Consider the following 92,471-nt stretch of genomic DNA (forward strand, 5'->3'; position numbering starts at 1 on the left):
GAAAAATCCAGCTAACGAAAGAAATGCGGGGATATAATTGAGTCCTGAAATTTTTTTCCAAAACACCAAAATGAGGAAAGGGAAAGGTTCTCTGGCGGAATAAAAGCCTCCCTCTTCCGTTAGGGACCTTAGATTGGCCAAAAACTCCCATTCCGTTTCTTCCAGTGGAAACGGGCGGAAAAAAGAGAAAATCGTGAATCCAATGGTTAGGATCAAAATGCTGAAAAGGAAGGGAAGGAGCTGAAATGGTTTAGGATCTCGCATTTTGAAAAGACTGAAAATAGCCTTCTCCTTTGATAAATTTTAGGTGAAAATATTCCAGAATATTTTGAATTATACATAGAATTTCATAAAAAGAGGCGAATGATGTCCACGGAGAAAAAAGAATATCTCCTTCATGATGAGAAAGGTCAGGTTAATCCTGACAAACCATGGATCTTTAGGACCTATGCGGGGCACACCAACGCAAAAGCCTCCAACGAACTTTACAGAAAGAACCTTTCTAAAGGCCAAACTGGTCTTTCGATCGCTTTTGACTTACCCACTCAATGCGGGTACAGTTCTGACCACCCCGTATCCCGTCCGGAAATCGGAAAAGTGGGGGTTCCCATCAATTCACTGGAAGACTTCCGTATCCTTTTCGACCAAATCCCTATAGAGGAAATGAACACTTCGATGACCATCAACGGTACTTCGATGTGGCTTTTGTCTCTTTATGTAGCATTAGCGGAAGAAAGAGGGGTTCCCCTGGACAAATTGAACGGAACCACTCAAAACGATTTGATCAAAGAATACCTAGCGAGAGGAACCTACATCTATCCTCCGAATGATTCGATGAAAATCATCGTGGATATGTATGAATACTGTCTTCATAACATCCCTAAATGGAACCCTTCCAATATCTGCTCCTACCACTTACAAGAAGCGGGAGCTACTCCTGTGCAAGAACTCTCTTTCGCACTTGCGACTGCGATCGCAGTACTCGATTCGATCAAAGCTCGTAATTGTTTCACGGAAGAGGAATTCGAACAATGCGTGGGTCGTATTTCCTTCTTCGTAAACGCAGGGATTCGATTCGTAGAAGAGATGTGCAAGATGCGCGCCTTTTCCGAAATGTGGGAAGAAATCACTGTCGAACGTTATAACGTTAAAAACAAAAAGTACAGAGTGTTCCGTTACGGAGTGCAGGTAAACTCACTCGGTCTTACGGAAGAACAACCGGAAAACAATGCTTGGAGGATTTTGATCGAAGCGATCGGAGTCACCATCTCCAGAAAAGCAAGATGCCGTGCGCTCCAACTTCCCGCTTGGAACGAAGCTCTTTCCCTCCCCCGCCCTTGGGATCAACAATGGTCTCTCCGTTTGCAGCAAATTTTAGCCTATGAAACGGATCTTCTCGAATATCCGGACCTTTTCGACGGCTCCAAAGTTGTGGAAGGAAAGGTAAATGCTCTGAAAGAAGAAGCAAGACTCGAAATCCAAAAGATATTGGATATGGGAGGAGCTCTTGTAGCCATCGAAAACGGTTATATGAAGTCTCAGCTTGTGAAGTCTCAAACGGAAAGACTTTCCAAAATCAATTCCAACGAACTAGTCATTGTCGGAAAAAACAAATGGACCGACGGAATCAAATCACCTCTGATGACGGATGCGGACGGAGGGGTCTTTAAAGTAGATCCTAAATCCGCAGAACAAACACTAGGTGTTCTTTCCGAAGCAAAATCGAGAAGAGATCAAAAACTTGCCGAAAAAACTTTGGAAGAACTCAAACAAGCCGCTAAAGACGGCAAAAACTTAATGCCTTTTTCCGTTGCCTGTGCGAAAGCACTTGTCACTACGGGAGAATGGGCGGACGCTCTCAGAGAAGTGTATGGAGAATACAATCCTCCTACAGGTGTGGAAGGCCAAAAACTCTTCTTGTCCGACGATAAAGTTGTTACTGTAAGAGCTAAAATCGAAGCCTTTACCAAACTAAAAGGCCATAGACCTAAGATGGTTGTCGGTAAACCGGGATTAGACGGACACTCCAACGGAGCGGAAATGATCGCAGTTTCCGCAAAACACAGCGGATTCGACGTGATCTATTCAGGCATCAGACTTTCTCCCGAGGACATCGTTCAATCCGCAGTGGAAGAAAATGCGGATGTCATCGGACTTTCCATTCTTTCCGGCTCCCATAAGGAAATCGTAAAACAATTGTTTGATGAGCTTGACCATTACAAGGCGAAACATAAAATCCCTGTAGTGATCGGAGGAATCATCCCGGAGTCCGATTTCGATGAATTGAAAGCCATGGGAATTAAGGAAATCTTCACTCCTAAGGATTACGATTTGATGTCCATCATGAATAAAGTAGTGGATATCATCAGCGAAACTCAAGTTGTTCCTGCGTAAGTAGGTTTTTGTGAACCACAGCGAATCCAAAATACTTGTGGTTGAGGATAATGCCCTCAACCGCAGAATGATTGTGCATATCCTGCGCAAAAACGGATATACTGTGGAAGACTGTGAAGACGGGCGTTCCGCTCTCAAAAAGATTGAAGAGTGGAAACCCCATCTTGTGCTTCTGGACATTGTCATGCCTGAGATGGACGGGTTGGAAGTTCTTCAGAAGATCCGCACCCAACAAACGCAAGTTGAACTACCGATTATTTTGGTCACCGCGATGCAGGGATCGGAAGATGTAGTCAGAGGATTCAAATTGGGAGCAAACGACTACATTCCCAAGAACTTTAATGCGGAAGAACTCTTCGCCAGAGTCAATACGGCTCTCCAAATCAGAAGCTATCATAATTTACTGAAACAAAGAAACAATACGATAGAAAGAGAACTTGATACAGCAAGACTGATCCAGAAAAAACTTCTTCCGGGCAATTCTCCTATTATCGCAGGTTATTCGGTGTACAGTTTGTACGTTCCGATGGATAAAATAGGCGGAGACTACTACGACTATAACCACATGAAAGACTACTGCGATTTTTTCATGGCGGATGTCTCCGGTCACGGAGTTCCTGGAGCATTTTTAGCTTCCGTTCTCAAGATGGCGACTCAATACACTCATCAATTCAATTACAGCCCTCCCGAAATTCTAAGAGTGATGGACCAAGCAGTCGCAGAAAGAGGCGCCTTAGGAATGTTTGCTACTGCGGCGATACTTCGATTGTTTCCCGAAACAGGGACCATTCAATTTTCGAATGCAGGACACCCTCCGATCCTGGTTCATAGAAGACCGACAAACGAATTTATAGAACTTACGACTCCGGGAGTCCCTTTAGGAATTAACTACGATTTAAAAAAGGGAACATACGTACAAGGGGAATTTACTCTTCAAAAAGGAGACAGAATGGTTCTTTTTACGGACGGAATTCTGGAAACCTTCAACGGAAAGAATGAATCCTTCGAAGACGTAGGTTGGAAACAATTTTTAACTTATCATAAAGACAAACCCAATGTTTCTCTTTCCCTTCGACTCATCGAAGAACTGAAACAATTCTCCGGCAAAGAAATATTTGAAGACGATATCACTTGGGTGGTGATAGATTACGACGGCACCTAATCAATGACAGATGAATTAAACGAACTCATAGATTCCGCACTCAGCGGCGAAAAATATCCGATCGCTCAGATTATCTCCAAAATCGAAACACAAAATAACTTCCAATTCAGAACCGCTCTCTTCCAAGAATTGGAAAAAAGAAAAAAAGGAAATCGGGAAGCACTTACGATCGGAATCACTGGAACTCCCGGTGCGGGAAAATCATCTCTACTGGGAGAAATCTGTAAAGAATTCACCCAGATGGCCCCGGATAAAAAAATGGCGATCGTCGCCATCGACCCCTCCTCCAATGTGAGCGGAGGCTCCATACTGGGAGACAGAACCAGAGTCACTCTACCGAGAAGAGATAACCGTATTTATTTCCGCTCCCAGCCTTCACAACTAGAGTTAGGCGGACTAAACCCTTATACTTATCACGTAATCCGCTTTTTAAGATATGTATTCGATTATGTTTTCGTAGAAACGGTAGGAATCGGACAAAACGAAATTTCCGTTTCTTTGATTTCCGATTTATCTTTCTTGGTAATGCAGCCGTTAGGAGGAGATCAAGTCCAGTTCATGAAGAGCGGGATTATGGAAGTTCCGGATGCATTCATCATCAACAAATGCGACGAAGAAACTTTGGCAAATTCCAGTTATTATATGTTGGAAACGACTCTCGCTTTTATCAAAGATATACTCCCCGATCAAATTCTTCCCCCTATCTTTAAAACCTCAGTGGTAAAAAAAACGGGGATCAAAGAACTTCTAAGTTTCATATTGAATTACGATTCCAGAAAAAACAAACGGATCGAAACGGAAACCCAATTGAAAAAATGGATCAACAACGAATATGGGATCTGGGGTTTACGAATTTGGACAAACGCACTTGCAGAGGGCAAATCGAAGATTCGACTTGGAAATAAATTGGAAAAGATGCAGCCCTATTCCAGTTATGAAGAAGAAGAATCGCAAGCAATTCATTTGATTCAATCCTACTTTAAGTGAAATGTTTCAAAAAACTTTGCGGAATTTCGCAAGGTTTGCGTTCCGTATAATCGAAAAATACGATCCCTGTTTTGGCTCTAGCGATCTCTTTCCCCGTCTTTTCATTCGATAGACGATAGTAAAAATCACATCCTTTTTTGGTGAACTCCGAAGCGGCTATTTGAATCTGCAATGAATCTCTGAAGAATGCTTCGTTTGCATAAGTGATGACCACATCCGCAACTACAATCCCCTTCCCTTCCACATCCAATTCTCCGAATTCCATGTGATTGAAAAATTGAGCTCTGGCTTCGTGTATCAGACTCAAGATGGAATCATGAGCGAGATGGCCTGCAAAATTGATATCGCTGATCCTTACGGACAAACTTGTCGAATAATGCCAAACATCGGGAAGGGTTAATTTGATTCTAGCCACGGAAGATCTTGTAAAAAGAGCCTGTTAATCCTTAAACCAAAGATATCTTTTATCAACTAACTTTGATTCTTGGCTCGATCTCTTTGCATCCCAACCTAAAAGTTTGGCAAGTTTCGCATCCAACTTCTTTCTATCGTCCGGATTCATCTTACCCACCGTCCCTACACCGGAACGTCTGAAATAAAAATCGGTAGCATGGATGATATCTTCATTTTCGACCAAATAAGAAACTTCTTCCTCATAGAACCTTTCCCCATTGGCAAGTAGATAGGTTTCTCCAGATGGATAGGATAACACCTTCTCCGACAAAGATCCGTATCTGGAAACGATCTGTTCTATCTTTCGCCCAGAGGCTTTTGGGAACTTTCTTTCCAAAGATTGAGCCAGTGCCTTTTTAGATTTATAATGGCCGCCGAGCAACGGCTCCGTTCTGGAAACAGTTGTCACCACATGATTGGGAAGAACTTCGGAGATTTGATTTACTAAGTTCTCTGCAAGAGATCTACTCGTTGTGTATTTACCACCTAACGCAGAAAAGAAACCTAAATAACCTTCCTTTTCATAATGCATCACTTCCGCTTTGCGGGAAGCAGAGTAAGTTTCCGAATCGGAGTCTAAATCTTCCACCAAAGGACGAAGTCCTCCGTAGTAATAGTCAACATCCTCCAAAGTCAGTCGAGTATCTCCGAAGGTTCGATTGACTTCATCCAAAAGAGAGATGATTTCCGATTCCTTCACTAGAAAATTTTCAGGGTGATCATCGAAAACATGATCGGTAGTTCCAATGATGGTTTTATCTCTCCAAGGAATTACAAATAAATGAGAACCATCTCTTTTCTGAAGGATGATGCATTCTTTGCTACAGATGTTTCTTACTACAGCATGAATCCCTTTGGAACGAACCAGTTTTTTTTCAGGAGCCACTCCCGCTAAAGATTCTACAAAGTCGGCCCAAGGACCTGCGCTGTTCACCACCACTTTCGCAGACACTAATTTGAGTTTGTCGGATTCGCGATCCAGTAGTCCGACAGTATAACCACCACTATTCTGTTTGGTGATCGATTTTACTTCCATATAATTGAAGGCCTGCCCTCCTCTGTCTTTTGCAGAGAATATAAATTCGGATGTGTGACGCTCCGGATTGATATTGGCATAGTCGTAATATTGGAAGGAACCCATTAATTTCGTTCTATCCAAAGGGCTCGTTTTATAAATCGTTTCCGCTTTGGAATTCCATAAATAACGAGGAATAAGACAATCTTCAGAGATGTCTTGGTTGCGGTCATAGGACAATGCATTATAAAGTTCCATTCCCGCAAATAAAGTGAGTCTTTCCGGCCAGGAATGAATCGGTACGATAAAACCCAAAGGACGAACCGCATGAGGAGAAATTTTAGCGAGGATTCTTCTTTCTCTCAAAGATTCTCTCACAAGTCCGAACTCGAGGTTTTTAAGATACCTCAGACCGCCATGGATGAGTTTGGATGTTGCCTGGCTTGTTCCGGACGCATAGTCCGATTTTTCGACAAGCAGGCATTTATAGCCGCGTAAAGTTGCGTCCCAAAGAACGTTTGCTCCAGTGATCCCACCGCCGATGATAAGAATATCGTATTCTTGTTTTAAAGAATCTGTTCTGGATTTCCCATTTTTTTTCGGGTTTGCCATTGTTAACCTAACATTTGATTGATAGAGCTTGAGGTAAAACCTGGAAAGTGGCCGGCAATTGACCCATATTTTCGCCGTCAACGTCTATGAAAACATCTTCATCCGAATCGGCTTCTATATAGTTTGTCTGCCTTGAAGTGACTTGCTCGTCCTCACTTACTGTTCCCTGATAAAGTTTCAACGACTTCTGCATCGCTTTTAAAATGCCTACATCTTTGATCATCAGAAGGTCGAATAACCCATCGTCTAACTTTGCTTTGGGAGCGAACCACATCCCTCCCCCCGCATATTCTCCGTTGGCACACACAACGATTCTGCTCTTAGAGCTGAATACTTCCTTATTGCCCAATTTTAAAGTGATTACCTTGTTTTTATAAGTGAATAAACACAGGAAACTATAAAGAAGAAATACCGCCTTTCCTCCCAATATCTTTCCCAGATTGGATTTGTTCACTTTATAAACCACCTCGCCGCCCATTCCGAAATCGGCAAGATTCAGGCAATAGTATTGTCCTTTCGATTTATCGTTTTTAGTATACGTAACATCGATTAAATCGATTTTTCTTACGGCTCCGTTTAATACTTGTTTGATAGCAAGTTTAGGATTTTTATTCACCTTTACCGTTTTGACAAAATCGTTTCCTCTTCCGGCGGGGATAGGACTGAAAATTGCGTCTTTTGCGATAGGTTTTCCGTTTCTGAAAAAACCGTTTACGATATTGGAAAGGGTGCCGTCTCCTCCGATACCGATGATCCATTTGTATCCGTTTTCAAGGGCCTTACTTGCAATATCTCTGGCAGGAAGATCCGGAGTCGTTTCTTCAAAATCATAAGAAGTGTTAGATGCCTCCAGTTCCTTTTGCACAGTTTTCCAAACCTTCCCTGCGACTCCGCCGCCGGATACCGGATTCAGAATGATTTTTGCTTTCATATATCTTCCCCTTTAGAATTCCCCGAAAATAAACCAAAAAATAAGACATGTTCTATCGTTTCCAAATAAGATTTTTCACTCTTAATCTCTTTTTGGAAATGGCCGTCCAAAAGAACCTCAACCGCACCACGGATCATCCCCCAGGCAACGGCGACATTCGGATAAGCGCCTTTGTTGTTCATTAAGTTTTCAGATTTTGCCTGACGGTAAATCTTTTCCAAAACACTGAGTCTAGTCGCCCTTTCCTGCAACAATCTTTCTCTCATTTCCGTGGAAACGTTTTCGATATTTAAACTATCTCCGCATTGTTTGGCAACCAAATACATATGTTTGTCACCTAGACAATGTTCAATGTAAGCACGGAGCGCTTTTTTTGCCATATCAATACCTGAATTTTCGGATAAGGCGGTTTCCAATCTACCTCTCAATCGAACATAATCCTCGTATTGAATTCTTGCCATCAGATCGTCTTTGCTTTTGAAATGGAGATAGATGGTTCCTCTGCCTATCTCCAATTGTTTTGCAATATCATCCATCTTTACCAGAGAAGGATGTTTGATCTGAAATAATCCTATGGCGCAAGAGAGTATATTTTGCTCTCTGATCGCAAACTCCCTTTTTTTACGCTCCGATACTCCCATTATTTAAGTCCCAGCAGCCCGCCCGGATTCATAATTCCTTTCGGATCGAACGATTTTTTAATAGCGCTTAATAATTGAAGTCCGTTTTCACCTAATTCCGATTTCATCCAAGGAGACAAAAGTCTTCCGATTCCATGATGGTGAGACAAGGAACCTCCGTTCTGATGTATCGTATCGATAAGACCTTTATGAAATTTGGCAAAAGAATCTAATTCGTTTTTAGTATCCATCGGACTGATGAAGATGAAATATAAATTAGCTCCCGTTTCATAAGCATGGGAGATATGAACCATACAAGAAGTATTCGGAAAACTTTTCACATAACTTCTAGTATTCGACCATAAAGCGTACAGCTCGGACCAAGTAACTGCCGTTTCGATCGTATCGATACGAACCCCTTCGTCCATCAGATAATCCCTCAGGTAAGCACTGGAATATCTTTGGTGCAGCCATTTTTCTACGGGAGATTTTCCTGTGGAGAAAGCCCCTCTTCTTTTGGCGATTTTTTTGATCTTATTGAATACGAATTTACTGTAATCGGGATCTCCGTCTACGATGACGTGCATTAAAGATCTTTCATTCGCCTTGTAGCCGATAAAACTTAGGAATTTATCTTCCTTCCCGCCTTGTAAGCCGCTCATTTTGAAAGAGATATCCGTTTCTTCCGGATCTTGGATTCTGAAGAAATGAGGTTTACCGAAACCGCCTTGCATCACCTCTCTCATCGTTTCCACTGCCGATTCGAAGTTTTTGAATATAAAAGAACCTTTTGTGGAATTTTCAGGTTTAAACTTTCTAATCTTCAAAGTAGCGGAAGTAATCACTCCGAAACTTCCTTCACTGCCGAGAAACAAACGGAATAAATCGGGGCCGATCGCCGCTGCAGGATAAGGCTTACTTTCGATTTTCCCGTTCGGTGTGATCGCAGTTACGGCAAGAAGTATATCTTCCATTTTTCCGTAACCTGTAGAAGCTTGCCCCGCTCCTTTTGCGGCAATCCAACCGCCTACGGTAGAGAACTCAAAAGATTGAGGGAAATGTCCGCATGTATATCCCTTTTCGTTCAGGAAAGCTTCCAATGCAGGTCCATAAATCCCCGCTTGAGTCGTTACCGTTCCGTCAATCGCATTGAACTCGATGACTTTATCCATTAAGGAAAGGTCAATCGATATACCTCCATTAGGTGCTTGGAGTGCTTTGGTTACACTGGAACCTGCTCCGAAAGGAATGATCGGTATCTTTAACTGATTCGCCAATGTTACGATTTGTTCTACTTCCTTTTCCGTTTTCGGAGTAAGAACTACATCAACAGTATCATTGACTGTTCCAAACCGTGCATTGTATATTTCAGAATAAAACTTTCCGATCGAATGGCGAGCCCTTACAAAAGGATCCAGGTGAAATGAATTCACCCCTACTATCTTTTTGAATTTTGCCAAAGATTGAGGAGTGATTTTCGATTTTTTGAGAGGTTTAAGATCGATATGACCCTTAGGAAAGTTCGATTTAAAATCAGAATCTACGGGGAATTGAGTTTCTACGAAAGACAAAGTATGAGAAGGAAGTTTTTCCTCTACATCAGGAGAACCCCATTTATAAACATTTCTAGTTGATGACATAAAATAACTCTCTCGGGAATATGATGGCCAATTATTGAACCAAGTTCATTTTTTGACAAGCCCCTTTTTAAAAAACCGAAAATTTAAAGAAAAGAATCTAGAACTATTGTTTTACGATAGAATCGGGAAAAATGCCGATTCAGCTTCGACTATCCGCGCAATTCCTTCACATATTCTGCTCTGACTTTTTCGACAAAAGAAACGTCGAATTCTTTTCCGAAAACGGAAGAAAGCAGAACGGATAAAATTTGATCCTCTTCGAAGCCGGTCAGAAGCCATTCCAAAAGTTCCAAGGCAACATCTAATGCAGGTTTACCGAGTCCGGAAGCTTTTCCGGAAATAATATCCGAAAACAATCGATTCAATCCTACAGAGTCTTTGCTCCCGATCAAAATGCGGACTTGTTCCGGGAAACGAACCATTACGGTTTGTTTGACGGCATTAGGAGTGAAGTAAAATTCTTTGGAATTTAGATTCGATTCGAGGGATGTTTTAAGATCTGTTTCTGATTTTCCCAAAGAAAGCCAAGCGATTAAGACTTTTTCGCCTAAAAGGGAATCGGCAAAAGGATCAAAAGGAAAAGGTTTTTTTTCATCCATTTATATCGTTAAAAAGAGAACATAAAAACCCGGAAGAGGATAGGATCGCTTCCTCCGGGTAAGAAATTTATTTCTTAGGAGGAACTACCGCATCTTTGCAAGACTTGGAGAGAGTAAATTTAACAACTGTTTTAGCAGGGATTAAAATCGCTTCGCCTGTTGCAGGGTTTCTACCTTTTCTTTTCGGTCTGTTTCTCTTAACAAGCTTTCCCAATCCTGGGATTACGAACGCCCCATTTTTCTTTGTTTCCTTGTATGCGAGTTCAACGAACGCATCCAAAAATGCGGAAACATTTTTCTTAGTCATCCCTGTTGTTTCAGCGAGTTCGCTCAACATTTCGGATTTTTTCATGGGGGTTGGGGTTGCAGTTGCCATAGTTTGATTATCCTCTGAACCAATTAACGGTTACACACTATTTCAATGATTATTGGCTTTGGTACAAGCTTTAATTTTTTTTGGATACCATTTTTCGCTAAATTTCTTAGGAAATCGTAAGATTTATGAAAAAAACCTTTATTTTCCTAAGGAAAATGCCAGTTTTTCCTAAATCCATGCCTGCTACAGATTATAAAAAGGTTCTAGTTGTTCTAAAACGGACAAAGTATGAATTAGATTTAGAAACTTACGGGTCTTTAGCAGCCTATATGGAAGTGACTAAAGACAAACAAGATGTATTCCGAAGAACTTTGGAATCGCACGAAAGACAGCTCCAGTCCAGAAATTATTTGCAAACCAAAGTCTTTCCGAAAGCGGATTTCGTATTCAGAGAAAAGTTCGATGCTGAAGAAAACCTAAACGGATACGACCTAATCGTCTCTCATGGAGGCGATAACCACTTCACTTACGTCGCTCACCAAACAGGGAAAACGCATCTGATAGGATGCAATTCCGATCCGATCACTTCCGTAGGAGCACTCTTAGGTTTCAGTGCGGAAGAATTGGAAGAAGCGGTAAATACTGATTTTAAGAATACGAAGTTGGAAAAGTGGTCTCTCATCTCCACCCAGATCCGATATCCGAACGGACAAGTCATTCAAACTGTTCCCGCCATCTGTGAACTTTCCGTTCGGAACAACAGCCCTGATTTAACTTCCAGATATTGGATTTCCTACAAAGGCCAAAAAGAAGAACAAAAATGTTCTGGTCTCCTGATTTATACCGGGGCAGGATCTACAGGCTGGGTATCCTCCTGTTTTCCCAAAAAATTTCAGCCGTTTTCCAAACACGAATCCTATTTTCACGCATACGCCAGGGAGATTCGTGCAAAAAATTCTGACAAAGAGTTTTCCTTGGCAGATTTTCGGGCTTTGGATGAAGTGGAAGTTGTATCGGAAATGAACGGAGGAATTGCGGTCGATTCTCTTACAGAGAGACACTACCCTTTTCCCCCTTATGCTAAAGCGACTTTCCGTTTATCGGAAGAGACACTCTCCGTTGTGGTTCCGTGGAAAAGAGGATGACACATGCAAGAATTACCATACGAAATTGACCAACAGAAAATCAACCAAGCAGTCGTCGTACAAATCAAAGGGAGAATGGAATCCGGCCCTCTTGATAAAATCACACAAACGATTTTAGACGAGATGGTAGGTCCCGATAGAAATTATCTTATCTTGGATTTCTCAGAACTACGTTATATATCAAGTTTGGGAATCAGAATGATCCTGGATGTAAAAATGAGCCTGCAAAAAAAATCGAAAGATATGGCGTTAGTTGGAGTCACAAGCTCCATCCTACAGGTCTTCCATCTGCTCGGCCTCTCTACAGCTTTCCAATTCTTTAATGAAAAAGAGGAAGCATTGAAGCATTTCGAGGAAACTTCCAAATAACTAAGATGTCTCATCGCATTCCCATTTGGGTCGCGAATACGATTTTATTATCATTCCTCTTTGTCGGAGGAATGTACGTTCTCATTTACAGCGAAATCTCAAAACTTAGATCCGAATACAAACATCTTTCCGACCCCGGTTCGGCATCCAAGTATTCCAGCTTTGCCACGATTCAAGAAATCTCAAGAATCAAAAACAGCTTTCCTATCATATACCAATGTCATTATTCATTCGCTCTCGAAAACGGAGCTTTGATGGAATCTTCGGAAACAATTCCTTACGATATATATAAAAAGCTGAAGTTAGGTGATTCGATAGAGATATCTAGGAAGGAAACCAGTTTGTTCGGAAGAAAGATCGCTTTATCTAAAATCAAAGCGAATGAGGAAACGCCTCCTCTGATCGAAAACCTGGAACGTTTTTTTCGAGGGGCGCTTTCCGTATTTACAATATTAGCCGGACTATCTTTATTATTTAGGGCTTGGGGATTACAATCTCGAAGTTATCTTTCCCAACAAAAATAAGCTGCGATTGTTTTGCCGGCTGAAGATAAGACTCGGGATTCACATCGAAAGTAATAAAACACATATACTTATCGTATTTGATGATGTACATAAAATCTCCGGTGGATAGATGAGGCATCTGATTCATAAACCCGCGCACCCATTTACTTTCCCGATAAACTCTTTCGTATTTCACATTGCTGGCGTCGATTTTTTTGATGGCTTCGATCGTTTCTTTCGAATAGTCTCTGCTCAAAATTTCTTTTTTCAGAGTCTTAATTAAGTTATACTCTAATTTTGCCTTTTTGAGCGGTTGGTTCTCTGCTTGAGTTTTGTAGTAATATTCATAAAACTCTTTATCCTGACCTTCTTTTGCGTCATGATTTTCCTCTTCCGCACCGCCGGTTGGTTTAGCCGCTTCCTGCCCAAAAACAGAACCTGCAACCGGTCCCAAAGAAAGAGCTACTAAGAAAATGAGTGTAAATTTCAAACGTTCCATTACTTCCATTATCGGATTCCGACCGACCAGAATGGAAATAAAATTTTCTGTTTCCAAAAAGAGAAAGAAGCTTTATAACAGGTAAACATGCCTCTCCCCTCTCTCACCGCCTTCCAAGAGGAATTCCTCTCTGGTAAGCCCTTAAGAAAAGACTATGTCCACTTTTCTGAAGTCAACTGCCACGATTTGGATGTCTGGATTGGCCGCATTTCCAGGACGGTTTCCCTGGAATTTTTGCATGAGATTATCTTTACAATTCTGAACGAACTGCTCGTAAATGGGTGTAAGGCAAATGCGAAAAGGGTGTTTTTTCAGCAGAGAGGGTTCGACATCCGATCCGAGTCCGATTATTCCAAAGCAATCCCTCTTTTTAAACACGAATTCGGGCACAATCGAAGCGGAATTTTCGCTTCTTTGGAAAGCAGCCCGTTTACCATATCTTTGGAAACGCAAAACTATCCCAATTTCATCGAGTTCCGAGTCAAAAACAACGCATGTATCCTCCCGGAAGAAAAACAAAGGATCGAAATCAGAGTTAAGTCTTCTGAAAAATACAAAAACATCAATGATGCCTATAAAGAATCCGTAGACAACGAAGAAAGTTCCGGATTAGGAATCGTTTTGATCCACATCCTGCTTCGAAACTCAGGAATCAAAAATCAATTCTTCGAACTGATGACTACGGATGATTATACGGAAGTTACGATTCGTATTCCCAAACTACTGCTTCCTTTAGAAAGCCAAAATAGAATCCGTGCCCTTCTCATCAAAGAAGTAGAAGGTTTACCTCCTCTTTCTCCTCAAATACAAAAGCTCATTCAATTGTCAGAGGAAAAGGATATCGACTGGCCTAAATTGGCGAAAGAAATTCAGAAAGAACCTGCCATTACCGCAGAAATTCTAAAGGTAGCGAACTCTCCCATTTTCGGAGTGCATACAAAAGTAACTCTCGTTGTAGAAGCGTTAAAAAGAATCGGACTTCACAACATCGAGTCCATTTTTCTCGCATTAGGCGCTCGTAAAATTCTAAATTCGAAATATTCAAAACAAGTGGCAATATGGTCTCATTCACTCAAAACAAGCGTTTACTCCCGTTTTCTAAGCGAGGAAGGTAAAGAATACCTTAAATATGCGGATGTGGCCTCCATCTGCGGACTTCTGCACGACCTAGGCAGAATGATCCTCTTGAGTTTAGACCTGTCGTTGATTCAACAAATTCGCATTTTGCGAAGTGATGAATCCAATGAACTTTCGGAATGGGTGGAAGAATACACTCTAGGAATCACTCATTCCGAAATCGGAGCGATGATTGCCAAGAAATGGAACTTTCCGGAAGAGATTGTAGATGTAATTCTTTATCATCACAAACCTTGGCAATGCAAATCGAAAAATGCTCCTATTTGCAGGATGATCTATCTCAGTGACATCCTTGCAAATACCAATAAGGGAAAAGGAAATTATTATACGATTGAGCCGGAGATTCTAGCAAGCTTCGGTATTTACGAAGAAAAAAAATATAGAGAAATTCAAGAACGATTCAAAAATAGATTCGAAGAACACAAAGACGAGTTTGAGGAGTTGTTTCACTAAAATGAACTGGAAAGAACTTTTAAATCAACCTGATGAATTTTTGAACGATCCGAAGAATTCTGAACTTTTCAATTTGAAAGGTCATCCTGAATTTCCTTATATTTCCGATCTGGACGAAGCTGAAGTTCTAGCAATTCTTCAGGAATTTCTCATTGCGGAAAACCAACCTATCACTATCGCAAATCTACTGAACTATGCTCCGATTCTGGAGATGACTTTGATCAAAAAGAATCTGCCGTCTATCTACGGCTAATCGAAATCCTCTACGTCGCTTGCATCGCCCTTCCCTTCTTCTCCGGGAGGAGTGCTGAATTCGATCTTCTTGGCGACGGAATTTTCCATACTGGTAATCAAAAGTTCATTCGTTCTTGCAAGACGATCCGCCATAATAGAAACCATCTTCGCCGCAAATTTAGGATTTTTGACTAAAAAGTTTTCCAGCTGTTGTTTGCTTTCAATCACTGCAAGTTCTGCAGCTGTAATGGTTCTAGCAGTCGCACTTCGAGGATTCGCACTGAAAAGCGCCATTTCTCCGAAAAAGTCACCAGGCTTCATAATAGCTAATCTGGTTTGGCTATTATTTACCGTGAAAAAAATCTCAACATTCCCTTTAAGGATGATGTACATTGCATTGTTCATTTCTCCTTCTTTAAAGATTCTTTGTCCGGAAGGAACGCTGATTTTACTCATTCGATAGAAACTCCTATTACTATTTTTGGCATATTCCCCCCGATTCTGAATTCATTTTCGTTTCCAAACAGGGTTCAAATATGGAATAATGAAAAAAAATGGGGGTTTAGGGGATGGAATGGGAAATGTTAGGTGTAGTACTAGTAGGTTTTTTCTCTCTGCAAGCGATTTTATTCCGATTGCCCTTCCCTGTTCCCGGTATCAGTAAAGGAGAAATCAGAGATTCTCGATTGGATCAAATCCGAGGACTGGCGATGATCGGGATCGTTTTGATCCATATTCATTCTTATTTCGCATTTTTCCATCCGAATGAACCGAATATCACTCATTGGACCTTGTTCTTATCGAATCTCAGTCGATTCTCGGTTCCCGTTTTTATTTTCGGATCTTCTCTCTATTTGAAAAAAAAAGACGATTACTGGAAGTCGAAAGTTTTTTCCCTTTTTTTACCTTACCTAGCCGCTTCCATCGCAGGTTACTTCATTAAATACGATTCGAAAACTATCTTGGATTTTATCTTTAAACTCAGCGTAGGGCAAGTCTTTGCTCCTTATTATTTTGTTCCCCTACTCTTTCAATTTTATATCATCTTCTACTTGATTCCAGAACGTTTACTTAGTGGAATCAATCTCAGAATTTTAACAGTTGTTTGCGTAACATTGAATTTTTTATCCAATGTAAACCTTTTAAATCCATTTTTGCCGGATTGGTATCATTCCATTTCCGTCTTCAATTACTGTGCCTTCTTTGCATTCGGACTTTTAATCAAAGACCGAAAGATAATTCCTAGTGTATCTAAAAACTCCTCGGTGTATCTTTTGATTCTTTTCACTTTCGGAATCGGCCTAGTCGTTCTAGCTGCTCTCAGCTTCAGCGGAGTAGAAGTGAAAAACCACCACTTGTTCTACCCGGTTTTCGGATTTCTCATTTTGAATCGAATTCTTCCGGTCTCCGATTCTTATAGCTTTAATAAAGCACTCAGTTTTATCGGAAGGAACAGTTTATTTATTTTTTTACTACACCCTTTCGTAATACATAGTATGCATAAATTCGACCCTTTGAGTTTTGGAGGGCCGGTTTTGGGCTACATGATTACCTTAATTTTGAACGTTGGAATTCCTTGTACCATCGCTTCTGTGACTACAGCCCGAAAGGAAAGGCTTTCAAATCGATGACACCGCTGTCTCGAACCAACTTCAACGCTTTAACATATTCAAGGAAAACACTGATCGAGTATTTGATTCTTTTTCGAATATATTCGTCTTCTTTGGTTTCGGGAGTATCTGAATTTAGGACCGACTCAACATGTCTAACGACCACATGATCCGGCACATAAACGATTCGAGTGTTTTTATAACTGGAAGATCTTAACTCTACATTCGGATAAGATCCTCCCATACCTGAAGAAACTGTAATGATTAGTCCGGGTTTATGAGCGAGATCTTGTCCCGAAAAATAAAGAAACATATTCTTTAATGCAGGGCTTGCCATCCCTGCATATTCCGGGCAAAATAAAATATAACCATCCGAGTCGGCAAGGCCTTCCGAATATTGAGTCCACAACTTTTTTATATCGGAGTCTTTCTCCCACATACCGGGTTCCCAAACTGGGAGAGGATTTTCTCCCAAATCGAATAATTTAGAATCCGTTACGCCTAAAGTTTCTATTAGCTTTTGAGAATATTTTGCAACCTTTGTCGATTGTGAATTTTTTCTATGGCTTCCTGATATAAGAGAAAGCTTCATTTATTACCGCCGCCGTTATTTTTATTTCCTTTATAATGTCTTTTTTTATTCTTCCACTTTTTGTTCTGATTATGATGATGGTGCTGTCCACCGCCTTCCTTATTTTCCTTTTCTTTCGGATTCGGATGATGTTGGTGCTGATGCTGGTGTTTTTTTGTATCTCTTTTTTCGTTTGCGAATTTTTCTCTCTTCGCTTCCTTCTCTTTGATAAACCTTATCTTTTCATCACCTTCCAGTTTGATATATCCGAATAAAAATGACGCCAAAATGCTATGGACTTTCTCCCATTGCTTTTTATCCAGATCACCGTAAACAGGGTGTGCGCCGAAGGGCCCCGAGTGAAGTTTAAATGCGGTGAGCGCGGTTTTTAATCTAGTCTCTGCAGATTTATCATCACCTGTTTCCATCTTCGTTGGGAAGCCGTTGATTTGACTGGCTCTAGTGTACGCTCCCTTAGATAGTAATTTGGCAAGTTTGTATTTACCGACAAATCTCTTCAGTGCGCCTGCACTTGATTTGTTACCTGCCGATTGAATCGAGGTTTCTATCGCTTCCGCAATAAACTCCAATATTTGAAAAATCGAAAGATCGTATTTGGGTTTTCTTTCACATGCAAGGATGATAGATAACTCATTTTCAACATCTTTAAGTTGTTTAAGTTTAATAGGCACTGTTTTCATGACTCCGCCTTTATTTGTTTTAGTTTATTCCATACTTTTTTTTGAGAACGTTTAACTCTTTTTGAAAACTGTCCCTGGCCTTTACTGTTAACGTACTTAGATCGAGAAGGATTTTCGATTTTATTCCGCTACTTGAGGGTGAAATGGTTTCACCCCCCCGATTCTCCTTTTTTTTCAGTAAAGTCTCCAAGTTTTTTACGGAAAGAGGAGCTCCAGAGATCATTAGTTCCATCACGGATTTCTGATCTAAACGAGCTATCGAACTCAATTGTTTGACATATCTTTCAGTGTATCCAAGAAGTTTAGAAACCTCATCGGCTGTTTTCTTTTTATCTTTGCGAAGAAATTGAATCGCTTTTCCGACTTCCCAAGGATTTAAATTTTTCCTTTTTTCGTTCTCTGCCAACGACATTTCATAACAAACTTCTTCATTAGCATCCGTAATTATGACAGGGATGTCTTTCCAGCCAAGTTTCAGAGCTGCACGATATCGCCTTTCTCCTGCAACGATCCAAAACTTGTTCTTATCTTTTCTAACAAGGATAGGTTCGATCAAACCCAATCTTTCCATTGACTGCACAAGATCTTCCACATCCTCGCGGCCGATGATACGCGGCTGCTGGGGGTTAGGAAAGATCTGATTTAGATCCAAAGAAGTTGGACTTTTCTTTTTTTCCGTATAAGCCGAAATCAAATCCAAAGCTTGGAATTCAGTTTTTTTGGACATGAATCTTCTCCTTAACTTCTAGGGCCAAATCTTTGAAATTTTTTACTGTTGAAGAATCTATTTTTGACAGTAGAGACATTTTCGCCTGGGCCTGTGGAATGGATTCTCGTCGATAAACGACAGTTTCGAAAACAGGGAAATATTTTCTAATACCTTCCGCTAAACCGGAAAGTGCCTTTTGTCCTTCGTACTGGTTCAGAACTGCACCCAACAACTTCAATCTTTGATTCGCTTTCTTCTGAATCTTAGAAATCGTTTCATGCAGATCTTTGATTCCTTGTAGACTGAATGCTCTTGTTTGAATCGGCACTAAAATATAGTCTGCGCAGATCAAAGCATTTTCAAGAATCAAGCCCAAAGAAGGAGGGCAATCGATAATTATATATTCGTATTCAGACCTAATGGGAAGTAACGCCTCTCTTAAAAGTTCGAAATCATCTCTTTCATAAGGAGTAGTCAAATTGGCCAATTCAAGTGACGACGGTACTAAATCAAAATTTGGAGCGACATTCTCAATAATAGACTTTAAAGTTCTGGTTTTTCTTCCCCTATACCCTAAGCAATCCATAACAGAAGGAACGTCTTCTTTTAAAAATAACTGAGTAGCATTAGCTTGAGGATCCCAATCCACCAAAAGCACTTTGTGTTCCAAAGAAAGAGCTTCAGCAAGGTAAAGACTTATCGTCGTTTTCCCCTCCCCTCCTTTCTGATTAGAAATGGCAATAATATTAGAGTCAAAACTCTCATTCGCCTCCACTTCAAAGTATTTTCGAAGACTATTTTCATTGAACTTTCCGGTTTTCCAACCTGGTATTTTCAATGATTTTGCTTTTTCAGAAAAGACCTCTAAGCTCAAATTTACAAATTTCGCAGCTTCTTTGGAATCAAACTCTTTGCTGTTATCTGCCATAAATGACCTTTCTAAACTTCATAATTCATAATACTCCTGTCAATTTAATTATGTCTCCTACAGGGGTGAAACCATTTCACCCCTCCGGTAGTTTTTAGGGATTTACAGCTTTTGAGGTGATATAAACTAAAGATGGTGCCAATAAAAACTATATTTATTATTTTTTTCTCTTTTTTAATCATGTTTTCCTCGCTTAGTGCGGAAGTGATCTGGGGGCCTACTATTGAAAGAAACGGAGGAGAATATATATTTGAAACCGGGAACAGATTCCCCAATTTATCAGGAATTCGAGGAGGGTCCAGAATCAGTTTCCCCAGAACAGCAACCGAATTCGGCATATACGGCGCCTATATCAAAAGCAAATGGGAAGTCAGGGCGGCTTTAAAAGCAACAGGAAGATATCAACACGCAGGGCAAGCACGAGACGAGGATTTCGTAATGTCCACCCAATCTCAAGAACGGGGAACAAATATCGCAACCAGAGAATGGGCCTATTACGATAGCGCTAGCGTATATTCAGGCACAAGAAATTTTGCAGACGGGATAGGTAAAGCATCGGTAATCGAAAATAAGATAGAAGCTTTTGGGAGATACTATTTCCAAGAAGCAAGTCCTGACTATTGGGCCCAAGGAAGCGGATTATTTCTCACTACAGGCTTTCGGTATTCTTACTTTAAATATATTTTCTACGACGTAAATCAATTCGTAGATTCCAGACCGGTATTCTACGGACCGATAGGGTTAGGCTTAACATATTCTAACGATTTATATGAGCTTTTTTACGGAGCTGGTTATAGAAGTTCGATAGAAAATTTCTATTTCGATTTCTCTTTCACACCCTCTATGGGAAGAATACGAACTCGAGATTTCCATGTACAAAGATCGATCAATTTCCTTTCCGATAATTTCGGATTCGGATGGCAATCAACAGCGGAAGTGGGGTATAAAATCAGCAGTACATGGCTCAGTTATTTCAAACTTACCCATAGAAGATTTTTCTCAGAAGGCCGATTCCAAGCAAGAGGGGGATTATCTCAAGAAGATATTGCCTCAAATTTCGTAAGCGGTTTTAAATCACATATAAACATTAAGGACTTTTCGGTGGAATTAGGATTTTTAAATAAGGTCAGCTGGGATTTACCGGAAACACCAACTCCGAAAGAAGAAGAAAAGAAGGAGGAGGCTCCAACAGAACCGAACCAATGAAAAAAACGATTGTATATCCCGGACTAGACATCCCTTGCGAACTTAGAGAAATCAGAAGTAAAAACATATCCTTAACCATATACCCTAATAATAGAATTATAATCCGCCATCCGAAAAGAGTAACCAAATCGTTCATATTCGATTTTCTTGAAGAAAGAAAACAATGGGTGAAACAACAGTTTGAGAAAAACAAAAAGGAAAATCCTAAAAAAATCGAATTTGAAACCAACGAAAATTTCCCAATTTTCGGGAAACAGAGAACACTAAGATGGTCCAAAGAAGAAGAGTCACATCTTACTGCTTTATCGTTAGTATTGTCCGAAAAAAGAATCAAATCCCCGAAGGGAAGGGAAAAGTATGCGAAAGACTTTCTCAAAACCTTATTAGAAGATTTCGTAAAACCAATCATTCAAGAAAAAACACGTTTTATCGGAACGAAAAAATATGAGTATAGAATTCGTACAATGAGGTCCCTATGGGGAAGTTGTTCCTACGATAACAAGCTTACTTTTAATTTAGGACTCATTCATTGTCCCGAGAATGTTATACGTTATGTGGTTGCGCACGAAGTATCGCACACGAAAGAACATAACCATTCAAATCGGTTTTGGGATTTAGTAAACACACTGGATCCTAATTATGAAGCCGCAGAAGAATGGATCAAACAAAACGGAAGAAAAGTATTATGTTATCTGAATTGAAATCAGAGTCACCACGATGAAAGAAACGAAAATAAAAGTATTATTTGTATGTTTAGGGAATATATGTCGATCTCCTGCGGCGGAAGGGGCATTCTCATCACTGCTTCAAAAAGAAAATCTCTTGGAACAATTTCATATAGATTCCTGCGGAACAGCAGGCTATCATAACGGAGAACTTGCGGACCCTAGAACCAGATCCGTGGCAAAAAACAGAGGTCTGAACCTCACACACAAATCGAGAAAACTTACCTCCTCAGATCTGGAAAACTTCGATTTCATCTTAGTCATGGATAAAGACAATCTTCGAACGGTACAAAACGCAATCTACGATGACTCTCTACGGAAAAAACTATATCTATTCAGATATTTTGAAGATAATTCGAACCCGAAAGAAGTACCGGATCCGTATTATAAAGACATATCGGCTTTTGAACAAGTCCAAGATATAGTGGAGAATGCCTCTTTGCATTTTTTAAAATATTTGAAATCAAAATATCCGCATTTAAAACCCTAACAGGAGAAAAATCTCAATGACTCAAAAGAAAAAAATCACAATTATCGGCGCCGGTTTCGGAGGCCTACAGGTAATCAAAACCCTCGCAAACAATCCAGCATTTGAAATCACAGTTATCGATAAAACAAATCATCATTTATTTCAGCCGTTATTATACCAAGTGGCTACTGCGGTTTTATCACCTGCAGACATAGCGATTCCATCCAGATCAATCACAACCGATTATAAAAATGTAAAAATCCTAATGGGATACGTAGATAAGATCGATTTCGAAAGGAAAGAAGTTTTCTTTTCAGGTAAATCCGAAACTTACGACTACCTTGTTCTAGCGATTGGGGCTCAGACAAGTTATTTTGGAAATGATGAATGGAAAAAACATAGTTTTGGGTTGAAAAACCTTAAAGACGCTCTTGCTATCAGAAAACGAATTCTACTTTCCTTCGAAGAAGCCGAGTTAGCTGGAGATCAAGGAATTGCAAAAAAACTATTAAATTATGTGATTATCGGAGGCGGACCTACAGGAGTAGAACTGGCAGGTTCAATCGCAGAATTATCTCATAATATCATTCGAAAAGACTTTCGATTGATCGACCCTGCCATGACAAAAGTAACTTTGATCGAGGCAGGGCCAAAATTACTTCCCAGCTTCGACGAATCTTCCAGCGAATTCACAAAAAGGAAGTTAGAAAAGAGGGGAGTGGAAGTTTTATTAAACTCACCTGTGAAATCCATCGATGACGAAGGGGTTTTTCTAAACGATCGAAAGATAGAATCCAAGACCGTAATTTGGGCAGCCGGAGTAGAAGCGTCCTCTCTTACAAGATCGTTCCCTTTCGAAAAAGATAGAGCAGGAAGATTGGTAGTAGACCAATATTGCAACGTGAAAGGCCAGTCCGATATTTTCGCAATCGGAGACGTTGCCAGCTTTTCAGAGAATTTAAAACGTCCGCTTCCCGGAGTTTCTCCAGTAGCGATGCAACAAGGCAGATACATAGGACAATTTATTAAAAACAAGGAAAAAGGTAAATCCACCAAACCTTTCCAATATTTCGATAAAGGAAACATGGCTACGATCGGAAGAACCGACGCAGTCGCCGAGTTAGGCAGTCTAAAATTAAAAGGTCTTTTTGGATGGTTGGGATGGCTCTTTGTGCATCTTGTTTATCAAGTAGGATTCAAAAACAAACTAAGCACATTAACAAGCTGGGTTTGGAGTTATCTCACATTTAGAGCGGGGGCAAGGCTCATTCAGGAAGATGTGAATCATTAAAATCAGTTAGATCGCAAATTATAACGATTTTTTCGAGCTTCCGATCTACAGCGAATATCATAGGATTCCGTATTTAGGACGTATATGGTCTGAGCTGTAGATTTGTCAGTTGTAATCGGCACTCTTTCCAACAAAGTCATCATATAAAGATATGATCTTTGCCTTTGTTTTTCACACTCCTCCGAAATCTGCTCTTCTCTGGACAACATACATGCGGATAAAAAAACGATTTGTATAAGAAAAAAAAATCTAATCACCAAATGATTACTCTGCCTTTTCGATTTCAGACTTCAACTCCAAGAATAATTTCAGACTCTCTTCCGATAGAAGGTTCTTTTTAAGATCTATTTGCTCAAGATCATCTTTCGCCTTGGCAAACTGCGCTTTTTTGTATTCTGGCTTATGGGTAACTTTCAGAATCACATCGCCTCTGTAACCGCTATCACCGTTAGCCTCTTTGATGATAGAGTTAGCACGTTTAAGTAATGTCTCTATTTTGGAGGATTCTTTGTCGGCCGACCTATGCTGTAAAATTGCCTCATCGAAGAACATAATTTTTTTCCGATGAATATCCGTTCCCTCTGCTTTTACCAAACAATCCGTAAAACTTGAACAGATCGATTTTGCATTCTGTTCTTTGGGATATAAAAAGAAAACATTACAGAAGAAAACGATGAACAGAATAATTTTTTTCATTCTTGCAAACTAGTCTAATGCCAAAGGCAAGCAACCATTTTATTTGCGAGTTTCCTCTTTACATCTCCATAGCAAAAAGAGATATGTTTACTTTATGTCCTCCCCGTTGACGATCCAAACTAAGTTCCATACAATAGAAGGAAGAGAGTGGGGGAACCCTCACGGAAAAGTCATTCTTTCTTTTCATGGATGGCTGGACAATGCAAACTCTTTCGAACCTTTAGCCAAGTTTTTTCCAGACTATAGATTCATCGCACTGGACTTCCCGGGACATGGGAAATCAAGTCACAAACCTCCCGGTACAGTTTATCATTTTGCCGAGTATGCCTTAGAAATCGTTTCGATTGCAAATTCTTTAGCATTAGACAGTTTTATTTTGCTAGCTCATTCTATGGGGGCCGCCGTTTCCACATTAGTCGCAGGGACAAACCTTCTCAACATCGAAAAGTTGATACTCATCGAGGCGATCGGTCCGTTTACGAATCCTAAAGAAGCCGCACCGGATATCCTGGCAGAGGCAATCAAACAAGTATTACACCCCCGAGGGAAAAAAGAGACTTTTTTCCCCAATTGGGAATCTGCCGTCGCAGTTAGAATGCGTGCAGGTGACATGAACCAAGAATCAGTCGAAAAACTATTGGAACGTGGGCTAGAAAAGACTCCTAAAGGACTTAGGCCCAGAAGAGATCTTCGTCTGCATTATAATTCCTTTTTCCGACTTACCGACGATCAAGTAGTCGCATTCTGTAAAAGAATCAACTGCCCCACCTTATTAGTTTTAGGTGAATCATCCTCTTTTCCTATAGCAAAATTATACGAAGACAGAAAAAATGCTGTTCCGAATTTAAAGCAAGTCATTTTACCCGGAGGCCATCATCTACATATGGATCATCCGGAAATCGTAGCCGGCGAGATTATAAATTTCATAAACTCTTCACCATGAAATGATTTCACCCCCATATCAAAGATAAAGAATCAGGAAAAATAATGAACAATCAAATCTTAAATCCGTCATTACACGGATATGAAATACATCATGACACATGTTTTGGGTGCGGAAAAGAGAACCCTATCGGTTTAGGAGCAGACTTTACCTTCGACGATCAAAGCGGCGAAGTAAAATTCACCTATAATTTCAAAAAATTATTCAATGGTGCGCCTAACTTCGTGCATGGAGGAATTCTTTCCACTGTTTTGGACGAAGCAATGGGAGCATTATGTTTTCATTTAGGATATATTGTAATGACCGATACGATGAGCTTTAAATTCCATAAAGCAACTCCTGTCCAACAGGAGCATCTAATCAGAGCCTGGCCTGTTAAAAAAGCAAAACGAAAGGTTATCTTAGAATGCGAACTTACTTCGACAGACGGACAGGTTTTATATGTCAAAGGGGAGGGTGCTTTTCATATTTTACCGCCCAGATTTTTTTCAGATAAACTCACTGGAGGAAAAATCGCAGTTGCAAGCGAATTGTTAGCAGTGAATAAATTGAAACGCGCACATTTATTTGATAGGATTAGCAACACATGAAACAATATATTATAATTCCATTTCTGGTCGGGACGATTTTTTGCTCCAGCGCCGCAAATAAAGACGGCGGGTCAGGCGATCAAGAATTCGAATTAACAAGCAAAAACGGTAAAATCATTCGCATCGAAAGATTCAAAAACTCCGGAGGCTTAAGAGCGAAAGGAGAAGTAAAAGCGGAATGTGCAGGTGTTCCTTGTAAGGACGATCAAATCTCCAAGTTTGCCCCCGCAAAAATCAAATCTCTTCCGAAACACGGAATCTGGGAAGAATACCTTCAATTCGAACAAGAAGGATCCACTCAGGAATCACCTAAATTCAAATCCACTCTCGATCAAACGGGAGAATATAAAGACGGAAACAAAGTAGGGATATGGAGAAAACCGGATCCTGAAAATCCGGCTAAAACGATAGGAGAAACTCCTTGGGTCGAAGGAAAAAAAGAAGGCACCGCAAAGACTTACGATAAGTCAGGCAACCTAACAAGTGAAACCGCATACCAAGACGACAAAAAACACGGTCCTTATTGGAAAAAAAATAGTAAAGGGGAGTTTTTAGAGAAAGGGGATTTCAAAGAAGGAGAGGAAACCGGTCCCTGGAACTATTATTTTACCGGAGCGGACGGCAACGGAGTTAAAACGAGCGTTACTTTCGTAAACGGTAAAAAAAGCGGTCAAGAAACTAATTATTACAAAGACGGCAAAATAGAATCCCAAGGAAATTATACTCAAGACGCAAGAACAGGCTTATGGAAGTTATATGGTGGGAAAGGGAACCTGCTCGCAGAAGGTAATTACTCCGCAAAAGAAGGTGCGGAAAACGCCGAAATCAAATACGAAAGAACCGGAATTTGGAAAGAATACTATGCTGACGGGAAATTGTTCGGAACCGGGCCTAGAAAACATACAAGATCAGGCGAATGGAAATTTTATTATAACAACAATCAAGTTGCATACCACGGAATCATGGCAAATGAAAGCATGATGGACACCGCAAAAATCTATAATAAAACGGGAACCATATTAGGCGACGGAAAACTCTTTTTCTCACTGATCAAAATCGACGAAGAGACGCAAGACATCAAACTGAATTACAAACCATCCATCCCTTTCATCTTCTTTTATCCGTCCGGTAAAAAAAGGATAGTAATCAGAACTTCCGATGACGCCACAGAATACCAAGAAGACGGTAAAGAGATAGGAAAGGGCCCTGTCGATCCACAAGGAAGAAAAATGGGTTGTTGGACAATCGCAGGGAAAAAGGAATATTACATGTTGGATAACCCTAAACCTAAATTAACAGCAACGCAATGTCAATAAGTGAACAAATATTAAACGAAACATCCTCCAAGATTCAAGAAATTAAAAACGAACTGTCCCTGGAAATTTCAGGGATGGATTCGGTCATCCAGCCTTTATTGGTTGCGATGGTTGCAAAAGGACATGTACTTTTGGAAGGCATGCCCGGGTTGGCAAAAACTCTTTTGGCAAAATCCTTAGCGAATTGCATCGATGCGAAATTCAGCAGGGTTCAATTCACTCCGGATCTACTTCCCGCTGACCTGACAGGAACCAATATTTTCAATCCTAAAACCAGCTCCTTCGAAGTCAGAAAGGGTCCGATCTTTACGAATATCCTTCTTGCAGATGAAATCAATAGAGCTCCCGCCAAAGTACAATCTGCACTTTTACAGTGTATGGAAGAAAAGCAAGTTACGATTGCAGACAATACTTTTGATTTAGATGCTCCTTTTTTCGTAATCGCTACTCAGAACCCGATCGATCAGGACGGAACCTATCCTCTGCCTGAAGCTCAGCTCGACAGATTTCTTTTTAAAGTAAACGTAGGTTATCCGAATGAAGCGGAAGAACTTTCCATATTAAATCTTCACGGGACTCTTACGACTAAAACGAAAAAACATTCGAAAGTAATCAAACCTAAAGACATCGCAAAAATCGCAGAACATGCCGACGATGTTTTTATCGATCCAAAACTTCAACGGTTCATTGTACAACTTGTCCGCAACACAAGACCCGAATCGATGACTGCGAAAGATATTTCTTCCTACGTAAAACACGGAGCAAGCCCGAGAGCTAGTCTTGCACTTTTGAAAATTGCTAAGATCAACGCTCTTTTCGAAGCAAGAGATTTCGTGATTCCGGAAGATATCCTTAAATATTTCTCCGAAACGATCAGGCATAGAATTTTGTTGTCCCTAGAGGCGATTACGGAAGAAGTTTCCATCGATTCAGTTATTAAAAGGATATTGTCCAGCACGGAAGTTCCCTAACAAACAAATGTTAGACCCAGATTTAAAAAAACTTTTAAACGTTCTCGATTGGGAAACGAAAAAGAAATTTCGATCCTTTCGCTCGGGTGGATTCCATCAATCTTCCAGAGGCAAGGGACTTGAGTTTAAGGAAGTCAGACCTTATACATACGGAGACGATACTCGATACATTGACTGGAATGTAACGTCAAGAACAGGAGAAGTCCATGTTAAGGAATTTTATGAGGATCAAGATGTTCCCATCTTTCTTTTTATCGATTGTTCGCAGTCCATGAAAGGGAACAAAGAAAGAACCGCTTACCAATTGGCGTTTTTTCTTTCCTTATTTCACATAAAAATCGGAAACAGAATCAGAGTCTTTTTATTCGGAGAAAACATTTACCACTCCGGCAAAGAACTCAAAAGAGAAGAAGACGTTTACCAAGAATTCAAGTCTTTGCCAAAGCATATAACAACGACTTCAGGTATCAAAACCGATTTCAATCAAGCGATCGAATTCGGATTTAAAATTTCATCTCGCTTTACAACCGCTTATTGGCTTTCCGATTTCGCATATTTCGACGGTTTCCCCTCTTATAAAGGAATTTTTGGAAAATGGGAGCACTACGGAATTTGGATCGAAGAAAAAGTATTCGAATCGGAACTTCCTTTTTGGTTTCGAATTTTCTCCTTTATTGACTCCGAAACAAAAAAGGATCTGAAAAACTTTTCCAATCTCCCCAATGATCTGTCGGCGTTTCGTTCCTGTTTCGGAATCAAAAGAGTAACTGTACGGCCTGAGATGAAACTCAGCGGTCAAATCTTGGAATTATTCCGGGGTGTCCGAGTATGAAAGCTGCCTCATTACTAATCCTGCTTCTTTTTGTTTCTTATGCGGAAGCTTCACCTAACGAAAAAATATCGCATAAAGAAATTTATGTAGGAGATGAGATCGGTTATGAAATCGATTTTGATTCAGGAATTCCCTCCACCCTTAAACTAGAAGAAGGAGACCATTCTATTGATGCAACGGAACTGCCAGTTTTAAGAATCTGGAATGTTCATAGAAAAGATAAATCAATATCTTTATCTGTCCGCTTTTACAAAGCGGGGTCTTTCCGACTGCCGATCTACTGGGAAGAAGAGGGGGAAAAAAAGACTACGGAACTTGTTTTCGAAGTAAAGTCCAGATTGACAGGTAATGAATCGGACATAGAAGACATCGCTCCTCCTATTTCATTTTCAGGATCTTATCTTCTAAGACTACTATTTGTTATATTTATATTCCTAATCCTCCTTTATATTTCTTATGCAGTCTATTTAAAACTAAAAAACAGTAAACAGATATTAGATGCAACCTGGGAAAGAGTGCCTGTTCTGGAAAGCAGACAAATCAAATTGATTCAGATCGAATCTGCCTTGAAACAAAACGAAATCTCTTATAAAGAATTTGCATATTTGGTTTCTTCTTATATAAAAGAAGAGTTCTCACGTCGTTTGGCGAACGATCTTTTGCATCTTACCGATTCCGAATTTTTAAATTACTTATATGACAGAAGTCATCTTGAAATCGAATCGACAAAAGAAATCAAAGACATACTAGCGTCTTCCAAATATACAAACCATTCCAAAATTCTTTCCAAAGAGGAAGCGGAGCAGCTTTGGCAGGATTGGAAGCGTAAACTCAAACTTTAAATATGGATTATTTTCAAAGACCATACATTCTACTTTTTTTTCTTCCTCTTTTGGGAATTTTACTGTATTCATTACACCGCAAAAATTTTTCCATCCCTCTTTTGGCGTATTGGGATAGAAAAGAAAAAGAGAAATCGGAACATCGAATTTATTTTAGAAATCTAGCTCGATTCTTAAGCGGCTTCTTATCTTATTTCGCCTTCTCATTTCTGATTTTTGCCGCTGCAGGACCGGGAGAAATACATCAATTTATTCCCGATGAAACACAAGGCGTGGACCTAATGATTGCGTTAGACGTCTCCGGCTCCATGGTAAACAGTTACGATTTTTTGCCGAACAACCGCCTAACCGTTTCCAAAAAATTACTACAGGCATTCGTTAAACGAAGAGAAAATGACAGAATCGGTTTGGTTCTTTTTGCAGGAGCAGCCTACCTTCAGTCCCCGTTAACAAGCGATCGATCCGCTTTGACGGAGCTCGTGGAAGAAGCGGAAGATACCTCCATCGAAGAACAGGGGACTGCCATCGGGGACGCTCTCATCATTTCTTCCTATCGATTGAAGAATTCAAAGGCCAGATCGAAGGCGATCATCCTGCTTACGGACGGAGTGTCCAATACCGGAAGACTGGATCCGGAAACCGCTTCCTATGCGGCAAAGGCGGATGGAATTAAGATCTATTCCATCGGAATCGGGAAAGAAATGGGACAATATGAAGTTAATTACGAATCCCTAGAAAGGATTTCTGAGGAAACGGGAGGAAAGTTCTACCGTGCGGAATCTCCTGAAGATTTAGGAGAAGTTTTACAAGAAATTGATAACTTAGAAACGGATCCTCTTCCTGCCAAACCGGTTGAGTTGGTTCAAACCCATTTTCCTGAGTATCTATATTGGTTTTTCATTTTACTTCTGCTAGACGGTGCAATTCGACTGTATCCTTTTAAGGAGGTTTTATGAATCCGAACGATTTTATAGAGCCTCACTTCAAATGGATTTGTTTATCGACTCTGGCTGTGACATTTTTATACGGAATCGGAAAGTCTTTCTTTTTATTTAAAATAAGTGAATTTCAAATTCAATTTCCTTCTTTGAAAGAGAAGCTGCCTGCTCCCAAGGCGCTGATCTATTTTGTGGCGACTTTTTCCCTGCTTACCTCATTGCTCTTCGCCTATTTAGCGTTATTTCATACCAAAGCCAATGAGATTGAATTGAACGAATCCCAACAATCCGTTGATGTTTTATTCGTCATCGATGTAAGTTATTCCATGAATGCCATAGATGTCAAACCGACGCGGCTCAAACGATTCCAAGATATCGTTCTAAGATTGCTGCCTCACTTGGCAGGTAATCGTTTAGGAATCATTCTTTTTGCAGGAAATGCATTTTCGTATTGCCCTATGACCAGTGATGTCACCGCATTCTCCGATTATGTGAATTCCCTAGGCACAGACATGGTAGGAAAAAAAGGAACCGATCTTTCTACTGCGATCAAAAAAGCGGAAGCTACTTTATCCTCCTCCAAACTTCTGCAAAATAGAGTAATCGTTTTGGTTTCCGACGGGGAAGACCATGAAAGTTCCCAGCTCAAAGAATTGAATTCCGAAGTATTCGTATGGGGATTCGGAACGGAGGAAGGAGGCCCCATTTTCTATTCCGATCCACAAAGACATACTTCCGGTTATGTGACACATTCGGGAGGGCTGGAACAGAATCCACTTGCGGAAAACGTAATCATTTCTAAATTGAACGAAGAAACTCTTAAAAGTTTCGCAAGTCTAAATGAAGGGGAGTATGCGAACCTTTCCTTTGAGTCCATGGATGCGTACCGCCTTACGAATAAGATTGCTGATATGAAGAAAAATCAAACAAACATGCTTCATAAATCCAGAAAAGAAGACGGAGCTTTTTTCTACTTATTCCTTGCGATCGTATTTTTCTTTATAGAAAGAGGACTTCGTTTCTTTTATTTTCCTAAAACGAAATTCATTTCTCTTCTCGCATTCGCATTGTTTTTCGTCCCGCCTGGATCGGAAATTTATTCTTGGGACTTGGATCCTGCGGGAGAGACAATTTCAAAAGGCATCAAAGCTTATGAAAATAAACAATTCGCAGAAAGTAAAAACAAGTTTAAAGAAGCTGAGAATTATTTTAAAGACGATTACAGGCTGAAGTTCAATCAATCTGCTTCTTCATACAAAATGGGAAATTGGAACGACTCCTTACAACTCAACGAAGAGATACATAAAGACTCTAAGGCAACAAACGAAATAAAGGCGAAAGCTCTTTACAATTCAGGAAATGCTTACTTCCGAAAAAACGATTTCCGGAATGCACGTAAACTCTATGAAGAAGCGCTCGATTTAGATCCGAACCTTTCCTCTGCGAAAAAAAACCTGGAATTTCTGCACAAAAAAGAAGAATCGAGAAAGCAGGAAGAAAAAGAAGAAAGCGGACAATCCCGCTCCCGCAACAAAGAGAACAAAGAAAATCAAAGCAGGTCAGGAGCAAATTCAGGTTCTGGACAAGCGGAACAGGAAAAACAGAATAAATCCAAAAAAGATCCATCTAAAGAAAATGCGGATAGAATGATGGATCAATTTTCTCCCAATTCCATTCTAAAGAATAAATCCAAAGGATTCCAGTCACCTGACAATGAAAAATTCTGGTAAATTCTTTCTATTTTTCTGTCTATTTGCAGGATACTCTTCTTCTTATGCGGATGAGGTAACATTCCACCTAACAAGAAATCAAGTAGAACAATTTGAGGATTTAGTTTTGGAAGCGAGAGTAGGGGGAGACAAAGAATTTAAACCTGCCGGAAACAGTTTTGAAAAAAACGGAGCAAAAGCCGTTTATATCGGGCATGGAAGCGAAACCCAAATCGTTAATTTTAAGATATCCCGTTCCCAAATCTTAAAGTTTAAAATTTCCACAAATCAAATCGGTAAATTCATCACACCTCAGATCCAAGTGATTTACGACGGCCAAAAATATTCATCACCTGATTTTGATTATATCGTAGAAAAAGGGAGCGGGAATCAAAGAACCGCAAGGCCTAGAGATTTTTTCGATCATTTCTTTGAAGACCCGTTTCGAGAAGAAGAACCCGAGGCAAAGACCGAAGTTGCCTTCCATACAAGTAAACCCAGAGTTTATCTCGGAGAGCCTGTAGTCGGTTATTATGTTCTTTACTACAACGGTCTGCGACAGGCTTATTTAGAAAGAGACCCGAACCAATCCATCTCTTTTCCTTTTTTCCTTTCCGAAACCCTCAAACAAGTTACGGTGCAGATTGATCCTTTTGCCGTTCGGAAAGGGATCGAAAAACAAACATTGGTGTATGAAAAGGAAATCTACGGACTCACTCCTCTCAAAACGGGAACTTTTTCCCTAGGTTCCACCAAATTTTTGGTAGGTGACAGTATGAGATTCGGGGCCATTCATAAATCTCTCGACGTAAGTCCAGCGCGAATAGAAGTGCTTCCTCTTCCCCAAGGAGCACCTAATAATTTTAAGGCAGCGGTAGGCGAGTATGAAATCTTCCTTTCGAAATCCGACAAAAAAGTTCATTTGGGAGAAACATTCTACTTTGCCGTCCAAATCAAAGGTTCGGGAAATGGGGACGGAATAGAAGATCCGATCCGCCTAACAAATTCGTCAGTCCATCTTGTTTCCAAATCGAAAAACAAAACATTCAAACTCCTACCTAACGGAGAATACGGCTTTTACTCCGAATTGGAATTTTTTTACGGCATCGAGCCGGAAGAAAAGGGCAACCTAAATTTAGGAACGGCTCAACTGGTTTATTTTTCTCCTGCATCACATTCTTATAAAACAATTTCCCAGGACTTAGGAAATCTCAAAGTTCTTCCGAAGCGCTCTATCCCTGTCGAAAAAAAAGAAAGCGCACAGGGAGACGGATCCGCTTTCCTGAGAAAAATATATTCCCACTGGTTTCCTTTGGCAGGATTACTTACTTTAGTCGTTGTTACGTTTGGGACAGTGCTCTATTTCAGAAAACGAAATCTTATCAAAGAAACTTTGGCGGCACTGGACGAAAAGATAGGCACAAAAAGAAAAGAAATTCTGGAAGACTATCTCATCCGAAAAGGGATTTCACTCGATGAATCAAAACTAATCTCCGCACTAAAAGATTCTTTTCCCAAGGAAGGGTTCTTGGAAATCTACTCTTACTGCAATGCAGAAGACAAAAAAGCTCTCATAAAAATCGGAAATCAAATTAAATAAGAGGAACCTGTAATGACGGACGCTGTAAAAGGTAAAATTAGCGTAGAAACGGAGAATATCTTTCCCATTATCAAAAAATGGCTCTACTCCGAAAAAGATATTTTCATCAGAGAGTTGGTATCGAACGCATGTGATGCGACAAGCAAACTGAAAAAGATATCTTTATCGGAAGAGTTTGAGGGCGGAACCGATTATAAAATCGAACTCAGTTTCGATAAAGACAAACGTATCCTTGTCATAGAAGACAACGGAATCGGAATGACCTCCGAAGAAGTCAAAAAATACATCAACCAAATCGCCTTTTCAGGCGCGACAGACTTCGCCAAACACTATCAGAACGCAGAAAACAAAGCGGAAATCATCGGCCATTTCGGATTAGGCTTTTACTCTTGTTTTATGGTGTCGCAAAAAGTCACCATAGAAACCAAGTCCTATAAAAAAGGAGAAGCGGGCGTACTTTGGGAAAGCGAATCCGGAACCGATTTCTCCATCTCTCCGATCGAGAAAGAAACAAGAGGAACTAAGATTTCCCTTTATCTGGATGCAGATTCAGGAGAATATCTCGATAAATGGAAGTTAAAGGAACTAATCAAAAAATATTGCGACTTTCTTCCTGTTCCCATCTTCGTAGATGGAGAAAAAGCAAATCGAGAAAAACCTCTTTGGTCAGAGGAACCTTCCAAACTCAAACCGGAAGACTACAAAGATTTTTATTCCTATCTTTTTCCTTTCTCCGGCGAATCACTGTTTCATATTCATCTGAATGTGGATTTTCCTTTCCGATTGCAGGGAATTCTTTATTTTCCTAAGCTCACCCATGAATTGGATGCTTCCAAAAACGGAATCAAGTTGTTCTGCAATCATGTATTCGTAAGTGACAATGCGAACGAACTCATCCCCCAATTTTTAACGATCCTCAAAGGTACGATCGATATTCCCGACCTTCCTCTGAACGTTTCCAGATCCTACTTACAAAACGATCCTTTGGTGAAGAAGATAACAAATCATATCATCAAAAAGGTGGCGGACAGACTTCTGGAAGATTTCAAAAAGAACAGGGAAGAATACCAAAAAAATTGGAGCGATATCTCCATATTCGTAAAATACGGAATTCTTACGGATGAGAAATTTTATGATTCGGTTAAGGATGCTCTTATCTTTAAAAATTCGGAATCGGGATTTTATACTCTGAACGAATATTGGGAAAAGAATAAAGAGAAAAACAACAACAAAGTCTATTATGCGAATGAAACAGAAATGGGATCAGTATATATGGATCTTCTCAAATCCCAAGGACTGGAAGCGTTGTTAGTTGATTCGAAAATCGATTCCCACCTCATCCAAAATCTGGAAATGAAAAACCCTGATATGAAGTTTCAAAGGGTCGATGCAGAACTTGCGGATCAGGTAGTGGATAAGGATGCAAACAAAGGCTTGGTGGATTCCGAAAACAAAACAGAATCCGACCGAATTGAGGAATTTTTCAAAACCGTAGTCGCTGTGGAAGGTGTGGAAATCAAGGCAGAAGCTTTGAAATCCCAGGAAGTACCCGCAGTGATTTTGATGCCCGAGTTTATGAGAAGGATGAGCGAAATGAATTCCATGTTCAACAAGGAAGATATGAAAGCTCTCAAAAACCATACCTTGCTCGTCAATACCACATCTCCTTTGGTAAAATCCGCTTTACGAGTGTTTAACGGCGTTAACCAAGAAAAAGGTAAAAATCTTGCGAGATTGGTCTATGATCTGGCCCTTCTTTCTGCGAAAGCGATGAGCGAGCAGGAGATCTCGGACTACACAAAAAGAACCTCTCAATTCTTGGAGGAAATTTTCTCGGAAAATTGATCCTAAGAAATCTCAGAAATATTTTGCAACGATTCCTTAGTTTAGGAATCGTTGCTCTGTGATCAATATTTGCATTACCAGCCGGCTATCTTCCCTTCCCATCGTAATTGCTCACAAAAAAGGTTTTTTCGAAGAATTCGATACGCAAGTATCCCTTCACGTAAATACACATCATAAGGGAATTTTAGCTCTTTTAGAGGCGGGGAGAATCGAAGCAGGAGAAATTCCTACTCTTGCCTACCTTCAGGAGTCGTTCCTTAAAAAATCGAAAATCAAACGAATTTATAAAGGCCTTTTCCTATACCATTCTCCTCTTTCCTTCTATTCCAGATTCCGATTTCGGCCGGAAGATCTTACCAAAAACAAAGCCTATTTCATACCGGTTCCTCATATCAATTCCGTAGAAAGGTTGTTTACGGAAAAATTTTTGGAAGAGTACGCTCCGTCCAACCCGGTGAAAATTCGATTCACTGACACTCCCAGTTTTCTGGAAGAAAAAGAATTTCTGAAACCATCCTGTTTGGGTTTGGCGTCAGATCCGTTTATCAGTCCTTTTCTTAAAAACTACCACGACTTCAAAGAAGATTCCGAAATTCCTATCTTTCAAAGCGGCAACCTTGTTCCATCCACCTTACTCGCATTTAGCGGTGATGCGATTCTGAAAATGGGAAGAAGGGCATCAGGAGTTCTTCTTGCCGTCAAAAAAGCGATCGACTACCTGAAAGAAGCAAGTCAAACCAACTCAAGCAAACTTTGGGAAGATTTGAATCTCAGTCAATATTACCCTCACCTACGAGCAGGAGAATTAAAATCGATTTTATTCTCGCATCCGATGATGGAGAAGGGGATTTTCTCCTATCATGGAAACATAGAAGCTTTTTCCCCCTTGATCAAAGATTCCTACTTTCGATTGATCCGAAGAGTTATGACTCCGGAAGCAATCGCTCCCGTTTTGGATTTTTCCGAAATCCTGGAAGCTCTCGAACCGAAAAAACTTTTTGATGTAAGGAAACTAAACAGTTTCAAAGAAGGGGGTGCGGCCCAACAACATGCACCTTCCCTCATCAACTATAGAAAGTTAAATGCAATCCGACATTTGATCGTAGACGTGAACTCAGTGACCTTGGACATTCTGCAAGGCAACTTTCAATCGAGACTCAACACGGATGATACTTTACTTTTGGACAATCGGGTAAAGATGCTCATCAATGCGATGTTAGATTCTTTTAACTCCACTTTAGAATTACAAAAGGAAGAAATTGCGGAATTAGAAAACCTAATCTCCGTTTTAGAAATCAAACTGGATAGATCCGCAGTCGATCTTCAATATTCGGAAGAAAAATACAGATACCTCTTCGAGTTCTCAAGGGAAGCAATCGCACTTGTGGACGCGGATACTGGGAACATTCTGGAAGGAAATTATCAGTTCAGAAGCATCACTGGATATACGAGAGGAGATCTCACGAAAACCACAATTGAAGACATCATTATGGGAGATCAAATCTCACCTCAACTTCGATTCGGTTCCGATCTTTCCCAAGATACGATGTTGTCTCTTCCGGATGTGGATATCCTTTTGAAAGACGGATCCAAACTCAGTGTGGATGTAAGTTTCACATCCATCCTTCTTTCTCCTAAAAAAAGATATCAGGTTCAATTCAGACCGAACCTGGAAAGAAAAGAACAAGAAAGACTTCAGCATGAATTTATTTCCAATGTAAGCCACGAACTTAGAAGTCCTATGACCAACATCAGAGGATATCTGGAATTTTTCAAAACTGACAAAACACTGGCATATAATGCGGAACACAAAAATATGCTGGAAGTAATCGACAAAAATGCGAAACGACTCAGTTTCCTTATCGAAAATATGCTGAAACTCACCACCTCACGAGAAAAAGACGAACAAGACGAGGTGGTGGAAATATTCGATCCGACTCCAGTCATAGAGGATGTGATTCATATGAATTCACATTTGGCGAAAGGAAAACAATTGGAGTGGGAATTGAATCTGAAAAAAGGCCTTTTCCTTAAAGGAATTCGTTTCGAATTTTCTCAAATCATCACAAACCTGTACGTGAACGCACTGAAATACACATTCAAAGGGAAAGTTTCCTTATCCCTTACGGAAACAAACGGAAAAATTGCAATTACGGTAAAAGACACAGGAATCGGAATCGATCCGAATTATAAAAACCAAATCTTCGATCGTTTTTTCAGAATCCCTTCCTCGGATAATAAAAAGATCGGAGGCACAGGATTAGGACTTTCCATCGTGAAGTCCCTTGTGGAGAAAATGGGAGGAGAAATTTTCGTAGAGAGCAAACAAGGGGAAGGGAGTACATTCCGTATCCTCCTGCCCAAATCTAATATTTCTTCTTAACTTGCTTTTTGCTCTTCTTTTTAGGAAGATTTTTGGAAGGATCGGATTTCGATTTGGTTCCCGTAGATTTGGAAGATCTTCTATGATGGATTTGTTCGGGGATATTCTTAGAATCCAAATTCATCGTGGAAATCAAATGAGAAAGTTCCAACATCTCTTTTGTACCTAATAGATGCAAAAGTTCCAAAGCTTTTCCCATTCCCAGTTTCTTAAAAATCGCAAGAGAATGATCTACCGAAAAAAACTTCAATATGACAGGAAGTTCTTCGATTCCTCTTACCTTGATGAACTTTTTACAATCGGCAACGCTCATTTCGTTTACTAATTGTAAGACGGGAGGAACTCCGCATTCTTGAACCAACCATAAAAAATCCTTCATGGAAATTTCTTTTAAGAGTGCGATCGATTTAGGAACTCCCAAGGTTTTGAGAATCTCCACGCTGGTTTCCTTTCCCAAAGCCTCCGCAAGAAGTCTAACATCCGCAGGCGGAATCGAACGGGTCACTGCCGCCAAATCTTCCATGGGCAAAGAATGGATGAAATAAACCAGGTCTTCGTCCGTATTCTCACGAATCATTTCCACAAGAATTCTCTCCGGGATTTGATTCACCAGTTCTACGACGGTATTTTCACTTAATTTCTGAGTAAGAACGATGAGCCTTTCTTTCGGGACTTTCCCCGTCAGAGAAAGAAGTTTTTCATACCCTAAACTTTTCAGAATCTGAAAGGATTTTTTAGGGCCGAGTTTTTCTAGATATTGATAAACGCTCTGAATGGTAACCAGGACTTCTTTCATAAAAACCGAAACTGTGACACAAGTTTAAGGAAAGGGAAGGGAATTCCAGAGAAATTCCTTGCTTCTCTATGAATTTTTTAAAAATGGAAGGGTGAAGCGGTATTGTTTTCCCATCTCCATCCTGATTTTCCTCATCTTAGAGGGTTTACTGATTTTTGCCAAAATTTCGCCCTACGAAAACAAAATTTCTTCTCTGATCGGCATTTGGGAAGGGTTTGCGGAAATCAATCCTTATCTAGTCGATCCCGGTTTCGTTGTATTTAGGTCGGGAGGATATGACGGGCAATTTTTCTACTTTCTCGCAAAATCAATGTTTACCGACACTAATTGGGATTTGATTCTCGACTCTTATTTTTTTCGACTGCATAGGATCGGGATGTCATTCTTTTTAGGAATCTTATCCCATCTCTTCGGATTCGTAAATTACCCTTTTATCGCCATACTTACGCTAACTTTTCTCTTTTTGTTTTCCGTTTGGGCGCTTTACAGGCTTCTTCCTGAAGACAAAAAGATTCTGTCCTTATTCTATCTTTTTTCACCTTTTACCATGAATTCGAATCTCCTCTTAGTAGCGGACGGATTGTTCACATCCTTTCTAGTGATAGGAATTTATTTCCATTTCAGAAAAAAACCGTCTTATTTGATTTCTGCATTCTTTCTTTTATTGGCAGTCTTTACGAGAGAACTCGGCGCAATTGCATTGATTTCCCTTGCGGCCTATCATATAACAAATAAAAATTACAGACTTTCCCTTTACTTCCTCTTTCCTTTGGCCGCTTTCCTCTGTTTTCTGGCTTGGACAAGAACGATTTCTCCCAATCATTTGGGAACCAATCCTTTAGGATTCACTGATATGGTGGATCTGCCTCTCTTCGGATTCGTAAAAAGTTTTTATGATGAAGGAGTGTTTCATCTTTCCGGGAAAGAGGCGGTAAAACTCATTCTTTTTCTACAATTTTTCGCCGTTTCTTTGTACTGCACCCATCTAACCTATAAGAAAGTTAGAAATTCTTCTTCTCTCGTTTCCCTTATAAAAGATCAGGAATGGATTCTTATTCTTCCGATCCTCGCATCTTTAGGAGTGATCTTGTTTGCGGAACAAGGGTATTGGAGGTCCTTCGACAATCTTTCTCGTATGTTCACGATGATTTTACCTTTGTTCCTTCTGCTTCATTCCTTAAAACAAAACCTATTTTCCCGATTCTTTTTAGGATCAGGAATTCTATTATTTCTATTTTTAATCTTGAGAATCACATGGATCACCTCAGGAAAGGAGTATTATCTTTCCCCATGATTTCTATCGCTTATTCCCCATGTCCTAACGATACATTCCTATTCTATCATTTGATTCGAGCCAACGAAGACAAAACTCATCCTGTCACCGAAGAACTCTGGGACGTAGAGAACCTAAACGAGTTCGCCAAACTAGGAAAATATCCTGTCACCAAACTTTCCTTTGCCGCTTATTTTTCCGTATTGGAAAAATACATTCTACTCGAAACAGGCTCCGCTTTAGGAAGAGGCTGCGGCCCTTTAGTCGTCAGAAAGAAAGGAAACAAAACGGAGTTAAAACAAAACTCCGACATTCTAGTTCCCGGACAACTTACCACTGCCAACCTCCTTTTGTCCTTATACACAAACGGCACTCAAAAATCACATCCTCTTCGTTACGATAAAATCATCCCCAGCCTTCTCAATGGAGATGCAGATTTAGGAGTGATCATTCACGAAGAACGATTTACTTATGAAGAGAGGGGACTGGAAAAAGTAGTCGATTTGGGGGAATGGTGGGAAGAAGTCACAAAACTTCCGATCCCTTTAGGAGCGATCGCCATAAGAAGAGACATTCCCAGAGAAGACTCAATTTATTTCCAAAATCAGTTGAGAAAAAGTTTGGATCTGGCTTATACGGAACCTAAAGAAATGTTCGATTATATCAGAGAGAATTCACAAAACAAAGAAGACTCAGTAATTCGATCTCATATCGACCTTTATGTAAATGATTTCACGAAGAATTTGGGGGAGGAAGGACATAAAGCGATTCATTTACTTTATGAAAAAGCGATCCAGGCGGGATTTCTCCCACCTAACAAAATGAATCTGCCGTTGTTTTTAGGAGAAAGATAACAAACAAAGAATGGCTGCCTTGTCTCTTTTACAAGGTTCCAATGCTTTTGCCACCAACATCCCCGGTTTGATTCTGTTCGGATCCGCTTTGATCGCATGTCCGGAAGATAAGCCGGAAACAAGAAGGTCTCCCGGAACGATTCCTCCCTGCGTTGCGTCTACGTGAATCTTTGCAATTCCCATAAAAGCGACCAAAACATATTCCAACCCTTTGTATTCCTTTCCGAAGATCAAACTGGAACTTCCCACACAAACCCCGATGATATTAGTGGAGTAGGGGTGTTTGGAACGGGAAACCACGAAAGATTCATCGCTTGCCACAAGTAAATCACCCGGAGTGACTACATCCTTTCCATCCAATCGATAGAAACGAGCCACACATTCTTCCTGCCCGTCTTTGGAGAGGCGGACATTTCCGTCAAAAAGAGAATCACCTAATGCGTGTATTGCTTTGCCGGATCCGAACCATTCTTTTTCGGAAATTCCTTTTCCGTTGGCGAAAACCGCATAACCGGATTGAGATACAAACTGTCCGCCGGGAGAGGAAGCACCTACGCCTAGAACTCCTGCATTTTGGTTTTGATCTTTCCCTTTGGAAAGACCCAAAATTCCGATTTTCTCCGAAAATCCGAATACGCCCTGTCCTCCGGAAACTCCCACCACCGCAGATCCTTCGGCAGTGTTTTTTCCATAAATGATGGAATCGTTTTCTGGCGGAGGGACCATCGCTTTTGCGAAAGAACTTGTTTCTCCCGTGATACGAAGAAGTCCCTTATGAGAATTAAAATCGTGTTCTTTTTCCGCATAATTATGAGTATGCGGCCTCGGGTCTCTGCTGTCGGAAAGTCTAGGATCGTCCGCCAACACGACTCTACCAGGAACGTTTTCTCCTAATTTGGAAAGAAGTACAATCCCTTGTTTTTCAAAATCAGCGGATTGAAGTCTTTTGTCGTTTCCTTGAACAACAACTCCTTCCTTATTTTCTCCGGAATGAGCCAATTGAACGATTCCATACTGCTCTGTATTTGCCTTACGAAGTCTTTTATCATTTCCTTGAACTACAGTCTCTGCATCTTCTCCGCCGTTCATCGCCAGTTTGACGATCCCTTTGGAAGTGGTCGTAGCATCCTTGAGTCTAGGATCGTCTCCTGTAACCACTTTATCATGCGCCGTTTCTCCCGATTCGGCGAGCTGCACGAGACCTACGGATTTTTTCGTAGCAACTTTCAATCGAGCATCATTTCCTTGAACGACAACACCTGGACGAGTTTCCCCATCTAACGCAAGCTCTACGATTCCAAGATGCTCCGTGGAAGCGGTTCTCAATCTTTCATCATCGGATTGAACCACAAGGCCAGGTCTCGCCTCTCCTGATCTGGCAAGACGTACCAAACCGTGAGTGATCTCTGTTGCGATCTTCAAACGTTTGTCGTTTCCTTGAACTACAACTCCCGCCTTTTCCTCTCCGTCGGAGGCAAGTTCTACGATACCTCTATATTCGGTGGTGGCATCTCGAAGTCTTCTGTCATTCGACTGAACAACGACTCCTTCTTTCACTTCTCCATCGACAGCAAGACGAATGATCCCCGATCTTAAAACGGAAGCGTAGGGAAGGGGTTCTCTGGCTGGCCCGCCGTAGTCTTTTTTATCTGGACTGGAGTAAAGCTCCACTTCGATGACTTCGGTTATATATTCTTTTTTGTTTTGGATCTTTTCCTGTAAAAAAACAAGTTTCAAAAACCTTAAATTGACGGGAGAGAATCTCCATTTGTACCAAGTTCCCGGTTCAGACAAAAAAGAATTTTCTTCGTGTAACTGATGCCAAGTGAGATCATCTTCACTGTAATAGGCGATAAACCTTTCCGGAAAATTCGTAACTGCATCGTTTTTGGTCAGCATTCGGATCTCTTCCACCCGATTCACAGTTCCCAAATCGAAAATTAAATATTCATCTTCCGGTTCTTCCTTCTTTTTGGAAGACCAACCGTAGTCAGGTCTGGTATCGATTAAATTTTCCTTAACCCACAACCGATCCAATTCGGAGCTGGCCTGGATGGAAGAAATTCCGGTCACAAGAATTTTCAAATTCCCGAAACTGATTCGATTTTTCCCGTTATTCGCTTTGCGCGCGATTTTTGAAACGAACTTCACATAACGAGCGCTTGTAAGAGAGAACAACCATTTTGCGGACGTTTTGAACGATTTACGAAAAGCAGATTCTTGTAGGATAGGTTCCCAGTATTTTCCGTCATGAGAAAGTTCGAATCGAAATGAATCGGGAAAGTAATCCAATCCGTCCGTTCCCGGCAAAAGTTCGATTCCATTGAAATAAATCGTTTCGTTGAATTCGAAAATAATGGAAGAAAGACCGGCTTGGTCTTTTTCTTCGAAAAATGAAATAAATTCGTCGTTTTTGAGCTCAAAACGTCCGGTAGTTTTTACAGAACGAATCGGCAGCGAGTAGGGGTGACTGACTCGGATCAGGGTGTCTTTTATCATGATATTTATGCTTTTGTTCCTTCCAAAAATTACTGTTTTTCGCCAACGTCTATCGAATTTCAGAAAGGCGAGAAGGCTCTTCTTTCTCTTCAAATAGGATGAGTAGGGCTGGTTTTGTTTTTTCCGTGAAATATTTTTGAATGATTTGTTTGGAAAAACCTGTAGTTTTCGACTCTACAACCAAAACCTTGCCATCGATTTTGATTTTTGTTTTTTCCAATTCCTTCCAAGTAGAATGAGAAAGTTGTTGGCTGGCCCATTCTAAAAATCCCAACCAAGAAGCAGGATGGGGGAGGGAAGGATCGACAGGAGAATCCTGCTTAAAACTAGGCACATCTGCTTGTCGTTCCGAAATTGTTTTTTTACAGATCCCTCTTAGAAACCCAAAGTCATTTTCCATACGAAGGCTTTGTGCGTATGAGTAGGCTTGAAATGCCACTTCAGTACCAAACAAATCGATCAGTTCTTCCAAATGTCCTATTTTCTTTTCTTTTTCTTTTTTCTCAGAACCCTCGGGTTTCTCATATTGGTTTGTATTAGAAATAGTTATATTAATATGGTTTGGGGGTATTTCTCCACCCCCCTTTGTTCCGGATTCCTCCCCCTCAGAGGGGTCTGATTTTGCCTCCCTGTGAGATACGGATTTATCCCCCAGAGGGGTAATTTTGGAACCCTCATAGTGGAAGGAAAAGTGGTACCTGGTGGAAGTTCTGCCACTCCCTGGCACATGAAAGAGTAGCCCTGCTTCTGTGAGTTCTTTTTTTGCTTGTACGATTGATTTTTTGGTCTTAAATCCTGTGAGTCGCATTAAAGTTTCCGTGTTGGGCCAAACGGGTTTGAAGCTATAGTCACTGAACTTCAAAAGAACAGGGTACAGAGTTTTAGCGGCGCTAGATAGATTGGCCCAGACTCCAGAATCTATGATATCTGTCATCAGGCGAATATAAGGATGACGAAAGTCACTCATTCCACTCTCCGTTACGTACTTGCAAAAATGAAACTAATTTTAAGCAAAAATAACGAAGGAGTTGACATTATTTGACATAATGTTAATTATGTCTCATCCAACAACATTCCTTCGGGAAAACCCGACCCCCTGGTATCCAGGGGATTTTTTTTCTTTCTAAAAGAAAATGGGTATAACTTCCCCTATGTCCCCTTATGTATATAAGGTAGGGAACATAGTACTTAAATTTCGTTTACTATATTATGTCACATTGTCAAAGAAATCGAAGCTTTGTCAAGTTTGTACCCGTATTTTTCCCGGGAACTTAAAAAAAATATTCCTAAGTACTTGACTGCCAAGTACTTGTTTAGGATGTGGTCGAATCTCCGAATTTTTTAGAGAGTTCTTTGCGGATGTATTTTAGAATCTCTCCCAGTAAAATTTCGTCTTCCGAGTGGATGGTAATCGTATTTCCGGATCGTTTCAGTTTGTAATGTCCGACACTTCTTGCTAAAGAAAGAGAAGGGGAATCTGATTTGCTGCTTTTGTTGAAATCTTTTGCATCTCGAACCGTTTTGAGTTGGCCTTTGCTGTAGAGCTCTAAAAAATCTGCCAAGCTTCCTTTTTTGGAGGCTTGCGCTGCTTGAACGAGAAGATTTTTATTCTGAATGTCCAAGGATCTGCATTTTGCCAAATCCGCTTTTTCCATATTCGCAATGGAAAGAACCTCTGACATGTAACTTCTACTTTTCCCGAAAAGATCTCCTAGGTCAGCATCCGTATAGTTGTGAGTATTTTTTAAGAATAAAAGGGCGTCCACTTCCTCGTAAGGGGAGAGATTCTCTCTCTGTAGGTTTTCAATGACCGCTAGCTTATAGATTTCTTTTTGAGGGCGGTCTAAAATTTTACATTCGATTTCGTGCCAGCCCAAGGATTTTGCGGCATGGAATCGTCTTTCTCCTGCGATGATTTTGTATGAATCTTCCCCTTTTCCTTTTGCGACAACGATCGGTTGCAAAAGCCCGTCCGTTTTGAGAGAAGCGGCAAGTTCCTCGATTCCTTTTTTTCTTTCTTGTCTTGGCTGGTATTCGGAAGGTTCGATCTTTTCAATCTTGATTGTACGGATGGTTCCGTCCAAATTTTCAGATTGGTAGATGTCGGCGAGGGTTCCTAATCGTTTACTTTTTGAGCTCACGTAAAACCTCCTCTAAAAAACCTTCGTACTCTTGAGACTGACGGGAACTTCTGTTGTAGTCAAAAACGGATTTTTTTGCCAAGTGGCTCTCTCCGATGGCTACCCCGTCTGAAATCGTGTGATCAAAAATACGGAAATATTTTCCCAAGACAGGCAGGATGGTTTTTGTCAAAAGAGTCTGAGGTTTTAGTTGAGTGATCAGAGCTCCTAAAATTTCCAGTTCGGGATTGATTCTTTTTTTGATGGAAGAGATGGTTTGCTGTAAGCCCATGATCCCGTCCATGGAAAATTTTTCTGCCTGTAGAGGGATGAGAACGAAATTGGAAGCGACCAAGCTGTTGACCGTAAAGATTGAAAGAGAAGGGGGGCAGTCGATGATTGCGAAATCGAAATTATCTAATCCTGCCATTGCGTCTCTTAAGATGTAGGGAGCTTCCACTGAATTTACGGAAACCGTTTCCATTTCCGCCAAACGCAGGCTAGATGGGGCGATCCACAAATGTTCGTTATATGCAGGGAGAATGATATCTTTCATTTTCGCTGCACTTTGAAATAGATGAGAAAGATCTTTTTCTATGGTCTCAGGATTGATGAAAATACCTGTAGAGTTTGCCTGAGGATCCATATCGATCAGAAGGGTTTTGAAATTTCTTCTCGCAAGTCCCATTGCTAGATTCAAAGATGTTGTGGTTTTACCTTCTCCTCCCTTTTGGTTTGCGACTGCAATCGTAATCATTTTCTATTCTTTTCCTTCTGTTTTGGTATTGTTTCTTCAGAAAAACATGGGATCAATTGAATTTTAAAATTTCCCTAAAAAAAGAAAAATTCATCTCCCAAGAACCATTGTCGGACATCCGACATACCAAAAATTAGAAAAAACTATCTTCTGAAAATAGGTCGGACATCCGACATTCAAAGAGGTACGTACTTGACAAAGTGATTAAATTTAAACAGTTTCATAGCATGTCTGCAGGGATCGGATCCCCTTTATTTTCTAATTCTTCCGGAAGGATATGGATCGAATCCGTACTTCCTTCCGCTTGGGCCGAGTTATGTACCGGGCTCGGAGCAAGATCCGGAGTCGTTGTTTTGAAATCCGCAGACGAGGATTCCTTTTACGAAAATTCATCTTTCGGATATGGAGAAGATGGTTTCTTTTATTCCTTTTTGTCCAGAGGAGGGAAAGACTGGGAACGCCTCATGTCCTCTCCAGAGCCTGTGGTTTTCTCCGGCAGAGAATATGAAATTTTTCATTCTCAGGGAATCGCAAAGGCGGTTCGAATTCTTTCCGGGGAAGAATCGATAGGATTTATTTTGATGGAATGGGAAGAGGAATCGGGAGGGGAAGAAGATATTTTTCTCTACTTATTCTCGGAAAAAATCGGCAAGGAATGGCATCCTAAATCTAAAATTGCTACTGCATTTTCGGAAACAAAAACTCCTTCCGGAGGAGCTCCTCCTTTCCTTTTGCCTAGCCTTCCTCATTATCATTCCCGATTGGAATCTCTTTCGAGAGAAAAAGTAATCACAATCATCGGGCCTTCCGGGTCTGGGAAAAAAACATTAGCGAAATGGATTCACAACCAAATCCGCCCCCAAACTCCTTTTTTGGTTTTAGGTTCTTTGCCGGAAAATTTCGGTAAATTGGAGAAGTCTTTATCCGACTGGGGAAAGGAAGCCGGACAAGGAAGTCTTGTTTTTTTAAATTCTAAATCTCTCAGTTTAGGGCAGCAGAAAATCATCGTAGATTGGATGGGAGAAGGTTCTTTTTCCGGTCTTGTTTTTTTTCTCGATCGCCCCGAAGAGAAAGAAGAAATCCTTCCTGAATATTCCAAAATTTTACAAAAAAACCAGCTCTTACTTCCTAGTTTTGATTTCCTATCCAGGGAAGTTCTTTCTGAAATCACGGTTCAGCTTTTTCGAGATTTGGTCTTATCCCAGAATCGAAACGGATTGGAGTTGGAACATTCTGCTTTGCAATCGATCTTAAATCGTTCTTTCCCTGGAAATTTTTCCGATCTAAAAAATCTTCTTTTGTCTGCGATCCTGACTTGCAAAGGAAATGAGGTAGGATTGGAGGATTTGGAAGAGGAAATTTCGTCTGTAGATTTGGGCGTTCCGGATGCGGAAGATTTAGACTTGCGAAGGGGAATCCAGGCGTTAGAACGGCAGAAGATCCTACTGTCTATGCGTATCTTTTCGGGGAATCAGATCCGAATGGCAAAGGCGCTTGGAATTTCCAGAGGGTCTCTCCAATATAAAATGAAACAACTAGGTTTACTATAATACAATATGGAAGAAACGGTTTACGAAGAAAGGAAAACCCCTGGCGGGTTTTTGGTGAAAGTTCGTCTCTCCAAAATGACCTATGTGGTTTTTACGGATCACGGACCGGAAGTTCCTAAGGGAGCCAAAAATAATTCCATTGTTGCCATTGTCCCCAAAGTCGGTTTTTTCGGGGAAGATTTCGATATTTCTCACTTCCATTTGGGAGAACTTTCCTTCGTCAATGTGAAGGCTGGGAAAATGGTCATTCCTTACCAGCACGGATTTTCCAACGAAATCAAAACCATTTATTTGGGAACGGGGAGCCAAAGTGATGCTCTCCCTGTCGTGATTTATCATTATCGAAATAAAGAAGAATTGATGCGTGCTTGGGAAAGTGGAGAGCAGGTTCAGTTTTTGGTGGTGGATGAAGAAATTCCCCGATCTGATATGGTGACTTTCAAAATTCGATATCCTAGCTTGAACATTCTGGTCATCAAAAAAAGAATCAATACTTCCGCAGAATCTCAACAAGTTTCCCAAAAGGGGGGAGCGGAAGAAAAAGACAAAGGAATTGTGGATTATGATAAGGTTCGTGCCACCGATGTGGCCAAAAATCAGAACCTAAATATGTACAGTGAAAATCCTGTCTTTTTAGCAAGGATCCATTTGCGGTCCATGGAATTGGATAAAGTCAGACAGTTGATTTTGGACTTCCATCTTTCTTCTCAAGATGTTACATTCATCCGGACTTTTTTGGATGTAATGATTCGAAATGAAAATCAAAAGCCTGAGCTGGAGACTTTCAAAGATAAGCTCATTGCAATGAACGAAGCTTTCCGTTTGGCTGTTTTGATTCTTGAATTTAAGGTAGTAGAATTCGAATCCGAGTTGGATAAAAAATTCTCACCAGAAATTTCCAATATGATTTATGCTCTTCTTGCTAAAGAACAAGAAACCGCTTCCGAAATTGAAAAAGAAATTGTTCTTTGGGAATGGAAGCTTCGCACCAGAGCTATGATGTATGGTGGCTAAAAATCCTCGAAATTAGGCAAAAAAAGCTATCTTTTTCCTAGGAAACCTCTAGTTTTGGGGTATAACCCATGATTTTCTTGGAAAAAATAAAAAAAGTGGCACGGTTTTTGCTCAATAGCTGGCTTCCTCTAGCTGTTGCTGTGGTAATTGTGTCTCCTGTTTTTTCCGTATCTGCTGATGATCTTTCGCTTCCTATTGTTATGGAAAATGAAGAATGGGTTCTTCCCATTATGCTAGTGGATGGTGTGGAGGTTGTGGTTCTTGCCGAGGAAGAAGCAACAACTTCTATGGCGTCTTTGGAAGGGAAAACAGTTCCTTCTGAAAAAGAGATTGTATCTCCCGATTCTTTCGGCTGCAAATCGTCTCCTTCCCATCTATCGAATCATTCAAATCTTTCGTTAGCTGCATGTAAAAATACTTTCGGAGAAACCGGGACACTTTCTTTTTACGGCTCCTTATTTTTCTCCAATTTGGGTAGAAACATCGGTCTCTTGGAGAAGGGCTGTCCTTCTCTACAAAATGTAGATTCCGGAAATATGTATTCTTCCATTGCAGTAAAATCGGTTGCCAAGCCAGGTCTTTTTGCTTTCCTGGGGATATGTCCCAACCCAAGCGAATTGCCTTCCAAAAGTTTATCAATGCAATGCGCAAATTGTCTGTCGAAGTCAACGACACAGAGATTTGCAAAAGACTCGATATCCTTATGGCAACGAGTAAGGACGACCTTCCTTTGGCACAGGTCAATCAACTCCTCACGGATCCAAAAAGTTTCGATCCTAGAGCCATTCCTGAGCCCTACACGCAGTATGTCCGACATTTCATCTATATGGTCAAAAGAAACGGGAAATTGCCTGCAGACATCACCACCGGGGACAATGGCTCCTCGGAAGACAGTCTTAAGTCTAAATCTTCTGCCAATGGTGCCTCTGGCGTAAAAAAGTCACAGGTTTCCAAAAAACAAGGTTCCTCTGGAGCCAAAAAGTCCACTTCTAAAACTTCTCAAAAAACAGCTTCCAAAAAGCCCTCTAAGTAAAACCATTTCGGGAAGAACAACCTTTTTCCCGGTTTGCGTGTGCTATCTATTTAAAATTGTCTTCTAAAAGGGAATTCTTTCTAAAGTGACAAAGTTTCCTGTGCTCACTACAGGAAGAAGTTTCTGATTTTTGGCTCTCCTGAGTGCTTCTTTCGGAGCAGGCATTTTCAATCAAATTCGACTAATTTGCCTAAATTTAGGCAGATATTGGAAAACTTCTTCTGAGGTTCCTTATTTCCTCCGATCTGACCTAAAAAACTGACTATATTTGGGCAGAGATGCCGAAAATTCATCATTTCTTCAATTGACTGGTTTTGGGCGAAGCGTCTGGCCAGATATATTAATTGTCGAATCTGGGGCGGCCTTGGTTCGGCATGATCCGGATAGGGCAGACGGATTTTGGTTTGTTCTGGTTCAGAAAACGATAAATAGGCTCGTGACGGTTTCTGGGCAGGGAGGATGGAGTAGTAGTTCCTACAAAAATGGACAGGAAAAGCTCTCTTTTTTGGTCTTAAGACCACCGCCCATAGCTGGGCCTTTGTGGTAACTGCCGAGAGAAAGGCAACAGTTTTAGATCTTCGTTTTCTTCATATTTCCTAGGAAAAAAAGAGTTTTTCAATGAAGAAAAGCTGCTGGAACGAATTCCAAGAGTTTGAGAAGGGGAAAGCCGGAATGTGGTACCTACCCCACTCTTACGAAGGAGCCCAAACTACGTCATTTGGCAAAATAACCTCCTTTGAGAGAGGAAACGAAGATTCTTTTTTGTAGAGTTTATAGCAAGGAAAAGAAACCTTAAATTCCTTTAAAAATCATGACAAAATGTCATGTGTATGTGGAATGCCTGGGTATGTAAAAATGACAGGTATTGGGAAAAGGCTTTACCTTGGCCTCAGGCGGTCTTTTCTTTTCAGAAATGGCTGAAACGATACGATTGCGGGTGAAATGTCACGCATGTTCTAATTTAATTGAGGGAAGCGCAAAATATGGCGCTGGGCACTATGTTCCGGAAGGAGTTTCCTTTGAATTTGTGGCCACAGGAAAGGTAGAGGGGGCGCAGGGAAGAAGGGTTAAGGCGGAAGTGACCTGCACTTGCCCAAATTGTGGAGTAAAATGCAAGTACAATGTATAATTGCTTATTTATAAGCTATAATATGATTCATTTGTAGCATAGTAATGATTTTTTCTAGCTCAATTTTTGTACAATTTTATCTACTTGCGTTCTTTTCTTTTTGGCTGGTTCGGCTTTTGGGTGTAAATTTAGGCAATAAATGGCCTAAATTTGATTCGTCCGCTATTGAATTTTTAATCGTTTTCTTGATTATTTTTAGTCTATTTTTTTATGGATTTTCAAGCACTTCTTTTGTTTTTCTCCTTCTATGGATCTCGATTTTTGATTTTATCTCAGGAAAGCTCATTTTTTCCCTAAAATCCCTTGCCTGGAAGCGTTTTTTACTAATTCTCTCTCTCTGCAACGGCCTGGGCATTCTTGGCTTTTTTAAGTATTATGGTTTTTTTGCTCAAAATTATGCATTTTTTATAAATCAGCTAGGGTTCAATTCCTATCTACCGATTTTGGAAATGATTTTGCCGGTAGGAATCTCTTTTTATACCTTCCAATCCTTATCCTACGTAATTGATATCTACAGGGGAGAGATTTTACCGGAGGAAAAATACATTCACTATCTGTTGTTTTTATCTTTTTTCCCCCAATTGGTGGCGGGTCCTGTGGTAACTGCCAGGGAATTTCTCCCCCAATTACAGTCCCTTCGCCGATTTTCAGAAATTCCTTTTGCATTCGCCCTCTTTCTTATTTTGATCGGAGCCTTCAAAAAGGCGGTTTTGGCGGATCATTTGGCAGTCCCTTCCGACTTCGCATTTGCCAATGTCCAGAATTTGGACCCTTCTTTTCTGTGGTGGGGAATGTTTTCTTATGCAGGGCAGATCTATTGCGATTTTTCCGGTTATACTGACATTGCCCAAGGGACGGCACTTATGTTGGGATTCCGTCTTCCTGAGAATTTTCGAATGCCTTACCTCTCCCTTGGGTTTTCGGAATTTTGGACAAGGTGGCATATCTCTCTTTCTAGCTGGCTGCGTTCCTATCTCTATATCCCTTTGGGAGGGAACCGCAAAGGAAATGTTCGTACTTTAGTGAACCTGATGATCGTAATGCTTTTGGGAGGCCTTTGGCATGGGGCCAATTGGAATTTCGTATTTTGGGGAGGAGGTCATGGACTGCTTTTGATTTTGGAAAGAGGATTTCGCAATTTGAAAGGATTTCTCGAAGATAGAAACATTTGTATAAGCGGTCGTTATGCGACTGGTTTTCTCAAAATACTGGGGATCGCCTTTACCTTTTTGGCGGTTTGTTTTCTGTGGATTTTCTTTAGAAGCCCAGATTTCCATGTTTCCCTGTGCTACCTACAGGGTCTTTTTCTCAAAAACGGAGATATTTCACTTCCTCATACTTGGTTTTTGAGTTCTTCTTGGTGTTTTTTTGCGATCGTTGTCGGACATGTTTTTGGAACAAAATTCTTTACCGACAACTCTCGTTTAGAGGGAATTTTTTCAAATTGGGAACAATCAACTTGGAGAACAGTATTGCTTGGAGCCCTATTTTCATTGGCTCTAGTCGCAATCGTAGTTATGTCTGCGCAAAGTCGTCCTTTTGTTTATTTCGTATTTTGATGAGACCCGAGCGATGAAAAAAATCTTACTTCTTTCCTCCTTTCTCTTCTTCTTGTTCGGACTCGATTGGGCTTTATTTCGCAAAGGTCAATTTTTGCTTCCGAACGAATCCCCTTGGAACACGAATCATTTTTTTAATTTTTTATATGAATACAAGAGAGTTGCTGCGGAGAAAAAAACAAAACCTAGAATTCTTATTTTGGGCAGTTCCATCGCTTATTATTCTTTCGATGCCTCTCTTCTTTCTCAGGAATTGAAAAAGAATACCGGGAAAGACTTCGAAGTCGTTTATTTAGCGTATGCAGGGAACAGCCCCTTATACGTCTATTTACTCTTGGATTGGCTGTTTCCTCTTGAACCGGATCTAGTCGTTTATCCGGTGAATTTCATAGATTTTCGCCTTCACCGAACTTATGTTATGTTTCCTGGGGGCTCGAATGAAACCGTTTCCGAAGAGGCTTTGGTGCAAGATGCACTTAGTTTCGAAGAAGCCCCTCAATCCTTATGGGTCTTTCCTTGGGAGACTTTGGGAGAAGCAGGCAGTTCCATGAAATGGGAAACCAAAGCTACTTATTTGGCTTCCGGTATTTTCGGATTCCACAGGTATAAAGATATTTGGCTCACGAATCCTACCAATCTCTACCAACATCGTTTCGGAAGAAACACTAGTTATCATGCTTATGCGGGAACTCCCATTCCAGAGGGCATCAATTCATTAGGCTGGACGGGTAAAAGATTTTCCTTTTTACCTTTGGCAAAAATGCAAAAAGGTAAGGAAGGTTTTTGGATCGAAGTGACTCCTTTTCTTCTTGCGGAAGGATTAAAATCGAATCCTCCGGGGGAAGTGAGTCTTTCTTTCTCAAACGCTTCCGGTAAAACTCAAAAAATTTCCCTGCAGAAACCCGGATGGAAGAAAGTAGAATTGGATGAAAGTTTTTTCCATCCTTTGTTGCCTATCACTGCGGAACTTTCTCATGTGTGGTATGCAAATCAGGCGGAAGGCGCGTATCTGGATTATCATTATGATCCGATGGGAGTGAGGCTGCAGCAGACTTTCGGTTTGGAGCATCCTAAGGAAAACGGGCAGTACATCAGAGAACCTAGAACGGAAGATTTTCGTTACCTGCAAATGACGGATGCCGAATACGAAAGGTACTTTTACTTTCGGCTTTTGGAAGGTTTGGAGGTTCGCCCGGGCATAGGTTATTTGGTCGCATTGGAAAAGGCGAAAAAGAGAATCGCAAAGGAAAAATTTCGACCTCTCTTCCATTTGAACTATCTGAAAAAAATTGCCGATCGTTTCCGGGATTCGAAAATCCCTCTTCTCATCATCAATAATCCGGAAAATCCCATCTCTCTCGGATGGTACGAATCCTCTCCATGGTACAAAGATTATTTGGCTTATTTAAAATCTTTGGAATCCGGCAATGTACATGTCTCCGATCATCGTAGGGATCTCCCTATGCAGGGTTTTTCCGACTTCCATCATTTTACTTACTTAGGAATGGAACAAATGAATCCGATTTATGCTATAGGAATTGGAAATCTCTTTTCGAAATAGAGTAAATTTCAGACCTTACATTTGATAAGGAAATTTATGGAAAAAATCAAGGTTGGGGTTCTAGGGGCGACCGGCTCCGTAGGCCAAAGATTCATTCAATTATTGGAGAACCACCCTTTCTTCACAGTCTCTCACTTAGCCGCTTCGGAAAAAAGCGCCGGGAAAACATACGGTGAGGTAATGAAGTCTCGATGGAAGATTTCGGCGGACATTCCGTCTTATGCAAAAGATATCGTAATCACGCTGCCTAAACCTTCCGATACGAAGGGCGTACAATTAGTGTTCAGCGGCCTTGATTCATCTATCGCGGGTGAGGTGGAGACCGAATACGCGGAAGCGGGCGTCATCGTTATTTCCAATTCCAAAAATCACAGAATGGATCCGAATGTTCCTATTCTGTCTGCGGAAGTGAACCCGGAACATTTGGACGTTTTAAAAGCGCAGTCCACTCCTGGTAAAATTCTTACCAATTCCAATTGCACCATCATGGGAGTGACTATTTCTTTAAAACCTCTCTTTGATAAATTCGGTTTGGAATCAGTGATGTTGTTTTCCATGCAGGCGATTTCGGGAGCGGGTTACCCTGGAGTTCCTACTATGGACATTCTGGGCAATGTGGTTCCTTATATCAGTGGAGAGGAAGATAAAGCCGAAACGGAACCTCAAAAATGTTTGGGTACCGTAAAAGACGGACAAATCGTATCCGCTCCTTTTTCCATCTCCGCTCATTGCAATCGTGTTCCCGTGTTTGACGGACATACCGTATGCGTTTCTGCGAAGTTTAAGAAAAAACCTTCCAAAGAAGAGATTTTGGATGCTTGGAAGAATTTTTCCGGAGAACCTCAAAAACTCGATCTGCCTTTGGCTCCGAAACAAGCAATTGTTTATAGGGAAGAAAGTGATCGCCCTCAGCCTCGTTTGGATTTGGATACGGGAAGAGGAATGGCCACTACCATCGGCAGACTCAGAGAAGATTCTCTCTTCGACTGGAAATGGGTGGTACTTTCGCATAATACGATCAGGGGTGCTGCAGGAGCGGCTCTTTTGAATGCGGAACTTATGTACAAAAAAGGTCTAATCGGTTCGTCAAAATAAATAAACCATGTTAGATCCGAATCTCCCCGAATTACGTGTTATGGATTACACAGCCTGTCTCCAAAAGGTGCAGGCTATGGATTCACGGGGAGATTTTTCCTACAAAGGAATTTATAAGGTGCTTCTGGTCATTTTCGAATGGACCGATAAATTTCTTCAAAACAAAGTCCTTCCGAATACCGAACAAATTGAACGGGACAGCTCCGTAGATAGGGATCGTACGGAAGCCTATGTCACCGATCTAAGTTACAAACAAAATCCTGCGATTTTGAAAAAACTGAATGTTCTGGAATTTCATCCCAATGAACCAGGAGATCCTGAAAACCCCAGAACCTATCTGAAACACAATGCAGTGTTTGCCCGTCCTACGACTGCGGACGGAGGAACTGCTTTTCGTTATGCGCTGGGATTAAACGAACTTTCCACCGCTGCCATCAAAAGCTGGTTTGAAGACAAAAGAAAATACGGCGGAAAAGAAAAGATGCGTAAAGTCATTAAGGCGGCGGTCGATGCGAACCGTCTGTTCGATACTTACGCAGCCACGGAGATAGGAAATCTTTTTCAATGCCCTTATGACAAAACGAAGGCTCAGAAAGATGCTACAATCGTCATCCATCTCAAACCTATCCTTAAACAATTAGTAGACGATAAAATACTTTTTTTCTTTCGGAACGATGCCGCAAGCAGACCTGGCAATAAATCCGTTTTTATTTATAACAAACAAAATGAAATTTCCGATCGATACGATGCATACATCGATTATGTGAGAAATTCGATTTATCCTGCATTGCAGAAGTTGGGTGTAATGGGGACTCTTTCCGAAGACGTTTGGAATTCTCCCAGACAAACTCTCACCGAAATTCTGGGATATATGAACGAATCGTACGCAGACCAGAAAACTCTTGTGGAAGAGTGTTTGGTTTTGAATGAGATCATCGAGAAAGACAGGGAAAAAGAAGAGAAACTCCAAAGAAAACAACAGATCGACGATTTGATGGGTTATCTTGCGGATGCGGGCCGAATCGTAGAGCTAAATCAATTGAGAGTCAGCGGAGAACCTTTATCCGATGAGTTTAGAGCGGTGTTATTATCCCAGCCGGAACTCCTTTATGCAGAATATGCGGATCGCAAAATTTACAACGAATTTATACTTCATAAAAACTGCATCGAATCCGCCATAGAGTCGGCAAAAAGAAGTTTTTCTTCCAGAAGATCCGATTTGGAAATCAGAGTTTTGAGTTTGATGAACGTAACCGTTCACTTGATGGAAGAAGGCCCGAAACGAATCTTAGAAGAGATAGAAGCACAAAGCCTTTTCCCTTTCCTTCCTTTTTTCACTCGTTTGTGGAGAATGATCATCGGCTCTGGAACGGTTCATAAATTTGAAGTGCCTGCCATCAAAGCGAGACTGCAGCAGCAGTTGAACAAGGATTTGATGGCACAAAAAACGGTTAAGATCGCACAAGAGAAAGAAAGACTGGTGCGTTCCAGGATGAAGGAAAAGGAAGAACAAGAGAAGGAACAAGAAAAAAGAGCGAAACAATCTTCCTCTGCTTCCAATTCTTCCGAGGATTCTGGTGATGCTTCCGACGCAGCCAAAGAAGGCACTCCTGAAGAAGAAAAAAAATGGAAAGAATCGATGGAAGGGATTGTTCGCATTCTGGATGAAGCATGGGACTTCGGCATCTATCCTGACAGAGAATACGTTCTGAATAAACTCAACGGAAAATATACGGAAGAGAATTTGATTTTCTTTCTCAAAAAATTCGGAGGGAAAGAAATCTATTCTTATCCGATTCGTAACCAAAAAGACAAGTATCCTTGGCCCATTTTGGTTTCCTCAAGTTATCTAAAAAGACAAGGGAAGAGACTTTTGGAAAAAGCGAGCGAAGAAAGCAATCGCCAAAGAAATGAAAAATTTCCAAATCAGGAGAAATTTGACATTGCGGAATCGCAGTTGGAATTTCTTAATAGAATCTTACCTAGAATCAAACCGTAATTTCAATGCCTGCAATAGAAGACTTAAGAGCCCGAAAAACAAAAATCATCTGTACAATTGGACCTGCTACTGCCTCAAAGGATATGATCCGCCAGCTTGCAGAAGCGGGAATGAATATTGCCAGAATCAACATGTCTCATGGGGATCATGACTTTCATCGTAAAATCATCAGAACCATTAAGTCCTTAAATAAGGACGAGCTTCATAAACATCCTATCTCCATTCTTTTGGACACACAAGGTCCTGAGATTCGTACGGGAGATGTCAAAAACGATCTGCATTTAAAGGTAGGGGAAACGTTTACATTTCATATCATTCCTGGAATGGAAGCGGAAGCCCAAAGTGTTTTCGTCAACTACAGAGATATCGTAAAAGATTTGAAAGTAGGAGATAAAGTCACTGTAGACAACGGCCTTATCAATCTAGCGGTGCAAGAGATCAGAGAGAACGAACTCGTTTGTACTGTGTTAGATGGTGGAAAGCTCGGCTCCAGAAAACACATCAATCTTCCCGGAATTCGAGTGAATCTTCCTTCCATCACTCCTAAAGACTTGAAAGACATCGTTTTCGGTTTGGAAGAAGATATCGACTTTGTCGCTTTATCTTTTGTTCGTTCTCATGAAGACGTAATTCAACTTCGAGGGATCATCGAAGAAAAAAATCATCATGCGCAAATCATCGCTAAAATCGAGGACCAAGAAGGTCTTCGAAACTTGGATGAAATCATCAAACATTCCGACGGGATTATGGTGGCTAGAGGAGATTTGGGAGTTGAAATCGCAATCGAAGAACTTCCGATCGTTCAAAGAAGAATCGTAAAACGATGCCAGGAAGAAGGCAAACGAGTGATCGTTGCCACTCACTTGCTCGAATCCATGATTCAAAATCCTTCGCCTACTAGGGCTGAGGTGACGGACGTTGCCAACGCTGTTTATGAAGAAGCGGATGCGATTATGCTTTCCGGTGAGTCCGCTATGGGTAAATTTCCCATTCGTTGTGTGGAGATGATGGATAAAATCGCCAGAAGGATGGAAGCTTCCATCAATTTGGGGATGGCAGCCAATCGTAAACCTAAGGACAAAAAGGAAGAGATGGCTAAGTCGGCTGCGAATCTCGCCGATTCTTTGCAGTCTCCTGCGATCATCGTAATCACAAGAAGAGGGATTACCGCGAATAATGTGGCTTCTTTCCATCCTAAGTATTCCATTGTTCACGCCTTTACGAACATGACATCTGTTCGGCGAAAACTTTGGATGACTAGGGGAGTGATTCCTTACAGAGTGGATTTCTCTTCCGATCCTGAAAAAACGATCAAACAAGCGATCCAAATTTTGGAGAACAACGGCTTTCTTCGCCCCGGTGAGAAGGTAGTCATTCTTTCCGACATCATTGCCGGAGACGATCGAGTGGAAACGATTCAAGTCAGAGAAGCGAAATAAATTTCCTACTCGATCCGTTCTAAATCATGCCCGAAAAGAAATTCATTCCTATTGTTTTCTTTTTGGGCTTTTTTGTATCTTCTTCCTCCTTTGCGGAGGAGGTAGACCCGAATCGCAAAACAACGACTACAGCGTCCGTTCCTTCCTGGATCGGAGAATTCAAAAAGCTGGATGAAAAAGAATTAGCTGCCAAAAAAGAGGGCTGGTATGTGACCGGGCTTCCTCAGATCGGAAACGATCCTGTTTCCGGAAAAGGTTTGGGAGTGAATGCGAACCTTTTTTACAACGGCACGAAAGATTCCGGTTCTTTCGAATACACTCCTTACGAATATTTAATCTCCGCAGGTGCATATAAAACTACAAGAAACACTCAAAGTTATTTTTTGACTTTGGATGCTCCTTATTTTTTAGATACTCCTTACCGCATTAAGGCGTTCGTAGGTTACGATTCGAATCTTCATAATCAATATTTCGGATTGGGAGAATCTTCCTTGCAGCCCTTGTCTTATCTGGAAAGGAATCAACCGGACGGTAGAATGCATCGAAACGCAAGTTATTCCGATTTCGAAAGCGGTAATTCTTATATCACTTCCAGAGGATACGGAAGAGAAGCCGTATCCACACAAAGAAACCACGAATATCAATTCCAAACGACATACGCTCAATTTTTTCTGGATAAAACCATCTTTAAAGTGTTTCGAATTTGGGGCGGTTCCGAAGTTTCGAATAATATTGTTAGGCGCTACGACGGAACCTGGACAAAAGCAAAAGATCCTTATTTCGGAATCCAACTGCCTGTGATGGAGGATGTTTCTTCTGTCAGTCAGGATGTGCAGGATGGAAAAATCATCGGGGAAAAAGGAGGCAATCTCAACTACATCAGAGGAGGGATTGCTTATGACACCAGAGATTACGAACCGGATCCGGACAGAGGCTGGTTGATTGAATACAATTTCAATCGCGCTGAAAAATTGATCGGTTCCGATTTCTCATATTTAAGACATACGTTCCAGGCCAAAAACTTTTGGCAGCCTTTTCCTAAATACTTCGAAGAGCTTGTTTTTGCACAAAGGGTTTTGTTGTCCAAAGCGGAAGGGCAAGTCCCTTTTTTCGAATACAGATATTTATATACAATCGACGGCCCCTCAGGAGGGTTAGGCGGTTTGAATTCTCTTAGAGGTTACAGGCAGGAAAGATTTTTAGGGCCTGTGATCGGATTTTATAATTTCGAACTTCGATGGAGATTTTCCAGTTTCGAACTATGGGATCAATTTTTTCAAATCAGTCTGGTCCCCTTTTATGATTTAGGAAGGGTTTGGGATAAACTCAGCGATGTGAACACTGTAGGATACAAACATTCCAGAGGGGTGGGGCTTAGAATCGTTTGGGACCAAGCAACTGTGATCTTGATGGATTGGGCCAGATCGAAAGAAGATAATATATTTTTTATAGATATGGGACATACGTTTTAGCGTACGTCCCGTTTTAGTTTATACGGGAACCTCGATCAAAAGAACTTCGCTTGCGACTTCCGCATTCAAACGAATTTCATCTTTTTCCCAAATTCCTACTGCGTCTCTTCTTTCCAGTTTTTGTCCTTCCGCATTCAATTTTCCATGAATTAGAAACACATACACTCCTTGGCCGGGCGCATGCGTTTTGTAAGTAAGTTCCTTGTTCGGTTCTATCTGCGCCAAAGAGAAGTATGCGTCTTGATTGATCCATACCGCATCTTGATCTTTCGGAGAAACTACCGTTTGAAATTTATTCTTTCTGTCCGCTTCTTTGAAGTCTTTTTGTTCGTATCTTGGGTTTATGTTCTTTTCCTTAGGCAAAACCCAGATTTGCAAAAAATTGACTTTTTTCTCTGCACTATGATTGAATTCGGAATGGCGAATCCCCGTTCCTGCGGACATAATTTGCACGTCACCGGTACGAATGACTCCGTTCGTGCCTGTGCTGTCCTTATGTGCCAGTTCTCCGAAAAGAGGTATGGATACGATCTCCATATTGGCATGAGGGTGGGTTCCGAATCCCATACTCGGCTCTACGATATCATCGTTGAGAACGCGAAGAGCTCCGAATTGAACTTTATTCGGATCATAATATTCTCCAAAACTAAAGGAATGACGGCTGTCGAGCCAACCGAAATCGGCATGTCCCCTGTCTTTTGCGGGGTGGAAAATTTGTTTCATATAGGGCTCCTATTTAGTTTGATATTTGATAGTTTAATATTAAATTAAATAAAGTCAATCATTTTTCCCCGTTTTTCTCCTTATTGAAGATGGTAAATTTAACATTTGTTAATGTGATATTTCGTAATTTTTCGGAAAAAATTGACTTCCCTTGTGGCAGGGAGCAGATACTTTCCATATCATGGCACTGCCAGCATCCAGACAAAAACAAATCATCAAAGATTGGGCTTTACTCGGTCCTGTTTACGTAAATAGAGTCAGATTTTCATTAGCTGCTTTTTATATCGTCGCCGTGGCCGGCTCTTATCAGACGTCCACTACCTTGCAATTGATCAGTTATTCCGTAGGAATCACCGCAATGTTCATTTACGGTGGTGTTCAGCGTTATTTGTTCGGGAAAGGCAAACTCAATAAATTTTTTCCAAGAATCTTTCTGATCTTGGACATAACCGTTTTATTCGCTGTGACTGCTTCCGGGTTATTCAGCGGCAAGGACAGTGCTGCCGACCTTATCAAATCCCCCACATTGTACGTTCTGTACTATTTTTACATCACTTACTCTTCCTTTTTATTCTCCAGAAAAACCCTTTTAATATGCACTTATTATGCGGCGCTTTGTTTGGTCGGCCTTTTGGGAATCAGTTATTCTTTAGGAGTCGAATTCAAAGAAGCATTGGGAGTTCAAAGCATGAAAGGAACCGTCGCGATTTCGAATGAATTGTTCAAAATCTTGTTTTTGATTTCTTTCGGCTATTTGGCCGGAACGGTTTTGAATCTTCTCAATCGAATGAAAGAGGAAGCGGAAACCAAAACGAAAGAATCGGAAAGACAAAGAATCTCTTCCGAGAACAGAAACATCGTTTTAAAATCCGTAGGAGAAATGCTTGCAGGTTCCTTGAATGTGATCAATCAAGTCGTTCATAACTTTAATACGCAAGTAGCTTCACAAGCTCAATCCTTGAGAGAGATGACCGACTTTATGGCTTCCTTTTCTGACAGCATTCAAAATTCGGTAGAGAACATCAAAAAGCAGGATGATCAAGTTGCGGATGCGAATCAAAATTCCGATTCCTTAAAAGCCAATCTTGCGGATGTAAGTGAGTCCTTTCAGAATTTATCCTTTCAAATGAATGAATTCAGAGTTCTAGGAGATTCCCTTTCCGTAACCGTTTCCGATTTGGACTTGCGCTTGAAATCAGTCAGTGAGGCACAGAAACAAGTAGGGGAAGTGAATCAAATTATGTCCGAAATTGCGGATAGAACCAACTTACTTGCGTTAAATGCATCTATCGAAGCAGCCAGAGCGGGGGAACACGGAAGAGGATTCGCAGTGGTCGCATCCGAAGTGGGAAAATTAGCTGACAATTCCAACGAGAACGCTACTAAAATCAAAACCATCATTCAAAAAGCGAACCGCTTCATTCAGGAAGGGGTCGAGCTTGCTTTGCAGTCTAGAGAAAAAACGGAAGCCTTACAAAAAGGATATTCCGATTTGAATTCACTTATCAGTCACCTAAACGACCGAATCGAAGTTCAGAAAAAAACCAACTTAGAGATGTTACAGTCTTTGGGCCAGATCGGAGAATTTTCCAGAAGAATCGCAGGAGAGTCCAAACTGCTGGCGAACGATAAAAATGAGATGTTGGATGTAGTCACAAAAATGGATATCAGCAATTTTGAAATCGTGAACAACGCTAAAATCATCCAGGAAAATATCATCAAACTGGAAAAACAAGCGGCGAATTTAGCGGAAGATTAAGTTTCCTTACTTTTCTTTTTTTCCGTCAGATCGGCAAGTAAAGCTTCTATCTGAGGAATGTTATAGGGTTTGCTGAACAAATCGTTCATGAATCGGAAAGAAGCCTTTTTAGACAATTCCGAAGCTAAATTCGCAGTGAGCCCGATGATGGTCGCCCATTGACCGTTTTTGGTGCTTCTTAAAATTTCGGAAGTGACAAAGCCGTCTATTCCGGGTAGGTCGATGTCCATAAAGATCAGATCGTATTTATTCTGATAAGACAATTCTACCGCTTCTTCTCCTCTGTCTATAATCACCGGTTTGATTTTGTATCTCCCCAGAATTTTACCTATCAATTTTTGATTCACTGGATTATCTTCTACAACTAACACGGATAAATCGGAATAATCGTTGGTCGCTGTTGTTGTTTGGGACGGAGTCTCTCCCGTAGCGGAAACGGTTTTGTCTTCGATAGCCTCAGTGGCCCATTCGAAAAAGAATTCAGTACCTTCTCCTACCTTACTTTTGACTTGGATGGCTCCTCCTAGAAGGGAGATCAAATTTTTCGCAACGGAGAGGCCTAGGCCTGTTCCACCGAAGTTGCGAGTGATAGAAGCGTCTGTTTGTACGAAAGGCTCGAATATGGAATCTAATTTGGCGCTAGAGATCCCGATTCCTGTGTCTATCACTTGGGCACGTATCAATAGGTTCGGTGCAGAAAAGCTCAAAATCGTAATTTGGATTTTCACTTCTCCTTCGTTCGTGAATTTGAGGGCGTTTCCTACTAGGTTTGTGAAGATTTGTCCGATGCGAAGGCTATCGCCTAATATAAATTTGGGGAATTCGTCCGGAATATCTACGATGATTTTGTTGTTCTTTTTGCGGGCTTCCGTTTCCAAAAGTTTTGCCAAATCGAATAACACTGCGGCCAGAGAAAAAGGAAGGGATTCCAATTCCATATTGCCCGTTTCCACCTTGGCAAAATCAAGGAAATGATTGATCGTCTTTAAAAGACTGTGACTGCTTCTTTCGATTAGTTCCAAAGACTCCAACACTTCTTTTTTGTGTTCGTAAGAAAGAAGCAGTTCTGTCAGACCTATGATTCCTGTTAAAGGAGTTCTAATTTCATGACTGAGTTTGGAGATAAATACCGTTTTGGCCAAATTCTCTTTCTGAGCGGCTTCGCTCTTTTCTTTTAAGGCGGCATTTAAAAGAGTTAATGTTTCTTGGTGTGTATGTATCGCAGTGACATCGTCGAAGAGCCAAAGTCTTCCGGGAGACTTTCTTCCTTTGATGATTTGAGATTGAACTTGGTATACTTTTTTTTCAGGAGTTTGAATCATCCAATAAGTACTGAAACCTTCCAGATTCGGATCGGTAAAACCAACCGTCATCTGGCCTTGGATTTCTGGAAGATTGGAAGTAGTGTCCAAAATTTTTCTCATAGCTGAAGAAATTTTATAAGAAGGATGAGATCCTGGACTGAGAGAAAAAAGTTTCCCCGCGTTTTCGTTGATCCATGAGATGTCTGTTTCCGTGTCCACAAAAACGAGTGCTTGGGGAATGGTTTTCAGAATGGACTGTAGTCTGGACTCTATGGATATAAAAGTGATTTCTCTTTGTTCCGTTTTGAGGCTTTCTACGATTCTGGGCGCGATGGATTCTATCGTGGAAACCAGAACATTCGTATCTTTGTTTTCATCCGTATAACAAAATAAGATGATATGGTTTGTTCCTGTGGAAGTTTCTTCGTAAAAAACTCCGAAGGCGGAAATCACTTTCAGCTCTTCCAAAGGATCGAAAAATAATTTGGAAAATGCGTTTTTTTCCAAATGGAAAAAATGTATGTTTTGATCCGCCCCGGACAATCTTTTTAAAATAGAAGGATCGGTAAATTTTTGTTCTGCGGTGGCTTGCGGAAAGATCTCCGTCAATTGTACGGAAAGAGAATCGACGGATTCAAAACGTAAAAGAAAATCCGCCTCCAAGATATGAAGGCAAAGTTTGTAAAACTCTTGTTTTTTGTCTATAGAAGAAGAAAGAGACAGTCTCGAAGATTCATGATAGAACTTGAGAACTTTCTCGAAATCTACATAAGAAGTCATCTAATCAATAAAACCTTTAAAAGCCTCTAATACTTGTTCGGGGGCACTGATATGGGGGAAGTGTCCCGAAGATTTGATATGAATCGTTTTGCCGTTAGGAAGATTTTTCTCCAAATATTTTCCCACTTCCATAGGAACCGCTATGTCAGCGGAAGGTTGCAGCACTAATATGTTGTGTTTGCAGTTGGGTAGATCTTTTCTATGGTCGGACTGAAAGATCGTTTTTGCCACGGAGAGAGCGATATCTGGGCGAACTTGCCGGAGAGTGGCTTCAAAAGCTTTTGCCAATTCTGGGTTGTCTTCGTTTTTCATAACGGCAGGAGCAAAACCGGCGGTCCATGTGAAGAAATTCGTTTCCATGGCTCCATAGAGTTGATTCAAATCTTCTTGGGTGAACCCTCCTATGTAATTTTCATCATTCAAATAGCGGGGAGAGGCACCGATGACCGCTAATTTTTGGAATAGATCCGGTCGTCTGCTGGAAGCTAGCAGTCCGACGATGGAACTTACGGAGTGTCCGATAAAAAGAACATCTTTAAGTTCGATTTCGTCCATGATCTGGATCAGATCTTCTGCGTAAGCATAAAGGTTCGAATAACGGGTGTGACTGTATAGATTAGGGTCTGTTTTTCCCGAACCTATATTATCGAACAGCACCAACCTATAATTAGGTGCAAAATGCGGATAGATCAAATCCCAGGCGGATTGATCGGTTCCGAAACCATGAGCGAAAAGGATGGTTTTTTTCGCGTCCCCAATAATTCGTAAGTTTTGGTTTTTTGCTCTCGACATAGGTAGATCCTATGATATTCGACGAAAATAGGAAAGATTAAATTCTGAAAACTTTCCCTTTGACAATCTGCGCTCCGCTCGATTATTTTGTGACAATCAGCTTCTCTGAAAGGCGGGTTTTATGGAATGGAAAGATAAAGTGGTTTGGGTCACCGGTGCCTCTTCCGGCATGGGTGAGGAAATGGTGAAAGAGCTGGCGGGAAAAGGCGCCAAGGTGATTTTGTCGTCCCGCAACCGGGAAGAACTTTCCAGAGTACAAAAAGAGGCGGGTCTTTCGGATCAAAATTCATTAATCCTCCCCTTGGATTTAGAGAAATACGAAACACTTTCCAAGTCCGTTCCTGCTGCCTTGAAGAAATGGGGTAAGGTGGATGCTCTCATCAACAACGGAGGGATCAGCCAAAGGGATCTGGCAGAAAATACCTCTCTCTCCGTTACTGAAAAAATCATGAATGTGAACTTTTACGGCGCCATCGCTTTGACTATGGCTTTGTATCCGCATTTTAAGGAAAACCGATCTGGAATCATTGCGGTGATTTCCAGCGTGGCCGGTAAAACGGGAACCAGGCTACGATCTTCCTACTCTGCCAGTAAACATGCGTTACATGGTTATTTCGACAGTCTGCGGGCAGAAAGCCATGCCTTTGGGATTCAAGTTTCTTTGATCTGTCCCGGTTTTGTAAGAACTAAAATTTCCTACAACGCACTTGTCGGATCCGGCAAAACGCATAACAAGATGGACGATGCTTTAGCGAAAGGTTTGGATCCGAACCAAACCGCAAAACGTATTTTAGACAGTATCGCAAGAGGGAAGGATGAAGTAGTCATAGGAGGATTCCAAGAGACCATGGCTACCTATCTGAAGCGTTTTTTTCCGGGACTTCTTACTAAAATTCTTAGAAACGCAAAAGTGACCTAACAATGCCTTGGACGGAAGGAAAACCTTACGGCTCTTTTAAAAAGATACTTTTAGAACCTGCTTCTTTGGCGCAGGAGGCGAAAGTTTTGGCAGAATCTATTGCAGAATTACTTTCTCTTTGGAAAGCAGAATCTTTGTCGGATGCGGAAACTGCACTTCGTTTTGTGCTTCTGCATTTGGAATATAGAGCCGGTTCCAGAGCCTATTTGAAAACGGGTAAAAATCTTCCTCCTAAAGAACCGATTCTGCCTTTTCTGGAGACAGCTCGATTTTTCGGAATGCCTGATACGGTGAGGCAGGCTCTTTGGAAATGGAATGCGGGAGAGTGGGACATTCGTTTGGTGGATTTTCATCCTACAGGCAAAGAAATGCTTTATTCCCAAAGTATGGGCTATCGTCTAACTACGATTGATTGGGAAGCTTGTCTCTCAGGACAGCTTGTGGAGGAAAAAAGAGATTCTTTCGAACATCTTCTCCATGACTTAGCACATGCATTTATGTTTTTTCGGGAAGATTACGATCATATCGGGCAAGTGAATTTTTTTAAAGCGATGTATTCCGAATTCTCCCACTTCGAAACTTTTTTGGTCTCCGATTCCGAATTCAAAAGAAAATTCGAATATTGTATTTCCGATATGAATTCTCATCCTGCTCATTTGGAAGCTTATTGGAAAGCAATCCGAAGAGAAGCCGGCATTCCCGTCTGATTGGCACATAAGATACAATGAACCTTCTGCGATCGATTTTTTTGTTTTCCTGCTTAACGTTCGCATTCTGTTTTCTTTTCGTTTTTTCCATCCGAGCGCAGGCACAAGGAATCCTGGAAGTTAAGATTCGTTTGGTGCGATCGCAATCCGGCAAACCTGTTTCGAATGCGGTAGTGGTTTCCAAACAAGCAGGGGCGGCGGGTACTTCCGATGCGGAAGGGCTGGTGGTTCTGAAATTTCCCGGTTCGGGGTATTACCAACTTCGTATCGCCACTTCGGATAAAGTGGAGGTTGTGACGAAGGAAATACGTTACAATAAACAGGAGATTTTGGTTGCGTTAGCCGAGTCAGTGGGATCTTCGGGGATCGTAGTGAGTGGGGAAAGGGATAAAACTCCTCTTTCTCGTTACGGTTTGGTTCAAGACGAAATCAAAAGAATTCCGGGTGTGGCAGGGGATTCTTTAAAAGCGATTCAAACCATTCCTGGAATTGCGATCGGCGTCCCCGTAGGAGTTCTTCCTACCGTGTTTACTAACGTAAGTAATTCGCTCACGGGAGTTCCTTATTCCAACAGTGAAAGAGGGGATCTTTCTTTGAGGGGAGGAGGAACCAGACAAAATCAATATTTTTTTGACGGTTTCCCTCTTCCTTATCCATTCCATTTGGGGAATCAATCTTCCGTATTGAATAATAATCTAATTCGTTCCTTCGACGTATATACGGGAGCGTTCCCTTCTAAATACGGTTTTGCTACGGGAGGGATTATCGCCATCGAAGGCACGGATAAAGTGGAATCGAATCGATCGGTTGTGAATGTGAATTTCTTTTTGGCGGATATTTACAACCAAACTAAGATTAATCCTTCTTTATCAATGGTAAGTTCCGGTAGAAAAAACTATCCGAATCTTGTTTTGTTACAGGCGTATCCTGCGGGGATTCCGGAAGATGCTAAGTTTGCAGAATACCAAGACTTTCAATGGAAGATGATATGGGATATCTCGAACGAACACAAACTTACCGTTCAAACTTTCGGAACTAGAGACAGACAGGCTTATACGAAACAACAGGCGAATTATGAAAGAGGCGGATCCGATCCCAGACCTCCTACGGGATTGGATCGTAATTTTAGAACGGACGGGATCAGGCATATCTGGAAAGGAAAGTGGTTTCGAAATTCCATTTCGTATTCCAGGACGGAGTTCAATGAATTTTTCGAAGTCAGGGTGTCCAATCCTGCCACTGCCGAAACGATCTTCGGCCTTCAAAACAGAACCTCGGATTACATTACTTATGCGGAAGAAAGATTGGAGTTGGATCTGATCGAAGAACATCTTAGATTCGAAGGAGGTTTACAGTTCAGAGGAAGGGAAACGAACTTAAAAGGGGAAAATATCAGTTCCGCAAATCCTTTGTTCGGTGATATATTTAATAATTTATTGAATTCCAGCGCTCAGTTTCGTTCCGTAATCGATGGAGACAGAATCAGATACAACGAACTGGCAGGATTCGGAGAATTCCAAGTGAAATGGCAAGGAATTCGCTTCCATCCAGGTGCGAGGGTTGATACATATTCCGGAAGCGGAGAAAAAAATCTATCTCCAAGAATCACCGGAGGATATGTTTTCGAGTCTACGAAAACATCCATACTCGCAGGCCACGGAGTGCATTACAACTCACCCGTTTCCGTGGAACAGCTTTCCACTAGATCCGGCAACCCCAACCTGTTTATGGAAAGATCGGAGCACAATTCGTTAGGAGTGTCTCAGGAAATCGGCCAAGGCTGGCTGATCAAAGTAGAAGGGTTTCATAATATCTTCCAAAACATCATCGTTGCAGATAACTATGCGATCGATCCTTATTCGCCTAATACTGATTTGAGATTGGTGGTAAATAATCCGACGAATGCTCAAAGAAATCCTTTTATCCCTAGAAATTTGAATTATTCGAACTCAGGATACGGTCATTCGGAAGGAATTGAAATCTTTATCAAAAAATCCAGAAACCCCAGAGAAGAGTCTGGGAGTTTCGGATGGATTTCTTATACGAATTCGATCACCAAAAGAATCAACAACCAACCTCGACTTACCAGCACTCAATCGAGTGATAGAGCATTGGCGAACAGCACACGCACTTTGCTTTCCCAAGGAAAGTTAGGTACCAATTATATCAATTATTACGACGACAACAGTTATGAAGTTCTTTATAATAATGATAAGGAAGAATTGTACGATCTGGATCGAACCCATATATTGAACTGCGTATTCGGATATCGATTTAATCCGGACTGGCAGATAGGAGGAAGGTTTCGCTATTTTTCTGGAACACCTTACACCCCTATTGTGAGTGCGGACAGAGCAAGCCAGGCAGCGACCTTCGGAGTAAATTTATATTTTCCCAAATATTCGGACAATTACAACAGCGATCGTTTTCGGCCGTTTCATCAAATCGACATTCGAATCGATATGTTCGATCATTACTCCTGGGGTTATATCAATGTGTATTTGGAATTGGTGAATTTTTACGGAAGAATGAACCAAGACGGATACAACTTCGATAATTTTAAAGCCTACCAAAGAGGAGTGAACCCTTCCGCAACGTACGATACAGTGAACTCTCCTTATATCCAATCCCAGAGGCCGAACGGGAGCCCCATCAATCTTCCTCTGATCAATTTAGGAATGGAGGCGAGGTTTTGAAACGTAAATTCCTTTCAATCCTACATTTAACATTTGTTTTATTTTTTTGTTTTTCTTTCGTTTTTTGCGAGGACGGAGAAGAATTGAAGAAAAAAAAGAATAACGATACTTTGTTTTTCACTATGATCCTTTCCGACTTTAGGATGCAAGGGAACTGTTTGAAATCGGTCTCTTCCGGTTCTACCGTAACTAGAACTTGTTCCAGATATCCAAGAGGATATTGTTTTATCAATTTGTACATCCGAACGAAAGAAGAGGCTGCTAGTTCTCTGAATGCGGGCAGAAAAATCATAGAAAGAGTTTCCTTATGTCAAGAAAGTCTGGTTCTATCCGGTGTGCCTGCCGTAAAACAGACTACAGCCGAAGAGGAAAATCAAATCAGGGCAAATTACGGTTTTGAAGTTGTGAATTCATGCGAAGAAGCAGGTGTTTCCTTGGTAAGTTCGAAACGATTGGCAAGTTACGAAGAACTTTTGTTTTTGGAATCCGTGAGAGGCAAGGTGGCTCGTGCCGCTTGGACGATCTCTAAAAACCCTTTCCTTTCCGCAGCTTCCAGAAATAACGCAAACTCTTGTTTGGAAAAGGAATTTACTCCCTCCGAGAAGGATTTGGCCAAACAAGTCGTAGAAACGACTTTGCTTTTAGAAGTGGGTTTTTAATTGAGTTTATTTTTTTTGCAGTTAGGTGAAGGTTGGGCTTGGCTCGAACCTTGCTCGGTGGATGTCGGGTTTAGCTCAATTTCGGATTGGATTTATGTCTTTCCGAATCTCGTTTCGTGTTTTTATTCAAAGTTTGGCGGATACAATCTTCTAAAGAAAGTCCCATTTGATTGGCCAGGCAGGTGAGTACGAAAAGAATGTCTCCTATCTCTAAAGGGATGTTATCTTTGGACTCTCCTTTTTTGAAAGATTGATCCCCGTAAGTTCTTGCCATCAGTCGGGAAAGTTCTCCCACTTCTTCTACAAGAATCGCCAGGTTGGTCATTTCCGAAAAGTAACGAACCCCGATGGAATTGATCCATTCATCCACCGATTTTTGCATTTGATTGAGAGTGAGTTCATTTGGTTCCAAGTCTATTCTCCAAAGCATTCGATAAGATGTATGTGAACTTTTCCATTCCCGCTTTGTTTAAGTGAATCAAGTCGAAACAATATTCCCCGTTGTCTGTTCCTAAGGAATCTTGCAGGTCGATTTGATCTAATGTTTGATAGGGGGAAAGCGCTTCCGTCAGTCCTTTTTCCCAAACTAACATTCTTTCTTTGCTATTGAACTCCCGAATGGCTGTGGAGTAGGGAGCGAATATATCGATGATATGGATTTTCCTTTCTCCTATAAGAGAGTACATCTTTTTTAATCTTCGGAAGTAACGTTTTGTATCTTCCGTATCTTTAGGATCTTTTGGTACGGTGCTTGCGACCCCGCAGGTTTCGTGGATCATCCTTCTATGATCAAAATTCGATTCCGCAGGAATGGGAAAAGAGGAATCGAATTTGGTGATCTCAAGACAGTTTTCTAAGCTTGTGATATGGTAAGGTCCCATGGATTCTATATTGTCGTTTTCATAGTCCCAAGGATTCAAATTCGGATTCTTATTTTTACGTGCGATCGCTTTCAATCTTTCGTTGAAGTTGATGAATAGATCCGCTAGATCTTTTCTATAGGCGATGGATTTGAGAGCCAGAAAAAAATAATTATTAGGTTTGGGCTCGTATTCGAATTCTCCGATAAGGGGAATCGCTCTGAAATTTCCAAGTTCAGATAACATAGCTAAGGTGGGATCGATCGCTTCCGTTCTATCCACCCATGCCATTCCAGGTTCCAAAATATGAAGGACATATTTTACGTTAGGAAATTGATCCAAATATTTTTCCAGAATGCGGTGCTGCACTACCAGTTCGGAACCTCGTATTGCGATGGACTGTGCTTTCCATCCTTTTGCCTTCAGCTCTTCGTTTAAGATCCGTACACTGATCCCTTCGAAGGCCACGGATGTCCCTACGATCAATATATCAGGATTCAATACGTCTCTGTTCTTTAGAACATGATCCGTGACTCTGTTTACATTGGATGCATAGGAATTTTTTTTCAACATCGGTTTGTAAATGCCGGATTGCAATAGAACTTCTACGAAGAGAAGGATTACCAATGCAAAGATAAGTCTTTTATCGAGTAAAAAGGATTTCAGTTCTTTCATAATTTTTAAAACACAAAGTAGAGAAAATTCTGACTTTCTGTGACTCCGAAAAATAAGAGTAAATAAACATTCACGATTACGAATGCGGTATATTTGAAACGATTGCCTTCGAATAGAGTAGGAACTTGTCTTTTTGAAAATACGTAACTAGCTAAAAAGCAGATGAAAAGTAAAATTCCATAATGGTAATTGTTCCATCGAAGAAGGGGTTGGTCGTTTCCTTGGAGGAAGATAAGTCCTTTCATCATCTCCACAGCCTTTGTCATCGTTTCTGCACGGAACATGATGAACCCGAAAGAGAGACAGAACATTGTGAACACTCTTGCGAACAGATCGTACAACTTTCCTCCCTTTTCATTCAAGAAGGCGGCGGTGTTCGTTTGGCTGTAGAATTTATGTCCGAGCAACATCACTCCCTGCCAAATTCCCCAGCCGACGAAGTGGTAAGCCGCTCCGTGCCAAAGGCCTGCGAACAGCCAAGTGATCATAATGTTTCGCATATAGGTTAAAGTGGATCCTCTGGAACCGCCTAATGGAATGTATATGTAGTCACGAATCCATGTGGAAAAGGAAATATGCCACCTGGACCAATGGTCAGCTATGTTTCTGCAGGACATAGGGAAGTTGAAGTTAGGATTGAATTGAAACCCGAAAAGTCTTGCCACACCGATAGCTATGTCCGTGTATCCTGCGAAGTCGAAATAAATCTGCCAGCCGAAAGCCAAAGAAGCAGTCCACATTTCGATGGGATTTAAGTTTTGATAGTTTGCGAAGGAAGCGTCTACCACCTTGGCAAGGTTATCTGCGAACACCATCTTTCTTGTGAAACCGATCAGAATGAGGCAGAAAGCCGCATCTATATTCTCTTTATGAACGGAAAGTCTGTGATCCAGATCCCGGAAGAATGTTTCTGCACGAACGATAGGTCCTGCTACAAGTTGAGGAAAGAAGGCAACATAAAGGGAAAAATCCAGAAACGATTTTCTAGCTTCCGTTTTGCGGTTGAACACATCTATCGTGTAACTCATGGACTGGAAGGTGTAGAAAGAGATCCCTACGGGGAGAATGATGTTTTGGTTTTCAAACTTAAATCCGTTGAATACATTCAAGTCGTTGAAAAGTCCCAGTAAAAAGTCCGTATATTTGAAAAAACCTAACGTGCCTAAGTTGACCACAAGGGAAACGATCAACAATAGTTTTCTCGTTTTATCCCCATCCTCTTTGGATTCGATCCATTTAGCCGCGAAGTAATCCACGACTGTGGAAAAAAGAAGGATGCATACGTAAGGATTGAAATGGAAATCGCAGTAAAGAATATCTACGTAGTATTTAATCCCGGAAGTTGCAGGTGCTTCGCACCGTATCGAACTGGGATGCCAAGCCATATAAAAATAATAACTGGCAAGTAGGAAAAACAAACGTTGCCATTTGTTCTTGAGAAGATTCCCAACGATGATGGTAAAAACAAAAAATACAATGAATTCAAAAGAGTTAAATAACATAAGTTTTCCTATTTATATATCTTTTCCTCTGCAAGTTTGAGAACGGGGCCTTGGATCCCTTCTATGTATCCGAATTTGGGCCCGACGGATCGGGGGAGTGTGGAGAATGTAAAATTGGTGATGAAATACAAAGCACCTACGACTGCGTAGGTGGAATGAATGAGTGACTGAGAAAATTTGGGAAGGGAAGGGAAAGATAACGATTTCAGGATATAAAAGTTGAGAATCCAAAGAGCAATGGTGGTTCCCACCCAAAACTCGAAGAAATATCCTTCCCACCAAGTGTAAAATCCGATCGACGGTATCAGCCAAAACAACATAATGAATAATTCTTTTCCGAATTCCTTTCGCATTTTGCGGAAATTCAAAAATCCCAAACTCAAACTAAAAATCCAGAACAAAAGATGCAGATTGTAGGGAGCGTGGCTGCGGTTCCAGAGGTCGGAAAAGTTCACTCTGAACTTAGGAGCCACGTTTTGGAAAACCAGAAAGGCATCCCCGATCCCTCTGTAAAAATAGTGGATATAATTTTTTTCTCCTCCGGAAGTTCCCCATCGATCGATTGCTGCATATAGAAACATCCAAAAGGAAAAATGTTTTTCGTCTATATTGCCCAATCCTCTTTTTAGGATGATGAATCCTACGAATAGGTAAGAGAGGATGGTAGCGACTCCCAAAGTGAAAAGATAAAGGAAAATGATTCGCATCTTTGTTCCGAAGGTTCTTCCGTCCGTCAACAGAACCGCCATCGGCACCATTCCGAAGTGGATCACATTGGATTGGTGAAAGTAGATGGAAAAAAGTTGAACCACCCAAAGGAAAATCAAATGTTTTCCTTTGAGTCCTTTCCTCATAAAAAATATTGTGAATAGAAACAACAGCGCCATCAGACAGGAATGTATGAGCGGGGTGTCATTATGGAGGCTGTAAAACCAAAAGGCTTGGCTCACTTGGATCAGAAACGCCAGAAGAAGCGCAGCGATAAAGTCGTGATAGAGTTTATAAAATAACCATGTAAAAGCGCCTAAGAAAAACAAGGCGAATGCGAGTATCCTGAGCCTGAGAAAGAACATAATGTCCGTCGTCGGATATACGTCTTGCAATAACCTCCAATATAAAAGTCCCGAGGATTCGAACCCTAAATGATGGGGATTGTAAAAAGCGGCTTCTACTTTGTTTTTCTGAATGTTCAGCGCATATACGCACGAGTCCCAGTCGAAATTACGGGACATGTACCTCAGATGGAACAGAAGTAATACTAGAATGAAAAGTATAACAACGATTTTTCGCAAGGAAAGAATCTGCCTTAGTTTCTCTTCAGTATCTTATCCAGGACTGCTTTGTTTTTTCCGTAAGGGAAAAAATAAGGGGAGGAACAAAGTGTTTCTCCGTCCTTTTTCCATACCAAGCGGTTGAGCCCCAGATAATCCGTGATTCCGGAATGATTCCATTCCACATGTATGCCTGCTTGTTCTCTGGGGAACTGAGTGAGCTTTTTACCGAAGCCTGAACTTTTGATCAGCCAAATCTCCGTTTTCAAAAGATAAACTCTTTGGTTCCATTTGGAAAGTAGGGAACCTAAGTCCCAGATCAGTGAAACGGATATATAAAAGAATACGAATAGAGACAGATATTGATAGTATTTGATTTGATCGAGGAAAGGAATTTTCAACACCTTTGTGATTTCGAGCAAAGCGACGAACCAATATAAAAAATCTCCCAGATAGTGGATATTGAGCGCGAATAAGGTGAGAAATCCGAAACAAAGAACCAAAGCGATAACGGAAGGAAGATGATTCGGACGGATTTCCTCATAAATAGAAGTTCCGAAAAAACGGACTTTTTTCTTCGCTCTGTATTCATTGAACCAAAAAATTATTTTTTTCCACTTTGATTTCATGGGAATATGACCTCTTCGATTTGTTTGGCGGTCCTAACCCAGGACCATTCCTTTTCGGGAAAAGGAGGTTTTCTTGTTTTTGTTTTGAATTTTGCCGCTTCCGCGAAGGCATCCGCCCATCCTTTTCTTGATGAGGAAGGCACATAACGGTCGCAAGGAGAAAGTATTTCTTCGAATACCGGAATTTGGGAAGCGACACATCTTTTGTCTTCGATCATCGCTTCCAATAAGGGCAGTCCGAATCCTTCGTGATGGGAGGGGAAAAAGAACACTTCGCACTCTTCTATTCCTTGTCCCAGAAGATCATCATTTGGATTTTCGAAAAAATAGATTCCTTTGTCTTTCGCTTCCGGCCGGGTCAACTCTGCGTACAATTTGTCACCTTCCTCTCCCCATCCTTTTCTTCCTAAGATCACAAGACTGTGTTTATCCTTGGGGTTTTGTTGTTTGAAATCAGAGAAGGCTTCCGTAAGCAGTTTGATGTTTTTTCTGGGTTCCAATGTGCCGATCGTCAGAAAAAAAGGTTTCGGGAAAAAGTTTTTTTCCTTTTTGAACTTTCTTCTGATCACTCCCGGATAAACCACCAAACATTTATCAGTTGCTTTCGGGTCGAATGCGGAAATTTCGTTTTTCGTATTTTTCGAAAGGCAAAAAATTCGATCCGCATTTTTGATCGTGCGAGGGGATAGAAATTTATGTTGGTAGTAATTCCATTTTGCCATCGTTTCCGGTGCGGAAACAAAATTCAGATCGTGGTAATTGACGAAGCTGGGGATGTCCAGTTTTCTAAAGGGGAGCATCTGTAAAGTTCCCCAGAATGTATCGATCGAAAGGGCTTTCAATCGTTTCGGTAAAATCCAATTCAAATACAAAGGACCCGGCCAAGGTTTGGATTCGATCACTGGAACTACGGATTCGAATTCCAATAAATCCTTAAAAACCGGATGAATCGGTTTATTGCTGAAAAAATAAAAACGATTCCCTTTGCTTTTAGGGATGATAATCCGCAGAACTTCCGCTAAATAGCGGGAATTCCCCGTGATTCCGTATGCTAAGGGCCGAACATCAATTCCTAATTTCATTTTTTTTGAAGGAGAAGTAAAGTATAAGAATATAAAGAGCTGCGTTCAGATAAAACAGAACGGAGAACATTAGAAAAACGTTTTCCATCACGCTTCCCACAACGGATCTGTGAGTGAGAAGAACAAGTGAGGCGATCACAAGAAAGGTGTTTCTTTCTCTTTTCGACCATTCGTATGTTAGAAAATGCGAAATCAAAAAATACATAGGGAAAATACAAATCACGAAGCTGTGAATCCAACTGATTCCGCTGAACAAACAAGAAGCAAGAAAGAGTAAAGAAGCGAGTTCCCATTTTCGGTCCGGCCTTTTCAGAAGGAGAAGAATAGGAGCTCCGAAGATAAGAATGATGATCAGTTGAATCGTTTTTACTGTGTTCAAGGAAAGATCCGCAAACGGCAGTCGGTAGAGCGGCTGGTTCACGAAGTCTGCACCTGAAATAAAATATTTAGCCAAAGTGGAAGGAAGGCTTTGGTTGTTTTTCCAGGAACGAAGGAGAGGATTAGAGAGTGCATTTCCTAAGACTTGAGTGATCCATTCCTTAGTCATAGTTAGGGTATAATCGAAATCGTAGAGAAGGGGGAGTGCATTCCAAAGGATCATTCCCAAAAAGAACCATAACAATGCTTTGATTCGTTTTTCATAAAGAAATAATACGATGAAAACGGCGGGAGTGACTTTGATGCTGGTCGCAAGTGCTAGAGTAAGTCCCGATACGATGTCGTTTTTGGAGAGTAAGGATGCTAAAACCAAAAATACCAATAAAATCCCCACTTGGTTGTTTTGGATATGGCTCTCCAGATAACGAAAGTTAGTGAGAATGACTAGTACAAAAACCCAATAATTGAACTTAGGTTTGAATCCGAATTTTTCTCCTTTCGAAAGAAGATAAAATATTCCGAGAAGAGCCAGCCAGTTGATAAAAGAATGGATTCCTGAAGCAATTTCGGGAGATAGTTTTCCCAGAGGAATGAGTAAAAAAGAAAACAGTGGCGGATAAATATAAGTCGCCGTCTGGTTTTGGAGTGCATCCAGAAGAGAAGCGTTGGCGGGTAAAAATAATTCTTCCCAAGTAGTGACTTTTTGGGATAGTTCTGCCGCTACATCGAATTTATAGAGGTTTTCTTTCGTCTCCCATCTTTGACTTGCATGGTAATAATCCAAAAAGTCCGATTTTTGATGGGTGCGGGTGAGGCCGTTCCCCAGAAAAAACAAAACTAAGATGATAAATAAAAATTTTCCACCTATCTCAGGGTTCCGAATCTCTTTCAACATGGTTTTACAACCATTCCTCGGGTTTTCTCTTTTCAGGCAAGGTTTTACTGACAAAATGCCATGTTAGATTTTTTATCCGAATACGATTTTCCACTTCCAGAATCGCAAATTGCGAAATTTCCCAGTGAAAAAAGGGACGAATCCAGGCTGCTTATTCTGGATCGCAAAAACGATGCACTCAAGGAACATTCCCGGTTCAGGGACATCATAGACTATCTTCATCCCGGGGATGTTCTCGTTTATAACGAAACTAAAGTATCTTACAGAAGGGTGTTTTTAAAGTCAGAAAAGGGCAGGATCCACGAATCCGTCTTTCTGGAATTTTTAGACAAAGAAGGAAAAGACTGGCTCTGTATTCTAAAGAACAGAAGAAAATTAAAGTTAGGTGAGAGGCTGGTTCCGGAAGGATATGATTCTCCCGTTTTCATCTATTCCGGTTCTAAGGAAGATCTTTCCATTCTAAAAACGAACCGGCCCGTTTCCGAAGACGAATTTTTCGTCTGGGGAAATATTCCCATTCCTCCTTATCTCAAACGAAAAGCGGAGAAGTCGGATCAGGAAAGATACCAAACGATTTTTGCAAATAATCCTGGTTCGGTGGCGGCACCTACCGCCGGTTTGCATTTTACGGAAGCTTTGAAAAAAACTTTAGAAGAGAAGGGGGTGATTTTTGTTCCCGTTTTACTTCAAATAGGTTATGGAACTTTTCAACCCTTGCAGGAAGAACAAATCCGCACCAAAAAGCTACATAAAGAAAAATATATTATGTCCGATGTTACCTCTGCTATATTGAATCAGGCCGTTCGAGAGAAGAGAAGGGTAATTGCAGTAGGTACTACATCCTTACGGGTTTTAGAATCGGTTTTTGACCCTCAATCTCAAATATATAAGTCAGGTGATGGCGAAGCTGACATATTTTTGTCACCAGGAGACACAATCCATTCCATCCAAGGACTCATCACAAATTTTCATCTTCCGCAATCCAGCCTGCTCTTACTTGTTAATTGTTTTGGAGGGAAAAGTTTGGTTATGAGATCTTATCGTTATGCACTGGAAAAAAATTTCCGATTTTATTCTTATGGGGACGTAATGTTCTTATTTTGAAAAATGAATTTACAAGTCATAAAGATCGGAAATAATCGAAGGACACAATCAAACATTTGACCATGTTTTCCCCACAATCTTCATTACTTGTCTCTCTTCTCTCCGGAGTTGGGTTGTTGGCAGTCGTGTCCCTAGCGCCTGTAAAATCCTATGACAGTATGGATGTACCTTTTCCTCTCGGTTCTAAAAACCAACCTGCTTCCCTGTTCGCAAAAGGGAACGGTTCCCTTCCTTCTTCGCAGGAAATTTCTTTCCATTCCAGAGAAAAAGATACTACGTCTTCTCCGAATGAATTCAGTCTGAGAGCTCCTATCGCCGAATTGATGCTTCGAGAAAAAGGAAATTGGGCGGATGGAATTCTTCCTGCCGAATCTGAAGCACTTTCTGCGAACATCCGCAACAGAACGGACTGGGATCTATACTCCAATCGTCCGGGGGAGAGAAAGGTTTTTTTCCAAAAAGACGGTTTGGTCATGAAAGGGGTCAGCAATTATTCCCTATCCGGTTTGTATCCTTCTTCTTACTTCAGAAGGGAAGGTTCTTATATGGATCGTTTCGGAAACAGAAGATTCGATTCTTACGAACTTCAGTATCCTATAACATCTAATATAGGTGCTGTGGTGCAAAGCGGCGGTTACGACCACTTCGACGATCGTTCCAGAGAACAAAGAAGTGTAGCGATGGCGGGCTTCTCCGTAAAAACGGGAAATTTTTTCTCTGCGAAAGTTTTAACTGGAGATGCTAGTTATAGTTATACGCCAACATCAAACATGAATTATAATCCTCTGAACCCGAATCGTTCCACAGATATTTCCAGAAGGGATAGAGACGATATCAGACAAATGTACGAATGGCAGGCAAGTTTCACTCCTTCCGATTACTTTAAGGTTCAAACTTCCCTTTACAACCAAAGAACTGAAAATTCGCTGAACCTTTCTTCACCTGACGGAGGTAAAGTGTCTTTGTTTATGGGAAGCAAAACCGTTCAGATGAATGTTCGATACAATTACATGACCAATCGAAACACTGCTGCCGGTCAAACGAGTCAAGTGTTCAATCCGACACAAGACTTAGCTTCCTTGGGAGTGGTAGTGTTTTTGGATCCGTCTCAAAGATACTCTCTCTACTTAGGTAATAATTTTTACAACGTACTAAATGATCCTACCAATCAGGTGAAAGATGCAAGCGGCAAATCGCCTACCACTTTCACCGCTTCGATTCGCGGTAAAAATCCTTCTGCGAGCAGATCCAGTTTTTTTCTTAACTTTCAAAATCAATTCTATAAGGACGGCAGCGTATTGGGAATGCCGGGAGTTGTTCCTTTGGGTATGCAACAAGGGAAGTCCTTCTACGAATATGCCACCTCACTGGGGTTAGAACTTGCCTTTTAAAAAAATCCTTCTTCTTTTCTTTTTCCCTCTTTTGTTGTCTTCCTGTTTCTTCAGCGATGAAAAGGAGGTTCGACCTAAAAAGCCGCCTCTTCCTCCTTTGGAACAATTGGCTATTTCCCTCTCGGAAAAGGGGTTCCTTGTCAATAAACAAAGAATGATCGTTCTTACCTTCACCAATACGGACGGTACCAAAAGCCCTTACGGGACGATTCTCTCCGAAAAACTCACTACGGAATTGGTCAAAAAAGATAGATTCCTGGTTTTGGACAGAATGGCGATGGAAAAGACCTTAAAGGAAAAGGGACTCAGTCTCGATTCCGATTTGGATATGGCCACCTTGCGAAAAATAGGCGAGGTTCTGAATGTGGATATCCTGGTGACGGGGATTCTCAGTGCATACCAAGGCGGAGTTTTCATCAATACCCGACTCATCGACATAAAAACCGGCCTCATCTTGAAAGCGGAAGAGGTTTATGTCTTAATCGATGGTTGATTCCTCAAAATAGCCCAATTTACAGTCGAATTCTTAATTTTGGATTGATTCTGCGTTTTATCGGAAGAGAAAGGTATCAGAGGACAAGATGGCATTCGATATAGAAATGATTCAGGCTCGTTACAGCAAAATGGAAGCAGCAATTGCTGCCGCCAGAAAGGTTGTAGGCCGACCCCTTACACTGACTGAGAAAATTCTTTACTCCCACCTTTGGGATGGTAACGCAAAACAAGCGTTTGAGCGCGGGAAAGATTATGTAGACTTCGCTCCCGACAGAGTGGCGATGCAGGATGCAACGGCTCAGATGGCACTTCTGCAATTTATGCAGGCCGGTCGTAAAAAAGTAGCTGTTCCCTCGACGGTTCACTGCGACCATTTAATTACTGCTAAAGAAGAATCGGGCGTAGACCTTAACTTCGCAGTAAAAGAAAACAAAGAAGTTTATGATTTTTTATCTTCCGTATCCAATAAGTACGGAATCGGTTTCTGGAAGCCGGGTGCGGGGATCATCCACCAAGTCGTTTTGGAAAACTATGCGTTCCCGGGCGGTATGATGATCGGAACCGATTCTCATACTGTGAATGCAGGCGGTTTGGGTATGGTTGCCATCGGAGTCGGTGGAGCTGACGCTTGTGATGTGATGGCGGGACTTGCTTGGGAATTGAAATGGCCTAAGGCGATCGGAGTGAAGCTCACCGGTAATTTGAACGGTTGGACTTCCGCAAAAGACATCATATTAAAAGTAGCAGGCATCCTTACCGTAAAAGGCGGAACAGGTGCTATCGTGGAATACTTCGGCCCTGGCGCGGAAGCTCTTTCCTGCACAGGAAAAGGTACAATCTGTAACATGGGTGCGGAAATCGGTGCGACTACTTCCACATTCGCATACGATGCCTCTATGGAACGTTACCTTCGTTCTACAAACAGAGCGGACGTTGCGGATCTAGCGAATCAATACAGAGAGCACCTAACTGCAGATAAAGAAGTTTATGCGGATCCTAACAAATATTTCGACCAAGTGATCGAAATCGATTTGAATACTTTGGAACCTTACGTAAACGGACCTTTCACTCCTGACTTGGCGACTCCTATCTCCAAAATGAAGGAAGAGGCCGCTAAAAACGGATGGCCTTTGAAAGTGGAAGTAGGTCTTATCGGATCCTGCACAAACTCTTCTTATGAAGACATCTCTCGTGCGGCTTCCCTTGCGAAACAAGTTGCTGCTAAAGGTTTGAAGACAAAAGCAGAGTTTACAATCACTCCTGGTTCCGAATTGGTTCGTTATACGATCGAAAGAGACGGTTTTATAGATACATTCAATAAAATCGGAGCGAAGGTTTTCTCGAATGCTTGCGGTCCTTGTATAGGGATGTGGTCCAGAGTCGGTGCAGAGAAAAAAGAGAAGAACACAATCGTTCACTCTTTCAACCGTAACTTCCAAGCTCGCCAAGACGGAAACCCGAATACATTCGCATTCGTAGCTTCTCCCGAATTGACTACGGCTCTTGCCATTGCGGGGGATTTAGGATTCAATCCTTTGACGGACACTCTCACCAACGAAAAAGGCGAGAAAGTAAAGTTAGATCCTCCTACAGGTGAGGAATTGCCTCCTAAAGGTTTTGCAGTAGAGGATGCCGGTTTTGTCGCTCCTGCGGCGGACGGTTCTGGAGTGCAAGTGATTGTAGATCCTGCTTCCACTCGTTTACAGTTGTTAGCTCCTTTCAAAGCTTGGGAAGGAACCGATCTAAAAGGTTTGAAACTTCTGATCAAAGCGAAAGGAAAATGTACTACGGATCATATCTCCATGGCGGGTCCTTGGTTGAAGTTCAGAGGTCACTTGGACAATATCTCCAACAACCTTCTCATCGGCGCCACAAACTTGTTCAACGGAAAAACCAACGAAGTTAAAAATCAACTCACTGGAAATTACGAACCGGTTCCTGCTACGCAAAGAGCTTACAAAGCGCAAGGAATCGGATCCATCGTTGTGGGAGATGAAAACTACGGAGAAGGTTCTTCCAGAGAACACGCTGCAATGGAACCTAGACATCTGGGAGTTCGTGCGGTTCTAGTGAAGTCTTTTGCTCGTATCCACGAAACCAACTTGAAAAAACAAGGAATGTTGGCTCTTACTTTTGCAAACAAAGACGACTACGATAAGATCCAAGAAGACGATATCATCGACATCAACGGGCTTACTTCTTTTTCGGAAGGAAAGTCGCTCACTCTTGTTTTGAATCATAAGGATGGATCTAAGGATGAAATCTCAGTGAACCATACTTATAATTCTCAGCAGATTGAATGGTTCAAAGCGGGTGCCGCTTTGAATTTGATGAGAGCATAGTCACAGGTTTTCAAAATCAAGCACCGGTAATACGGGCGTTAATCGCTCTTTATCGGTGCTTTTTTATGGAACAATGCCCTCCGCAAAAAGAAAATCCTCTCAAACGAAACCTTCCGAATCCGTAGAAGTGGTCTGGAAAGGAATCTCTTCCTCTCAATCGAAGTCTCAAAAAGAGTTCAATGATATCTTAAAGAAACACAAGGACACCTTGGAGAAAGCCAAGGAAGTGGACTTACTGTTTCAAATGGTGAACTCCGTATATTTAAAGGAAGTACTCCCCGAAATCGAAAAACAAAAACGGCTGGATCGAACCAGATTCGTTCTTATGTGTGAAATTTTGACTGAAGAAAAAGTTTCTTTGGGCAAACAACAAAGAGAAGTTTTGCGAAACTATCTTTTGGAAATCTGTTACGATAACGTAAACGAAGATCGAAAGTTTTATCAAAGTTATATGGATATTCTGGAAACAAAATCGGAAAGGATGAAACGATTGTCCCGCAAATTGGATTTAGAATCCAGAATCAAAAATCAATTCGGTGTGGATGTCGATTTGGACGAATTGAACCGAACGGATTTCGATACGGAAGAGGACCGCACTGAGCACGAGGAAAAATACAAAGAGTTCAGGGAAAAATACGAAGAATACCGCTCTCAGTATCATCAGAAAAGAAAAACTTCCGATTCGAAATCGGAGAAAAAATCGAAGTCCCGATTGGAAAAAGAGAAAAAGCAGAATGAAACGGAACGTTTGCTGAGTTTGGACATCAACTCTTTGTTCAAGTCCTTGGCCAAACAGATCCATCCCGACCGGGAACAAAATCCTGAATTGCGTGCTAAAAAAGCGAAATTGATGACTGAACTTTCCGGGGCGAGAGACAATATGAACATCGCAGAGATATTGGAAATCAAGTTCAAAGTGGACGAATTGGTGCCTGACAACCAAACCGATGTTTCATTCAATGATTCCTCCATAAAACGATTCGTTTCCATTATAAAAACTAAGATACGTAAGTTGGAAGATTCCATTAAAGAAAGACTTTTTTCTCATCCTTTATTGGAAGATTATCCTGACAAAAGACTGGCTCGTCCCGAAAATATAAAACCCTATTTGGAACTCATTGCGAAGAACAATAAAAAGATCACTGACTCTTTCGAAGAGGAAGTAGAACGACTAAAAAGGGAACCTAAATACGTTAAGGAAATGATTCGTGATTTATCACAAGTTGGTTATTGATACATGAAACGGTTTTTAAACGCAAAAAACCACGGAATCGGTAAAAACGGTAAAAATTTCGACAACTCCTATTGGACGGAGATTTACGGGAACGGTTTGGATGTGGACGGTTCTTATAATGCGAAGGAACATGCGAATTATCTTTATTATCTGTTTCAGCTCATGGATATTCCCGTCTATCGGCTTGCAGACTTCGGATTCGGAAAAGGGATTTTACTTAAGGAGATGGTGAAAGCTTTTTCGCCTGTTCAGGTGTATGCGGTAGACGCTTCTCCCGATGCTTACGAGGATTTGAATAAAAAGGACTGGGTGAAACGATCCGATAAATTCCATATCTATCACAGTGCCTTGGAGAGTTTTATCCTTCCTAAATTGGAAAAAGAACCGGTGGATTTAGGAATTTGTAATTCGGTCATCCAATATCTTCCCGACGGGGAAATACCGGGTGTATTGGAGCGTTTGGCGAAATACTGCAATTATTTATACTTTACTGTCCCAACTAAGGAAGATTATTCGGTCATGAAATCCGAAATGAATTTCATAGATCCTTATGCTTATTCCAGAACTGCTCAAAAATATAGAAAATGGCTCTCTAGAGATTTCGAAATCGTAGGATACAATCTTTTGCAGAGTAGATGGCTGGGTGAAAAAGGATTTAAAGAAGAGTTATTTAGAATCTAATAATTTAGGGAAGTCTCTAAGCAGAAATTTCTTTCTGTTTTTCGAGTTGGCATCAACGGTGAAAAATGTTTTTTTGTCCAGATTGTTCAGTCAGATGGAAATCCTATGAGAAATTTATTTTTTCCGATCCTCATCTATCTTTTTGTATTCGTTGTCTTTCAATGTAAAACACCCGATTTCGAAAATCCATGCGACCTGAAATCGGAAAACTTTCTATATACGATGATCATAAAATATGGGATCGTAGATTCCTCGCCTCATTGCGGTTTGAGTTCGTTTCCGGGAGTATCTGCAGCTGAGAATTTATATGCGGGCAGGGACAATTGGCTGGATTATATTAAAAACGACGGAACCACTCCGCTTCTCGCTTCTAACACTCCTTGCGACGGTTCGGAAACGGGCGGTTTCGCAGCTTGTATACATGCGGGTGCCATGAGAAGTGTTCAAGTAAAAGGAGGTTTTTTCGGGGCCTCTTGTGATGACGGATATACTGCCAGCGATAATGAATCCGCATTCCATTATAATTGTTCCGAGATCGACGGAGGGATTCGTTTTACTTCCGTTTCTCTTCTTCCGGGAAAACGTTTGGGGGATTTGGTAGACGGCACTACAAATCCTTTGCAGTTCAAACCTCTCCAAATTTCAGTATTTAAGAATGGAAAGTTGATCGGACAGTCGGACAAGAAGATCTGGTGGAAAAATAGAATTCTTTCTTTGCCGGTATCGGGAGGAACCATAGGAAGTCCGTACGATCTGTATTATGTGGGAACGAATCTAAGTGGCGTTCAAGCGATCACATTCAACTCGAATCAAATGGGTATCATCGCTGTCTCAGGAACTCAGATATCTTACAGCGGAACGGGTGTTTTCCTGACTCTGAACGGAAATTTCCAGTATTTGGAGGGAGGTTATGCTTCTGCTTCCGGAACTACTCATTTGATTTATATAGGAGGAAACAGCCGTTTTGCGAATGTAAGGGAATTAGCAGTAGTGAATAACGGACAATTATTACAAGTCAGCGGCTCTTTCGGATTGTATCAGAACCTTACTTTGGGGAAATCACCTAACAACGGAACAGGTTTGGGAATCTCCGATTCTTCCACTCCCATCATGCGGGCGAATTCTTTCCACAATGTAGTTACGGGAGGAACTGACGGACCAGGAATTTATGTATATCCGCAAACGTCCGTATCCATTTTAAATCATATATTCTCCAATGTTACTGTGTATGCTGCTACCGATGAAACCATCGCAGTCTCTTCTCCCTCCAGTGGAAACGATAATTCGGGGCATATTTTTCGAGAGATTACTGTCGCAAACTCCGGCTCCAACGGAGGTTTGTATTTTTATCGCAATTCAGGCGCGTCTCTTTCGAATATATCAGTACTGAATTATGTTTCCGTAAATCAATCAGCCGACGGACTGACTGTAAATTCTCAGATCACAGGAGATATGGGAATTACATTTCAGAATATTGCAATGTTGAGAAATTCGAATGTGCCAATCAATCAGAACAACGTAAACGCACTTTATTATACTGGGAATTTAAAAATCAGTTCCGCAGCGGGTTGTACGATAGCGGGAGGAGTCAATCCTGGCATTCTCAACGGAAGTTGTGATAAGGCAGGATCATCTGACTTCAATTTAACTACAAATGCTTCATATGATTTTAGTTTTGTGGGATCGGTTTCACAAAATGATAGTGTGAATCCTTTCGACAATGCCGGATTATATTCTTCCGTTGTTCCCACTAATGACGTTCAATTTTTCGCTTTAATGGAGAATCGTTATCGTACTTGGATTAATTCTGATTCTTTGACCGGTTTTACGGATTTGATGAGAGGAAATTGCGGAGTCAACTGTCGTATTTTTGACTGGTCCTTGAAAGCGACCGACGCTACATTATTGAATACGAATCCATGTCCGGATCCTGCAAATCCTTTGGTTCATAAAGTGGCAGGTTCCAGCGCAACGGATGCGGGCTGCCACTCAATCTTTTTGGGAGCGAAAACGTCTGCGGGAAATGTCTGCCAAGTCACCCATCTTAGGAATGCGGTAGAGATCGTAGGGGACGGGGTAGGAAACGACAATTCCCTTTGTGAAAGCGGAGAACATTGCATTTACACTCCGAATATAGCATCCTACCAAGGCCATGGAAAATTAGGGAAAGCTTCAGCAGTCTCACCTAATTTTTGTAAGGATATAGGTTCCGGAAATGTTTTGGCAAATATCAAACTTTTTCAGTACGAACAAAACGGGTATTGATATTTATAAAAAAAGAGTCTAATAAGAATCTATGCATCGATTTCAAAAACGGCTTTTTAGTGTTGTTTGCCTTCCCTTTTTCCTGATTTTTTTCTTTGGATGTTCTTCTTCCGATCTTCCTCATTCTATTCACTCCCAACCGGAAACGATCGTAGTTTTTGTGCCAGGTTATAAAGGCTCCCAATTGTATCAAAAGAGAAATTCCGAGTCCTCCTCTCCTATCAAACTGTGGTTAAATGCTGCGCAAGGACTCAATTTAATTACCCCTGATTTGAGTTTGAAAAAGGAAGACGGTATATACGCAGAAGGTGCTTTGGAAAAAATCACTCTCATTCCATATCTTGTGGAAGTTCCCGTCTACAAACCTTGGATTCAATTCCTGGCCTCCTCTGCTAAAATCAAATTCTTTGTGTTTTCTTACGATTGGAGAAGGGACAACACAGAATCGGTTTTGAAACTGGAGTCTTTTCTTGCCGATTTAAAGAAAAAGTATCCGAACCGTCTGCCTGTTGTCGTAGGGCACAGCAATGGCGGATTAATCACCTATTCGTTGTTTAACTCCAAACCGCAGTTGTTTTCCAAAATCGTTTTGGTAGGGACTCCTTTTCGAGGAGGCTCCGGGTTTTTGGAGGACTTGGTCTTAGGGACAAAAACAGGTTTTAATTCCAAACTGACAAATTCCTGTGTTGTTTCCAGTTTCGAATCCGTATTTTCTTTTTTTCCCCGCAAAGAAAGTAAGTGGGACACTGCGAATGTCATCAAAGAAGAAGATGGCACTCCGATTCAGAACGACTTCTTTTCCGCAAAAGATTGGTCTCGTTTGCAATTGGGGCCTTTTTCCAAGGAAAGCGGCTGCAATATCCCCACATCCGGCTTTCAAGTCCAATTGGACAAAGCGTACGCATTCAGAAATTCGTTGGATCCTAAATGGAAACAAGGGAAATACCCTCCTGTTTTAGTTGTTTCTGCAAACAACCGTAATACGATCAGGGTGGTTTTAGGAAAAAAATCTGTAGTAGAAAATGAAAAGGCAGTAAATAATAAAGTAGAAAACTGGAAGTGGGACATTCATCACCCTATGTTTGCGCCAGGTGACGGAAGAGTGACTTGGGAAAGTGCAAATCCACCTCCCGGAATCGTATTCGAATCGTTTTTGTCCGAATATGAACATTCCTCTTTGCTCAATGATCCGAAAGTACAAGAGAAAATTTTAGAGTTTTTAGAAACTAAATCTAAGGAGTGACCGAATGTCACGTTTTCTTATTTTTTTATCCGTTTTCACTTCCATCTTAACCATTGGTTATGTTTACACCGGCTTTCGATTGATGTATGGTTTGGAAATTTCCGGTCTATCCGCCTGGCTTTTTTGGATCTTGATTTTTTGTTTGATTTTAGTGATTCCAGCTTCTTATTTCTTTAGCCAGACGATTGAAACGGAAGGGCTACAGTCCGTTCTGTCGTATGTATCATTCACAGGTTTGGGTTTCTTTACCATTCTTTTCACTTTGGTTCTAATGAAAGATCTACTTTCTCTTTTATTTACGATCATATCTCCTTTGGTTTTGTATTTCAGTCCTGAGTGGGCGAACCAATTCTCTCTTTGGTCACAGGAAGGAGTAGGAATCAACTTTATCCTAACATCCATTACATTAATTTTGGCGGGGACTCTCACTTTCATCGGTTTTTTCCAAGCACATAAACGCCTCAAAACCATTTTCATCGAAGTTCCCGTGCAAAATCTCCACCCCGATTTAGATGGATTTAAAATTGTTCAGATTTCTGATGTTCATATCGGACCTACCATTAAAGGTAAATTCCTTTCTCATGTAGTGGAAAGAATCAATCATTTGGAGCCGGATTTCGTTGCGATCACAGGAGATCTTGTGGATGGGAATGTAAATATATTGAAGCATCATTTACTTCCATTAGGTGCTTTGAAATCCAAATACGGAACTTTTTTCGTAACGGGAAATCATGAATATTATTCCGGTGTCAAAGCCTGGATCAAAGAGATACAAACTTTGGGAATTCGGGTTCTTTTGAATGAAAATGAACTTTTACGTCATAAAGGGTCCGTAGTTGCATTAGCAGGCGTTACAGATCTAAAGGCGGGTTCGATTCTTCCGGAACATACTACGAATCCGGGAAAGGCAATTCGAGGAGGAGAAAATTCCGACTTTAAGATTTTACTGGCACACCAACCGGATAGCATCTTAGAAGCGGCCTCTTACGGATACGATCTGCAGCTCTCCGGTCATACTCATGGAGGACAATACTTTCCCGGAAACATAGTCATTTATTTGGCACAGAAATTCGTAGCAGGGCTGCATAGATACAAAGACATGTGGCTCTATGTAAGCAGAGGAACAGGGTATTGGGGGCCGCCTTTAAGAATCGGAGCTCCCTCCGAAATCACTCAAATCGTTTTAAGGAAGGCATAACTTCAATTTGATGGATTCTCTTTTACATTTTTTATCTCTTGAGTTTACTGTTGTTACGGTCTGGGAGTATCCTCTCAGTCTTTTGGAAATTTTAGGAACGATCTCCGGCTTATTTTGCGTATATTACGCATCAGTAGAAAAAATCATCACTTGGCCGATCGGAATCTTCAATTCCATTTGTTTTTTCTTCTTATTCTACCAAGTGCAGTTGTATTCGGATATGTTACTGCAGATTTATTTTTTCGGTTCCAGCATCTACGGGTGGATCGTATGGAATCGAAAGACGGGAGAATATGTAAGAATCCATTCTTTGGGAGTAAAAAAGAATTTATTTCTATTCACATCCATTCTTGTTTTCACATATTTATTAGGTGAAATTACTTTCCGTTTGCCTGTTTGGTTCCCTGTGATGTTTACGGAACCGCCTGCCTTTCTATATTGGGATGCATTTACTACGGTTGCAAGCATCTATGCCAATTTTTTATTGGCGTGCAGAATTTTAGAATCTTGGTTTCTATGGGTGCTCGTGGATGTGGTTTGTATTGCTTTGTATTTTTTGAAAAACATTCCTCTTGTCACGATCGAATACGTGATCTTTCTAGTTATTGCATTGTATGGATGTTATGCGTGGTATCGTGAATACAAAACGGTTTCAGAAAAAGTTTGATAAGAAAGGGCTTTGTTAAATACGAAAGAGAGTAGAGTGATCGGCTGGGGGCTGAAAGAAAACATCCATAGGAGGGTTTTCCCATGGATGTCGCAATCATAGGCAGCATCTACTGCCCATCCTGTTTATTGTTTTTTCAAACCTTCTTTGATCGCATCCATCTGAGATTTGCTTGAGTTTTGGATTTCGCTTTTTTGTTCATCCTTGCCGCTGCTGATATCTTTAGTGGTTTTGGAAGTGCTTCCCTTGGTATCATTTAAAAGTTGTTTGTTTGCTTCTTTTTGAGTCTCGATTTCCGCTCTATTTTTATCTTTCTGTTCGTTCAGAATTTGGCGGTTGTCTTCCTTAAATTTTTCCACATCGATTTTGATTCTTTCTTTGTCTTTTTCAAACTGATCTTTGATCGATTGGATTTGTTCTTTTGCGGATTGAAGGATTTGAGCCGAGGATGTGCTCAAGTCGGATAACAAAAGTTTTTCGTCATCGGTAAGAGGAGAAGTATTGATGGTTTCCGCATCGGCTTCGGATTTGTTTCCTTCCGTTACTACTGGGGAATTTTCGTTGAAAGTAGGCGGTTCTGCGTTCGGTTCTCCAGGCACAGGAGGGATGTGTTCCGTTTGCACAGCACCTTCCGATACCAAAATTTGAGAAGTTTCTCCGTCTACTTGAGTTAAGAACTCTGTTCCTCTTACCCCTCCTACTTGAGTTTGTGTGATTACTTCGAGAGATTCTTTTTTTCTCAAGGCAGTCGGTTGTTGGATGAAAAGTTTTCCTTTTAGAACTTGGAATCTGTTTCTGGAAGCGTCCTGTTTGGAGAAAAATTTAGTATCCAATCGAATTTCAGAATTTGCTAAAACACGAAGGAGAGCTCCCGTTTTTAAGATGAGATCGAGTTTTCCGTTGGAACCGGTTTTGATTCTGGTTTCGTCAGGTAAGGAATCGGAAACTAGGAAATTATGTTTCGATCCATCCGGCAGAATGTATTCAACCTCACCTATCGATTGATAGACGACTGTAGCGGCAACCGAAGTTCCCGTTTCGGGCTTCTGTTTACAATTCACAAACAGAATGAGGAAAAGGCAAATAGTGTAGAAAATTGGTTTCATAGTATGGTTTTTAAACACTCGTTTCAATGGAAATCTCCGCACTAGTCTATATACCATCTTTGAATTTTATTGTAAATTTTTTAATTCTGAGCGCAGATTTTTATGTGATCATCTCATAAAAACGGACAGAGAAGCACCGCACACTTGCTTTCTAAAGAAAGATGTGTGCGGCAGAAAAAACGATTAAGAATTTTTTTTAATTTTTTCAGCGATAAACGCTTTATAAGCGGGAGATCCGAAACTCACATCCATTTTGATGATTTCAGGGGCGATATAAGGATGTTTCTTCATGATGTATTCTTCAATCGCATTGTACTGATCGGCTTTGGCTTTCAGAAGAATTTTGTTTTCCGTATCGACTGTGATCTTTCCGTCCCACATATATACCAATTCCACTTCGGGAAAAATTGTTCCCGAAGTGATGATACCTTGTTCCAACATTTCTGAGATATGTTCTTCCGCCATATCTCTGTCTCCGATCGTTGTAAATACTAAGATTTCTTCCGAAGCCATATTCTCTCCTTGTTTATATTCTATTGATCCCGGTTCAGTCTTTGGAAAAACTATATTCTTCGTTTGCAGGCAGATCTTTCACGGAAGAAAGTTTCACTAAAGAACTTCCGTCGATGTCTTGTGAAAGATCGAATTGAAAACCTGTCGTTTTCAAACCGGTACTTCCCGGCGCCCACTTTCCGGAGAACTGTTTTACTTCTTTGCCGCCGACAGTCAGACTTGCGGAAAAGTTTTGGTTCGAGCCTGAAATGATAAGAGCCAATTTTTGCGGACCTGTTTTAGGATTCCAATACGATCCAAAGCAGAGTTAGGTTCCGAGTCCGCTGACTCCAATGTGGTTTCCGTGTTCCTAAATAAAGCCCCTAGTCCTGTGAAACATAGAAGTTTGAACTTAGATGAGATTCCTAAAACCTTTTTAGGAAATTGGTCCGGATCGTATTGGAATCCTAAAACAGGTCCGCAAAAATTGGCTCTTATCATTTCAGGCTCGAACCAAAACTTTTCCGC

At 41.0% G+C, this 92,471-nt stretch carries 86 protein-coding genes (1 of these 86 cut by a window edge); 52 read left to right on the forward strand and 34 right to left on the reverse strand.

Annotation, left to right across the window (positions count from 1 at the left end; all coding sequences use genetic code 11):
• Positions 1-141: the beginning of a hypothetical protein gene (locus EHS15_RS07870; protein WP_135760003.1), read on the reverse strand. It extends 1,068 nt beyond the left edge of the window; only the first 141 of its 1,209 coding nucleotides appear in the window; the start codon lies at positions 139-141; the stop codon falls past the left edge of the window.
• Between the two features lie 225 nt (positions 142-366).
• On the opposite strand from EHS15_RS07870, the gene EHS15_RS07875 reads away from it, so the two are divergent.
• From EHS15_RS07875 to EHS15_RS07885, 3 genes are read left to right on the forward strand one after another with little or no spacing between them, the layout of a single operon-like run.
• On the forward strand, positions 367-2,394 hold the full coding sequence (locus EHS15_RS07875) for a protein meaA (protein WP_135760096.1): 2,028 nt from the start codon (positions 367-369) through the stop codon (positions 2,392-2,394).
• A gap of 10 nt (positions 2,395-2,404) precedes the next feature.
• Positions 2,405-3,556, forward strand: a complete 1,152-nt coding sequence (locus tag EHS15_RS07880; protein WP_135760004.1) for a SpoIIE family protein phosphatase — start codon at positions 2,405-2,407, stop codon at positions 3,554-3,556.
• A gap of 3 nt (positions 3,557-3,559) precedes the next feature.
• Positions 3,560-4,543 (forward strand): P-loop NTPase family protein, encoded by a 984-nt coding sequence (locus EHS15_RS07885; protein WP_135760005.1) that lies wholly within the window; start codon positions 3,560-3,562, stop codon positions 4,541-4,543.
• Here the strand turns inward: EHS15_RS07885 and EHS15_RS07890 are convergent.
• From EHS15_RS07890 to EHS15_RS07920, 7 genes are all read right to left on the reverse strand, one after another.
• On the reverse strand, positions 4,536-4,958 hold the full coding sequence (locus tag EHS15_RS07890) for an acyl-CoA thioesterase (protein WP_135760006.1): 423 nt from the start codon (positions 4,956-4,958) through the stop codon (positions 4,536-4,538). The genes EHS15_RS07885 and EHS15_RS07890 overlap by 8 nt on opposite strands.
• Before the next feature lie 24 nt (positions 4,959-4,982).
• Entirely contained in the window at positions 4,983-6,623 is a 1,641-nt protein-coding gene (locus tag EHS15_RS07895; RefSeq protein WP_135760007.1) for a glycerol-3-phosphate dehydrogenase/oxidase, read from the reverse strand.
• A gap of 7 nt (positions 6,624-6,630) precedes the next feature.
• A complete protein-coding gene (locus tag EHS15_RS07900; protein ID WP_135760008.1) occupies positions 6,631-7,554 on the reverse strand; it encodes a diacylglycerol/lipid kinase family protein in 924 nt (307 codons plus the stop codon).
• On the reverse strand, positions 7,551-8,195 hold the full coding sequence (locus tag EHS15_RS07905; protein ID WP_135760009.1) for a TetR/AcrR family transcriptional regulator: 645 nt from the start codon (positions 8,193-8,195) through the stop codon (positions 7,551-7,553). Before EHS15_RS07905 ends, EHS15_RS07900 begins: the two co-directional genes overlap by 4 nt.
• A complete protein-coding gene (locus EHS15_RS07910) occupies positions 8,195-9,814 on the reverse strand; it encodes an FAD-binding oxidoreductase (protein ID WP_135760010.1) in 1,620 nt (539 codons plus the stop codon). Before EHS15_RS07910 ends, EHS15_RS07905 begins: the two co-directional genes overlap by 1 nt.
• Positions 9,815-9,963: 149 nt before the next feature.
• A complete protein-coding gene (locus EHS15_RS07915; protein WP_135760011.1) occupies positions 9,964-10,413 on the reverse strand; it encodes a VanZ family protein in 450 nt (149 codons plus the stop codon).
• A gap of 67 nt (positions 10,414-10,480) precedes the next feature.
• Positions 10,481-10,789, reverse strand: a complete 309-nt coding sequence (locus tag EHS15_RS07920; protein ID WP_135760012.1) for an HU family DNA-binding protein — start codon at positions 10,787-10,789, stop codon at positions 10,481-10,483.
• 155 nt (positions 10,790-10,944) lie between these two features.
• On the opposite strand from EHS15_RS07920, the gene EHS15_RS07925 reads away from it, so the two are divergent.
• The 3 genes from EHS15_RS07925 to EHS15_RS07930 all read left to right on the forward strand — a co-directional run bounded on the left by EHS15_RS07925 (position 10,945) and on the right by EHS15_RS07930 (position 12,767).
• A complete protein-coding gene (locus EHS15_RS07925; RefSeq protein WP_246051957.1) occupies positions 10,945-11,874 on the forward strand; it encodes a diacylglycerol kinase catalytic domain-containing protein in 930 nt (309 codons plus the stop codon).
• Between the two features lie 3 nt (positions 11,875-11,877).
• On the forward strand, positions 11,878-12,243 hold the full coding sequence (locus EHS15_RS19340) for an STAS domain-containing protein (RefSeq protein WP_246051958.1): 366 nt from the start codon (positions 11,878-11,880) through the stop codon (positions 12,241-12,243).
• Positions 12,244-12,314: 71 nt separating this feature from the next.
• A complete protein-coding gene (locus tag EHS15_RS07930; RefSeq protein WP_246051961.1) occupies positions 12,315-12,767 on the forward strand; it encodes a hypothetical protein in 453 nt (150 codons plus the stop codon).
• Here the strand turns inward: EHS15_RS07930 and EHS15_RS07935 are convergent.
• Positions 12,718-13,254: a hypothetical protein gene (locus EHS15_RS07935; RefSeq protein WP_135760014.1), complete on the reverse strand. Its 537-nt coding sequence runs from the start codon at positions 13,252-13,254 to the stop codon at positions 12,718-12,720. The genes EHS15_RS07930 and EHS15_RS07935 overlap by 50 nt on opposite strands.
• Positions 13,255-13,332: 78 nt before the next feature.
• Here EHS15_RS07935 and EHS15_RS07940 point away from each other — a divergent pair, with 78 nt between their 5' ends.
• Both EHS15_RS07940 and EHS15_RS07945 read left to right on the forward strand, forming a co-directional pair.
• Complete coding sequence (locus tag EHS15_RS07940; protein WP_135760015.1) at positions 13,333-14,835, forward strand: HDOD domain-containing protein; 1,503 nt, start codon at positions 13,333-13,335, stop codon at positions 14,833-14,835.
• Between the two features lies 1 nt (position 14,836).
• Complete coding sequence (locus tag EHS15_RS07945; RefSeq protein WP_135760016.1) at positions 14,837-15,088, forward strand: hypothetical protein; 252 nt, start codon at positions 14,837-14,839, stop codon at positions 15,086-15,088.
• Here the strand turns inward: EHS15_RS07945 and EHS15_RS07950 are convergent.
• A complete protein-coding gene (locus EHS15_RS07950; RefSeq protein ID WP_135760017.1) occupies positions 15,085-15,525 on the reverse strand; it encodes a Crp/Fnr family transcriptional regulator in 441 nt (146 codons plus the stop codon). The two genes, EHS15_RS07945 and EHS15_RS07950, sit on opposite strands and share 4 nt — an antisense overlap.
• A gap of 125 nt (positions 15,526-15,650) precedes the next feature.
• Here EHS15_RS07950 and EHS15_RS07955 point away from each other — a divergent pair, with 125 nt between their 5' ends.
• Positions 15,651-16,700, forward strand: coding sequence for an acyltransferase family protein (locus EHS15_RS07955; protein WP_246051962.1), 1,050 nt, complete (start codon positions 15,651-15,653; stop codon positions 16,698-16,700).
• On the opposite strand, the gene EHS15_RS07960 is transcribed toward EHS15_RS07955, so the two are convergent.
• The 4 genes from EHS15_RS07960 to EHS15_RS07975 are packed head-to-tail and all read right to left on the reverse strand — an operon-like array spanning position 16,666 to position 19,588.
• The gene (locus EHS15_RS07960; protein ID WP_135760019.1) at positions 16,666-17,271 is read right to left on the reverse strand and encodes an NADPH-dependent FMN reductase; all 606 of its coding nucleotides are present in this window, start codon (positions 17,269-17,271) and stop codon (positions 16,666-16,668) included. The genes EHS15_RS07955 and EHS15_RS07960 overlap by 35 nt on opposite strands.
• Positions 17,268-17,951: a DUF1569 domain-containing protein gene (locus EHS15_RS07965; RefSeq protein WP_135760020.1), complete on the reverse strand. Its 684-nt coding sequence runs from the start codon at positions 17,949-17,951 to the stop codon at positions 17,268-17,270. Before EHS15_RS07965 ends, EHS15_RS07960 begins: the two co-directional genes overlap by 4 nt.
• Positions 17,952-17,970: 19 nt before the next feature.
• Positions 17,971-18,678, reverse strand: coding sequence for a ParB/RepB/Spo0J family partition protein (locus EHS15_RS07970; protein ID WP_135760021.1), 708 nt, complete (start codon positions 18,676-18,678; stop codon positions 17,971-17,973).
• Entirely contained in the window at positions 18,662-19,588 is a 927-nt protein-coding gene (locus tag EHS15_RS07975; protein WP_135760022.1) for a ParA family protein, read from the reverse strand. The genes EHS15_RS07970 and EHS15_RS07975 overlap by 17 nt, the downstream gene beginning before the upstream one ends.
• A 180-nt stretch (positions 19,589-19,768) precedes the next feature.
• On the opposite strand from EHS15_RS07975, the gene EHS15_RS07980 reads away from it, so the two are divergent.
• From EHS15_RS07980 to EHS15_RS07995, 4 genes are read left to right on the forward strand one after another with little or no spacing between them, the layout of a single operon-like run.
• A complete protein-coding gene (locus EHS15_RS07980; protein ID WP_246051963.1) occupies positions 19,769-20,794 on the forward strand; it encodes a putative porin in 1,026 nt (341 codons plus the stop codon).
• A complete protein-coding gene (locus EHS15_RS07985) occupies positions 20,791-21,495 on the forward strand; it encodes a M48 family metallopeptidase (protein WP_135760024.1) in 705 nt (234 codons plus the stop codon). Before EHS15_RS07980 ends, EHS15_RS07985 begins: the two co-directional genes overlap by 4 nt.
• A gap of 16 nt (positions 21,496-21,511) precedes the next feature.
• Positions 21,512-22,009, forward strand: a complete 498-nt coding sequence (locus EHS15_RS07990) for a low molecular weight protein-tyrosine-phosphatase (protein ID WP_135760025.1) — start codon at positions 21,512-21,514, stop codon at positions 22,007-22,009.
• A 10-nt stretch (positions 22,010-22,019) separates the two neighbouring features.
• Entirely contained in the window at positions 22,020-23,279 is a 1,260-nt protein-coding gene (locus EHS15_RS07995) for an NAD(P)/FAD-dependent oxidoreductase (protein WP_210416321.1), read from the forward strand.
• A 264-nt stretch (positions 23,280-23,543) separates the two neighbouring features.
• Here the strand turns inward: EHS15_RS07995 and EHS15_RS08005 are convergent, their stop codons facing one another.
• Positions 23,544-23,873: a hypothetical protein gene (locus EHS15_RS08005; protein ID WP_135760027.1), complete on the reverse strand. Its 330-nt coding sequence runs from the start codon at positions 23,871-23,873 to the stop codon at positions 23,544-23,546.
• Positions 23,874-24,069: 196 nt separating this feature from the next.
• Here EHS15_RS08005 and EHS15_RS08010 point away from each other — a divergent pair, with 196 nt between their 5' ends.
• The 11 genes from EHS15_RS08010 to EHS15_RS08060 are packed head-to-tail and all read left to right on the forward strand — an operon-like array spanning position 24,070 to position 37,944.
• The gene (locus EHS15_RS08010; RefSeq protein ID WP_135760028.1) at positions 24,070-24,918 is read left to right on the forward strand and encodes an alpha/beta fold hydrolase; all 849 of its coding nucleotides are present in this window, start codon (positions 24,070-24,072) and stop codon (positions 24,916-24,918) included.
• 44 nt (positions 24,919-24,962) lie between these two features.
• Entirely contained in the window at positions 24,963-25,508 is a 546-nt protein-coding gene (locus EHS15_RS08015) for a PaaI family thioesterase (RefSeq protein ID WP_135760029.1), read from the forward strand.
• The gene (locus EHS15_RS08020; protein WP_135760030.1) at positions 25,505-26,824 is read left to right on the forward strand and encodes an LIC20035 family adhesin; all 1,320 of its coding nucleotides are present in this window, start codon (positions 25,505-25,507) and stop codon (positions 26,822-26,824) included. The genes EHS15_RS08015 and EHS15_RS08020 overlap by 4 nt, the downstream gene beginning before the upstream one ends.
• Complete coding sequence (locus EHS15_RS08025; protein ID WP_135760031.1) at positions 26,815-27,795, forward strand: AAA family ATPase; 981 nt, start codon at positions 26,815-26,817, stop codon at positions 27,793-27,795. The genes EHS15_RS08020 and EHS15_RS08025 overlap by 10 nt, the downstream gene beginning before the upstream one ends.
• Positions 27,796-27,802: 7 nt before the next feature.
• Positions 27,803-28,627, forward strand: a complete 825-nt coding sequence (locus tag EHS15_RS08030) for a DUF58 domain-containing protein (RefSeq protein ID WP_135760032.1) — start codon at positions 27,803-27,805, stop codon at positions 28,625-28,627.
• A complete protein-coding gene (locus EHS15_RS08035; protein ID WP_135760033.1) occupies positions 28,624-29,469 on the forward strand; it encodes an LB_053 family protein in 846 nt (281 codons plus the stop codon). The genes EHS15_RS08030 and EHS15_RS08035 overlap by 4 nt, the downstream gene beginning before the upstream one ends.
• A 2-nt stretch (positions 29,470-29,471) precedes the next feature.
• Entirely contained in the window at positions 29,472-30,425 is a 954-nt protein-coding gene (batA, locus tag EHS15_RS08040; RefSeq protein WP_135760034.1) for a VWA domain-containing protein BatA, read from the forward strand.
• Positions 30,422-32,137, forward strand: a complete 1,716-nt coding sequence (gene batB / locus EHS15_RS08045) for a VWA domain-containing protein BatB (protein ID WP_135760035.1) — start codon at positions 30,422-30,424, stop codon at positions 32,135-32,137. The genes batA and batB overlap by 4 nt, the downstream gene beginning before the upstream one ends.
• Positions 32,121-33,716 (forward strand): BatD family protein, encoded by a 1,596-nt coding sequence (locus tag EHS15_RS08050; protein ID WP_135760036.1) that lies wholly within the window; start codon positions 32,121-32,123, stop codon positions 33,714-33,716. Before batB ends, EHS15_RS08050 begins: the two co-directional genes overlap by 17 nt.
• Positions 33,717-33,728: 12 nt before the next feature.
• Positions 33,729-35,561, forward strand: a complete 1,833-nt coding sequence (gene htpG, locus EHS15_RS08055; protein WP_135760037.1) for a molecular chaperone HtpG — start codon at positions 33,729-33,731, stop codon at positions 35,559-35,561.
• Positions 35,562-35,619: 58 nt separating this feature from the next.
• Positions 35,620-37,944 (forward strand): sensor histidine kinase, encoded by a 2,325-nt coding sequence (locus tag EHS15_RS08060; RefSeq protein WP_135760038.1) that lies wholly within the window; start codon positions 35,620-35,622, stop codon positions 37,942-37,944.
• Here EHS15_RS08060 and EHS15_RS08065 read toward each other — a convergent pair.
• Positions 37,928-38,740 carry a magnesium transporter MgtE N-terminal domain-containing protein gene (locus EHS15_RS08065; RefSeq protein ID WP_135760039.1) on the reverse strand — a complete coding sequence of 271 codons (813 nt, stop codon included), beginning with the start codon at positions 38,738-38,740 and terminating at the stop codon, positions 37,928-37,930. The two genes, EHS15_RS08060 and EHS15_RS08065, sit on opposite strands and share 17 nt — an antisense overlap.
• Positions 38,741-38,831: 91 nt before the next feature.
• On the opposite strand from EHS15_RS08065, the gene EHS15_RS08070 reads away from it, so the two are divergent.
• Positions 38,832-40,034 carry a glycosyltransferase family 39 protein gene (locus EHS15_RS08070; RefSeq protein ID WP_246051964.1) on the forward strand — a complete coding sequence of 401 codons (1,203 nt, stop codon included), beginning with the start codon at positions 38,832-38,834 and terminating at the stop codon, positions 40,032-40,034.
• Complete coding sequence (locus EHS15_RS08075) at positions 40,031-40,867, forward strand: 1,4-dihydroxy-6-naphtoate synthase (protein ID WP_135760041.1); 837 nt, start codon at positions 40,031-40,033, stop codon at positions 40,865-40,867. The genes EHS15_RS08070 and EHS15_RS08075 overlap by 4 nt, the downstream gene beginning before the upstream one ends.
• On the opposite strand, the gene EHS15_RS08080 is transcribed toward EHS15_RS08075, so the two are convergent.
• The 4 genes from EHS15_RS08080 to EHS15_RS08095 all read right to left on the reverse strand — a co-directional run bounded on the left by EHS15_RS08080 (position 40,853) and on the right by EHS15_RS08095 (position 46,243).
• Positions 40,853-43,363, reverse strand: a complete 2,511-nt coding sequence (locus EHS15_RS08080) for a discoidin domain-containing protein (RefSeq protein WP_135760098.1) — start codon at positions 43,361-43,363, stop codon at positions 40,853-40,855. The two genes, EHS15_RS08075 and EHS15_RS08080, sit on opposite strands and share 15 nt — an antisense overlap.
• A gap of 52 nt (positions 43,364-43,415) precedes the next feature.
• On the reverse strand, positions 43,416-44,333 hold the full coding sequence (locus tag EHS15_RS08085) for a helix-turn-helix domain-containing protein (RefSeq protein ID WP_135760042.1): 918 nt from the start codon (positions 44,331-44,333) through the stop codon (positions 43,416-43,418).
• A 346-nt stretch (positions 44,334-44,679) separates the two neighbouring features.
• Entirely contained in the window at positions 44,680-45,507 is an 828-nt protein-coding gene (locus EHS15_RS08090) for a ParB/RepB/Spo0J family partition protein (protein ID WP_135760043.1), read from the reverse strand.
• A complete protein-coding gene (locus EHS15_RS08095; RefSeq protein ID WP_135760044.1) occupies positions 45,491-46,243 on the reverse strand; it encodes a ParA family protein in 753 nt (250 codons plus the stop codon). Before EHS15_RS08095 ends, EHS15_RS08090 begins: the two co-directional genes overlap by 17 nt.
• A gap of 200 nt (positions 46,244-46,443) precedes the next feature.
• On the opposite strand from EHS15_RS08095, the gene EHS15_RS08100 reads away from it, so the two are divergent.
• Both EHS15_RS08100 and EHS15_RS08105 read left to right on the forward strand, forming a co-directional pair.
• Entirely contained in the window at positions 46,444-47,793 is a 1,350-nt protein-coding gene (locus EHS15_RS08100) for a helix-turn-helix domain-containing protein (RefSeq protein WP_246051965.1), read from the forward strand.
• A gap of 6 nt (positions 47,794-47,799) precedes the next feature.
• Positions 47,800-48,807, forward strand: a complete 1,008-nt coding sequence (locus tag EHS15_RS08105) for a hypothetical protein (RefSeq protein WP_135760045.1) — start codon at positions 47,800-47,802, stop codon at positions 48,805-48,807.
• A 37-nt stretch (positions 48,808-48,844) separates the two neighbouring features.
• Here EHS15_RS08105 and EHS15_RS08110 read toward each other — a convergent pair whose 3' ends face one another.
• Positions 48,845-49,165: a hypothetical protein gene (locus EHS15_RS08110; protein ID WP_135760046.1), complete on the reverse strand. Its 321-nt coding sequence runs from the start codon at positions 49,163-49,165 to the stop codon at positions 48,845-48,847.
• Positions 49,166-49,405: 240 nt separating this feature from the next.
• Here EHS15_RS08110 and EHS15_RS08115 point away from each other — a divergent pair, with 240 nt between their 5' ends.
• The 8 genes from EHS15_RS08115 to omp85 all read left to right on the forward strand — a co-directional run bounded on the left by EHS15_RS08115 (position 49,406) and on the right by omp85 (position 60,094).
• Complete coding sequence (locus EHS15_RS08115) at positions 49,406-49,840, forward strand: phosphatidylinositol phospholipase (RefSeq protein WP_246051967.1); 435 nt, start codon at positions 49,406-49,408, stop codon at positions 49,838-49,840.
• Between the two features lie 913 nt (positions 49,841-50,753).
• A complete protein-coding gene (locus tag EHS15_RS08120) occupies positions 50,754-50,969 on the forward strand; it encodes a hypothetical protein (protein WP_135760100.1) in 216 nt (71 codons plus the stop codon).
• 455 nt (positions 50,970-51,424) lie between these two features.
• Entirely contained in the window at positions 51,425-52,528 is a 1,104-nt protein-coding gene (locus EHS15_RS08125; RefSeq protein WP_281277622.1) for an MBOAT family O-acyltransferase, read from the forward strand.
• Positions 52,529-52,541: 13 nt separating this feature from the next.
• On the forward strand, positions 52,542-54,089 hold the full coding sequence (locus EHS15_RS08130) for a hypothetical protein (protein ID WP_135760048.1): 1,548 nt from the start codon (positions 52,542-52,544) through the stop codon (positions 54,087-54,089).
• 36 nt (positions 54,090-54,125) lie between these two features.
• Positions 54,126-55,184 carry an aspartate-semialdehyde dehydrogenase gene (gene asd / locus EHS15_RS08135; RefSeq protein WP_135760049.1) on the forward strand — a complete coding sequence of 353 codons (1,059 nt, stop codon included), beginning with the start codon at positions 54,126-54,128 and terminating at the stop codon, positions 55,182-55,184.
• A gap of 7 nt (positions 55,185-55,191) precedes the next feature.
• Positions 55,192-57,183, forward strand: a complete 1,992-nt coding sequence (locus EHS15_RS08140; RefSeq protein WP_135760050.1) for a hypothetical protein — start codon at positions 55,192-55,194, stop codon at positions 57,181-57,183.
• 5 nt (positions 57,184-57,188) lie between these two features.
• Complete coding sequence (pyk, locus tag EHS15_RS08145; RefSeq protein WP_135760051.1) at positions 57,189-58,622, forward strand: pyruvate kinase; 1,434 nt, start codon at positions 57,189-57,191, stop codon at positions 58,620-58,622.
• Between the two features lie 26 nt (positions 58,623-58,648).
• Positions 58,649-60,094, forward strand: coding sequence for an Omp85 family outer membrane protein (omp85, locus tag EHS15_RS08150; protein WP_135760052.1), 1,446 nt, complete (start codon positions 58,649-58,651; stop codon positions 60,092-60,094).
• An 18-nt stretch (positions 60,095-60,112) separates the two neighbouring features.
• Here omp85 and EHS15_RS08155 read toward each other — a convergent pair whose 3' ends face one another.
• Positions 60,113-60,817 carry a pirin family protein gene (locus EHS15_RS08155; protein WP_135760053.1) on the reverse strand — a complete coding sequence of 235 codons (705 nt, stop codon included), beginning with the start codon at positions 60,815-60,817 and terminating at the stop codon, positions 60,113-60,115.
• A 181-nt stretch (positions 60,818-60,998) separates the two neighbouring features.
• On the opposite strand from EHS15_RS08155, the gene EHS15_RS08160 reads away from it, so the two are divergent.
• Positions 60,999-62,576 (forward strand): methyl-accepting chemotaxis protein, encoded by a 1,578-nt coding sequence (locus tag EHS15_RS08160; protein WP_135760054.1) that lies wholly within the window; start codon positions 60,999-61,001, stop codon positions 62,574-62,576.
• Here the strand turns inward: EHS15_RS08160 and EHS15_RS08165 are convergent.
• Positions 62,573-64,660, reverse strand: a complete 2,088-nt coding sequence (locus EHS15_RS08165; RefSeq protein ID WP_135760055.1) for an ATP-binding protein — start codon at positions 64,658-64,660, stop codon at positions 62,573-62,575. The genes EHS15_RS08160 and EHS15_RS08165 overlap by 4 nt on opposite strands.
• On the reverse strand, positions 64,661-65,452 hold the full coding sequence (locus EHS15_RS08170) for an alpha/beta fold hydrolase (RefSeq protein WP_135760056.1): 792 nt from the start codon (positions 65,450-65,452) through the stop codon (positions 64,661-64,663).
• Positions 65,453-65,573: 121 nt separating this feature from the next.
• Between EHS15_RS08170 and EHS15_RS08175 the strand changes: the two genes are divergently transcribed.
• The 4 genes from EHS15_RS08175 (at position 65,574) to EHS15_RS08190 (ending at position 70,433) form a co-directional block, all read left to right on the forward strand.
• Entirely contained in the window at positions 65,574-66,371 is a 798-nt protein-coding gene (locus tag EHS15_RS08175; protein WP_135760057.1) for an SDR family oxidoreductase, read from the forward strand.
• Positions 66,372-66,373: 2 nt separating this feature from the next.
• Complete coding sequence (locus EHS15_RS08180; RefSeq protein ID WP_135760058.1) at positions 66,374-67,078, forward strand: hypothetical protein; 705 nt, start codon at positions 66,374-66,376, stop codon at positions 67,076-67,078.
• Positions 67,079-67,095: 17 nt separating this feature from the next.
• On the forward strand, positions 67,096-69,774 hold the full coding sequence (locus EHS15_RS08185) for a TonB-dependent receptor plug domain-containing protein (protein ID WP_135760059.1): 2,679 nt from the start codon (positions 67,096-67,098) through the stop codon (positions 69,772-69,774).
• An 83-nt stretch (positions 69,775-69,857) separates the two neighbouring features.
• Positions 69,858-70,433 carry a hypothetical protein gene (locus EHS15_RS08190; protein ID WP_135760060.1) on the forward strand — a complete coding sequence of 192 codons (576 nt, stop codon included), beginning with the start codon at positions 69,858-69,860 and terminating at the stop codon, positions 70,431-70,433.
• Between the two features lie 70 nt (positions 70,434-70,503).
• On the opposite strand, the gene EHS15_RS08195 is transcribed toward EHS15_RS08190, so the two are convergent.
• The 7 genes from EHS15_RS08195 to EHS15_RS08225 form a co-directional block, all read right to left on the reverse strand.
• On the reverse strand, positions 70,504-70,845 hold the full coding sequence (locus tag EHS15_RS08195; protein WP_135760061.1) for a nucleotide pyrophosphohydrolase: 342 nt from the start codon (positions 70,843-70,845) through the stop codon (positions 70,504-70,506).
• Positions 70,832-71,968 carry a hypothetical protein gene (locus EHS15_RS08200; RefSeq protein ID WP_135760062.1) on the reverse strand — a complete coding sequence of 379 codons (1,137 nt, stop codon included), beginning with the start codon at positions 71,966-71,968 and terminating at the stop codon, positions 70,832-70,834. The genes EHS15_RS08195 and EHS15_RS08200 overlap by 14 nt, the downstream gene beginning before the upstream one ends.
• A gap of 5 nt (positions 71,969-71,973) precedes the next feature.
• On the reverse strand, positions 71,974-73,470 hold the full coding sequence (locus tag EHS15_RS08205) for an MBOAT family O-acyltransferase (protein ID WP_135760063.1): 1,497 nt from the start codon (positions 73,468-73,470) through the stop codon (positions 71,974-71,976).
• Between the two features lie 8 nt (positions 73,471-73,478).
• Entirely contained in the window at positions 73,479-74,702 is a 1,224-nt protein-coding gene (locus EHS15_RS08210; RefSeq protein ID WP_246051971.1) for a hypothetical protein, read from the reverse strand.
• Positions 74,703-74,776: 74 nt separating this feature from the next.
• Positions 74,777-75,370, reverse strand: a complete 594-nt coding sequence (locus tag EHS15_RS08215) for an LIMLP_18675 family protein (RefSeq protein ID WP_135760065.1) — start codon at positions 75,368-75,370, stop codon at positions 74,777-74,779.
• The gene (locus tag EHS15_RS08220; protein WP_135760066.1) at positions 75,367-76,452 is read right to left on the reverse strand and encodes a glycosyltransferase family 4 protein; all 1,086 of its coding nucleotides are present in this window, start codon (positions 76,450-76,452) and stop codon (positions 75,367-75,369) included. Before EHS15_RS08220 ends, EHS15_RS08215 begins: the two co-directional genes overlap by 4 nt.
• Positions 76,436-77,725 carry a glycosyltransferase family 87 protein gene (locus tag EHS15_RS08225; protein WP_135760067.1) on the reverse strand — a complete coding sequence of 430 codons (1,290 nt, stop codon included), beginning with the start codon at positions 77,723-77,725 and terminating at the stop codon, positions 76,436-76,438. Before EHS15_RS08225 ends, EHS15_RS08220 begins: the two co-directional genes overlap by 17 nt.
• Positions 77,726-77,785: 60 nt before the next feature.
• Here EHS15_RS08225 and queA point away from each other — a divergent pair, with 60 nt between their 5' ends.
• The 10 genes from queA (at position 77,786) to pnuC (ending at position 90,345) form a co-directional block, all read left to right on the forward strand.
• On the forward strand, positions 77,786-78,829 hold the full coding sequence (queA, locus tag EHS15_RS08230) for a tRNA preQ1(34) S-adenosylmethionine ribosyltransferase-isomerase QueA (protein ID WP_135760068.1): 1,044 nt from the start codon (positions 77,786-77,788) through the stop codon (positions 78,827-78,829).
• A gap of 62 nt (positions 78,830-78,891) precedes the next feature.
• Complete coding sequence (locus EHS15_RS19235; RefSeq protein WP_210416323.1) at positions 78,892-80,220, forward strand: hypothetical protein; 1,329 nt, start codon at positions 78,892-78,894, stop codon at positions 80,218-80,220.
• A complete protein-coding gene (locus EHS15_RS08240) occupies positions 80,210-80,713 on the forward strand; it encodes a FlgO family outer membrane protein (protein ID WP_246051975.1) in 504 nt (167 codons plus the stop codon). Before EHS15_RS19235 ends, EHS15_RS08240 begins: the two co-directional genes overlap by 11 nt.
• Positions 80,714-80,801: 88 nt before the next feature.
• Positions 80,802-83,057: an aconitate hydratase gene (locus tag EHS15_RS08245; RefSeq protein WP_135760069.1), complete on the forward strand. Its 2,256-nt coding sequence runs from the start codon at positions 80,802-80,804 to the stop codon at positions 83,055-83,057.
• A 73-nt stretch (positions 83,058-83,130) separates the two neighbouring features.
• On the forward strand, positions 83,131-84,291 hold the full coding sequence (locus tag EHS15_RS08250) for a hypothetical protein (RefSeq protein ID WP_135760070.1): 1,161 nt from the start codon (positions 83,131-83,133) through the stop codon (positions 84,289-84,291).
• Between the two features lie 3 nt (positions 84,292-84,294).
• Positions 84,295-84,972 carry a class I SAM-dependent methyltransferase gene (locus EHS15_RS08255; RefSeq protein ID WP_135760071.1) on the forward strand — a complete coding sequence of 226 codons (678 nt, stop codon included), beginning with the start codon at positions 84,295-84,297 and terminating at the stop codon, positions 84,970-84,972.
• A 105-nt stretch (positions 84,973-85,077) separates the two neighbouring features.
• Positions 85,078-87,237, forward strand: a complete 2,160-nt coding sequence (locus EHS15_RS08260) for a hypothetical protein (RefSeq protein ID WP_135760072.1) — start codon at positions 85,078-85,080, stop codon at positions 87,235-87,237.
• A gap of 31 nt (positions 87,238-87,268) precedes the next feature.
• Positions 87,269-88,480 carry a lipase/acyltransferase domain-containing protein gene (locus tag EHS15_RS08265; RefSeq protein WP_135760073.1) on the forward strand — a complete coding sequence of 404 codons (1,212 nt, stop codon included), beginning with the start codon at positions 87,269-87,271 and terminating at the stop codon, positions 88,478-88,480.
• 4 nt (positions 88,481-88,484) lie between these two features.
• Entirely contained in the window at positions 88,485-89,678 is a 1,194-nt protein-coding gene (locus EHS15_RS08270) for a metallophosphoesterase (protein WP_135760074.1), read from the forward strand.
• A 10-nt stretch (positions 89,679-89,688) separates the two neighbouring features.
• Positions 89,689-90,345, forward strand: a complete 657-nt coding sequence (gene pnuC, locus EHS15_RS08275) for a nicotinamide riboside transporter PnuC (RefSeq protein WP_135760103.1) — start codon at positions 89,689-89,691, stop codon at positions 90,343-90,345.
• 125 nt (positions 90,346-90,470) lie between these two features.
• Here pnuC and EHS15_RS08280 read toward each other — a convergent pair whose 3' ends face one another.
• From EHS15_RS08280 to EHS15_RS08290, 3 genes are all read right to left on the reverse strand, one after another.
• A complete protein-coding gene (locus tag EHS15_RS08280) occupies positions 90,471-91,451 on the reverse strand; it encodes a FecR family protein (RefSeq protein ID WP_167884185.1) in 981 nt (326 codons plus the stop codon).
• Positions 91,452-91,634: 183 nt separating this feature from the next.
• Complete coding sequence (cutA, locus tag EHS15_RS08285; RefSeq protein ID WP_135760076.1) at positions 91,635-91,964, reverse strand: divalent-cation tolerance protein CutA; 330 nt, start codon at positions 91,962-91,964, stop codon at positions 91,635-91,637.
• Between the two features lie 34 nt (positions 91,965-91,998).
• The gene (locus EHS15_RS08290) at positions 91,999-92,226 is read right to left on the reverse strand and encodes a hypothetical protein (RefSeq protein ID WP_135760077.1); all 228 of its coding nucleotides are present in this window, start codon (positions 92,224-92,226) and stop codon (positions 91,999-92,001) included.
• Positions 92,227-92,229: 3 nt separating this feature from the next.
• Between EHS15_RS08290 and EHS15_RS08295 the strand changes: the two genes are divergently transcribed.
• The coding region (locus EHS15_RS08295; RefSeq protein ID WP_135760078.1) for a hypothetical protein at positions 92,230-92,471 on the forward strand (242 nt) is incomplete at its 3' end.

Source organism: Leptospira idonii (assembly GCF_004770995.1).
GTDB classification, from domain to species: domain Bacteria; phylum Spirochaetota; class Leptospiria; order Leptospirales; family Leptospiraceae; genus Leptospira_A; species Leptospira_A idonii.

Bases quoted from the DNA above. Each gene is read 5' to 3' on its own strand.
- EHS15_RS07875 (WP_135760096.1), top strand. From the start codon at position 367: ATGTCCACGGAGAAAAAAGAATATCTCCTTCATGATGAGAAAGGTCAG.
- EHS15_RS07885 (WP_135760005.1), top strand. From the start codon at position 3,560: ATGACAGATGAATTAAACGAACTCATAGATTCCGCACTCAGCGGCGAA.
- EHS15_RS07895 (WP_135760007.1), bottom strand. From the start codon at position 6,623: ATGGCAAACCCGAAAAAAAATGGGAAATCCAGAACAGATTCTTTAAAA.
- EHS15_RS07900 (WP_135760008.1), bottom strand. From the start codon at position 7,554: ATGAAAGCAAAAATCATTCTGAATCCGGTATCCGGCGGCGGAGTCGCA.
- EHS15_RS07905 (WP_135760009.1), bottom strand. From the start codon at position 8,195: ATGGGAGTATCGGAGCGTAAAAAAAGGGAGTTTGCGATCAGAGAGCAA.
- EHS15_RS07910 (WP_135760010.1), bottom strand. From the start codon at position 9,814: ATGTCATCAACTAGAAATGTTTATAAATGGGGTTCTCCTGATGTAGAG.
- EHS15_RS07915 (WP_135760011.1), bottom strand. From the start codon at position 10,413: ATGGATGAAAAAAAACCTTTTCCTTTTGATCCTTTTGCCGATTCCCTT.
- EHS15_RS07920 (WP_135760012.1), bottom strand. From the start codon at position 10,789: ATGGCAACTGCAACCCCAACCCCCATGAAAAAATCCGAAATGTTGAGC.
- EHS15_RS07925 (WP_246051957.1), top strand. From the start codon at position 10,945: ATGCCAGTTTTTCCTAAATCCATGCCTGCTACAGATTATAAAAAGGTT.
- EHS15_RS19340 (WP_246051958.1), top strand. From the start codon at position 11,878: ATGCAAGAATTACCATACGAAATTGACCAACAGAAAATCAACCAAGCA.
- EHS15_RS07930 (WP_246051961.1), top strand. From the start codon at position 12,315: ATGTACGTTCTCATTTACAGCGAAATCTCAAAACTTAGATCCGAATAC.
- EHS15_RS07935 (WP_135760014.1), bottom strand. From the start codon at position 13,254: ATGGAAGTAATGGAACGTTTGAAATTTACACTCATTTTCTTAGTAGCT.
- EHS15_RS07940 (WP_135760015.1), top strand. From the start codon at position 13,333: ATGCCTCTCCCCTCTCTCACCGCCTTCCAAGAGGAATTCCTCTCTGGT.
- EHS15_RS07945 (WP_135760016.1), top strand. From the start codon at position 14,837: ATGAACTGGAAAGAACTTTTAAATCAACCTGATGAATTTTTGAACGAT.
- EHS15_RS07950 (WP_135760017.1), bottom strand. From the start codon at position 15,525: ATGAGTAAAATCAGCGTTCCTTCCGGACAAAGAATCTTTAAAGAAGGA.
- EHS15_RS07955 (WP_246051962.1), top strand. From the start codon at position 15,651: ATGTTAGGTGTAGTACTAGTAGGTTTTTTCTCTCTGCAAGCGATTTTA.
- EHS15_RS07960 (WP_135760019.1), bottom strand. From the start codon at position 17,271: ATGAAGCTTTCTCTTATATCAGGAAGCCATAGAAAAAATTCACAATCG.
- EHS15_RS07965 (WP_135760020.1), bottom strand. From the start codon at position 17,951: ATGAAAACAGTGCCTATTAAACTTAAACAACTTAAAGATGTTGAAAAT.
- EHS15_RS07970 (WP_135760021.1), bottom strand. From the start codon at position 18,678: ATGTCCAAAAAAACTGAATTCCAAGCTTTGGATTTGATTTCGGCTTAT.
- EHS15_RS07975 (WP_135760022.1), bottom strand. From the start codon at position 19,588: ATGGCAGATAACAGCAAAGAGTTTGATTCCAAAGAAGCTGCGAAATTT.
- EHS15_RS07980 (WP_246051963.1), top strand. From the start codon at position 19,769: ATGTTTTCCTCGCTTAGTGCGGAAGTGATCTGGGGGCCTACTATTGAA.
- EHS15_RS07985 (WP_135760024.1), top strand. From the start codon at position 20,791: ATGAAAAAAACGATTGTATATCCCGGACTAGACATCCCTTGCGAACTT.
- EHS15_RS07990 (WP_135760025.1), top strand. From the start codon at position 21,512: ATGAAAGAAACGAAAATAAAAGTATTATTTGTATGTTTAGGGAATATA.
- EHS15_RS08010 (WP_135760028.1), top strand. From the start codon at position 24,070: ATGTCCTCCCCGTTGACGATCCAAACTAAGTTCCATACAATAGAAGGA.
- EHS15_RS08015 (WP_135760029.1), top strand. From the start codon at position 24,963: ATGAACAATCAAATCTTAAATCCGTCATTACACGGATATGAAATACAT.
- EHS15_RS08020 (WP_135760030.1), top strand. From the start codon at position 25,505: ATGAAACAATATATTATAATTCCATTTCTGGTCGGGACGATTTTTTGC.
- EHS15_RS08025 (WP_135760031.1), top strand. From the start codon at position 26,815: ATGTCAATAAGTGAACAAATATTAAACGAAACATCCTCCAAGATTCAA.
- EHS15_RS08030 (WP_135760032.1), top strand. From the start codon at position 27,803: ATGTTAGACCCAGATTTAAAAAAACTTTTAAACGTTCTCGATTGGGAA.
- EHS15_RS08035 (WP_135760033.1), top strand. From the start codon at position 28,624: ATGAAAGCTGCCTCATTACTAATCCTGCTTCTTTTTGTTTCTTATGCG.
- batA (WP_135760034.1), top strand. From the start codon at position 29,472: ATGGATTATTTTCAAAGACCATACATTCTACTTTTTTTTCTTCCTCTT.
- batB (WP_135760035.1), top strand. From the start codon at position 30,422: ATGAATCCGAACGATTTTATAGAGCCTCACTTCAAATGGATTTGTTTA.
- EHS15_RS08050 (WP_135760036.1), top strand. From the start codon at position 32,121: ATGAAAAATTCTGGTAAATTCTTTCTATTTTTCTGTCTATTTGCAGGA.
- htpG (WP_135760037.1), top strand. From the start codon at position 33,729: ATGACGGACGCTGTAAAAGGTAAAATTAGCGTAGAAACGGAGAATATC.
- EHS15_RS08065 (WP_135760039.1), bottom strand. From the start codon at position 38,740: ATGAAAGAAGTCCTGGTTACCATTCAGAGCGTTTATCAATATCTAGAA.
- EHS15_RS08075 (WP_135760041.1), top strand. From the start codon at position 40,031: ATGATTTCTATCGCTTATTCCCCATGTCCTAACGATACATTCCTATTC.
- EHS15_RS08085 (WP_135760042.1), bottom strand. From the start codon at position 44,333: ATGAGTGACTTTCGTCATCCTTATATTCGCCTGATGACAGATATCATA.
- EHS15_RS08095 (WP_135760044.1), bottom strand. From the start codon at position 46,243: ATGATTACGATTGCAGTCGCAAACCAAAAGGGAGGAGAAGGTAAAACC.
- EHS15_RS08105 (WP_135760045.1), top strand. From the start codon at position 47,800: ATGGAAGAAACGGTTTACGAAGAAAGGAAAACCCCTGGCGGGTTTTTG.
- EHS15_RS08115 (WP_246051967.1), top strand. From the start codon at position 49,406: ATGTCCCAACCCAAGCGAATTGCCTTCCAAAAGTTTATCAATGCAATG.
- EHS15_RS08120 (WP_135760100.1), top strand. From the start codon at position 50,754: ATGGCTGAAACGATACGATTGCGGGTGAAATGTCACGCATGTTCTAAT.
- EHS15_RS08130 (WP_135760048.1), top strand. From the start codon at position 52,542: ATGAAAAAAATCTTACTTCTTTCCTCCTTTCTCTTCTTCTTGTTCGGA.
- asd (WP_135760049.1), top strand. From the start codon at position 54,126: ATGGAAAAAATCAAGGTTGGGGTTCTAGGGGCGACCGGCTCCGTAGGC.
- EHS15_RS08140 (WP_135760050.1), top strand. From the start codon at position 55,192: ATGTTAGATCCGAATCTCCCCGAATTACGTGTTATGGATTACACAGCC.
- pyk (WP_135760051.1), top strand. From the start codon at position 57,189: ATGCCTGCAATAGAAGACTTAAGAGCCCGAAAAACAAAAATCATCTGT.
- omp85 (WP_135760052.1), top strand. From the start codon at position 58,649: ATGCCCGAAAAGAAATTCATTCCTATTGTTTTCTTTTTGGGCTTTTTT.
- EHS15_RS08155 (WP_135760053.1), bottom strand. From the start codon at position 60,817: ATGAAACAAATTTTCCACCCCGCAAAAGACAGGGGACATGCCGATTTC.
- EHS15_RS08160 (WP_135760054.1), top strand. From the start codon at position 60,999: ATGGCACTGCCAGCATCCAGACAAAAACAAATCATCAAAGATTGGGCT.
- EHS15_RS08165 (WP_135760055.1), bottom strand. From the start codon at position 64,660: ATGACTTCTTATGTAGATTTCGAGAAAGTTCTCAAGTTCTATCATGAA.
- EHS15_RS08170 (WP_135760056.1), bottom strand. From the start codon at position 65,452: ATGTCGAGAGCAAAAAACCAAAACTTACGAATTATTGGGGACGCGAAA.
- EHS15_RS08175 (WP_135760057.1), top strand. From the start codon at position 65,574: ATGGAATGGAAAGATAAAGTGGTTTGGGTCACCGGTGCCTCTTCCGGC.
- EHS15_RS08180 (WP_135760058.1), top strand. From the start codon at position 66,374: ATGCCTTGGACGGAAGGAAAACCTTACGGCTCTTTTAAAAAGATACTT.
- EHS15_RS08185 (WP_135760059.1), top strand. From the start codon at position 67,096: ATGAACCTTCTGCGATCGATTTTTTTGTTTTCCTGCTTAACGTTCGCA.
- EHS15_RS08200 (WP_135760062.1), bottom strand. From the start codon at position 71,968: ATGAAAGAACTGAAATCCTTTTTACTCGATAAAAGACTTATCTTTGCA.
- EHS15_RS08205 (WP_135760063.1), bottom strand. From the start codon at position 73,470: ATGTTATTTAACTCTTTTGAATTCATTGTATTTTTTGTTTTTACCATC.
- EHS15_RS08210 (WP_246051971.1), bottom strand. From the start codon at position 74,702: ATGTCCCGTAATTTCGACTGGGACTCGTGCGTATATGCGCTGAACATT.
- EHS15_RS08215 (WP_135760065.1), bottom strand. From the start codon at position 75,370: ATGAAATCAAAGTGGAAAAAAATAATTTTTTGGTTCAATGAATACAGA.
- EHS15_RS08220 (WP_135760066.1), bottom strand. From the start codon at position 76,452: ATGAAATTAGGAATTGATGTTCGGCCCTTAGCATACGGAATCACGGGG.
- EHS15_RS08225 (WP_135760067.1), bottom strand. From the start codon at position 77,725: ATGTTGAAAGAGATTCGGAACCCTGAGATAGGTGGAAAATTTTTATTT.
- queA (WP_135760068.1), top strand. From the start codon at position 77,786: ATGTTAGATTTTTTATCCGAATACGATTTTCCACTTCCAGAATCGCAA.
- EHS15_RS19235 (WP_210416323.1), top strand. From the start codon at position 78,892: ATGTTTTCCCCACAATCTTCATTACTTGTCTCTCTTCTCTCCGGAGTT.
- EHS15_RS08245 (WP_135760069.1), top strand. From the start codon at position 80,802: ATGGCATTCGATATAGAAATGATTCAGGCTCGTTACAGCAAAATGGAA.
- EHS15_RS08250 (WP_135760070.1), top strand. From the start codon at position 83,131: ATGCCCTCCGCAAAAAGAAAATCCTCTCAAACGAAACCTTCCGAATCC.
- EHS15_RS08255 (WP_135760071.1), top strand. From the start codon at position 84,295: ATGAAACGGTTTTTAAACGCAAAAAACCACGGAATCGGTAAAAACGGT.
- EHS15_RS08260 (WP_135760072.1), top strand. From the start codon at position 85,078: ATGAGAAATTTATTTTTTCCGATCCTCATCTATCTTTTTGTATTCGTT.
- EHS15_RS08265 (WP_135760073.1), top strand. From the start codon at position 87,269: ATGCATCGATTTCAAAAACGGCTTTTTAGTGTTGTTTGCCTTCCCTTT.
- EHS15_RS08270 (WP_135760074.1), top strand. From the start codon at position 88,485: ATGTCACGTTTTCTTATTTTTTTATCCGTTTTCACTTCCATCTTAACC.
- pnuC (WP_135760103.1), top strand. From the start codon at position 89,689: ATGGATTCTCTTTTACATTTTTTATCTCTTGAGTTTACTGTTGTTACG.
- EHS15_RS08280 (WP_167884185.1), bottom strand. From the start codon at position 91,451: ATGAAACCAATTTTCTACACTATTTGCCTTTTCCTCATTCTGTTTGTG.
- cutA (WP_135760076.1), bottom strand. From the start codon at position 91,964: ATGGCTTCGGAAGAAATCTTAGTATTTACAACGATCGGAGACAGAGAT.